69 protein-coding genes, 3 tRNA genes and 1 riboswitch are annotated in these 84,779 nt (G+C 61.9%); of the genes, 30 read left to right on the top strand and 42 right to left on the bottom strand.

Translation table 11 applies throughout. The features are described 5' to 3' along the window. Positions 1-188 precede the first annotated feature (188 nt). Positions 189-2,072 (bottom strand): glycosyltransferase, encoded by a 1,884-nt coding sequence (locus tag EU811_RS00950; RefSeq protein WP_187697053.1) that lies wholly within the window; start codon positions 2,070-2,072, stop codon positions 189-191. Between the two features lie 341 nt (positions 2,073-2,413). Here EU811_RS00950 and EU811_RS00945 point away from each other — a divergent pair, with 341 nt between their 5' ends. Next, on the top strand, positions 2,414-3,670 hold the full coding sequence (locus EU811_RS00945) for a glycoside hydrolase family 16 protein (protein WP_142936655.1): 1,257 nt from the start codon (positions 2,414-2,416) through the stop codon (positions 3,668-3,670). A 259-nt stretch (positions 3,671-3,929) separates the two neighbouring features. On the opposite strand, the gene EU811_RS00940 is transcribed toward EU811_RS00945, so the two are convergent. The 10 genes from EU811_RS00940 to EU811_RS00900 form a co-directional block, all read right to left on the bottom strand. Continuing rightward, on the bottom strand, positions 3,930-4,760 hold the full coding sequence (locus tag EU811_RS00940; RefSeq protein ID WP_142936654.1) for a DNA-formamidopyrimidine glycosylase family protein: 831 nt from the start codon (positions 4,758-4,760) through the stop codon (positions 3,930-3,932). Beyond that, positions 4,753-9,750: an Lhr family ATP-dependent helicase gene (locus EU811_RS00935; RefSeq protein ID WP_142936653.1), complete on the bottom strand. Its 4,998-nt coding sequence runs from the start codon at positions 9,748-9,750 to the stop codon at positions 4,753-4,755. The genes EU811_RS00940 and EU811_RS00935 overlap by 8 nt, the downstream gene beginning before the upstream one ends. Before the next feature lie 55 nt (positions 9,751-9,805). Then, on the bottom strand, positions 9,806-10,456 hold the full coding sequence (locus EU811_RS23855) for a DUF4232 domain-containing protein (RefSeq protein WP_142936659.1): 651 nt from the start codon (positions 10,454-10,456) through the stop codon (positions 9,806-9,808). A gap of 105 nt (positions 10,457-10,561) precedes the next feature. Beyond that, positions 10,562-11,296 (bottom strand): YcnI family copper-binding membrane protein, encoded by a 735-nt coding sequence (locus tag EU811_RS00925; protein WP_142936652.1) that lies wholly within the window; start codon positions 11,294-11,296, stop codon positions 10,562-10,564. A gap of 122 nt (positions 11,297-11,418) precedes the next feature. Beyond that, positions 11,419-12,039 (bottom strand): hypothetical protein, encoded by a 621-nt coding sequence (locus EU811_RS00920; RefSeq protein ID WP_142936651.1) that lies wholly within the window; start codon positions 12,037-12,039, stop codon positions 11,419-11,421. A gap of 214 nt (positions 12,040-12,253) precedes the next feature. Next, entirely contained in the window at positions 12,254-12,805 is a 552-nt protein-coding gene (locus EU811_RS00915) for an SRPBCC family protein (RefSeq protein WP_142936650.1), read from the bottom strand. 309 nt (positions 12,806-13,114) lie between these two features. Next, a complete protein-coding gene (locus tag EU811_RS24010) occupies positions 13,115-13,750 on the bottom strand; it encodes a tyrosine-type recombinase/integrase (protein ID WP_238703244.1) in 636 nt (211 codons plus the stop codon). A gap of 35 nt (positions 13,751-13,785) precedes the next feature. Continuing rightward, on the bottom strand, positions 13,786-14,253 hold the full coding sequence (locus tag EU811_RS24005) for a hypothetical protein (protein ID WP_238703243.1): 468 nt from the start codon (positions 14,251-14,253) through the stop codon (positions 13,786-13,788). Next, on the bottom strand, positions 14,253-14,483 hold the full coding sequence (locus EU811_RS00905; RefSeq protein WP_142936649.1) for a helix-turn-helix transcriptional regulator: 231 nt from the start codon (positions 14,481-14,483) through the stop codon (positions 14,253-14,255). The genes EU811_RS24005 and EU811_RS00905 overlap by 1 nt, the downstream gene beginning before the upstream one ends. Positions 14,484-15,301: 818 nt before the next feature. After that, positions 15,302-16,618, bottom strand: a complete 1,317-nt coding sequence (locus EU811_RS00900; RefSeq protein ID WP_142936648.1) for a hypothetical protein — start codon at positions 16,616-16,618, stop codon at positions 15,302-15,304. A 162-nt stretch (positions 16,619-16,780) separates the two neighbouring features. On the opposite strand from EU811_RS00900, the gene EU811_RS00895 reads away from it, so the two are divergent. The 15 genes from EU811_RS00895 to EU811_RS00825 all read left to right on the top strand — a co-directional run bounded on the left by EU811_RS00895 (position 16,781) and on the right by EU811_RS00825 (position 38,053). After that, positions 16,781-16,981, top strand: a complete 201-nt coding sequence (locus EU811_RS00895; protein ID WP_142936647.1) for a helix-turn-helix domain-containing protein — start codon at positions 16,781-16,783, stop codon at positions 16,979-16,981. Between the two features lie 74 nt (positions 16,982-17,055). Next, positions 17,056-17,685 (top strand): DUF1819 family protein, encoded by a 630-nt coding sequence (locus EU811_RS00890; protein WP_142936646.1) that lies wholly within the window; start codon positions 17,056-17,058, stop codon positions 17,683-17,685. Continuing rightward, positions 17,682-18,281 (top strand): DUF1788 domain-containing protein, encoded by a 600-nt coding sequence (locus EU811_RS00885; protein ID WP_142936645.1) that lies wholly within the window; start codon positions 17,682-17,684, stop codon positions 18,279-18,281. Before EU811_RS00890 ends, EU811_RS00885 begins: the two co-directional genes overlap by 4 nt. Positions 18,282-18,285: 4 nt before the next feature. Further along, positions 18,286-21,771 carry a BREX system P-loop protein BrxC gene (brxC, locus tag EU811_RS00880; RefSeq protein ID WP_142936644.1) on the top strand — a complete coding sequence of 1,162 codons (3,486 nt, stop codon included), beginning with the start codon at positions 18,286-18,288 and terminating at the stop codon, positions 21,769-21,771. Further along, positions 21,771-25,265 (top strand): BREX-1 system adenine-specific DNA-methyltransferase PglX, encoded by a 3,495-nt coding sequence (pglX, locus tag EU811_RS00875; RefSeq protein WP_142936643.1) that lies wholly within the window; start codon positions 21,771-21,773, stop codon positions 25,263-25,265. Before brxC ends, pglX begins: the two co-directional genes overlap by 1 nt. After that, positions 25,258-27,753, top strand: a complete 2,496-nt coding sequence (gene pglZ, locus EU811_RS00870; RefSeq protein WP_142936642.1) for a BREX-1 system phosphatase PglZ type A — start codon at positions 25,258-25,260, stop codon at positions 27,751-27,753. The genes pglX and pglZ overlap by 8 nt, the downstream gene beginning before the upstream one ends. Positions 27,754-27,766: 13 nt before the next feature. Next, positions 27,767-29,911, top strand: coding sequence for a BREX system Lon protease-like protein BrxL (gene brxL, locus EU811_RS00865; protein ID WP_142936641.1), 2,145 nt, complete (start codon positions 27,767-27,769; stop codon positions 29,909-29,911). A 383-nt stretch (positions 29,912-30,294) separates the two neighbouring features. Then, entirely contained in the window at positions 30,295-30,648 is a 354-nt protein-coding gene (locus EU811_RS00860) for an NAD(P)H-binding protein (protein WP_142936640.1), read from the top strand. A 137-nt stretch (positions 30,649-30,785) separates the two neighbouring features. Beyond that, on the top strand, positions 30,786-31,964 hold the full coding sequence (locus tag EU811_RS00855) for an ImmA/IrrE family metallo-endopeptidase (protein WP_142936639.1): 1,179 nt from the start codon (positions 30,786-30,788) through the stop codon (positions 31,962-31,964). Continuing rightward, complete coding sequence (locus tag EU811_RS00850) at positions 31,961-32,437, top strand: PIN domain-containing protein (RefSeq protein WP_142936638.1); 477 nt, start codon at positions 31,961-31,963, stop codon at positions 32,435-32,437. Before EU811_RS00855 ends, EU811_RS00850 begins: the two co-directional genes overlap by 4 nt. Positions 32,438-32,561: 124 nt before the next feature. Further along, positions 32,562-34,937, top strand: coding sequence for a hypothetical protein (locus EU811_RS00845; protein ID WP_142936637.1), 2,376 nt, complete (start codon positions 32,562-32,564; stop codon positions 34,935-34,937). Between the two features lie 579 nt (positions 34,938-35,516). Next, positions 35,517-36,338: a nuclease-related domain-containing protein gene (locus EU811_RS00835; RefSeq protein ID WP_342211709.1), complete on the top strand. Its 822-nt coding sequence runs from the start codon at positions 35,517-35,519 to the stop codon at positions 36,336-36,338. 49 nt (positions 36,339-36,387) lie between these two features. Then, positions 36,388-36,936 carry a hypothetical protein gene (locus EU811_RS23900; protein WP_202979297.1) on the top strand — a complete coding sequence of 183 codons (549 nt, stop codon included), beginning with the start codon at positions 36,388-36,390 and terminating at the stop codon, positions 36,934-36,936. Then, positions 36,882-37,322: a GIY-YIG nuclease family protein gene (locus tag EU811_RS23895; RefSeq protein ID WP_202979296.1), complete on the top strand. Its 441-nt coding sequence runs from the start codon at positions 36,882-36,884 to the stop codon at positions 37,320-37,322. Before EU811_RS23900 ends, EU811_RS23895 begins: the two co-directional genes overlap by 55 nt. 56 nt (positions 37,323-37,378) lie before the next feature. Beyond that, positions 37,379-38,053, top strand: a complete 675-nt coding sequence (locus tag EU811_RS00825; RefSeq protein ID WP_142936634.1) for an 8-oxoguanine DNA glycosylase OGG fold protein — start codon at positions 37,379-37,381, stop codon at positions 38,051-38,053. Positions 38,054-38,347: 294 nt separating this feature from the next. Here EU811_RS00825 and EU811_RS00820 read toward each other — a convergent pair whose 3' ends face one another. The 7 genes from EU811_RS00820 to EU811_RS00795 all read right to left on the bottom strand — a co-directional run bounded on the left by EU811_RS00820 (position 38,348) and on the right by EU811_RS00795 (position 44,132). After that, positions 38,348-38,881, bottom strand: coding sequence for a hypothetical protein (locus EU811_RS00820; RefSeq protein ID WP_142936633.1), 534 nt, complete (start codon positions 38,879-38,881; stop codon positions 38,348-38,350). Then, complete coding sequence (locus EU811_RS24690) at positions 38,878-39,261, bottom strand: AAA family ATPase (RefSeq protein WP_446698029.1); 384 nt, start codon at positions 39,259-39,261, stop codon at positions 38,878-38,880. Before EU811_RS24690 ends, EU811_RS00820 begins: the two co-directional genes overlap by 4 nt. Continuing rightward, complete coding sequence (locus EU811_RS00815) at positions 39,252-40,013, bottom strand: hypothetical protein (protein ID WP_142936632.1); 762 nt, start codon at positions 40,011-40,013, stop codon at positions 39,252-39,254. The genes EU811_RS24690 and EU811_RS00815 overlap by 10 nt, the downstream gene beginning before the upstream one ends. Before the next feature lie 369 nt (positions 40,014-40,382). Beyond that, positions 40,383-42,503 carry a GmrSD restriction endonuclease domain-containing protein gene (locus EU811_RS00810; protein ID WP_142936631.1) on the bottom strand — a complete coding sequence of 707 codons (2,121 nt, stop codon included), beginning with the start codon at positions 42,501-42,503 and terminating at the stop codon, positions 40,383-40,385. A gap of 146 nt (positions 42,504-42,649) precedes the next feature. Continuing rightward, entirely contained in the window at positions 42,650-43,219 is a 570-nt protein-coding gene (locus EU811_RS00805; protein ID WP_142936630.1) for a hypothetical protein, read from the bottom strand. 162 nt (positions 43,220-43,381) lie between these two features. After that, positions 43,382-43,915 carry a hypothetical protein gene (locus tag EU811_RS00800; protein WP_142936629.1) on the bottom strand — a complete coding sequence of 178 codons (534 nt, stop codon included), beginning with the start codon at positions 43,913-43,915 and terminating at the stop codon, positions 43,382-43,384. A 127-nt stretch (positions 43,916-44,042) separates the two neighbouring features. Continuing rightward, positions 44,043-44,132, bottom strand: a tRNA-Ser gene (locus tag EU811_RS00795). Positions 44,133-44,259: 127 nt separating this feature from the next. On the opposite strand from EU811_RS00795, the gene EU811_RS00790 reads away from it, so the two are divergent. The 3 genes from EU811_RS00790 to EU811_RS00780 all read left to right on the top strand — a co-directional run bounded on the left by EU811_RS00790 (position 44,260) and on the right by EU811_RS00780 (position 46,676). Next, positions 44,260-45,270 carry a zinc-dependent alcohol dehydrogenase gene (locus EU811_RS00790; protein ID WP_142936628.1) on the top strand — a complete coding sequence of 337 codons (1,011 nt, stop codon included), beginning with the start codon at positions 44,260-44,262 and terminating at the stop codon, positions 45,268-45,270. Next, the gene (locus EU811_RS00785) at positions 45,271-45,669 is read left to right on the top strand and encodes a 6-pyruvoyl trahydropterin synthase family protein (RefSeq protein ID WP_142936627.1); all 399 of its coding nucleotides are present in this window, start codon (positions 45,271-45,273) and stop codon (positions 45,667-45,669) included. It abuts the gene before it with no gap. A gap of 185 nt (positions 45,670-45,854) precedes the next feature. After that, on the top strand, positions 45,855-46,676 hold the full coding sequence (locus EU811_RS00780; RefSeq protein WP_142936658.1) for a glycosyltransferase family 4 protein: 822 nt from the start codon (positions 45,855-45,857) through the stop codon (positions 46,674-46,676). A gap of 21 nt (positions 46,677-46,697) precedes the next feature. Here the strand turns inward: EU811_RS00780 and EU811_RS00775 are convergent, their stop codons facing one another. Then, positions 46,698-47,210: a nucleoside deaminase gene (locus tag EU811_RS00775; RefSeq protein ID WP_142936626.1), complete on the bottom strand. Its 513-nt coding sequence runs from the start codon at positions 47,208-47,210 to the stop codon at positions 46,698-46,700. Positions 47,211-47,232: 22 nt separating this feature from the next. Here EU811_RS00775 and upp point away from each other — a divergent pair, with 22 nt between their 5' ends. Genes upp through EU811_RS00755 form a run of 4 tightly spaced genes read left to right on the top strand, consistent with a single transcriptional unit; the run spans position 47,233 to position 50,485 of the window. Continuing rightward, on the top strand, positions 47,233-47,868 hold the full coding sequence (gene upp, locus EU811_RS00770; protein WP_142936625.1) for a uracil phosphoribosyltransferase: 636 nt from the start codon (positions 47,233-47,235) through the stop codon (positions 47,866-47,868). 46 nt (positions 47,869-47,914) lie between these two features. Continuing rightward, positions 47,915-48,292, top strand: coding sequence for a glyoxalase superfamily protein (locus EU811_RS00765; RefSeq protein WP_142936624.1), 378 nt, complete (start codon positions 47,915-47,917; stop codon positions 48,290-48,292). Positions 48,293-48,337: 45 nt separating this feature from the next. Further along, on the top strand, positions 48,338-49,042 hold the full coding sequence (locus tag EU811_RS00760) for an HAD-IA family hydrolase (RefSeq protein ID WP_142936623.1): 705 nt from the start codon (positions 48,338-48,340) through the stop codon (positions 49,040-49,042). Between the two features lie 51 nt (positions 49,043-49,093). Continuing rightward, the gene (locus tag EU811_RS00755) at positions 49,094-50,485 is read left to right on the top strand and encodes a pyridoxal phosphate-dependent decarboxylase family protein (RefSeq protein WP_142936622.1); all 1,392 of its coding nucleotides are present in this window, start codon (positions 49,094-49,096) and stop codon (positions 50,483-50,485) included. Between the two features lie 15 nt (positions 50,486-50,500). On the opposite strand, the gene EU811_RS00750 is transcribed toward EU811_RS00755, so the two are convergent. The 4 genes from EU811_RS00750 to EU811_RS00735 all read right to left on the bottom strand — a co-directional run bounded on the left by EU811_RS00750 (position 50,501) and on the right by EU811_RS00735 (position 54,944). After that, positions 50,501-51,337, bottom strand: coding sequence for a glycosyltransferase (locus tag EU811_RS00750; RefSeq protein WP_142936621.1), 837 nt, complete (start codon positions 51,335-51,337; stop codon positions 50,501-50,503). Positions 51,338-51,528: 191 nt separating this feature from the next. Then, positions 51,529-52,392: an aggregation-promoting factor C-terminal-like domain-containing protein gene (locus EU811_RS00745; RefSeq protein ID WP_142936620.1), complete on the bottom strand. Its 864-nt coding sequence runs from the start codon at positions 52,390-52,392 to the stop codon at positions 51,529-51,531. Positions 52,393-52,397: 5 nt separating this feature from the next. Continuing rightward, a riboswitch (cyclic di-AMP (ydaO/yuaA leader) is annotated at positions 52,398-52,554 on the bottom strand. 98 nt (positions 52,555-52,652) lie between these two features. Next, positions 52,653-54,200 carry a sensor histidine kinase gene (locus EU811_RS00740; RefSeq protein ID WP_187697052.1) on the bottom strand — a complete coding sequence of 516 codons (1,548 nt, stop codon included), beginning with the start codon at positions 54,198-54,200 and terminating at the stop codon, positions 52,653-52,655. A gap of 3 nt (positions 54,201-54,203) precedes the next feature. Then, the gene (locus EU811_RS00735; protein ID WP_142936618.1) at positions 54,204-54,944 is read right to left on the bottom strand and encodes a response regulator transcription factor; all 741 of its coding nucleotides are present in this window, start codon (positions 54,942-54,944) and stop codon (positions 54,204-54,206) included. A 624-nt stretch (positions 54,945-55,568) separates the two neighbouring features. Between EU811_RS00735 and EU811_RS00730 the strand changes: the two genes are divergently transcribed. Continuing rightward, positions 55,569-56,435: a winged helix-turn-helix domain-containing protein gene (locus EU811_RS00730; RefSeq protein WP_142936617.1), complete on the top strand. Its 867-nt coding sequence runs from the start codon at positions 55,569-55,571 to the stop codon at positions 56,433-56,435. Between the two features lie 175 nt (positions 56,436-56,610). Beyond that, the gene (locus tag EU811_RS00725) at positions 56,611-57,135 is read left to right on the top strand and encodes a SixA phosphatase family protein (protein WP_142936616.1); all 525 of its coding nucleotides are present in this window, start codon (positions 56,611-56,613) and stop codon (positions 57,133-57,135) included. Between the two features lie 61 nt (positions 57,136-57,196). Here the strand turns inward: EU811_RS00725 and EU811_RS00720 are convergent, their stop codons facing one another. Beyond that, a complete protein-coding gene (locus EU811_RS00720) occupies positions 57,197-58,114 on the bottom strand; it encodes a LysR family transcriptional regulator (RefSeq protein ID WP_142936615.1) in 918 nt (305 codons plus the stop codon). Between the two features lie 72 nt (positions 58,115-58,186). Between EU811_RS00720 and EU811_RS00715 the strand changes: the two genes are divergently transcribed. Continuing rightward, positions 58,187-59,101 carry an EamA family transporter gene (locus EU811_RS00715; RefSeq protein ID WP_446698028.1) on the top strand — a complete coding sequence of 305 codons (915 nt, stop codon included), beginning with the start codon at positions 58,187-58,189 and terminating at the stop codon, positions 59,099-59,101. Between the two features lie 51 nt (positions 59,102-59,152). On the opposite strand, the gene EU811_RS00710 is transcribed toward EU811_RS00715, so the two are convergent. The 12 genes from EU811_RS00710 to EU811_RS00655 all read right to left on the bottom strand — a co-directional run bounded on the left by EU811_RS00710 (position 59,153) and on the right by EU811_RS00655 (position 73,375). Beyond that, the gene (locus EU811_RS00710; RefSeq protein ID WP_238703242.1) at positions 59,153-59,842 is read right to left on the bottom strand and encodes a hypothetical protein; all 690 of its coding nucleotides are present in this window, start codon (positions 59,840-59,842) and stop codon (positions 59,153-59,155) included. Positions 59,843-59,989: 147 nt separating this feature from the next. Then, on the bottom strand, positions 59,990-60,649 hold the full coding sequence (locus EU811_RS00705) for a TetR/AcrR family transcriptional regulator (RefSeq protein WP_142936612.1): 660 nt from the start codon (positions 60,647-60,649) through the stop codon (positions 59,990-59,992). After that, positions 60,646-62,682, bottom strand: a complete 2,037-nt coding sequence (locus EU811_RS00700; RefSeq protein ID WP_142936611.1) for a YhgE/Pip domain-containing protein — start codon at positions 62,680-62,682, stop codon at positions 60,646-60,648. The genes EU811_RS00705 and EU811_RS00700 overlap by 4 nt, the downstream gene beginning before the upstream one ends. Beyond that, positions 62,679-63,500: an ABC transporter ATP-binding protein gene (locus EU811_RS00695; RefSeq protein WP_142936610.1), complete on the bottom strand. Its 822-nt coding sequence runs from the start codon at positions 63,498-63,500 to the stop codon at positions 62,679-62,681. Before EU811_RS00695 ends, EU811_RS00700 begins: the two co-directional genes overlap by 4 nt. Before the next feature lie 71 nt (positions 63,501-63,571). Continuing rightward, positions 63,572-65,029 (bottom strand): dihydrolipoyl dehydrogenase family protein, encoded by a 1,458-nt coding sequence (locus tag EU811_RS00690; RefSeq protein WP_142936609.1) that lies wholly within the window; start codon positions 65,027-65,029, stop codon positions 63,572-63,574. Positions 65,030-65,100: 71 nt separating this feature from the next. Continuing rightward, positions 65,101-65,787: an N-acetylmannosamine-6-phosphate 2-epimerase gene (locus EU811_RS00685; protein WP_142936608.1), complete on the bottom strand. Its 687-nt coding sequence runs from the start codon at positions 65,785-65,787 to the stop codon at positions 65,101-65,103. A gap of 22 nt (positions 65,788-65,809) precedes the next feature. Continuing rightward, positions 65,810-66,787 (bottom strand): ROK family protein, encoded by a 978-nt coding sequence (locus EU811_RS00680; RefSeq protein WP_142936657.1) that lies wholly within the window; start codon positions 66,785-66,787, stop codon positions 65,810-65,812. A gap of 18 nt (positions 66,788-66,805) precedes the next feature. Then, the gene (locus EU811_RS00675) at positions 66,806-67,723 is read right to left on the bottom strand and encodes a dihydrodipicolinate synthase family protein (protein ID WP_142936607.1); all 918 of its coding nucleotides are present in this window, start codon (positions 67,721-67,723) and stop codon (positions 66,806-66,808) included. A gap of 37 nt (positions 67,724-67,760) precedes the next feature. Next, on the bottom strand, positions 67,761-68,567 hold the full coding sequence (locus tag EU811_RS00670; protein ID WP_142936606.1) for an ATP-binding cassette domain-containing protein: 807 nt from the start codon (positions 68,565-68,567) through the stop codon (positions 67,761-67,763). Continuing rightward, complete coding sequence (locus EU811_RS00665; RefSeq protein ID WP_142936605.1) at positions 68,564-70,684, bottom strand: dipeptide/oligopeptide/nickel ABC transporter permease/ATP-binding protein; 2,121 nt, start codon at positions 70,682-70,684, stop codon at positions 68,564-68,566. The genes EU811_RS00670 and EU811_RS00665 overlap by 4 nt, the downstream gene beginning before the upstream one ends. 3 nt (positions 70,685-70,687) lie before the next feature. Then, positions 70,688-71,644, bottom strand: a complete 957-nt coding sequence (locus EU811_RS00660; RefSeq protein WP_165450133.1) for an ABC transporter permease — start codon at positions 71,642-71,644, stop codon at positions 70,688-70,690. A gap of 93 nt (positions 71,645-71,737) precedes the next feature. Beyond that, on the bottom strand, positions 71,738-73,375 hold the full coding sequence (locus EU811_RS00655) for an ABC transporter substrate-binding protein (RefSeq protein WP_142936604.1): 1,638 nt from the start codon (positions 73,373-73,375) through the stop codon (positions 71,738-71,740). Between the two features lie 273 nt (positions 73,376-73,648). Here EU811_RS00655 and EU811_RS00650 point away from each other — a divergent pair, with 273 nt between their 5' ends. Further along, on the top strand, positions 73,649-74,377 hold the full coding sequence (locus EU811_RS00650) for a FadR/GntR family transcriptional regulator (RefSeq protein ID WP_142936603.1): 729 nt from the start codon (positions 73,649-73,651) through the stop codon (positions 74,375-74,377). Between the two features lie 144 nt (positions 74,378-74,521). Here EU811_RS00650 and EU811_RS00645 read toward each other — a convergent pair. Beyond that, a tRNA-Arg gene (locus tag EU811_RS00645) sits at positions 74,522-74,595 on the bottom strand. Positions 74,596-74,879: 284 nt separating this feature from the next. Here EU811_RS00645 and EU811_RS00640 point away from each other — a divergent pair. Next, entirely contained in the window at positions 74,880-76,706 is a 1,827-nt protein-coding gene (locus EU811_RS00640; protein WP_142936602.1) for a phosphoenolpyruvate carboxykinase (GTP), read from the top strand. A gap of 138 nt (positions 76,707-76,844) precedes the next feature. Here the strand turns inward: EU811_RS00640 and EU811_RS00635 are convergent, their stop codons facing one another. From EU811_RS00635 to EU811_RS00620, 4 genes are all read right to left on the bottom strand, one after another. Next, entirely contained in the window at positions 76,845-78,002 is a 1,158-nt protein-coding gene (locus EU811_RS00635; RefSeq protein WP_142936601.1) for a globin domain-containing protein, read from the bottom strand. 171 nt (positions 78,003-78,173) lie between these two features. Beyond that, complete coding sequence (locus EU811_RS00630) at positions 78,174-78,644, bottom strand: RrF2 family transcriptional regulator (RefSeq protein WP_142936600.1); 471 nt, start codon at positions 78,642-78,644, stop codon at positions 78,174-78,176. Between the two features lie 22 nt (positions 78,645-78,666). After that, a complete protein-coding gene (locus tag EU811_RS00625) occupies positions 78,667-79,122 on the bottom strand; it encodes a hypothetical protein (RefSeq protein ID WP_142936599.1) in 456 nt (151 codons plus the stop codon). Between the two features lie 8 nt (positions 79,123-79,130). Further along, positions 79,131-80,549, bottom strand: coding sequence for a phosphomannomutase/phosphoglucomutase (locus EU811_RS00620; protein ID WP_142936598.1), 1,419 nt, complete (start codon positions 80,547-80,549; stop codon positions 79,131-79,133). Positions 80,550-80,674: 125 nt separating this feature from the next. Here EU811_RS00620 and EU811_RS00615 point away from each other — a divergent pair, with 125 nt between their 5' ends. Both EU811_RS00615 and EU811_RS00610 read left to right on the top strand, forming a co-directional pair. Continuing rightward, positions 80,675-82,840: a RecQ family ATP-dependent DNA helicase gene (locus EU811_RS00615; RefSeq protein WP_142936597.1), complete on the top strand. Its 2,166-nt coding sequence runs from the start codon at positions 80,675-80,677 to the stop codon at positions 82,838-82,840. 129 nt (positions 82,841-82,969) lie between these two features. Beyond that, complete coding sequence (locus EU811_RS00610; RefSeq protein ID WP_142936596.1) at positions 82,970-84,400, top strand: MFS transporter; 1,431 nt, start codon at positions 82,970-82,972, stop codon at positions 84,398-84,400. Between the two features lie 38 nt (positions 84,401-84,438). Here the strand turns inward: EU811_RS00610 and EU811_RS00605 are convergent. Continuing rightward, positions 84,439-84,526, bottom strand: a tRNA-Ser gene (locus tag EU811_RS00605). Positions 84,527-84,779: the final 253 nt, after the last annotated feature.

The raw sequence follows: 84,779 nt of genomic DNA, 5'->3' as shown, positions 1-84,779 counted from the left end.
CGCGGCGGCCTTGGCGGACGCTTGGCGAACGTCGAGAACGGCAGTGGCGTCCAAATCGCCGGTAACGGTCAGATCCAGACTTATCAGATCTACTGGCTGCCGGGCAGAGGAGATGGTCATTGGGGCAGGGGAAGTCATGGACATGGGAGTCGCTCCTTGCTGGGGGATGGAACGGCGTGTGATTGCTGTCAGTTTTTATGTTCGGAGGAAGTCCCAAGGACGCTGGCGAGCTCCTTCGGGGTGGACATGGGTTCCTCCAGCTGTTCGCCGGGTCCCCGATACCTTGCAGCGCCGATCACCACGCTCAAAAGCGCCAGGTCCAAAGCAACCCAGGCAAGCGTGATGAGGGTGGGATACAGTGGCGCGTCCCCGAATGCCACCCGGGCAATGCCGATGAGCGAGGACACAACGAGCAACGCCATGGCTGCCAGTTGCAGCCTGACATGCTGAAAACCGCGTCCCGCAGCCTGCCTGCTCTTGGCCGTCACCGAAAACGTGAGGTGCTTGCCAAGGAAGACCGCCGCCGCACCGGAACACGTGGCCGCTATCCACGTGGGAAACAGCGCAAAGGACCATTGCTGGCCCCGCCACAGTCCCTTCGACCCCTTGCCCGCCACTTGGAAAAGCAGCTGGCAGGTCACGAAAAAGGGGAGGAAGAGGCAGAAGAACACCACCGGGCTGGCAGTCAGCGGGTAGGTCCCAGCCACCAGGAACACCACAGGCGCCGCGATGTAGCTCAGGGCGGCGAAGCCATTGAGGTAACTCGTCATGGTGGCCAGATACATGAGCCGTTGGGCCACGGTATGGCCCCTCAAAAACACCGGATTATCACTGAAGAACACCTGCATGGTGCCTGCCGCCCAACGACGCCGCTGCGAAAGCATGGTGGACACGTCCTCAGGGGCAAGCCCATGGACCAGGACCTCGTGGTGGTAGACGCTGCCCCACCCCATCGCGTGAAGGTGCATGGCCGTTGCCATGTCCTCGGTAATGGTGGTGGTGTCCATGGGGTGGATGGCCAACGCCTGGTCCGTGTGCGCCACATCCACTGATTCAAGGACCGCGTCCAGTTCCGGCACCACATCGTCCATGGCATCGGGGACCGCCAACGCAGCCGTATGGAAGGCAACCCGGAGCTCGAAAGTGATCTCGGCGAGGACATCGCCCCTGCGCACCTGGTGCTCCGCACGCGCCACTGCCTCCAGCGCCTGTTCTGCGACCGGCATGGCGGCAGGATGACGCCTGCCCAGTTCGCCATGAAGATCCTGCAGCCTGGACCGGCCCCTGCGCAAGGCACGCCACGTCTGCTCAGTGGCTGTCCTTGTATAACGGGTCAAGCCCAAGGCCATGAGGGCTTCCCGGCGAAGGACAGCGTTCGAACCGCAGAAAAACGCCGCGTCCCAACCGTCCTTGCCCTGCTGAATGGGGCCATAGAAAAGTTCCGCCTGGCTCCCCAGGGGATCCCGTTCCGGAACATTCCAAAAGTGCTGTGGGGTCTGGACGAAGGCCACTTCCTCAGCGTCGAAGTAGCCCAGAACACGGTCCAGGAAGCGGGGCTCGGGGACTTGGTCTGCGTCAAAGATGGCCACGAACTCGCCTGTTGTCACGGACAGGGCGTTGTTGACGTTCCCTGCCTTTGCGAAGCGCTGCCGTCCGTCCCACTCCGGGCCGCGGGTGATGTACCCGACGCCGATCTGCCGGGCTGCGGCGGCAAACTCAGCTCGATCGCCGTCGTCCAGGATCCACGTTTCGTGCGGATACGTCATGTCCCTGGCCGCGATTGCCGTGGTGAGCACCAGGTCCAGTGGCTCGTTGTACGTGGCAATGAATACGTCCACCGATCTGCCCGGCAGGGCAGGTGGGGGAGGTGGACGTCGTCGCGCGTTCCACATGGTGACCGCGTACAGCGCCGACTCGCCCAAGCTGTAGGTCTCCGCGGCCACCAGGGGCAGGGAGATCCACCAAGCATCCCAGGCGACAGTGCTCGACCAGCGCCAACTGATGTAGATCAATCCAAAGGAAACCACCAGAACTGCAAGGATCCTTACCAGTATTTGTCTGTAAATGCCCATCTTTAGCCTCCGGTAACTGCTGGGGAAAAGGCCAAGGCGCGCCAGTATGTCCACACGCTCCTCAGAGCGAAATTGGGAAGACACGGCTGACGCGCCTGGAGCTGCATCGTCGATGCTCAAGGGAAGGAATTCGGCTGCGAACGGAATGTCCTTTTGCCAACCCGCTTGAGGGAATTCATCTCAAGCCAGTTGGTTCCTGATTCCACTTTCTCCCGCCCACATTTCATCCCCGTTACGGCACTGATAAGTAAACTCGCGTTGATTATTTCCTGGCTGTGACGTTTTGCGTGTCGCATCGAAAAAGCTTGCGCAGCACGGTGATGGCCCTACAAAGTGGCTTCATGAAGCGAAGACTCATGCCCCTGACGATGCTCGTCGCCGGCCTGACCATCGCAGCTACCCTCATAGCCCCGGAGCCTTCTGCACTTGCATCGGCTGGTATGCCCGCCCCCGGGACACTGGTCTGGAGCGACGAATTCAACGGACCCGCCGGCACGGCACCCGACGCAGGAAAATGGACGCACGACACCGGAGGGTCCGGATGGGGCAACGGCGAACTGCAGTACTACACCAACAACACAAGCAACGCTGCAGCCGATGGTCAGGGAAACATGGCCATCACCGCCCTTAAGGAAAACCCCGCCGGATATCAGTGCCACTACGGGACGTGCCAGTACACGTCCGCCCGGCTGACAACCGCTGGCAAGTTCAGCCGGACACACGGCCGGTTCGAAGCCCGGCTCAAACTGCCCAAGGGGCAAGGAATGTGGCCTGCCTTCTGGATGCTCGGAGAGAACGTATTCACCGACGGTTGGCCTGCCAGCGGTGAGCTGGACGTCATGGAAAACGTTGGCAAGGAACCCGGAACGGTGTGGGGAAGTATCCACAGGCCCGGTTACTCAGGGCCAAACGCCACCAACGCCAGCTACACATTGCCCGGCGCCAAGGCCCTGGGCGATGGATTCCACACGTTTACTGTGGACTGGGGCCCCGAGTCCATCACGTGGTACATCGACGGAGCGGCCTACTCACACAAGACCAAGGCCTCAACTGCCGGACCGTGGGTGTTCGACCACGACTTCTTTGTGCTCCTCAACCTCGCCGTGGGCGGCGATTGGCCGGGAGCACCGGACTCGGGCACCGTGTTCCCACAGTCCATGTTGGTCGATTACGTCCGTGTGTATGACCTCGCTTCAATTCCTGCACTTTCTGCGTCCAGCACCCGAATCCAGGGCTACTCCGAAAAGTGCCTTGATGTAGCCGGCCGCCAAGCAGCCGATGGTGCCCCGCTGGAACTCCGGGATTGCGATACCTCCGCTTCGGAGCAATGGACCTTTGCCGCCAATGGAACCGTCCGCTCGCTGGGCAAATGCATGGATGTTGCCTGGGGATCAACGGCAAACGGTGCCAGAATCCAGCTCACCGGCTGCAACGGCGGTGCAGCGCAACAATTCGTCCTGAATTCTTCCGGGGATTTGGTGAATCCTCAGGCCAACAAATGCGTTGACGTAGTTGACTGGAATTCAGCCAACGGTGCGACGCTGCAGCTGTGGGATTGCGCAGGTACCACGAACCAAAAGTGGTGGCGAATGGTGTAATAAAAGCGTCCGACGGCGGCGCGCAACTTTGCGGGGTCCGGCGGCTATTGCTGGGGCGGCTGGGGAGCTTCCTGGAGTAGCGGGCCGGGCTGGCAACTGTGCGCAGCCGTCGCGGCGGTTGTGGGCCGGACCTGGCTGGCTGATGTGTGGCCGGGTCCGGCCGGTGGTGCGTACCGGGTTGTTGGGCGCGCGGTTGGTTGCGTGCCGGGTTGTTGGGCGCGCGGTTGTCGGGCACTGGGTTGTTGGGCAGCCGGGCCGTCTACGGCGCCGGCTGGCAGTGCGGGCAGAAGTAGATGTCCCGTTCCTCTGTACCGTCCGGTCCTGCCAGGAGGCCGCGACGTATTGTGGTGCCGCAGCGCCTGCAGGGTTGGCGTTCCCTGCCGTATACCCAATACCCGGGACGGAGTGCGCGCGGACCAAGGGTGGTCCGCCGCCCGGGGCCCAGATTTTCGCCGAGAAGGCGTTTGGCGTCCCTGACGGTCTTGGGAAGGTCAGGAACTTCTCCCACCGGCAGGGCAGGATGAATGCCGGACAAGTAGCACGATTCGCACCGGTAGATATTGCCGATGCCTGCAAGTTTCCGCTGGTCCAGCAGCGCAAATCCCACGGTGACGTCCGGTTCGGCACGAAGTCTGCGCAATGCTTCTTCCTCGTCCCAGTCGGGACCGAGCAGATCCGGCCCGAGGTGCCCGACGATCTTCTCTTCCTCCGCTGTGGGCACCACTTCCAGGATGCCCAGTGAGAACCCGACCGCATCTGCGGTGTCCGTGCGGAGCACACACCGTGCAGTGTGGCCGGGCTTCGTCCAACGGCCACCGGGCGGATAGATCATCCAGTTGCCCTCCATTTTGAGGTGGGAATGGATGGTAAGGGCCCGGGGTTTCCTGCTGGCGCCGGGTTCCTCGTCAACAGGTCCGGTCAGGCGCATGAGGAGGTGTTTGCCCCTGGGGACAACCTCGGTCATGGTCCATCCGGCCAGGTTCAGGGTGGCGAATCGGGGCACGCGGAAGTCTGAGGCCTTGATGGTCTTCCCCGCCAACGCTTCGTTCAGGCGTGAGGCAGCCCGCCAAATGGAATCGCCTTCAGGCACGGATCCGGAGTCCCTTCGGAGTGGAGTAGGCCCCCGCGGCGGCGAGAGCATCGGCGATCGGAGTTTCCAGGAGGTCGTGGCCGTTGACCTTCTCCATGAAGAGTTTGTCCACGGCACCGCGGCGCACCACACCCACCAGGGCCTCGGCGGCGACGGCCAGCACGTCCTCGTCATGGCTGAAGGTGAGCAAAGTCTTGCCGCCGCGTTCGACGTAAAGGACCAACGCGCCGTCCACCATCACTACCAGCGCTCCGGCCTTGCGCCCGGGACGGTGACCGGAACCGGCGTCGACGGAAAGCGCAGGCCACGGAAGGGCAGCGCCGTAGGGGTTGGCGGGATCGGTCGCGGCGAGGGCAAGGGCAGATGGCTCGGCTTTGGAGATGCGCGCGTCCTCGGTGAAGGACCTGAGGCGGTCCACCGTGGCAGGAACGGCGAACTGGGCGGCGCCCAAATGTTCGATGAAGTAACCGCGGCGGCAACGCCCGGCTTCTTCGAGGCGGGCCAGGACTTTATACATGAGCCCGAATCCGCCAATGATGTTCTCTGCCATGACCGAACCCCGGGTGACTACGCCGTATCGGTCCAGCAGGAGCTCAGCGGTTCCTCGCGCGTGGATGGTGGGGTCCAGTTCGGGGGCAGGAAGCGCTGACCAGCGGCCCACAGCCGAGGGCGGGGCAGGCGCAATTCCGCCTGATACGGAGCCGTAACGCCCACCTGTTAGCCCCGGAGAACCCAGCAATCCTGTCCCATGGGAACGGCCCAGCCTGCTCATGCGTGGCGCCCGGGCCCTGGGCGCCTTGGCCACTTGCCGGTGCGCAGTTTTCCCGCCGGCGATCATGGCCCGCACCGGAGCGAAGGTATCGCCTGTCACGCGGCCGGCCCAGACGAGGTCCCAGAGGGCAGAGACCACGGCGTCATCGCTCAACACCGCATCCATGCCACCGGCCACGTCTGTGAGCTGCCGGAAGAAGTAGCCACCACCTGCGCTGAAGTGTTCCAAGAGCCGCTGCTGGGCGTCGCCGGGTTCGAATTCAGGATCGGGGTTGAGCGTCAGCTCTGCGGAGTCGGCCACATGGAGGCTGATCCAGCCGTCGTTCCCCGGGAGGGATCCTGCCCCGGACCAGAGGAGTTCGCCGGCTGCCATGAGTTCGTCCAGCATGGCCGGTTTGTAGTCCGCCACCCTGCTCGCCAGGACCAAGGGTTCCCACGCGGATGCCGGGATGGGCACGCCGGAGAGTTGGTCCACTGCCGTGATGATGCCGTCCAGCCCCCGCAAAGCCTGGCTCCGGGACTTACCTGGCGCGCTCACGTTCTGCCAGGCCGGCAGGAACCGACCATAAGCGGCCGTGTCCACCGGTTCCACTTCGGCCCGCAACGCAGCAAGCGAACGCCGCCTCAGTTTCCTCAATACCTCAGCATCGCACCACTCGCTGGACGGTGGCGCGTCAAGGGTCATGAGCTCTGCGTCGGGTGCATCTGCAGGCTGCTCAGCAACTGCGTGGGGTCGGAACTCGCCTTCCACCACTCGACCGTCGTCAGCGAGCCGTTTCAAGGCCGTATTGACCACCGCGACGCCAAGCCCAAGCCTGGCCGCAGCTTCTGAGGCAGTGAAGGGACCATGGGTGCGCGCGTACCGGGAAACGAGATCGCCCAAAGGATCGTGGACAGGCTCAATGAAGGCGAGCGGCACACCCATGGGCAGCGGAACGCCGATTGCGTCACGGAGCCGCGCCGAGTCCTCAATGGCAGCAAAACGCTCGACGCCGCCGATGGTTACCTTGAGTGCGCGGTTGGCTTTCTGCAGTGCCGTGAGGTGGGACCGGGCGTCGACGATACTGCCGGATGGCGTGATCACGGAAGCCTCCGCTGCGAGCTGTGCGTCCTCGAGCTGTGCGTCCTCAGGCTGTGGGTCATCCACGGACAGCGCTCGTGTTTCAGGCTGCGGGGTCGATTCTGGTGGTTGGGTACCCTCCAGTCGCTCTGCGACTTCCTCAACGGTGAGCGGGCCCAGCAGCCGCAGGAGATCCGCCACGCCCTCCATGCCACGAACCCGCCGGTCCGGTGCAAGGCGCTGCAATTCCATCTCGGTTTTGTCGATGACTGCGGCGTCCAGGAGTTCGCGCAGTTCCACGCGACCCAGGAGTTCGTTGAGGAGCGTGGAGTCCAGGGCCAGGGCGGCAGCCCGGCGTTCGGCCAAGGGGGAGTCGCCCTCGTAGAGGAACTGCGCCACATACCCAAACAGCAGGGACTTCGCGAACGGGGAGGGCTGCTGGGTGGTGGTCTCCACGATTCTAAGTTCCCTGCGCTCCACGGACGCCGCAATGTCTTTGAGGGCGGGTAGATCGTAAACGTCCTGCAAACATTCGCGGACGGCTTCGAGCACTATGGGGAAGGAAGGGTACTTCTTGGCGACATCCAGCAACTGGGCTGAGCGCTGGCGTTGCTGCCACAGAGGCTGACGCTTGGCCGGGTTTTGGCGGGGCAGGAGCAAAGCGCGGGCCGCACACTCACGGAACCGTGAGGCGAATAGTGCGCTGCCGCCCACCTCCGTGGTGACGATTTGTTCGAGTTCCTCCGGGTCGAAGAGAAAAAGCTCAGCGCCGGGCGGCTCATCTTCCATCATGGGTACCCGCAGTACGATTCCGTCGTCGGCGGCCATGGCCGATCCGTCCAGGCCGTAGCGCTGATGCAGGCGTTGGCCCACAGCAAGTGCCCATGGGGCGTGAACGGGCATGCCGAATGGGCTGTGGAGGACTACACGCCAGTCGCCGAGTTCGTCGTGGAAGCGCTCCACCACCAAAGTTCGGTCGCTCGGGACTATCTCTGTGGCTTCCTTTTGCTCCCTGAGGTACTGGATCAGGTTGCTTGCGGCGTAGGCATCCAATCCGCTGGCCTGGCAGCGTTCCATGGCCGGGGCTTCGTCTGCGGCAGAGAGTTCCCGGATGAAGGCACCTAGCGCGCGGCCAAGATCTACGGGCCTGCCCAGGGAATCGCCCTTCCAGAAGGGAAGCTTGCCGGGTTGGCCGAACGCAGGGGAGACCAGCACACGATCGTGGGTGATGTCCTCAATCTTCCAACTGGTGGCACCGAGGGCGAAGACATCTCCTACCCGTGATTCGTAGACCATCTCTTCGTCGAGCTCACCAACGCGGCGTCCGCCCTTGGCCGCACGGGCTGAAGCGGTGGGTTCACTGCCGTCCGCGGTGGCGGGGGAGGCCGAGCCCTCGACTTCCGTCCCAATGATGTACACACCAAACAGCCCGCGGTCGGGGATGGTTCCGCCCGATGTGACAGCCAGGCGCTGGGCTCCGGGCCTGCCCTCAATGGTCCCGGCATGCCGGTCCCAGATGATGCGGGGCCTTAGCTCCGCGAATTCGTCCGACGGGTACCTGCCGGCCAGGAGGTCCAAGGTGGCCTCGAAGGCCGAGCGTGGCAGGCTCGCAAAAGGCGCTGATCGGCGGACAGTGCTGAACCAGTCCTCAACGTCGATGCTTCCCAGGGCGGTGGCAGCCACCGTTTGCTGGGCCAGGATATCCAAGGGGTTGGCCGGGATACTCAGGCGTTCAATCTGCCCGGCGAGCATTCGCTCAACGGTGACGCTGGTGTGGAGGAGGTCGGCCCGGTGTTTGGGGAAGAGGACTCCCTCTGAGATCTCACCAACCTGGTGTCCAGCACGCCCGACGCGTTGCAGACCGCTGGCTACCGATGGGGGAGATTCAACTTGGACCACCAAGTCCACGGCGCCCATATCGATGCCGAGTTCCAGCGACGATGTTGCCACCACGCAGCGGAGCCTGCCGGACTTGAGGTCGTCCTCGATCATGGCCCGCTGGTCCTTGGATACGGAGCCGTGGTGTGCGCGGGCAAGCACAGGATCGGCGCCAGTAGTGCTTCCGGCCTGAGCCATCATGTGTGCCGGGGTAGCTGTGGAGGCCGGGATTCCCGGGTCGGATTCGGGGGCGGCCCACTCGCTGCCACCCACCGCCATCAACTGGCGCTCGGCGTAGATCTCATTGAGCCGGGCTGTGAGGCGCTCAGAGAGCCGACGGGAATTGGCGAACACGATGGTGGATTGTTTGGACAGGACCAGATCCACGATCTGTTCCTCCACATGCGGCCAGATGGACGCCTGCGGCTGCAACCCCGACGCCGGCCCGGAGTCGAATGCTCCGGCAGCGCCCTGCAGATCGGACATGTCCTCCACAGGTACGGTGACCGTGAGGTTCCAGTTCTTCTTGGACGGTGGGGCGACGATCTCCACGGGGGCTTGGCCGGCCAGGAACTGTGCCACCAACTCACGGGGCTGAACGGTTGCCGATAGCCCGATGCGCTGCGCAGGCTTCGGAAGCAGGGCATCCAGCCGTTCCAAGGAAACTGCCAGGTGTGCGCCACGCTTGGTGCCGGCTACGGCGTGCACCTCATCGATGATGATGGTGTCCACTTCGCTGAGCGTTTCCCGGGCACGGGACGTCAGCATGAGAAACAGGGACTCCGGGGTGGTGATGAGGATGTCCGGCGGGTTGGTCAACAGCGTGCGGCGATCCGCCGCCGTCGTATCTCCTGAACGGACGCCCACCGTCACCAAGGGTGCTGGTAGCCCTAAGCGTTTGGCGGTTTGGGTGATGCCGATCAGGGGGGCGCGGAGGTTCCGCTCCACATCCACACCCAGCGCCTTCAGCGGTGAGATATAGAGGACGCGTGTCTTGGTTTTAGGCCGCTTGGACCGGCCTTTGCCGTTGGCCGGGACAGTCTCAAGACCTGGCAGCGTGTCAGTGGGCTTGGAATGAAGGCGATCGAGCGCCCACAGGAAAGCCGCCAGGGTTTTGCCGGAACCCGTAGGCGCCACTACCAAGGCATGGGAGCCCGAGGAGATCGCGTTCCATGCGCCATCCTGCGCGGGTGTGGGCTCGGAAAAAGCGCCGAGGAACCATTCCCTGGTTGCCTGGCTGAAACGGCTGATGGCGCCATCCGACGCCTGCGGCTCCTGCATCACTCCATCATGCCCCACGGCTCCGACAGAATAAGCCAGAGCCGTGGGGAGACGGTCAGACTGCCTGGAAAGCGGTGATGGTCAGGAGCTTGATGCCGGTGTTGCTGCACGCATCGTGCGGCTCCGGGATGAACAGTGACGCCGTGTCGTTCGGCGGGTAGATGCGGAAACCGGCGGCGGCCACCTTGGTGCAGTCGCCATAGTTGCCGGCTTGCGTGTACCGGATTTCCGCCCACGCCGACTTGCCCGGCGCCAGTTCGATCTTGGTGACCGGGGTTGTGGTTTCCCGGGTTGCCGGTTCGCCGATCGGTTCACCGTTGGCGTCGGCAGTCATGGAGACGCCGGCGAAGCCCTCCAGAATGCAGGGGGTGCCGCCGGAGTTGGTCAGGATCAATTTCTCATAAACGCTGCCCGCGGCGCCGCCGCCGGTGGCGTCCGTTGCGGCGGTGAGGGATCCCGCCTTGCACAGCCCGGCTGCTGCTGGTGCCGCGGACGTAGCTGTCTCTGAGGGTGACGGCGTGGCCGTTGCCGAAGGCGGGCTTGACGTTGCAGTGGCCGACGGAGTCGAGGTAGTTGGCGCCGAGGAAGATGGAGGGGCACTGCTGGTTGCCGATGGGCTGGGGCTTGGCCCGCAAGCAGCAAGAAAGAGCAGCGCAGCGGCTGCCGTCGTCGTCACAAGACCGGTTTTGATGCGCTGAGTCCACATGGGCACCAGCCTTGCCCCGGCCGTGATCCGAGTCAATTCAGCCACGGCTGGGAGCGCGGATTGGCGCCCGGATCGTGATCTTCCGGGCGCCAATCCAGCGTCAAATTACTTGGTATCGGCTTTGGCTACTGCCGGCTTGGCGGAGCGGCTACGGAAGAACGCAGCACCGCCCAGGCCCAAGCCAGCGATGCCTGCGATCAGGCCGGCCCAGCTTCGCGCCTGCGAGCCGTCGTCAGATACAGCGGCGGCCTGCTCGGTGGAGACGGTTTCAGCAGCGTGGTGATCACCGGCGGCCTCGGCCGGAGTGATGGTGACCGACGGTGCCGGAGCCTTCAGATCGTGAGGATCCTGGCCTTCCTTGGCGATCTCGGACCAGTCAGTCTGGCCCTGCTCGCAGGTCTGCAGTGTGGGGAAGTAGATGGTCTTGCCCGCTGCGTCCGGCAGTTTGACGGACAGGACAAGGGCATCACGCAGGTGCGGATCCAACGGTGCCTTGGCCGTGTACACAATCTGGCTTGTCCGCTTGGTGATGGAGGTGCCGTCGTCCAGCTTCTTGGGCTCGGCGAGGGTCTCCGTGACCTTCTCCACAGTCCAGTTGGGGTTGACGGTGGGCTGGGCGTCGGTCAGTTCCTCAGGAAGTGAGATGGCCACTTTGGTGGTGCCTGACGTGTCGCAGCCATGGGGGATTCCGAACGTCACCAGTGCGTACGAATTGGCGGCGGTCTTGTTCGGATCAGCCGAAACGTGCGCGGATGCACCGGCCAGGCCGGCCATCATCAGGGCAGCGGTTCCACCGGCGACGGCGGTTGCGGCGAGGGTGCGGCGAATCGAGGATTTCATGGGAAGTGCCTTTCGGGGGCGCCGGAAGGTGCGGCGCGGGGTACGGGTTTGGGACCCGTCACCATGCAAAGGCTGTGCTGTTGCAGCGCGCGTTTATTGAGCGCAGAAGGTGCCGGGCGGAGCTAAGGAAGTACCACGACGGCGGGCGGTCCGCGGCGGCTGTCTTGCCTCAGGTTCCGCCAAGGGCGGGGGATAAAGACCTCGGGTGCGCCGACTGCGACAGGCGAGGCACCGGCGTCGGGCCTGAACACCAAAGCGGGCAGGGCGAGCAGTGGCCGCAGCCAGGCGGCGAGTTGCCACAGGGCAGCTTCACCCTTTGCCAGGACGACGGCAGTAGCAACGGTGGCAAGCACGTGGCCCACAAACATCATGGTGCCCACGGCTGTGCCGAGTTCATGAGTATGCGTCGCAGTGACGTCCAGCCCGGAGCTCAACGGTTCAGTGCCGAGGTGGTGGTTTGTCCCTTGCACGTTGGCGGTGATGGGGCTCAACGCCGTGAAAGCTTCGTGAAGTGCCAACTGTCCTGCGCCCAAGAGCCCCGCCATGGTGACAAGGTTCAGCTTGAAACGGGTGGCCAGCGTGGCAGCCAGAGCCGTCAACGCAACGAGCGCCAGCAGGACCGGTGCTGTGGGAAGCTCTCCGCCACCCGCTATGTGGGCCCCTGCGGCGAGAAGAACAACCACAGTGGAGATGGCGCCAGACCGCAGCGCATGAAAGGGTGCCCGGGACTGCGATGTGCGCACGGGTCCTCCCTTATCTGTGGCTGCTCTGATTATCGGCGTCTTGATTCTATCGGGAGTTCGACGCCGGACTGGCCCCGGATGGGTGGCTCTGTGGACACGTTGCTGCGTTCCTCCCCAGTTGCTCCCGCTTTTCCGGTGCTTGCTATGTCTGGACTCCTGGAATTCCGGGGGTTTTCTGAGGTGCGAGCTGAGGCAACCGGGAAGGAACGTCGCCCTAGCGCTGAGCCCACCGAACGAACGTTGGCTTCGGCGGCTCCGGAACTCTTGCTGAGCCCGCAGATGAACGCCGACGGCGAAGCTCAAGTTTCAAGCTTTCCTCACCTCGAGCCATGGCCCAGTGATGGTTGGCGGAGAACGCCGGTTTGAGGAGCCAACTCAGACGGCGAAGCAGGGGCTTGGATGCACTGACCCGCCAGTCGTAGGTGATGACGACCTCGGGCCCGTCGGTCTCGAAGGTCCAGCGGCCGGTGCCGTTGAGGTCCCCTTCGGCGGTGAGCGCGAAGCCATCGAGGGTCACCGGTTCGGTAATGGTAAGCCGCCACCGCAAGGTGTAAGGGAGCCAGCCCTTGGTGTGCAGGTCGAAGCTGGCGCCCACGCCATCTGGGCCACCTTGGGCTACGGGTGTCACGGTGAGGTAGACGGAGGGCCACCACTGCTTGAGGCTGCTTGCGTCGCCCAGGACGTTGACTACTTCCTCGCGTGTTCCCGCTACTCGCCATTCAGTGACGAACGCATAGTCGGTGCTTTTGCCTGCTCGCTGGGCCATTGTTGCCTCCACGGTCCGGGTGCGTTCCGAGGGTGTCTTACGGCATCCGGGATCAATCTACGCCTGCCTTCGCCGAAGGGTTAGATCTCGCGGCTTTCAAGCCTCGAAAGTGCCGAAATCCCGCCCCTCGGTGAACGTCGATCGGCAAGGCAAAAGGCCCCGCATCCCTCATAAACAAAGGGAAGCAGGGCCTTTCTCATTGGCGGTGACGGTGGGATTTGAACCAGTAGTCACCGGGTCCCGGTACTGCCGGAACAGGTCTGCTTCCCAATCATAGAGCCAAAGTTGCTGCGTCCGACTACGGCCGGCTCACGGCTGATCACCCCGATTCGCAGTTAAACCCTTGTCAGATTCTTGTCGGATGAGGCGCTCCGCGCGCAGCTTGCTGAGCGCCTCCGCGACGGTGTCAAGATCGTCGTCAAAGAGGTCGGCGTACACGTCCAGGGTCATGGCGCCACTGGCGTGCCCGAGCGTCCGCTGCACGGTCTTGACGTTAGCGCCAGTGCTGATCGCAAGCGACGCCGTCGTGTGGCGCAGGTCGTGCGGAGTGACGTGCGGGAAGTGCGCTTCGCCAGCCTGCGCCCGCTTTACGGCTCCCCGGAACCAGCCGCCCTTCCCGTTACCCGGCCGCAGGAAACCGCCGAGCTCAGAAGGGAAGAGCAGTGCATCCCGATCCTTTCCGGCACACGCTGCGGCCACCGTCTCGTCCAGGAAATCCGGATACGGTACCGAGCGCCGGTGGTGGGTCTTCGGAGTGCCGACCTTGACTTGTCCGCCGACCATGACGGCGTTCTCCATGATCTCGACACGTCGACGGGCCGTGTCCACGCGCTTGACCGTCAGGCCGGTAGCTTCTCCCCACCTCAGACCCGTGAACGCCAGAAACCTGATCAGCCCGGGGTACTTGGACACTTCAGCAAGCCGCTCGACCTGCTCGAGCGTCAAGTAGGCCCGGGGCTTCCTGACCTTCCTCGGCGTCCTCACGTCACGAGCAGGATTCGACGGGATCCGCCGGTCGCGCACGGCGCTGTCGAGGATCGAGGCAAGCACGCCGTGCACCCGTTGACGGTCGTCGCAGACTTGGCATTGCTGAGCTCTGCGATCCAGGTCGCGACCTCGGTGTGCCGGATGCTACCCACGGCGCGGGTAGCCCACTGCGGCTTCACATGGATGCGCCAGGCGCTCTCGTCCGAGCGGTAGGTCGAGTCCTTCACTGCTGCACGGTGCGCGGCCAGCCAGGCCTCGCCGAGGGTCGCGATCGTCACGCGGGCATCACTGGGCGCGATGTAGCTGCCCTGCAGCTTGGACACCTCCGTCGTCGCGAGGAACGCTTCGGCCTCGCGCCTGGTGCGGAAGCCGCTTTTGGTCGTGCCCCGGCCGTCCGGCTTCGTGTAGGCCACCCGCCAGCTGGGCTTCTTCGTACGGGTGTCGCGGTGCACGCTGCCCATCAGCGCGCTTCCTCAGCGGTGCTGAGATGTTCCTGACTGAGCAGCCAGGCGTCCACGGCCTCGGGCCGGTAACGGGGGGTGCGGCCGACACGGATGAAGGCCGGTCCCTGGCCGGTGATCCTCCACTCGTCGATGACCCTACGGCTGACACCGAGCTTCTCGGCGAGCGTGTCGGAGGTGATGAGCGAGTCGAGCAACGGAGTGCCGACGACGGATGCGGGGGTAGACATGACGGTCCCCTCCGGATGTTTTATCCGGAGCCCTGCCCGTCGAGGTGGTAAAGCCGTTCCGTCGGCGAACTGCGGCCGGTTGCCGCGTGCTCCTTCTCGGAGCGTCTATAGGCTGTCGTATCGGGCCGCCCGCCCCTGCGCTTTGTGTCTTGGCCCCGCGGCCGATCTTCACGCTTGCACCAGTTTATCGCACGGTTGCCGCCGGTGGCTGCGGAATGATGTCATTCCGTTCCGCAAGAATGTCCCTGTAGCGATCTCGAACGACGCGAATATCGGCGCGGAACGCGATCATCTCTTTGCAGGTCGGGTGGTTGGAATTTGCATCTCAAAGGCCTTCCGCCGAAGCATGGCGAATTGACGGAATACGAGCAGCGAGGGGACCTGAACGCGCCTTTCCAGCTGACAAAGGAAGGCCGAGCAAGCGCTGAGGGAACGTAAGAGGTCCGCGATGCGGTGATGTGCGGGTCCCCTCGCTGAGGTGGGACCAGTACGCTCTCGGAGAGCTATGCCCTGGCTGCGGACATGTACCGGGACGAGGAGCCTTGGGGTGTCCAAAGGGACGATGCAATCATTCAAGAGGAGTGTGCCCGCTACGACGCCGAACGGAGAACCTTCCGCGGCAAAGAAAATCAGCCTGCGCCTGACGGCAACGGGCTGTGGATCTAGATCTTGGCCCGATCATCTCACGGCAGGAGCNNGCTCCTGCCGTGAGATGATCCGAACTCTCGAATCCAGGCGCGGTAGCCCCCACGAACAGTTGCGCGACCGCGCAATCAGGCCAGAAGAAGATCAGCCCATGCCCCATCGCGGCGCGTTGATCATGGTGATACGCCATTCGTTTGTTGAGCCTCCGCCTGCTCGTCGAACGGGGTATCAACTGGCACGAGCTGATGGATCTCACCCGAAGGAAGCGCGAGGTACTGCACGGTACCAGGCGGATCGATCTGGGGATGCGTAAACCGTTCACGAAAAGCTGTCTGCCGGCCAGCGATCGACTTCTTTGCTTCATGCCAGCGACCAGTGAGCTCCAGCGTGGTGAGCGCCTCGGTGACTTGAGCCTCGATACTCTCAGCATGTTTCACATCCGCTGCGTGTCGCTCAAGAGACTTTTGGAAGGCAAGGTATTGGTTACTAGGATCAGCAAGCGCCGCTTTAGCGGCGTCGGCTAGAAGAGCTTTTCGTCCGAGAGCGACAGCGGCACGAGCGAAGTGAAGTTCGCGAGCGAAATGGTCAAGATCTTTCGTCTTACCACCGAGGGCTTCTTCGAGTTTGCGATAGTCAACGGGACCGCTGGCCCGGTCAGACTCCAGGAGTGACTGGATGGTGGACCAGGTTTGCTCCAAAAATATGTCCGCTTCTTCGAAGTCATCTCCGGCACGGTGCCGTGCAACGTCCAAGTCGGGGAGCTGTCCGTCGAGCATGAGACTGATCGCTGCGGACAATTGTTTGTCGGTGGTCCTTTGGAACGAAATCCGTTTGTCTACGGACCGCTTCTCCTGACGTCCCAGAATTGTCTCGACCCGCCGCTGATGGGCTCGCTGCTCTCGCTGTGCCAGCATGTCCATCGCCATTACCGACGCACTCACTGCCAAGATTGGCCAGCCAGCGACAGCAGCACCTCCGATCCCCACCGGGTAAAGGACGGCCTGCGATGAAATATTCGCGGGTCCACGAGCGAATCCGCGGAACCCGCTGGTGCCAACCGCGCGAACAAGTTCAGCACCCTTCGGCAGCACCGCCTTGAAGAGTGTGGCACTTTTCGGATCAACTGCACGGACGATATTGGTGAGTGCTTGATGTAGGGCAGCATTCACTGGAACCGACTTGTACTTTGTAAGCTCAATGTCGGTGATCGGGTGGTACTCGAACGCCATAGGAACTGAAGCGACTTCAAGTGCCTCCCAGACCGAGACCGCTGCACCGGTTGTAGACAAGACGGCCTCCGGAACCAGAATCCCCGAAGCGGGGAGGACCCGGACGGGTGCCATGGTCTCGCTCGCCGAAGTCTCAGTCGCCCGTGCGGTTTTTGCCGCGTCGTCTCGGCGGACACTTCTGTGCCTGCGGAGAGTGAGAGTAAGGAGCCCGCCAGCGGATGCGACGACTGCAAGTGCCAACGCGATCCAGAGTTCGGTCATTGCGACAGCCTAACGTGATTTTCCGGTCGCTGTCCTGCGGTTCAAGCCAAGCAACTCATACAGGCTTAACCCGTTCAAAACCAGTCAAACCCTCAGAAGACGTGCAGTTGAAGCTAGGATGGCTCTTGTTCGTCGTTGCCAATCCCGACTGGAGGCTCCACCGTGGCCGAACCATGGCTGTCCGCCGATGGCATTGCCGCGCATCTGGGGATCACAAAAGACACGGTCTATACGTGGATCACCGATAAACGCATGCCAGCCCACAAGGTCGGCAGACTCTGGAAGTTCCAGGCAAGCGAGGTAGACGAGTGGGTCCGCCGCGGAGGCTCTGCAGCTTCGAGCGGCGACGAGACGCCGAGCTGACGGCCGCACCTGAAGGAATACCTCTCGGCCAACGCCGAAACTACTTGCCTGAAAAACTGAAAGGGGGGCTACACATGATCGAGCAGCATGCCGAGGCGCAGCGCTATGCACTCTCATTCACCAGTGGTGCCCTCCTCATGCGTGAGGCAGCGATCATTGCGCCCATTTACTTGCATGAACGCGACTGGGCAAGAGTTCGAACGGTGGTCGCGGGGGAGAACTTGCTTCAGGCTCGTACAGTTGCCTCTGGGCTCAGGCTTGCGCGTGAGATTATTCAACGGCTCACCGTGCTGACCGACGACGAAATCAAACTACTCAACGAGGCGACCTCGACCGAGCGCGGACACTTGATGTGGGCGGCGGCCTGCCGTCGATATGACCTGATTGGTGAGTTCGCTGAAGAGATCGTTCGCGAGCGGTTCCTCTTGCTTACGCCATCGCTCGATCTCGACGATTTCGACAGCTTCGTGCGTGGCAAGTCTTTGTGGCACACCGAGCTGTCTGAACTTACGGACTCCACGCGGCGCAAGCTGCGTTCAAACTTGTTCCGGATGCTTAACGAGGCAGGGTTGCTTTCCAACAGCGGGCAAATACAGCAGGCCATGATGTCTCAACGGGTCGCAAACACTTTGGCAGCGCGGACTCCGAATGACCTGCGATTCTTCCCAACCACCCATAATGCTGCGGGGAGGGCCCAGCCGTGACACAGACCGACCTTTCTAAAGAGGAAGAGCACTTGTTCGCCGTTCTTAGCGGCAGGCGGTTTCTCCAGATGGAGGGCCTGAGCAACGAGGTGCCGTTCTTCATTTACCCCTACGACCCTGAGCATGCACTCGCGGTCACGGGGTCGAAGAAGCGCATCAAGAACCGCCTGGCCAACAAGGGCATCGTGGTCCGAGAGGTCAACCTCTACGACCTGTCAGTGGAGATTCTCAAGGAACGCGGAGTCTGGGACCGGTTGATCGCGCTCGAACCCGAACAGGAAAAGAACGACTTCCGTGAGTTGCTCCAGGGAATGCTCGACCCGCAGCTCCACATTGCGTCCGCGATCAGGGCCAAGCTCGCCGAGGGCGACTTCGACATCTTCTTCCTCACCGGCATCGGAGAAGTCTTTCCGTATGTCCGTTCGCACAACGTGCTGAACAATCTGCAGAGTGTTGTCACAGGCAAGCCGATGCTCATGTTTTTCCCCGGCCGCTACGAACAGTCCGCCACGCTCGGATCATCACTCGTACTGTTCGGACGACTCCAAGACGACCAGTACTACCGAGCCAAGAACATCTTGGAACAGGAGGTTTAACTCGATGAATCTGCATGCGATCTTCGCCAAGGACGTTCAGCGCCCGATAGAAGGTGTCATCAAGGCTGACGACACCGCGCATTTGGGCACCGAGGTCGACGAATACGTCCTGACCAACGAGGCGGCAAAAGGCCTGGAACTGCTGCTTGAGGCCTACACGAACTACACCAACGCCAACGGCGTGTGGATCTCGGGCTTCTTCGGTTCCGGTAAGTCGCACCTGCTGAAGCTGCTCGCACACCTCCTCGGTGACGTGGACGGCCAGGACTTCCCGCGAGCCCGCGTCTCCGAGAGCTTCCGCTCCAAGGCACAGGACGCGTTCCTCCCGGCCCTGCTGACCAAGGCCGAGAGGATCCCGGCGAAGAGCCTGCTGTTCAACATCGACCAGAAGGCCACCCTCATCACGAAGGATCAGACCGACGCCTTGCTAAAGGTGTTCGTCAAGGTCTTCGACGAGAGTCGCGGCTACTACGGCAGCCAGGGGCACGTCGCCCGGTTCGAGCGCGACCTGGACAACCGCGGCCAGTATGAAGCCTTCAAGGACGCATACGCCCGTATCTCCGGACGCAGTTGGGCGCAGGGACGTGAAGAGGGAGTACTCGAGGAAGTCAACGTCGCCAAGGCGTACGCCGAGGTCAGCGGCAACACAGACAGTACGCCCACCAACATTCTCACCAAGTACCGCAACGAGTATTCAGTCTCCATCGAGGACTTCGCCGACGAGGTGATGGCGTGGCTCGATAAACAAGAAGACGACTTCCGGCTGAACTTCTACGTCGATGAAGTCGGCCAGTTCATCGGGACAAACACGCACCTGATGCTCAACCTCCAGACAATCGCCGAGTCGCTGAACACCAAGTGCCAGGGCCGTGCGTGGGTGTTCGTGACTTCCCAGGAGGACATGGACAAGGTCGTCGGTGACCGCACGAAGCAGCAAGGCAACGACTTCTCCAAGATTCAGGCCCGGTTCGCCACCCGTGTGAAGCTCACCAGCGCCGATGTGGAAGAGGTTATCCGTAAGCGACTGCTGGAGAAGAACGAGGCGGGCGAGGCCGCGCTGAATTCGATTTATGCAGAGCAGCACGCCAACTTCAAGACCCTGTTCGACTTCGTGGACGGCGCGAAGACCTACCGCAACTACACCGACGAGGCACACTTTGTCGGTACCTACCCGTTCGTCAGCTACCAGTTCCCGCTGTTCCAGGCGGCGATCGAAGGCATCTCTGACCACAACGTGTTCGAGGGCCGCAACAGCTCAGTCGGCGAGCGATCGATGCTCGGCGTCGTGCAGCAAGTCGCCAAGGACATCGGCGATGTGAAGGTGGGCAGGCTGGCGACCTTCGACCACATGTTCGCAGGCATCCGCGCTTCACTGAAGTCGGCCGCGCAGCGTTCCATCGACGTTGCCGAACGCAACCTGGACAACGAACTGGCCGTGCGGCTGCTCAAGGCGCTGTTCCTGGTGAAGTACGTCGAAGGCTTCCACGCCACTCCACGCAACCTGACCGTGCTGGTTTACGACCGTTTCGGACTTGACCTGCCCGCCCTGGCCAAGCAGGTGGAGGAGGCATTGACACTGCTGGAGACGCAGACTTACGTGCAGCGCAACGGCAACCTCTACGAGTACCTGACCAACGAAGAGCAGGTTATCGAGGAGGAGATCAAGAACGTCGATATCGACGCCTCAGAGGTCAGCGGTCGTCTCTTCAAGATCATCTCCGGAGACGTGGTTCGCACGAGCCGGCTGCGGTATGCCAAGAACGGACAGGACTTCGCTTTCGGGTACAAGCTTGATGATCAGGTGTACGGGCAGCAACGCGAACTGACCATGCACTTCATTACGCCGGAGTACCCATTCGGCCCCGAAGAGACCCGGATGCACAGTGCGGGCAAGGACGAACTGCGCGTCATCCTGGAGCCCGATGAGCGCGCCCTTTCGGACTTGCGCCTGCTGATCAAGACAGAGAAGTACACCAAGCGCAAGCAGACGACTTCGCTGTCCGCAATCGAGGACCAGATCCTGCGCTCGAAGGCGACGCAGAACGTCGAACGCGAGAAGGAACTCATCGAGCGCATCCGCCGCGCAGTTGGCAAGGCGGACCTCGTGATCAACGCCGCCGGCGTAACCTCCTCTTCACAGGACGCCATCGCGCGCGTCACCGATGGCTTCCAGGACCTCATCAGCCGCACTTACACCCAGCTCGGCCTGCTTGGCGGTGTTGCGTATAGCGAGCAGCAGGTTGCTGCGTTCACCAACCCCAACCAGTCAGGCATGATCGACGATTCGTCGCTGTCGATGCTTGCTGTGCCAGGTGACGAGGTGCTTTCGTTCCTGTTGCAACGCGACCGGCTCGGCGAGCAGGTAACGTTCAAGACGATCGTCGATGCATTCCAGGCCAAACCCTACGGATGGGATCTCGCCTCGATCGAGGTCGTCATTGCCTGGCTCGTTGGCAACTCGAAGATCACGGTCACCGTCGATGGAAACATACTTAAGCGGACCGAGGTAGCTGCCGTTCTTCGCAATACGCAGAAGCACTCGCATTCTGTGCTCGCCCCGCAGAAGCTCTTCGACGAGCGCAAGGTCGCGACGTTCCGCAAGTTCTGCACCGACTTCTTCGACGAGGCCACCCCACCGAAAGACCCGCTGGAGGTGGCTCGGCACGGCAGCGAAAAGCTTGGGGCGAAGCTCGATGAGCTACGGGCGCTGGTGAGCGGATCGAAGTACCCGTTCGTGGAGCAGTTAGCTGCCCCCATCGCTCTGCTCGAACAAGTTACGGGCAAACCCGATGAGTGGTACCTGGCTGATTTCAGTCTTGACGACGAACTGCTCGACGCCAAAGAGAACGTCATCGACCCGATCCAGTCGTTCCTGGGCGGTGGCCAGAGGGTCATCTACGACGAGGCCGTTGTTCTGCTCACCTCGAACACGAACAACCTTGGATACCTGCCCCCAGGAAGCGACGCCGACGTCAGGCGACTCCTGGACGACTCGAACGCGTTCCGGGGCAACCGCATGACCCAACTCAAGCAGGCCGCGGACGCCCTTGGCGCGAAAGTCGAGGAAACGCTCGCCTCCCACCGCGCCACGGCCATCCAAGACATCGAGGGACGCAAGTCCGAGATACTCGGCAGCGCCTATTACGGCAATGCCACAGAAGAAGCGCAACTGAGGGTCACCCGTACAATCGACCAGATCATCGCCCGCTTAGGCAATGAGCAGCAGATCGCGCTCGTCCGCGAGCAGGGTAATGGCTTTGAGGAACGGACGTATCCCGAGCTGCTCGACCAACTCGCGTCCTCTGCCCGGACGACGGGCGGTACAGACAGACCGGAGCCCACACCGAAGCAGACCGTCTCGGTCAAGAGGATCACTGTGCCCGGAGTCCACGGTGTGCTCGAGAACGTGGATGACGTCGACCGCTACCTCGATGCACTCCGGGGTGCACTGCTGAACACACTTAACGATGGAAAAAGGATCGCGCTCTGATGGAAACCGCACCGCTGAAGTCGTTCGCTACATGGGCTCGCACTGCACTTATCAGAGAGGTATCAGCCCGCATCTCCGTCGTTCTGGCATCGAAGGAGCTTCGCCAGGAACAGCCCAACGCCGTCAGCGCCCTGGAGAAGGCCGTCAACGCCGCTGGCGGCAGCGACAAGGGCCGCGACACAGTCGCGGACAAGGTTGCCTACACGTGGTTCAATCGCATCATCGCGTTGCGGTTCATGGACGCCAACGGATACACCGGCATCGGCGTCGTCTCGCCCGAACGCGGCCGCGAAGGAGGGCAGCCCGAAGTTCTGGCCGAGGCCAAGCGCGGGAACATCGACAGCGCGGTCGTTACGAGCAAACGCACGGCGGAGACCGTCACTAGTTTGCTCAACGGCACGCGCCGCAGTGACGACCCCCAAGGCGAGGCGTATGCACTCCTCCTCGCGGAGTACTGCCGCCACTGGAACCGCTCTATGCCGTTTATGTTCGAGCGGGAGGGCGACTACACCGAACTGCTGATCCCCGCGAACCTACTCGCCAACGACTCCGTGTTAGCCCGCGCTGGGAGCGTGCTCACCGAAGAGGTTTGCCAGGATGTCGAGGTCATCGGCTGGTTGTATCAGTTCTACATCTCGGAGCGGAAGGACGAGGTCTTCGCTGGATTCAAGAAGAACAAGAAGGCCGGCGCAGCAGAGATCCCCGCCGCTACTCAGCTGTTTACCCCTCACTGGATCGTCCGCTACCTCGTCGAGAATTCTCTCGGACGGCTGTGGCTTCTCAACCGTCCAGCCTCGCGCCTTGCCGATCAGATGGATTACTACATCGCCCCGGTGGACGAGGAGGCCGACTACCTCAAGGTCGCCGGCCCTGAGGGATTGAAGGTCATCGATCCCGCGTGCGGATCGGGCCACATGCTCACCTACGCCTTTGATCTCCTCTACGCGATCTACGAAGAAGAGGGCTACGCGCCCACGGATATCCCAGGGCTGATCCTCGCGAACAACCTTTATGGCATCGAGATCGATCCTCGGGCTGGATCCCTGGCCGCCTTTGCACTAACGATGAAGGCTCGCGCCCGGCAGCGCACGTTCTTCAGTAAGTCGGTCAAGCCGAGTGTTTGTGTACTCGAACCGATCACATTCAGCCGGACCGAACTTGATTCATTAACGGTCAAAAGCACGGATCCGTACCAAGCAGCAACATTCTGGAATCAATTTCGCAACGCGGACACGTTGGGTTCCATGATCCCATCGTCAGGTCCTCTGGTCGGACAGATGCAGGCGCTCCTAGGAGATCTTGATCTAGGTCAGGACTTGCTCACTCAGGGGTTGACCATGCGAGCCGAGAAAGTTCTTGAGCAAGCGGACATGCTGACGAGGCGCTATTCGGTCTTAGTAGCAAACCCCCCTTACATGGGCTCTAGAAGTATGAGTAGTTCTCTCAGCGAGTTTGTCGCGAGCAACCTTGCGTCCGGGAAGTACGGATTGGACACGGCCTTCATCATTCGTGGTCTGGACTTAGTAGTAAGCGGCGGATTTGCGGGGATGATCACGATGCAGTCGTGGATGTTCAAATCAAGCTACGAGCGCTTGAGGAGCGAGATACTTGGGTCAACTTCAATCGAAACCCTCGCTCATCTTGGCAGCGGGGCTTTTGAAGGCATTAACGGCCAAGTAGTATCTACGGCTGCTTTCGTCCTTCGAAGGGGTCCTTCGGACTCACCTGGTGTGTTCATTGGCCTAGCACCCGAAAAGACTAGTTTGGAGAAGGCCTCCGTGTTACGCGCTGTTTGCCTCGGAACCAATAGCGAGAGGAGTCATTTCGCTCGAGCCTCCGACTTCTTTTCGGTTCCAGGCGCGCCGATTGCGTACTGGCTGAACTCACGCTCGCGGAACCTTTACGCGAATGGAAGCACCCTCGCAAAGTTTGCCGATGTCAAAAAGGGCATCGATACAGGCAATAACTCGCAGTTCCTCCGGAAGTGGTTTGAAGTATCTCGAGCAACGTTGGCTGCGGGCCAAGAAGATGTCAACGTTCGGGGCAAACGTTGGGTGACTTACAACAAAGGGGGTCCATTCAGGCGGTGGTATGGGAACGATGATGATGTAGTCGATTGGGGACTTAACGGGGCTCGGATCAGAGCCCAGGCGGCAGCGGCTACCGCGCGATCAACGATTCGGAATCCTACGTACTTCTATCGGGAAGGATTTACCTACAGCGAGGCATCATTCGGTAGATTCTCTGCTCGATACACGCCGGGCGGCGCGATCTTTGATAGCGCGGGAGCAACTGTGTTTGCCCCGTGGAATCTTCCGCGGATCGGGGCGCTTATTAACAGCGCTGTCGCGGAGGCTTTCTTTGATTTTCTATGCAATGGCAACCATTTTCAGCCGGGTGCAGTGTCGAAACTCTTGCTCCTGCCCGAGGTCTTCGCCCTTGATCTGCACTCCGAGGAGTGCGTCGAAATCTCGAAACGGGATTGGGACAATCAAGAGACGTCGAGGTCCTTCAGAAGTAGCCCGTTGCTTGCTAGCGGTGAGTCAATCATTTCTCATGCAGTCGCCTTTGAATCACAAAGAGGCGAATCGGCCGCGCGTCGCATGGCAGAGATGGAAACGGCAAACAATCACAAACTCGCCGCCGCGTACGAGATGCAGGACACTGTTGAGTGCCTCGTACCCATAGAGGATATCTCGCTTGTGGCCAATCCGAGCCGATTCCATGCGGATCGGGACCAGGCTTTTAGGCTCGACGCACTTCGCCAAGTTGAGGACCTGGTCTCCTTTGCGGTTGGATGCATGTTTGGACGTTTCAGCCTCGATGAGCCCGGGCTGATCTTGGCGGATCAGGGCGACACGCTCCAGGGCTATCTCGCCAAAGTGCCTACGCCGTCGTTCATGCCGGACAAAGACAACGTGATCCCGATCGTCGATGGCGACTGGTTCGAAGACGACATTGTGTCGCGGTTCCGTCAGTTTCTTCGTGTAGCGTTCGGTGAGCAACACTTCGAGGAGAATCTGCGTTTCGTCACCGATTCGCTCGGCGTGAAGGACTTGCGCGACTACTTCGTGAAGTCGTTCTACGGAGACCACGTAAAGCGGTATAAGAAGCGACCGATCTACTGGCTGTTCTCCAGCCCCAAGGGGTCGTTTAGCGCCCTCATCTACATGCATCGCTACACGCCGTCCACGGTCTCAACGGTTCTCAACGAGTACTTGCGCGAATTCAAAGCAAAGCTCACGGCTAGCCGCGAGCACCACGAGCGCCTCGCGGCAGGGACAGGCACCCCACGGCAGCAGGCTGCCGCGCAGAAGGAAGTCGACCGTTTGCGCAAAGTGCTGCTCGAACTCGAAGAGTACGAGCACGACGTGCTATACCCGTTGGCAACACAGCAGGTGCAGATCGACCTCGACGACGGTGTGAAGGCGAACTATCCGAAGCTGGGTGCTGCCTTGAAGAAGATCCCCGGACTAGAGGCAATCGATGAGTGAGACTTCCGCTGTCAGGCCCCATCTGGAGCGTCGTTTCGAGAGCCAACGGGTAGTGTTCTGGCACGACCCCGAGGGCGAGTACACCGCTGACCTCGACGCGCTCGGCCTGGAGGGCGTGCAGACCGTGCGCGTCAATAACGACGAGTATGCGGTAAAGAACCGGCTGCTGCACCAGGAGCCCCAGTCGAAGTTTCTTGTCTACCGTTCGGGTGCTGTGCCGACGGGGATCGGCAATTGGCTATTGGACCTGGAGCTTGCATACGGCGTGTTCACAGCAGACCGGACCACGCTGGTGCAGCAGGAACTCGGGCTCACCGCGGACGGTATCGGCGAGGCCCTGCAGGCCCGCGAGAAGTTCTTCCGTGGGGGCAAGCGCGTCCAAGGCCTGAAGAAGCTGCTGGACGCCGACGATGACGCCCGACTGCTGCAAGCCAAGATGTCAGCGGTTCTGCTCGGTCAAAGCGAGCACAGCCTGCTGGAGATCACGCGCACTCTGTTGATCGATAACGCCGGCGGTGCGAACACCAAGTACGGTGCCCTTGCCGAGCACGGCCTCGACGAGTTCTACTGGCAAGGCGTGGCGTCGATCTACGGCTACACGTCGCCGAGCCCGAGCATCGCCGATTTCGTTCTGTGGGTGTTCCGGCAGGCCAACGCTGGGTTCAAGTCCGAACGACCCGGCGGCTTGCGCAACATCCAACTCGACTTCGGAAGCCTTCGCTTCGACCGGCGCAGCCAGGACGCAATGATGACGCTGGCAAAGCGCGCAGCGCGGGATCTGGACTACGCCGGCACCATCGAAGACGCAAGCTTCCGCGAGCTGTTGGGCAACGACCTCTTCGAGGAGACTGACCGCAAGATCATCAGCGATCTGGCACGTGCGGTCGCTGAGCGAACGGTCACAGGCCGCGAGGTTACAGAGGTCGTCCGCAGCCGTCAGAGCAGCATCTGGGCCGAGGGGTACCGAACGCTGTACACAGCGATCGGCTGCGCCTCGGACCTCCTGACCGCGCTTGGCGCGCTCAAGCTGTCGATGCAGTCACTCGATGAAGGACTGGAGCGATACCGGAGTGAATGGTTCCGCATGGATCAGCTCTACCGGCAGTTCACATATGCCGCCCGCACAGCAGAGTTTGCCGGCCCGCTGGAGGCCCTACGCATCCAAGTGGAAAAGTTCTACGCCAACAAGTTTCTTTACGAGCTCGGTAACGCCTGGCAACAGCAGGTCGACGGCATCGACCAGTGGCGTTCCACATTGCTCCGGCCCCAAACCTCTTTCTTCACCGACCACGTTGCGCCCATCACGAAGGACGGCCGGCGCAAGGCCGTCGTCATCATCTCGGACGCCCTGCGCTATGAGATCGCTGACGAACTTGGTTCACGCATCCGCCAGGAAGACCGCTACGACGCGGACCTGAAAGCCATGCTCGGCGTGCTGCCCAGCTACACCCAGCTCGGCATGGCGGCACTGCTGCCACACAGCACGATTGGATACTCCAAGGACGGCGATCCTGTCCTGGCCGACGGTCAGCGCACAGACGGGACCGTGAACCGCAGCAAGCTCCTCGATACCGTTGACGGGAAAGCGATTCAGGCCGAGAACGTCTTCTCCCTGACCCGGGACGAACTCCGGGAGCTGTACCAGCAACATCAGGTGCTGTACGTCTATCACAACCGCATTGATGCGACGGGTGACAAGGCAGGCACCGAGCGTCAGGTCTTCGAGGCCGCCGAGGACACGCTTCGCGAACTGGTCGATCTGGTCAAGCGACTGACCAACGCGAACGCGACGAACATCCTCATCACGGCGGACCACGGCTTCCTGTTCCAGGACACGGCGCTCGAGGACGCCTTCTATCTATCGACGCTGCCGCAAGGTAACGACATCAAGGTGATCAACCGCCGTTACGTCCTCGGTCACGGCCTAAAGGAAGTCCCCGCGTTCAAGACTTTCACATCAGCCCAGCTGGGCCTCGATGGAGACCTGGATGTGCAGATACCAAAGTCGATTCATCGGCTGCGGCTTCCAGGCGCAGGCTCGCGATTCGTCCACGGCGGTGCAGCCCTGCAGGAGATCGTCGTCCCGGTGCTGGCGATCAATAAGAAGCGCAAGAGCGACGTGCGAACGGTCAACGTCAAGATCATGCCCGAGTCGGACAAGATCACGACAGGCCAGCTGGTCATCAAGCTGTTTCAGACCGAGCCGGTGAGCGAGAAGGTTCGCCCCCTTGTGCTGCGCGCGGGGCTGTATGTCGGCGAGATTCTTATATCGAACCAGCTCTCGCTCACGTTCGACCAGGATTCGGCAGACCAGCGTGACCGCTACCAAAACGCGCACATGCTGCTCAGCCAGGACGCAAACGACTACAACAACCGTCCGGTTGAGTTCCGGCTTGAGGAACTCATCCCGGGCACCAATCAATGGCGCGGTTACGCCAAGGCGATCTACACGCTGAAGCGCTCTTTCGCCTCGGACTTCGATTTCTAAGGAGAGAGCGGCTATGAGCGAAGTGAGCGAGGTCAATCCCGAGATCACCGTTGGGGTCACCACATCAGCAGATGCCATCCCGTTGCAGAGCGACCTGGACCGAAAGATCAATCAGCTCTTCCCCGGCGTTGTGGTCCGCAAGGACCTGGTGAAGGCGGTCAAGGGCAACGCCATCGTGCCCTCCTTCGTGCTGGAGTACCTGCTCGGCCAGTACGCGGCATCCGACGACGAAGCCACCATCCAAGCAGGCATCGATTCGGTGCGAAAAATTCTCGCCGACCATTACGTGAACCGAAACCAGTCAGAACTGGTGAAGTCCACGATCAAGGAGCGCGGACGCCATCGCATCATTGACAAAGTGACCGTCACGCTGAACGAGAAGGATGATGTCTACCAGGCAGAGTTCGCGAATCTTGGCATCAAGGGAGTGCTCGTCGAATCCGCGACGATCAAGGCTCACCCGAAGCTGCTTGTCGGTGGTGTTTGGTGCATCTGCGACATCGAGTACTTCCACAGTGATGACGCCCGCATGGTGCCGTGGATCCTGGGGTCAATCAAGCCCATCCAATTATCGAAGTTCGACTTCGAGGGTTATCTCGCGGCGCGGAGCGAGTTCACAACCGGCGAGTGGACTGATCTGCTCGTGCAGTCCATTGGGTTCAATCCCGAACTGTTCGGCCGCCGCGCCAAGCTCATCCAGCTCGTGCGGCTCATCCCTTTCGTCGAACGGAACTACAACCTCGTCGAACTCGGCCCCAAGGGCACCGGTAAGTCGCACATCTTCTCGGAGTTCTCACCCCACGGCATGCTCATCTCGGGTGGCGAAGTCACCGTCCCCAAGCTGTTCGTCAACAACTCCAACGGCCGCATCGGGCTGGTCGGCTACTGGGATGTCGTCGCGTTCGACGAGTTCGCGGGTAAGAAGAAGCGCACCGACAAGGCGCTCGTGGACATCATGAAGAACTTCATGGCGAACAAGTCGTTCTCCCGCGGCGTCGAGACACTCGGCGCGGAGGCGTCCATGGTGTTCGTCGGTAACACTTCGCACACCGTGCCTTACATGCTCAAACACTCCGACCTGTTCGACGAGCTTCCCGAAAGCTACCATGACTCGGCGTACCTTGACCGCCTGCACCACTACATCCCCGGGTGGGAGGTCGACACCATCCGCGGGGAAATGTTTTCTGATGGTTACGGGTTCGTCGTCGACTACATCGCCGAGGTGCTCAAGTCGATGCGTTCGGCGGACTACTCCGACCGCTACCAGCTGCACTTCACACTGTCATCGGACATTTCGACACGAGATCGCGATGGCATCCACAAGACCTTCTCCGGGCTGATGAAAATCCTTTACCCGCACGGGGAAGCCACGCCCGAAGAGATCGAAGAGATCCTGCAGTTCGCCATCGAGGGACGCAAGCGCGTCAAAGACCAGATCCTCCGCATCGACTCAACGATGGCGAATGTAAAGTTCGGCTACCTCGACAAAGCCGGTACATGGCACTCAGTCTCAACGCTTGAAGAGGATGAGTACCCGGAGTACTACCAGCGTGAGCGCCGCCAAAGCACTGACGCAGAGGACGGACCAGCCGATACAACTGGGCACGCTGCTACTTCTGCGGAAGACGGTCAACCAGATGTGCCCGAGCCTGTCACCGTAAAACCGCTGTTTGAGGGGCACCAGGAGTTCCAGGAGAACCAGCGTGGAGTCTCCTTCGAGACTCTCTTGGTCCCGTACCTGCGCGGAGCCACACAGATCACCGTAACTGACCCTTACATCCGGCAGTTCCACCAGGCCCGCAATCTCATGGAACTCATCGAGTGCATCGCTGCCATCAAGGATGCCGCGGACGAAGTGAATGTGCGGCTCGTTACTTCCGAGAACATCGAGGGACAAGACAAGCTCCGCAAGCAGTACGAACTACTACTGAAGGTCAAGCAAGGAGCCTCTGTCGCCGGCATCAACGTCGACATCGTCTTCGACGGAGCTATCCATGATCGGTCCATCCTCACTGACACCGGATGGAGGATCCTGCTCGGCCGCGGATTGGACATCTTTCAATACATCACGGGCGACACCTTCGAACTTGCCACTAGGCTTCAGGAATATCGCCAAGTCAAGGCGTTTGGCATTACTTACATCCGAGATGAAGCGTGAGAAGACCCCGTTACTAATATTCCCGGCAGAGCTACTCGGGCCTTGTAGCTAGTTTTTCTCGCTCAGGACTCTTGGACTGCGACGCGATGACGTCCCGGATGAAATGCACCGTCACGAACACGAACAACAAGACCCTTGCCCGGACTGGCTCGACTGGCCGGAACAGGCAAACCTGCTGCCGGCCTTCGACAGATGGGGCTATCTGGACCAGTACCAATCGATGCACTCCTCATCGCTCTTACGCCTGACAGAGTGGCCCAGGTCCTGCGGGGCGCGGACGCGGTCATCTACGCCGCCGGGGCGAGCAGCGCGCCGACGGAGGTCGCCCGGGTCGTTGACGGCGAGGGCGTCGCCTTCACTGCCCGTGCCGCGCAGCTCGCCGCGTGTCCAGGTTCCTACTGGTCTCGGCGTTCCCCAACGCTTGGTGCGATCAGGGCATGCCGGCCTCCTTTGAGGAGTACATGAAGATCAAGAGCGCGGCCGACGTCGCCCTCGCCGCGACCTGCCTCGGCTGGGTCATCGTGCGGCCGGGCACCCTCACGCCCGGCCCCGGCACCGGTCGGGCGGCCCTCGGCCCGGCGATCGTCTACGGGGACGTGTCCCGCGCCGTCGCCGCCGCCGTGCTGGCCGAACTGGTGCACCGGCCCGAGGTCACACGGCGGATCCTCGAGCTGACCGAATGCCCCATACGGATCACCGATGCGGTCGACGCCGCGACCCGTATCTACGAAGGATGACTCCCGATGACTGACATGATGCGCGCCCTGATCACCGGACGCGGACCCGAATATAGGCTCCTCCGAAACTCGACTCGAAGTGGAGCTCATGGAGATGCGCGGCGAGTTATACGATGTTCACTTGGGGGTGATCTGAGATGGCGATCGACGTCCTTTTGGATGGAGAGGCCGTCCCGATTGACGAGGCCGTTTTCAAGACGCTTCTCGACAATTCTGTGGCGGGAACCTATAAGGACTATGAGAATGCGCTAGACTCACGCCGAATCAAGTTCTCCGACCTCGTGCGGCTTGCGGACAAAGGCGACATCCCATACTCACTATTCTTCGCTCCGCTTGCGCTGGTGCAGGAGCAAGTGAAGAAGAAGACCGAGAAGTTACTCGCGGGACTTAGCAAAGACACATTCTCGATAGGATCCCGCGCCAAGGTGGAGCTGCGGGACGTCGAACTGATCGTTAAGGACCTGATCCGAAAACAGCAACTCGTCCGAAAGCACGATAACTCGCTCCAGCGGAACACGATTGTAGGCCTGCTCCGTGATGACCGGTCATCGGTCGAGGCCGACGCAGCACGGCTTATGGCGGCCATCGGCCTTTCTCACGAGGCGGTCCGTGCTTGCAGGAGCAAGGAGAAAGCACTCGATCTCATGATCGGCCGTCTCGAAGCCAACCAGGTCCTGGTGTCGCGAAGTGTCCAGCACTACATGCCGCAGCGCTTGACGCACGTCAGGTTCAGTGGCATGACGATCCGAGACAACAAGGTCCCGTTTATCTTTCTGGCGGGAGGCGACCACGGCGACGACCAGGAGCCGGCCGGTCGGACCATCTTTACCCTTGCGCTGCTGACGGTGCTGGTAGCCCGAAGGAAATTTGCTCCAATGACGTGGGACGGTGGCAGCGCCTACACGGATCCCGGGCGGGAGTACGACATCGCCGGTGCAATGCTGATGCCTCGCGAGCGGTTTAAGGCGGTTGGACCCACGTCGCTCGACGACATGAGGATCGCATCGGACGAATTCAAGGTCACTACGAGCGCCGTAGCTGTGCGCGCGATGAGACTGGGAATGATCAATGCCGAGACCACGGGCAACTACCTTGCACAGTTGCGGGAGGAGTTTCAGAGGCTCCCTAAGGGCGGTCCTCGAAGTCAGATTCTCCCTGAGAACGCAGTTCGCAAGTACAACGGAAGAGAACTCAGCCGGCGGATGCTGCATGCGCTTGATAGTCAAAGCATCTCGCCAGGAGAGTTCTGCCGTGCAGTTTGTTTGAACTACCTCAAGCCATCTCAGATCGAGGACCTCAGGCGGTCTCTCGGATGAGCGACTTCGGGCGGCGGTACGTAGTCGACACGAACGCTCTCAGTCAGCTTGGGAGGCTGCGACGAGCGAGCGAGTATTTTCTGGAGAGTGCCGTCATACCAGAGGCTGTACTGCGCGAGGCCAATGGTTTTCCAGACCTCCAATCTCTGCGCGACAACGTCCATCCTACGACGCCAAGGGTGCTTCAACTGCTGGTCGATGTAATGGCCACAGTGCCGGACACTGACACGCGACTGGTCAACCTCTACGCCAACCTGGGCAACGCCGACCCGCTGGTCATCGCATGCGCTTTGGAGGGCCGAGAGCACGACAGCCAGTACCTCATGGCACCGGAGTGGTTCGTCGTCTCCGGCGACGAGGCAGTCCGCAACAAGGCAGAGGAGTTCGGACTGAAGGTGCTCAGCAACTCTCAGTTCGCAGCGCTCATCGACGGGGCTGGGGCCGAACAGGAAGGATCTGGCAGCGGTGGCTGACAGATTGCAATCAGCTGCGGGATGGATAAGGCGATGAGTCGTCCTGGCGGTGTGAGGAGACTGGTGGGGCTTGTCCGCCCCAACCCACTGCGGACCTCCGGATCTGGCTGAATAGAAAGCGTCATTGCCGACGACGAGTCAAACTAGCATCATGACAGATTCCTCCGCCAGCGGCTCAATGTTCGCTCGTCTTCTCGAACAACAGTTGACGGCTCTTGAACGGCTCTATGAAGCGTCCGAATCATTGGAAGAAGCACTCGAGAACATTACCCGGCAACGTGATGAAGCAATCGAGGAACTTCTGGGCATAGTTGCGCATCTGGATGCGTTCGATGTCATAGCGAACCTGTACTTGGTGTCGCTGCCTACCGACAATGACTCCTACGTCGAAAGTCAGCATGAGTCCTTGCCGAGCCTGACGGGGCTCGCAGCATTGCTGTTTGCCGAGCGCGGGCCGCGAGTTGTGGGTAATGTGACGCAGACTGCGGGCCAGGAGCTGGAAGATTTACATGGAAAGCTAAGAGCTCTTTTGGATCTTGAAGCCATACGCTTGCACGTTGAATTGCAGCAAGCCGATGAAGTGTTCGCCAACGAGCAGGACACGTCCGCGGATGTTATCCCGCCGCGTATCGAATCACGAATGCGTCTGTCGATCGTGTCCGCCGAGCTCTACATGCGCAACCGTCAGTACATCGACAAGGAACGGACACTGCTGGGGGAGCTGTTCTCGCCGCCTGCAATCGACACGGCCGTCCGCGAAATCCTTGGCTACGGGGTCGCGGATGTACTTGAGCTCTTCGATTCAACAGCAGACTGGCTCCAGAGGAAGCTAGTTGATTCAGGCGAAGAGGCCCGAACTTTCCTGGAAGAGCAACTGGCGGTGAGCGAGGAAGTCCGAGCGACCATTGAAGCAAGCGGGATGGAGGATGCGGAAGCTCTCGACCATCTCGTCCAGGTTGCGGTGTTCCAGCAGATAGCGGGCTTTGGGTCTTTCTCAGCTGCAGAGCTGGCTGACGAGAGCACCACGGACGCTGCCCTTTTGGTGAAGATGCTGTCTGATTTCTCCATCGACCTCGAGGTTCAGTCCGAAAACGTGGTGTCCGATTACCTCGCAGGTGACAACCTCGTAAAGAGGAAGCCTTTTGCCAGCCGCCTTGTAGACGGCGAACTGCGCTGGATTCTGATTCAGCCCACATCCCTGCTCTATGCGATTCGTCCGGCGCTGGAGAATGCACTCAAGCGCAGCCGATCAGTCACTGAATACAGTGACCATCGTGGTGGACTCCTTGAATCGAAGGGCCTCGCGGAACTGGTCAGAGTGCTCAAACCGGATGTCGCCTACCAATCGGTTTACTACCAAGACCGTGATGAAACGCAGGAATTTGAGGGCGATGGACTGCTGTTCATCGATTGCTTCGCAATCATCGTTGAGATGAAAAGCAAACCCCTTTCCCCCGCGGCACTCAGGGGGAACCCCGGCCGGATGTTTCTGGACCTAAAGAAGATAGTCCTGGACGCAGACGAGCAGGCAAGCCGACTGCGCGCGCTCCTAAACGACGGGCAGGTATTTAGTCTCAGCCGGGCCACGCTCCTGAACTCTGAGGGGCAGCAGGATTCGCAAGTGCAGGACGTCCATATCCCTGTCGTTCCGGGGAGGGAAGTCCTCACGATCACCCTCTCTCTCGACAACCTAAACGCAGTCTCGACCGTCGTCGAGGAACTGACCCGGAGCGGACTGTTGAGTGGGCAGGATGACCCGCCCTGGATCGTAAACCAGCACGATCTGGAAATCATCACCGAGGTGCTCGGGCGCCCATCTGAGTTCATTCACTACCTTCTACGTCGCCGCAAAATGAACATGTCCGGCTCATTCCGCGCTTCGGAGGAGCTCGACTATTTCATGAGGTACCTCACCACGGGCCTCTATACCGAACCTGGACAGCCCGGGATCGCTATGCTGCCTAGCCAGACGGACAGGCTTGACGCCTGGTACGAGTACTCTCGTGGAGATAGGGCAATTGCAGCTGAGAAGCCCCAACAGCCAATCCCGGCGGGCCTGGCGGGCCTGCTTGACTCGCTCAACGAACACCGCCCCTACGGTTGGCTTTCAACCAGCATTGACCTTCTCGACCTCGACGGACCACTCCGGCAAGAAATTGGGGATCTACTCCTCACATTGCGTCGGGAGAGCCGTATGGACGGAAAGATGCACACAAGGTTTGTCGGCTTCGGCATCGCGGGACCGGGTCAACGTCGGGGCATACTGTTCCTCAGCTTCGCTCGGGGAATCACCCGGGAGGCTGCCATCCGGGAGGCCAGCTTGCGCCTGCGACTGCGGAAACATGCCCTCCGTCTCGACTACCTGGCGGCGATCGGCGTTTGGGACTCCACTGAGACCTTTAACGTCTTTGTGTTCAACGACGAACCATGGCAGCCGAATCCCGGCCTCGATGAGCTCGCGAGACGCGCAGGATACGAGATAGCCGAACCGGCTCCTTAGGACCTTCCGGTCGAGCACGTCCTGGACGGGGTCCGCTGGAGGCACTGGTGAAGCTACGCGGAGAGGGCCTGATTGCCGGGCTGAACAGGTCCATCGCAGCAGTCTTCTGGGTTCGGAGGTCCCGGACGCGTTGAGAAAGCATTGATACTCTGGTTAGGGGAAAAGGGGGGGAACACGGAAATGGGTCTTAGAAGTCTTTTTCAGCGAAAAGCCGCAACCGCAGCACGCACGAGTCCAGTTGGGGCGGCAGCTCCTGTCCCGGACGCGCCCACGTCACCGGAGCTCCAGGAGGAACTGCGGGTAGCGTGGGCAGAACTCACTGAGGCTGCCAAGGCCTCGAAAGTGACAAACTTTCACGCCTGTACGCGCACAGGCCGGCATTGGGCCGAAGACCCGGTGGCGGTCAGAGCAGTAGCAGCTGCACTCCGCGAATTCCCGGATTCCGACAGCCAGCAGACGACGTAGCGGCATGTCACTCGTGGTCTTTACAGCTCACTGGAGCGCAGCGGATCCGACAAGTTCCGCCGTCGTAAGTTACCTGCAGACTCTGTCCGTGTCGGTGATCCACGCCGCGTCCTTATGAGGCAGATGAGGCTCCGGTACGCCGGAGGATGCAGGGTGTGCGGTGCCTCTCTTCCGGCCGGAACAGAAGCCATCCATGAGAGCGAGACGAAGACCGTCCGCTGCTTGGAGTGTGCCACCGACGCTACGGAAACCATGTCCCCCGACCTGGAGCCAACTGGTGATGAGTCGTCGGCCAATGAGCCAGGAGTAGCCGGGTCGTCAGCCCGATGCGAATACGAGCGCCGCAAGGCGAAGGACGAAGAAAAGCTCCACGAGAAATGGGGGCGGCTCGGAGGCCTCGCAGTCGCCCTCGCTGATGAACGGCAGCACACCAAGTCGTGGGAACGGGGCGCGGTCGGTGAGGAACGCCTCGGCGCTCGGCTGGATGCCCTGGCCGCCGATGGCCTGGCCGTCCTTCACGACCGACGCATTCCCGGCTCGAAAGCCAACATCGACCACATCGCCATCACTCGCGCTGGAATCTGGGTCATCGACGCCAAAATGTACAAGGGGCGGCCTGAGCTGAAGATCGAGGGTGCAATCCTTCGCCCCCGCGTGGAGAAGCTCCTCGTCGGCCGACGTGACTGCACGAAACTGGTCGATGGGGTGCTCAAACAGGTCGACGTCGTGCGAGACCTCGTCGGGGATGTTCCGGTCACCGGGGCGCTGTGCTTTGTTGAAGCCGACTGGCCCTTGATCGGAGGCGCATTCTCGACCCATGGCGTTCATGTACTCTGGCCGAAACGGCTGGCGAAAGTGCTTGTAGAAGAGCCAGCCGGCGACGTTGATGTAGCGAGCGTGCGTCAAAAGTTAGCTTCGCGGTTGAAAGTTGCGTGATACGGCAGGCCCCAATTGCATCGGGCGTGAGATGTCCATGCCGTCGAGGATGACTTTTACGTCCGCAGAAATACTAAGCTTCAGCTTCCTCGCCGGATACACCATTCTCAGCAGCGGAAACCGGCTGCGGAAGGGGCTCTTCCGCAGGCGCCTTTTCTTTGCGCTGAGTTTCGTCCGGTTGGAAGATGTATTGCTAATCCGCCATGCCTTCAGGCCGGGCGACCCAAGCGCGTTGCGTGGGCCCGAAGACCTGAATGAGGAACTGGTCCTCGCTTACACCCGGGAGCAGGGTCTCTCACCCCGACAATTCCCGCCGGATCCTCCCCGTTACTGGGTGATCCTCGTCGCCGACGGCAAACGCCGCTCCCGCCTGTGGGGCAGTTTCGAGAATCACGGCGAGGTAATGGCAGAGCGCACTGGAGTGAACCGCTTCTTCGACCTGCGCATGTCAGGTTTCCTGGCAGCGCTGACTGGCCGGCTCGTGATCGAGTGGGACAGCCGCGAAACTGGCACCGACGCGCCACCAGCGCCGCGAATCTGCCAGTGCTGGAAATCGCCGACCGGGACAAGGTTCTCTTCCCGGGATTCGACGGCGTGATGCTCAATTACCACGAGCTCCGCGAGATGGTGGAAGATCCCCGATACGCCGACTGGCGCGCTGCCTTGAAGGAGGTCCAGGGAATCTACCTCATCACGGACGCTACAAACGGCAAACAGTATGTCGGCAAAGCTGATGGTTCCGAGCGCATTCTCGGACGGTGGATGAGCTACGCTCGCGATGGTCACGGCGGAAACGTCGCTCTCCGCGAACTTGCCTACGACAGCGCAGCCGGAGAAACAATCAAGCGGGATCACGCCCGGCACTTTGTCTTCAGCCTCCTGCGTGTTTTTGGACCGAGCACTCCCTCTTCAGAAGTCGACTCAGCCGAGTCCCACTACAAGGACGCGTTGATGACGCGACGATTCGGTCTTAACCGGAACTGATTTCCGGGGAAATTTTGTGCAAAAGTAGCTGAACAATCGACTTGGGGGACGCCACCATGCCAGCAGTACCCGATAACCTGCAGAGAAGATTCGAAAAGTGGAACGCGGTCGGCCGGCCGCCACAGGCTCCATTTGAGTGGAACAAGAAGAATTGGCAAAAGTACCTCGGCGGCAGCGTTTTGGATGCGCTGCCCAACCCCATCGACCGAAACGGCGTCCTGGGAACCTTCAAGCTCATCTGCGACCCGGCCACGGCACTCGAGGCATACTTAGCCAGCTATGTCTGGGGCTATGCGAGGACAGGCTTCGGCCCTTACCGCGCCGAGCGGGTCATCCGGCTGAACACGGACCCCGGGAACGGGAAGGACTTCGCGACGGGCCTGTACACGATGGCAGGTATTGCGATGAGCAAAGGAGGAAACGCAGCTTTCGAGCACATCGTCGATCAACGCCGTGGCGATCGTGACTTCTTCAAGCACTGGGGGCCGGCTTTCGCAACGAAGTTCATCAGCTTCGCCACCAACGCCTCCAGCCGGGTAGCAACCACGCCGATCCTGGACAGCATCGTCGCGAGATGGTTCCGGAATCACTGCACCGATATAGGCCCACTTTGGCTGACCTGGCACAGCGCCGACAGCTACCGCAGATACACAGCCTGCGTCGCCGAGTGGGCCCGGGAACTGAGTATCGAACCCGAACGGGTCGAGCAGCTCATTTTCGGGGAAGACTGATTGCGGCAGAGCATGTGAACTCGCGCACTACCGGATCCTTGCTGAAACAGTCTTCACCCACCAAAGTGCTCACTGGCTCTCGAGCGCATCCGGCGCGCCCATTCTCGCCAATGTTTGCAGACGGATACCGATCTCTTGGATCTCCCGGCTCGCCGAAGCCGCGTGTACCGCATTCACAATGTCCTCCCGCTTGAACTGTGCGCCATGGTAATCGCGCAGCCAGTCCTTGAAATTGAGGCGTTCCCTAATTCGAATCGGTCGGCTGTACTCTTCGTATTCTGTGTCCAGCTAAGCCTACGTCTTGGATGCATTCATGAAATAGCCCTCAGGCAGGTACATGACGATGTCCCGGGCCCTGAGGCCGTGCACTGCGATCCGCGCGATCTTGGCTGTATTGAGCGCGGCATGCCCTAGTTCTTCGAGCCACTTCAACTCACCTCCCCCAGGAACGTTCCTCAGTTTGCTGAGGGCCCGACGTGCAGCTTTGATGTTCCCTGCATTGGCGTGGCCTTGGGCTTCGTCCCAGATAGGTCGTACTTTCTCTATGAGGAGTCCATCAAGGACCAGCAGGAACATTGCCTCGGTGCTGGTGAAGAGGAACTTTGCCTCGGCTACTGACCTGAGGTCTTTCGCGCCCCGAATCGCGAGGATCTGTGCGGACGCCTTACTCGGGTCGTCGGCGAGCAGATGGCCTAGAGCGATTTCGTCATGTTCTCCTTCGACCAGGACGAACACCCGGGTGAGCTGCAGAACATCCCCTGGCGTGAGTCCAAGATGCTCAGAAACCATGGAGAGCGGCCCTTGGGCCGTTGAATCGATGACCGTCACGGACGTCGGGAGCCTGGTGCACGGGTTGTTCTCAGGATCTCGGAGTTCGTTCGCAGATCAAGGAAAGCTGGAGCGTGGGACGCAGTTATCACAGTTAGGTGCGGGTCCTTCATGCACAGCCGACTCAGCGCAGGAGGCAAGTCCTTCTCTCTCAGCCTGTGAAGGCCCCGCTCGGGCTCGTCGATCAGGAGCGCCCGTGGTCTGTTGTCATCGCTTGCTCCGGCCAAGGCCCACTGAACAGCCGCGACGCCCCACCTCTGTTCAGCAGTCGAGAGGTCTGTCAGATCAAAAGTCCTATCCCCATTGGAAGCGTGGACGGTGGTCACCTTCCATTCCGGTGTCTCCCCGACAAACCATGCCTTCGACGTCTTTAGATCCATCGAAAGGCGGTAATGAGAGTACCCATGAGGGAGAAGAAATCGTTGGCCCGTGCTTCGATCGCCTGCACGGCCTTCTTAAACGCGGGATCGAACTCCGTCAATTCGTCGACCACGTTTATGAAACTTTTCGTGCCGGAGGCCATGTCGATCAGTTGTCTGCCGGTAGCCTCACGGATCCAGTCTGCTGACACCCTATCTGTGAGTATGTCCACTGGGCTTATCGTCAGACTGCCCAACCAGAGTTGAGGTACCGGCAAGTTCCTGGGCCAGAAGTTCCGGTGTTCCTCTCCGCCCACCGGCGCGACCATGGGCACGTTTTCCAGCATCGGGCTGTCCGGCAGAAAAGGCGAGACCGGCGGCATGACGAATTCATCAAGGTCACTATCCGGGTGGCCATGCCCATATTGCTTGTAACGCCTCGCCAAATCCATCATCGACGTGTGCCAGCTCGCGAACTCATCAACTCGAGACCACTCCTCATCGTCCAGCAATTCGCTGTAGAAGGCGCTCCACCGCGGGCTATCCGCGGTGCCTGCTGCCAACAGCGAAACGACCATGCTGTCGCCAAGCGTTGGCAACTCAACCTCGGCCCGATCAGAGATGGCTGTAAGCACGCCGTCCCACAACTTTTGGCGGGTACGTCCGTAAACCTCCGTGGGATCAATATTGAGGCCTTGCCGGAGCGAATGCTCGAATCGGCTTACCCGTTCCGGATCACTGTTGAGGGTCAGACCCGTCAGACGGACGTGCACATAGGTGTGTGCGTTTGCCCGCCGCCGTCCCTAGAGCGCATCCAATACACCCTCCAAGACCGACGACTTTCCCGCTCCGTTAGGGCCGAAAAGAGTGAAGAGACCCGCGTCAATTGAAAGATGGATCTGCTTCAACGGGGGCGGACCGAACAGACTGACCCCAATAATCTCGTACCCATCTGAGCCGATGGCCATGATCCTCCCAATCCAAGCGAACAGAACTGCAAATCTATCTACGCCAGTCGCCAAATGACTAGGACGATCGCCCAAGTGCCAGCCTTCGAACACGGCACTACCGCGTAGGACATTAGCGATGCTTCAGCTGTTCCGACGCAGTTCGGCGAACCAACTTCAGCGTCAGCATCCGGTTCAGGGTTCACCGTCGACCTGTACTGAAGCTGCCGTGCTCTGCAATTGTGCACGAAGGTCCCGGAGGCGACGCCCGTCCGCGACGGCCCAGAAATACCAGCCGTTCGTGGCCTTCTTGCGCAGGTGGTGACCAGCCGTTGACGGTGCGGTGAAACGCTTGCTACCAAGCTCGATCGATCCGTCTGCCGTGACCAATGCTTCGACGCCCTTGAAATCGCGGTGCGTGGCGATGAGCTTGTCGCCCGGGGCAAGGAGGCCGGCAGCAATCAGGTGCTTTAGCTGGACCCAATCTTCCGCTTTGGCCTGGGGGTCGACTACCTGACCTTTGTGTCCGTTGGGGACAGGCCACACCCTGAGAAGCGTTTCGACCAAGACCTCTGTCCGGTGGTCAATGAGCGATTCACGCCACGCCTCTCCCGTGGTGTCCGCGACCACGCGCCCGGTCAGACTGATCGTGTTGTGCTTGAGCATCGCATCGCGTTTAGCCGACCACGGGCCATTGGAGACCTTCGAATTCAGCGGACCGGTCAGGAGCGTCAGGTTGCCGAGGCGGTGCACATGAGCTTGACGGTCCTGCTGTTCCTCGGGCGTCTCAAGCGGCCAGTTCTCCTGCCACATCTGAGGAAGGATGTGTTCAATCGGAAGCCCGGCCCGCACCACCTGGCCCTGCTTGGTTTCGGCGCGGTAGTGATTCTCGATCGCCTCAAGGAACATGCGCAGGCGAGGGCGCGGGTAGCGGCGGTAGACGGGCTCATCCTTGAGCGCCGCCCTGATCTCGTCATCCCCAGGCCAATACGTGCTGGAGACATTGAGACGGGCGAGGTACCCCGTAACACGGACGACCAGTTCACTGGAATCGACATCGGAGTTGGCATGGATGAGTTCAGCTACGATGCGGCCGAGATCGGAGCCCGTGAGACGAAGCAGCTGTCGCCTGATCACCCAGCTCTCTGCAGCTCCGATCACGGCATCGATCACTTGCTGCGGAAGATCCCTTCCGGGTTCGTACAACCAGAGCATGAGCGGCTTGAGAAGTTCTATGCCGGCGGCATTCATGCGATGGAACGCCATCTCGACAGCGCTAAGATTACCGTCGGGCCTGAGGGACGCTTCAGTCCACGCTTCGTAAAGGGCGGCTTGCTGCTTGATTAGGGCGAGTAGGTCGACCATCTTTTGGTTCGATTCGAGCTCTACGTACGACTTGAACCTTGTGAATGTCGATTGCGGGCTGATCTCCTCACCTGTGCGTGAGATCAACCACTGGTTGAAGAAGAGCGAACTTCGGCTCACGAGGTGGCGACCGACGCTGACCTCCTTCGTCCAGAACCTAGCCTCGAAGGGCCAGTCTTCTCGGTAGGCCTTTCTGGTGTCCGAGCCCTCAGCGTCAAGGCGTTGGAACACGAAGTTCCGGATCAGGTCAGCCGCCGTCAGGGGCGTCCCACGGGCGTTGAGCGTCTCGAAGATCTCCTGAGAGTTCTCCGAGGCCTGAAGCTCGATGGTCACGAGCTGCAAGTCCTCGAGCAGGACGCCAGCGAGCTCTTTGGCTCTCGTCGCGAACTCGTCTGTGCCAGGGTTCCCAAGCCACTGGGTGACAGCCGTCGTGAAGTACCGGTGCGCATGGACGATCCGGGAGTCGTGGTGCCTGAGGTCGGAATGGTCGACCGGAGGCTCGGCTGTCATGACCTCGAGGAAGGCGTCGTGATCGTTGTTGAGGTGCCGAACCTTGAGCGGGCTTTCATCGTCCTCAATGAAGCTCTCGGAATTGTGCGTCAGGCCTTCGAGCTGACTGGCATACTTCGAGAGTCCAGCTTGGGCGAAGATAGCGCAAGCCGCGTCGGCGAGCAGCTGCAGTGTCGTCAGGCGCTGCTGACCATCGATTACATTCCAGGTAGTGAGCCGCGCGCTCTCGGGTCCGTGCCCCTGCAGCACGACGGCTCCCAGGAAGTGCTTTGCCGCAAGGTTAGGTTCACGGAGCCGCAGTTCCGCAATCCGGCGAATGTCCTTCCAGAGGGGCTCCCACTGCTCATCCTCCTTCCACACGTAGGACCGCTGGAACAGCGGAATCACGAAATGCTGTGGCAGGTTGAACAGCTGAAGGGGCGTTCGCTTGAAGGTCTCCACGAAGGTAATCCTGCCGTACGCGTCCGAAGGGCACGGTCAGTCAAGCAACATCAGAACCAACGTGTCGGGCTGTGGCGGCTCTCAGACCCGTAAAGGACCTGCCAAGGGTCAAACGCCAGGCATTTGTGTTCGGTAATTTCCGTTCTCTAACGACGACGGCGGCCCAGATGGGGGAGACCGCCAGAAACAGTGGGCCCTCTACGTCCAATGTGAAGTTCGTCTGGGACCGGCTCCTGGCCTGAGTCGACCTCGGTGTCTTCCTCGTCTTCTTCGTCCCAGTCTTCATCGTCCAGGTCATTTTCCGTGTCTGCGGCATCCCCCCGGGTCAACTCGCGCAGACGATCTGACGCTCTATGAACTGCCGCTTGTTCGGCGCTGATATGTTCTTCAATCTCCCGCCTGTGGGCTGGGTCCTTCTTTGCCATGGCACGAAGGGCATCCTCCCGGCGAAACAATGCTCTGTAGGTGGAGGTGGTCGGTGACTCGAAGATCCCTTGGCCAGGTGCGTCCTTGTGGTGTGCCGAAGAGCTGAAACGCTCCATCCACTGGGTGAGTTCTTGCCGCTGGACACCAGTGAGGTTTCTGGAGGCCATCGCGCGGACCGCATACTCGGCCAATGTCTTGGCCACGTCCTGTTGGGTCACACCAGGTACCTGCAAGTCCAGGCACGCCATAAGGTATCGGAGTTCAGCCGCTTCTTCTGTAAATCCGCTCAAAGTCGCGTTCCTTCCCGATGGTGCGGGTATGAGGGCTGACTGGATCATTCTATGCCCGTGCAGATTCCGTAGATAGGTGAGTCCAGCCGACATGGACTTCCGCTACTGGGCCTTTGGGGAGGCGACGTTGAGGATCTGCATCAATGCATGTGAATGAACCTACTATCGTGGAAGCTCAGGGACAGCTTGGCGTACTTTTTTCACAAAGTCGCTGCGTTTGTTGCCTAGCGGGAATGGAATCGCTTCGTCATGTAGCAGTGGAAGAAGTGCAGCTTTAAGTGGGCCAGCGAGGAGCTCGAAAGTGGGGGTGTGACATATCAAAATCCCGTCAGGATTAAGTTCCTTGACACGCCGGACGCAGTCATCAACGCTCGCCATGAGCGCAGCCCGGCGCGCTGCGGGCGAAATGGCGTTGACCGGTTGCGATGCGAGATCGATCAGGTACACGCCGTCATTGCGAAGGCGCGTAAGCCAAGGCTCTTTCAGATCACCTTTGGTCAGCTTGCCGCTGTCGTAGAAGGCTACGACGACAGACCGGAAGAGATTATCCGCTTGGCTCAATGGCTCTGCGTAAAAGAAGCGCCGATTGTTTGGATCGCCGCCGTCATCGGGTGCTGACTCACCGATGAGCAGCAGCCGTACGTGAGTCGGTTTCCACTGTTCTCGGAGCGATTGGTACCACTCTTCCTCGGCCATTTCCCACCCTTATCTGACTTCGCACATCGACTCCGTGGGAACACATCGTACGTTGTCAAATTGTCTCTCCGTCAACAACGAAGGCCCCGAGATCCTTGATTTCTCAAGGATCTCGGGGCCTTCTGCGTGGCGGTGACGGTGGGATTTGAACCCACGTTGGCTTTTACACCAAACAACATTTCGAGTGTTGCACCTTCGGCCGCTCGGACACGTCACCAACTGAAATAGGGTACCGGAGTTCAGCCCGGTTCCCCAAAACGAGGCCTCGTGCACCCACAAGAAGGAACAAGGAAAACACGGCCAACTTCCGTCCGCAGCGCCCCAACGATAGATTCATAAGCACCATGACGATTTCGCAAGAACACGCGCAGGAACACGAAGCCCACGCCTACTGGGTCACCGAGACGGGCGATGGCGAGTTACGCCCGGAGGCCTTGCCGCCGAGGCAGGACGACGAAGCCCTCGTCAGGACCCTGTACTCAGGCGTCAGCCGCGGCACCGAAAGGGTAGTTCATGAGGGCCGCGTCCCGGAGCGAGTGGCTGATCTGATGCAGGCACCGCATCAGGAGGGCGACTTCCCGGGCCCGGTGAAGTACGGCTACCTGAACGTCGGCGTCGTGGAAGAAGGCCCGGATGAGTGGCTAGGGAAAACGGTCTTCAGCCTTCACCCTCATCAGGACTTCTACGTCATTCCTACGGGCCAGCTCACGGCGATCCCCGAAGAAGTCCCGGCGAAACGCGCCGTACTCACAGGCATTGTTGAGGTGGCCATCAACGCCCTCTGGGAAGCCGGGCCGAGGCTGGGAGACCGTGTCGCCGTCGTCGGTGGTGGCCTGGTGGGTGGCGTCCTGGCGACGCTGCTGCGGAAGTATCCGTTGGGCCGCCTGCAGTTGGTGGATGCGGATCCGGAGAAGCGGAAGCTGGCAGAAACCATCAACGTCGACTTCGCCGAACCAGAGAATGCAAAAAGCGACAACGACATCGTTTTCCACTGCTCCGCCTCCAACGAGGGCCTCAAGCTGAGCCTGCAATTGGCCGGCGATGATTCGGACGTGATCGAACTTTCGTGGTTTGCGGACAAGGAAGTCACCCTGCCGCTCGGCGAGGATTTCCACGCCCGTCGGCTGAATATCCGCTCCAGCCAGGTGGGCGCCGTGGCCCTGCCCAGGAGGCACCGGCGAAGCAACGCACAACGCCTCGAGCAAGCTGCAATCGAGCTGACGGATCCGCTCTTCGACACTTTCCTGACCAGTGAATGCTTGTTCCGGAACCTGCCCACCACACTGACACAACTGTTCGAACGGCCCGGCGGTTTCTGCCACGTGGTCGCCTACCCCCACCCGGAGGATAAATAGATGTTCAGCTTGACCGTCCGACGCCACTTCATGATCGCCCACAGCCTTCCCCGCGAAGCCTTCGGCCCGGCCCAGGGCCTGCACGGCGCCACGTTCGTCGCCGAGGTCACCTTCCGCCGGCCGAACGTTAACGACGACGCAATCGTCCTGGACATCGGTGCCGCCGGCGGCATCCTCGAGGAAGTGCTGGAGGACCTGAACTACAAGAACCTGGACGAGCACCCCGCTTTCAAGGGCAAACTTTCCACCACCGAAGCGCTCGCGAAGCACATCGCCGATGCCATGGCCGCCCGGATCCAGGACACTGTGGACGGTCCGGCCCTCACCGGCATCGACGTTGTCCTCCGCGAAAACCCTGACGCTTGGGCGGGCTATTCGCTGGAGCTCCCGGTCAAGTAAACCCGGTCAATTAAGTGCGCATCCGCTTCCTGGTCCCGGGGAACATCCGGCACGGCTCCGGTGGCAACAAGTACAACGCCAAGCTCGCCGAGCACCTGTCCGCCTTGGGCGTCGACGTTGAAACAGTAACGGTCGACGGCGACTGGCCGGTTGGCAGCCTCGCGGACCGGCAACGTTTTGCTGAGATGCTCGACGGCGGCACAACAGTGATTGCCGATGGACTGGTAGCGAGTGGGGCTCCGGAGGCGATCGCTGGTGCCGTAGGTAAAGGGACCCCTGTGTGGATCCTGTCCCACATGGCGTTGGCGGACCACCCCGAGCGTGAGGCCAAGGCGTTGGCTGCCGCCACGGGAATCATCTGCCCCAGCGCCCATGCCGCAGCGGAACTGCGAACCAAGCATGGGCAACAGGACATCGTCATCGCTACGCCCGGGGCCGACAAAGCAGACCCCGCCAAGGGATCGCAGCCACCGCATATCGTCGCTGTCGGAGCATTGCTGCCCAATAAGAGCCAGACACTCTTGGTGGAGGCGCTGAGCCAGATACGTGACGAACCGTGGACAGCAGCCCTCATCGGCTCCAACGACGCTGACCCAAGGTACGCAGCCGAGGTGAGGGACGCCGTCGAGCATCACGCGCTCCAAAACCGCATCAGCGTCACCGGTGAGTTGACCGGTGAGGCTCTTGAAGATCAGTGGCGCAGGGCTGACCTCAGTGTCCTTATTTCACGCTCCGAAAGCTATGGAATGGCGGTGTCGGAGTCGTTGGCTCATGGCATCCCCGTGCTTGTGCGGCAGGGGACGGGAGCCGTGGAAGCACTGGGTGATACAAGGGCGGGCACTGCCTTGGAGCTCCAGGAAACCGGGAACCTCACTAACACCCTCAGGAGCTGGCTCACGGACCCCGCACTCCAAGAGCGATGGCGCAACAGCGCACTCCGAGCCCGGGACCACCTCCAAGGCTGGGACACCACCGCAGCCACCGTCCTTGATGCCCTCCAACGCTGAAGCGCTCCAAAGCCCTACGAACTAGGGCAACCGGTGCTTAGCGAAGAAGTCCTTGAGCAGGCCCGCGCATTCCTCCTCGCGAACACCCGCGTACACCTCTACCCAGTGGTTGAGGCGGCGCTCGCGAAGGATATCGAAAACAGACCCTACGGCTCCGGCTTTCTCGTCCCACGCCCCGAACACCACGCGCGGAATCCGGGCCAGGACAATGGCCCCGGCACACATTGCGCAGGGCTCAAGGGTGACCACCAGGGTGCAGTCTTGAAGCCGCCAACCGTCACCCGAGCCGCCCGAGGCCAAAGCGCGCTGACGCAACGAAGCAGCAGCCTGACGAATGGCCACAACCTCCGCGTGGGCGGTCGGGTCCCCGTGCGCTTCCCGTTCGTTGCGTCCGGAACCCAGCACGCCGCCGTCGGGCCCCAACACCACGGCGCCAATGGGGACGTCGTCAGTTTTCAACGCCAACCGGGCCTCGTCCAGGGCAAGGCCCATCCAGGCCAGGTGATCTGCTTGATACGGCTCGGTGGCGCTCATGTCTCAATGATAGTTTTGGGGGATGCGCACACTCGTCGTGGACCACCCGCTGGTCGCTCACAAGCTCACCGTTCTGCGGGATAAGAACACTCCTTCACCGGTCTTCCGGCAGCTCACTGAAGAACTCGTCACCCTCCTGGCCTATGAGGCCACCCGCGAGGTCAAGACTCAGCCAGTGGAGATTGAAACCCCCGTCACCACCACCATTGGCACGGCTTTCACCAAGCCCACGCCGCTGGTGGTCCCCATCCTGCGCGCAGGCCTCGGCATGCTTGAGGGCATGACCAAGCTGGTCCCCACCGCTGAAGTGGGCTTCCTGGGCATGGCCCGGGACGAGGAAACGCTGGACATCATCACGTACGCCGAGCGCCTCCCCGAGGACCTCACCGGCCGCCAGATCTTTGTCCTGGACCCCATGCTCGCAACTGGTGGCACCTTGCGTGAGGCCATCAAGTTCCTCTTCAAGCGCGGCGCCTCGGACGTCACCTGCATCTGCCTGCTGGCTGCTCCGGAAGGACTGGCAAAGCTGGAAGAAGAGCTCGCAGACGCCAACGTGAAGGTAGTTCTGGCTTCCATTGACGAGAAGCTCAACGAGAAGTCGTACATTGTGCCCGGCCTGGGCGACGCCGGCGACCGCCTCTACGGCGTGGCGGGCTAAGGGAGCCCCCTACCGGTTTTCGTCGGGCTTGGTTAGCCTGTGGCGCATGGACTGGAAACTTGAACTGGTATTTGTCCCTGTCTCCGACGTCGACCGCGCGAAGGATTTCTACGTTAACAAGGTTGGTTTCAATGCCGACTTCGATGAGCGTCCCACTGATGGCATCCGCTTCGTTCAGCTGACGCCTCCGGGTTCTGCGTGCTCCATCGCTATCGGTGAGGGCCTCACCGACGCCCCCCCAGGCTCGGCGCCCAATCTGCAAGTGGTAGTGGCTGACATCAATAAGGCGCATGATCACCTCAAGGCCAACGGTGTGGATGTTAGCGACGTCGACGTCCAGGATTGGGGCCACTTTGTCTACTTCGCGGACCCTGACGGCAACCAGTGGGCGGTGCAGTACCTGCCTCAGAGGCCCAACGGCTAAGTCACACTTCGCCGGGTGGCAGACAGCGTGCGGCAGGATGGAACCATGAGCCATCCTGCCGAACCCGCTCTCCCCGCTGAGACGCCTACGTTGACCGCCCGCGCCATCCTCTTCGACATGGACGGCACACTGGTTGATTCAACAGCGATCGTGGAGCAGGTGTGGTCCGAGTTCGCCGACCGCTACCGCTTGGATTTCGACGAGATCCTCCGCACCTCCCACGGCGTCCAAGCCGGCGACACCGTGCGCCGGTACGCGCCCGCCGGTGCTGACTTTGAAGCTTTGACCGCTGAGCTTGGCGAGATGGAACGGTCCCGGACGGATGGCGTGATCGCCCTCCCGGGCGCGGCAGCCGTGCTGGCCGCGCTGCCCGATGAAGCGATCGCGCTTGTCACCTCCGCCGACAGCATCCTTGCCGGGATCCGCATGGAGGCGGCCGGGCTCGCCATGCCGTCCACCGCGGTCACCGCCGAGTCAGTCACCCGCGGTAAGCCGCACCCGGAGGGGTACCTTAAGGCGGCGGCGCTCCTGGGAGCCGACCCGGCCGACGTCGTGGTTTTCGAAGACGCGCCTGCCGGTATTGCTGCCGCCCGTGCCGCGGGAATGCGGACCGTTGTGGTGGGCAAGGCCGCTTCCAGGCACAATGCGGACCTGGAACCGGGCATGTGGCAGATCCCGGACTACACCGCAGTGACGGTCACCGCAGTAAAGGACGACGACGGCGGGCACCTCCTGACGCTAACGCTCTAAGGTTTTCTGCCCGGTCTGTTCGGCGCAGTGAACCGGGCGTAGGCTGTGCGCATGTCTGCGATGCCGGAGGCGTACGGTGCTGCATTGGAGCGGGCTATGGTCCACGCCGGTGACTGGCTTGCGTCTGTCCCTACGCGTTCTGTCCGTCCTTCCTCGGATGCCGATCAGGTGGCCGGGAGCATCCTGCCGCGTCTCCCGGACGGAGCCACCGATGCCGCAGAGGTCATTGATGAGCTCGCCGCACTGGCTGAGCCCGGGCTCATGGCGATCCAGTCCGGTCGATTCTTTGGGTGGGTGATGGGCGGAACCCTCCCTGCTGCCATGGCCGCCGATTGGCTCGTCTCCGCCTGGGACCAGAACACAGGGCTCCGGTTCGCCACCCCCGCCGCCGCCGCGATTGAAGAATCTGCCGCCGCCTGGCTTTTGGACCTCCTGCACCTGCCCGCCACCGCCGACGTCGGATTCACCACTGGCGCCACCACCGCCAATTTTGTGGGGCTGGCGGCTGGCCGCCAGTACTTAATGGACGAGGCGGGCTGGGACCTCGAAGCACTCGGCCTCAACGGGGCACCGCGCATCACAACCTTTGCAGGACGGGAACGGCACGCGGCCGTCGATCTCGCGTTGCGGTACCTGGGCTTGGGCGCATGCGTTCCGGTAGACGCCGACGACGAGGGCAGGATATTTCCCGATGCCTTGGCCGATGCCATGGATCAGCAGCCGGGGCCATCCTTGGTTTGCCTGCAGGCCGGCAACCTCCACTCCGGTGCGTTTGATCCCATGGAGGAGGCCATAGCCGTGGCCCACGATCGCGGTGCATGGGTACATGTGGACGGCGCCTTTGGTTTGTGGGCGGCTGTGAGCCCAACGCTGCGTACCCGGCTGGCCGGTGTTGAGGACGCCGACTCGTGGGCAACGGACGCACACAAAACCCTGAACGTCCCCTACGACTGTGGCCTGGCAATCGTGGCCCGCCCGGAAGCCTTGAGGCGTGCTTTCAGTGTTCACACCAGTTACCTGATAGCCACTGATGCCGGACCGGGGGACCCTTTCGAGAAAGTTCCGGAGATGTCCCGCCGCGCCCGCGGCATTCCGGTGTGGGCGGCACTGAGGCAGCTGGGCCGGGACGGCGTGATTTCCATGGTGGACCGTCTTGCGGCAAATGCCCGTGCTTTGGCTGAAGGACTATCCGCGATCCCGGGAGTGGAAGTGCTCAACGACGTCGTATTCACGCAGGTCTCCGTGAGTTTCGGCAGTGACGATCGCACGCACCGCATCACCCAGCGGCTCATGGCCGAGGGCGCGGTGTGGATGTCCGGTTCGTCATGGCGAGGACGTGAGATCCTGCGGATCTCTGTGAGCAACTGGACCACGGACGCTGGTGATGTGGCCGCGTCCATCGCGGCCGTACGGGGCGCGGTGGAGGCTGAACCGGAGGCGTAGCGCTCTTCGGAAAGTTCAGTGCCTGTGAGGGCCCCGGCCCAGTTCGGCGCGAAGCCCGGCGACGGGAATTGTCCCGCGGCGCAGTTTGCGGGTCAGCCCCGCCAACCCTTTGAGGTCGGTCAAAAGGGTACGTACGACGTCGACACTTGAGTCGGGATTGTCGCTCCAGTCCACCGGCACCTCATGAATGCGCAGAGCGGAGCGGTCAGCGATGATCAGCAGTTCGGTGTCGAAAAACCATGCTTCATCACGGGTGTAGGGGAGCAGCTGGCGGGCGACGTCGGCACGAATGGCTTTGAACCCGCACTCAGCATCGGAGAAGCGCGCTCCCGTCAGGACGCGCAACAGAAAATTGTAGGTGCGTGCAATGACGTCACGGTGGTGGCTGAATCTCCCGTGCGAAGCCTTTGCCAGACGCGTGCCGACACTGAGGTCGGAGTGGCCCGACATCAGCGGGGCCAGAAGAGGAGCCACGGCCGAAAGGTCGAAGGACAGGTCCAGGTCTATATAGGCAAGCAGCGGTGACGCGGAGGACAACCAGATCTTACGGAGGGAGTTTCCGCGGCCCCTTCGATCAAGACGGACCACCATAAGCTCGGGGAATTCCCTCGCCAGGCGTTCGGCGATCCGCAGGGTGCCGTCCGTGCTGGCGTTGTCCACCACAGTGATCCGGAAGGTGTGCGGAAGAGTGTCTGCAAGGTGCCCGTGTAGCCTGCGAACGTCTTCTTCCAGGCGGACTTCCTGGTTGAACACAGGTAGGGCGATGTCCAGGACGGGAGCCAGCGCGGGTGTGCTGGCGGGAGGGACTTGCACCGTCCTATGCAGTGCTGGCCGGGGAGCTGTGAGCGTCATATATCCAGCATGCGACGGCCGATTATGTGGGCTCTAGGCGGAGGCTGTGACCGCGCTGTGAACCATGGGCAGCGCCTGTGAACCACGGGTGGCGCCTGTAAAACAGCAAAAGCCGCACCCGTTCCCGCCATCCGCTCCAGTGGGTACTGGGGCGGACGGCGGGAACGGGCGCGGCAATGAAGCGGTCTGGCTTAGTACCAGTTGTTGGCCAAGTGGAAGCCCAGAGCGGCGGACGGGGATCCGTAGCGCTCCTTGATGTAGTTCAGGCCCCACTTGATCTGGGTCTGGTAGTTGGTCTGCCAGTCAGCACCAGCGGAGGCCATCTTGCCGGCCGGGAGGGACTGGACAATGCCATACGCGCCGCTGGAAGCGTTGGTGGCAGTGGTCCTCCAGTTGGATTCCTTCTCCCACAGGGTGTTCAGCGCGGTCATCTCAGCTGCGCTCCAGCCGTAGTTGCCCAGGATGCTGGCGGCGTAGGCCTTGGCAGCGGCGGGGTCGTCCACGGCTTTCGGGGTGGCAGCGGCAGCTGCAGCTTCCGCAGCGGCGGCGGCAGCAGCGGCGTCGGCGGCTTGCTTGGCTGCAGCGTCAGCGGCAGCCTTCTCAGCTGCGGCTTGGGCGGCAGCGGCGTCGGCGGCTTGCTTGGCTGCAGCGTCAGCGGCAGCCTTCTCAGCAGCGGCCTGGTCAGCGGCAGCCTTGTCGGCAGCGGCCTTCTCAGCAGCTGCCTTGTCCGCGGCAGCCCGGTCAGCTGCGCCCTTGGCGGCGGCAGCATCCAAGGAAGCGGAGATTTCAGCTGACTTGTTGGCGCTGACCTGGGCAGCAGCCTGGGTCCCGGCAACGCGGCTCGCCTCAGGGAGAGTCAACGCAGCGTTTGCGGCGGTTCCGAGCGATGCAACACCCAGTGCGGCTGCAACAACGCCGGCTACGACTGACATGCGGTGGCCGGACTTACCCTGGCGGGCAGCGTTCTTGAGGACGGACTGCGACTTGGTGAGCGGTGCGTTGTGTTCGTCGCGGTGACGCGCAGAAGGGCGCGTCTGATCGTTAAATTCAGACATGTTGTGTGACCTCTCAGCGCCTGCGGAGTTAGCTGTCGGGTTCGGATGAGGTCATCCGGCCGCGCGTCACGCTGCGGCTTCACCCCTAGGGCGGCACATTGCCAGGCCCGGAGACTGTGGGTCCCCCGTCTCTGCCTCAAAGAAGAACGGACTCCGGGAAGTGGCAGAGCTCGGCGCATCCCGGATGTGGGTCCTTGGGGAAACCCACCCTTTCGACGGTACAGGAGGTTTCTTCAGAAGTCACATTTAGGTAACAGAGATCACGACGCCGGTGAGTCGCCTTGCCGGCGTGCCTGACCTTCTCCGGTGCTTACCGTGGGAAGTCGCAGCGCGAACTCAGTGCGCCCGGGCCTGGACGTCACCTCCACGGTGCCACCATGGGCGGCAACAATCGAATCCACAATGGAAAGGCCCAGTCCCGAGGTGCCTTCAGAACCCGATCTCGCGGCATCAGCGCGGGCAAAACGGGAGAAGATCCGGCCTTGGAAATCGACCGGAATGCCCGGGCCGTTGTCCGTCACTGTGACCACTGCGCTGCCATCAGCGGAGAGCATGACGCCTGTCACCACGGTGGTGCCGGGATCGGTATGTTTGCGCGCGTTGGACAGCAGGTTGGCAAGCACCTGGTGCAATTGCGTTACATCGCCGCGGACTGTCACAGGTTCATCGGGGAGCTGGAGGTGCCAGATGTGATCCGGCGCCATGACCTTCTCATCACTGACGGTTTCGATCACCAACTGGGTCAGGTCAACGTCCTCGACTTTCACGGGCTGCCCCTCGTCCAGGCGCGCCAGCAGCAGCAGGTCCTCAACCAGCGTGGTCATGCGCTCCGATTGGCTCTGGACCCTTGCCAGCGACTTGCGGCCATCGTCGGTGAAGGTCTCGGTCATCCTCAGCAACTCCGTGTAGCCTCGGATCGCGGTGAGCGGTGTGCGGAGTTCGTGTGAGGCATCAGCGACGAACTGACGCACCTTGGTTTCGCTTTCCTGCCGTGCTTCCAATGCACTGGCGACGTTCTCCAGCATCTGGTTCAGAGCATGGCCAACGCTTCCAACTTCCGTTCCGGGATGAGCGGCCGACGGCGGTACGCGCACCGCAAGTGCCACCTCACCGGCGTCGAGGGGGAGGCGCGAAACCTTGGTGGCAACCTCGGAGAGCTGCTCAAGCGGCCGCATGGTCCGCCGGATGATCACTGTTCCGGCGAGGCCGATCAGTACCAATCCGCCCAACGAAACCAACACCATGGTCCACACCAGCGAGGCCTCGGCGCTTTGCTTGTCCGCCAAGGGCAGCCCCGTCACGATCACATCACCGTAGGTGTCCACTGCCACCAGCCGGTAGTCACCATTGGATAGGGATCGATCCACCGGCACGTTGTCCTTGGGGAGCGACAACAGGACCTGCTCATCGGCTGCGGAGAGTGAAACGCGGTTGCCTTGGGCGTCGATGAGCCCCGAACTTCTCACGGTTGAGCCGTCGATCCTCGCGTTGAGCGTTCCCGCGGCCTGGCCGCGCGCTTCCAGCGGGTCAGGCCTTCCGGAGGGGTTCGTGGGAAAGTTCGACGGCGGCCTGCCGAAGTCGGTCGCGCGGCTGGACGCCTGCTCCAATTGCCTATCGAGCTGCCTGTTGAAGACCATGTCCATGGACGCGTAGCTGACAATGCCCACGGCTCCGCAGATGGCCACCAGGAGCGCCATGGCCACCAGGACCAGGCGTGTCCGCAGGTGCCAGGTGGACGGGTTCAGCCAGCTGCGCTGTGGATTTCCGGGAATACGGGAGCTTTTGGCCACTCCTGACAGTGTGCTCAACGCCTAGTCCGCTGGCTTGATGACGTACCCGGCGCCACGGATGGTGTGGATCATGGGCGGATGGTTGGCTTCGATCTTCTTGCGTAGGTAGGAGATGTAGAGTTCCACGATGTTGGCCTGGCCACCGAAGTCGTAGTCCCACACCCGGTCCAGAATCTGGGCTTTGCTGACCACTCGTTTGGGGTTTTCCATGAGGTAGCGCAAAAGTTCAAACTGGGTGGCGGTGAGCGGGATGTCCTCGCCGGCCCGGGTGACTTCGCGGGTGTCCACGTTCAGCGTGAGATCTCCCACCACAAGCTCGGCAGTGTCCATGGCCGCCACCCCGGAACGCTGGACCAGACGGTGGAGGCGTAGGAGGACCTCTTCCATGCTGAAGGGCTTGGTGACGTAGTCGTCCCCTCCGGCGGCGAGCCCAACGATCCGATCCTGTACGGCGTCCTTGGCGGTGAGGAACAGTGCGGGAACTTCCGGGGCGAAGGTGCGGATGCGATTGAGGACCTCCACGCCGTCGAAGCCGGGCAGCATGACGTCCAGGACCAGCACGTCAGGGCGAAAGTCCTTGGCCAGTTTTACGGCCCCGGGCCCGTCCCCGGCCACTGCCACGGACCAGCCCGCCATTCGAAGTCCCATGCTCATGAGCTCGGCGAGGCTGGGTTCATCGTCCACCACAAGGGCGCGGATGGGGGAGCCGTCCGGATGGGAGAGTTGGGGAAGGTTGTTGGTCATGGAGTGCGAGGGGGCCATGGGACAACTCTCCGTTCTGCTGGTTAGCCAGCGCTTTGCCGGTCCTGTGAGGACGCTGTGAACCCAACACTAGCGAGAGAGCTGTTTCTACAGCTTGTAGCAGATTTTTTCGGGAAATTTGCTGAACCGCCATTTAGTGTGATTGGACAACAACTGTTTCAGATCGTGAGATTCCGCCGCATGCCCGTTCGTGGGAACCGAAGCATCATTCTGGCCCGATTCACCGAAGAAAATTCACTCGATGGCGAATATTCCCGGCTGTGGTCGAATGAAATGCCATTCATTTATAGGCCCGCCTGAATTGTGATTTGCGGCACAATAGACCTCAACGTCTCAAAATGTGGACGGTTCGACGCTTTGTTACTTGCGTGTTGCCATTGTTACGTTGCACACTTCCAATGTGAACAAGAACTCAACAGCACCTGCAGCCGCAGCAACCTGGCCCAGCGAACCCGCTGGCCATGATGACCGCTGTTGTCGAATGCAAGCCTAACTTTCCACCCCAAGAAGTTTCAGGCATTCGCCCCCTAGCCCAGCGTTGGGCGCCCCTCCCCAAACTCATTGCGGGGACAATCAGCATTCGAAGCCGCGATGACGGCTATTCACTTTTGAGGTAAGCACTCCATGTCAGTTGCATCTGGATACGTCCACATCTCCGTCCGTAACGCCAACAAGGCAGCGTCAAACGCAGGGCTTCGCCCCGGCTTCGGCAGCCGACCCGGCTACTCTCCGGCTCCCCAGGGCGCAGGTCAGCAGGCCCCCGGCTATGTGCCCCAGGGCTACAACCCCAACTCCTACGGCCAGTTGCGCGCAGTCCCCACGGCAGAGCCGGCACCCATGACTGCACCCACTCCTGTGATTGCCCAGTCGGACAAACTCCGCCCCGTCGCCAACGACAACGTGGCCCGCGGATTTGTCCTGTACATGGGTATTGACGAAGAAACTGCTGCCGCTGCAGGAACATCCATCGCCAAGCTCGCCCAGGAAATCCGGGCCTACGCCCAGTCCCTCGTGACCGGCGCGGAAAGCTATGCCGCCGTCGCAGTGGCCCCCGCCGGGGCACCCGGGTCAGCCCTCGACGTCGTGCGTTCCACGTTCGGTGACCCCACTGTTGCCGCACGCCAGCGCACCGAAGCTGCCCGTCCGGCGCCGCAGCAGGAATCCCGTCCGTCCGGCGTGCTGATTGACCTCGCCCGCCGCGAAGTGCACCTGGATGGCGAATCGCTGAACCTGACGTTCAAGGAATTCGAACTCCTCAACTACCTCGTCGAAAACGGCACCCGCACCGTGGGCCGCGACGAACTGCTTGAGGGACTATGGCGCAACGCCGAAGAGGTACCCAACGAGCGCACCATCGACGTCCACATCCGGCGTCTCCGCTCCAAGCTCGGCCGCCTCGCCAACACGGTCCGCACGGTCCGCGGCCAGGGCTACCGTTTCTACGAGCACCCCGAAGTTATTGTCTGGGCCGCTCCGGAATACTCGATCTAAGCACCACGCAGCCCGGGAGAGTACTGGCCTCGGCGGGCGCCGGCGCTGCGTGCGGTCCTGACCCTCATTGATCTGCCAACAGCCCTTGGGCAACCACATCAGGTTGACCAAGGGCTGTTCTTTTCCCAAAGAAGGTCAGGAAGCCACGGGGGCCTGCGGCGGATAGGGTTGGGTTATGAGTGACCATCACATTAAGCGCCTGGTGATCATGCGGCATGCCAAGGCTGATTGGCCTACCGGCGTGCCTGATCATGAGCGCCCCTTGGAGGAGCGCGGGCACCGGGAGGCTCCGCTGGCCGGCAAATGGTTGCTCCAGCAGGGCGTGGTGCCTGACTTCATTCTGTGCTCGTCAGCATTAAGAACCCGCCAGACCTGCACCTGGGTGTGCGACGAACTGGGCGACAAAGCACCGACGCCCAAACTTGAGGACGGCCTGTACTCCGCCTCGGCCAACCGCATGTTGACGGTCATCAACCACGTCCCGGACACTGTGACCACACTGATGGTGATCTCGCATATGCCTGGAGTCCAGGATCTGGCTATGCACTTGGCGTCCCGCGACTCTGACCACGACGCCTATATGGATGCCGCCACCAGGTACCCAACCAGTGCGTTGACGGTGATGGAAACGGAAAAATCGTGGGCTGAGCTGGACGGGCAGGACGCCCGGCTCACGCACTTCGCGGTTCCCCGCAAGTAGGTCCTGCGAAATAGCCGCTACGCCTTCGCCGTGCCCACTGTGTGGCCGTGATCGCTCCTGGTCACCCCTGTGGCAGGGGAAGTCCGCCCGCGACTTCGCGAAGCATTCGCACCGCCGTTCGGATGTTGGGGCTGGCGGTCATCGTCTTCCGGTACACCACGCCCACGGACCGTTGCTGCACTGGGTTGATCACCGGGATGGCAACCACGCCGGCGGGAAGCGGTGGCCTGCCGAGCCTGGGAACGAGTGCCACGGCCACGCCTTGTTCCACCATGGCGATGTGGGTGGAGAAGTCGGGATCGTAAACGCGGATATCGGGGACCTTGCCCAGCCCGGCAAAGATCTGCAGCAATGCTTCGTTGCAGATGGCTCCTGCCGGGGTGCTGATCCAGGTTTCGTTGATTAGGTCTTCACGCTCGACGGCGGCACTTCCGGAAAGTGGGTGGGTGCTGTTGACGAGGACATCGGCTTGGTCGATGCAGAGGTCCTCAAGCACCAGGTTCTCCGGGATCACCAAGGGCACCGAGTTCCAGTTATGGACAACCGCGAGTTCCGCTTCGCCTGATGCCACTCTTTGTACAGCCTCGCGGGGATCCTCGGCCAGCACGGTGATGTCCAACGCGGAGTGGGCGGTTGCCATGCGCCCCAGCATCGGTCCCACCAGGCCTCGGCAGGCTGTGGAAAACGCAACGAGCCTCAGGAGGCCTGAAGGTTTCGCGGGATCGGCCAGCAGTGTGGCTTGGAGTTCTTCGAGCTCGCCCATGATCCGCCTGCCATAGCCCGCCAAAGCCAGGCCGCGTTCCGTGAGGAGCACCCCCCGGCCATTGCGTTCCAGCACGGTGACGCCGGTCTGCTTCTCAAGTTTCTTGATTTGCTGCGAAATGGCTGAAGGGCTGAAACCCATGACGTCCGACGCCGCCACAACTGAGCCGTGCTGTTCCACGGCCACCAAGGCCCTCAGGGAGGAAATGTCGATCATGAAGCAAATCTACGCTGTTCCATGTTGAATTCAACGCTGGTGCTTCAACCAAAAGGAGGCCAGAGTGTACGTGTGAACCTTCGCCACTCCGCCCTTGCCGTGGTAGTTGCTGTCCTGTGGGGCATCAACTTCGTCGCGATAGACCTCGGCCTGCACACCAACGGCAGGGAAGTCCCGCCGCTGCTCTTCGTCGCCATGCGCTTCCTGCTGGTGGTCTTTCCCTTCATCCTGTTCATCCACAAACCGGACGTGGGCTGGAAGGCGATTGTCGGCGTCGGGCTCTTCATGAGTGCCGGCCAATTCGGCCTCCTGTACTTGGGCATGGCCTTGGGGATGCCCGCAGGTTTGGCGTCCTTGGTACTTCAGGCGCAGGTTCTGTTCACCATTTTGCTGGCGGCGAGGTTCCTCGGTGAGAAGCCGAGCCGCCGCCAATTGGCGGGCGTGGCTCTGGGCATCGCAGGCTTGGCAGTAGTGGCGTTGGGGCGCAGCGTCGTGGCGCCGGTGCTTCCGCTCATGATTGTCCTGGCCGCGGCGTTGTCCTGGGCGGTCGGCAACGTGGTGGCCCGGCATTCCAAAGCCGCCTCCGGGTTGGGCCTGGTGGTGTGGTCCGGTGCCGTGGTGCCGGTCCCGTTGGCTGGTTTGTCGCTGCTGGTGGACGGGCCGGGCATCGTATGGGCCACTCTCACCGACCTGCAGCCCGCCACTATCCTGAGCGCCATCTATACGGCCGTGTTCGCGTCCCTGATTGGCTACGGCATCTGGAACCGGCTGTTGTCGCTGTACCCGAGTTCCGACGTCGTGCCTTTCACGCTTTTGGTCCCTGTGGTGGGGATGACGGCCGCGTGGCTTGTTTTGAACGAGATTCCCACACTGACCGAGATCCTCGGCGGGCTGATCCTCCTCCTGGGAGTTGCCACCGCCGTCCTGGGTGCCGGACGCAAAATCCGCCCGGAAACTCCCGTTGTGAGGCCCGCTCTGCGCCTATAGATCCCGCGTAAGCAAGCAGAGCGGGCCCCGCAACGCACGTTCGGAGGTGCGTTAGCGCTTCGGGGCCGGCTTGCGCTGGGCAGAAGCGCTCGACGCCGGCCGCTTGGCTGACGTTGTTGGCGTACGCGGTGCGGGGCGCTTGACTGCAGGAGCCTTGGTTGCAGTGGGTGGCCGTGGGGACGAACCAGCCGGACGTTTGACAGGTGTGGCCGGACGGGAAGCTGGTTTGCGGGGCACCGGGGTTCGCTTCACCGGCGTCGAGGGGCGTTTGTGAGGCGCCGCAGCCCGCGAACCAAACGACGGTACCACTGCTCCGAGGAACAGCACCGCCAGCGTTCCGATGCCGGCTGCCACGGCCAAGTAGAAATAGATGTCCGAGTCCTGGGTGCTGGCCGGGATGGCCGGGCCGCCCAGTGCACCACTGCCGGCTGGAGCACCGCCGGCTTGAGCACCGCCGGCGGGAGCACTGCCCAGCGCAGCGGCGTCCTGGCTAAATGCGATGCCCCACATCCGCAAGAACGCAATGCTGCACCCGATGAACAAGCTGGTGCCCACTGCGCCGAGCAGGATCACCAGATAGCGTCGGCGGTTGAACACTTGGATCAGGGACGCCAGGTAGCAGATCAGCACGGAGCCCAGGAACAGGTACAACACCAGTTCCTCCAGCACTACTGCGGCCAGCACTAACAGCCCGAGCGAGACGAACGCGGACACCACCGCAAGCTTCCCGCTGTTCCCCATGTGACGCATGAGGTTAATCATCGCCGACCAAGTGGCCACGCCACGCCGCTTCAGATTCCAATTGCGTACCGTTGCGAGGCCTCCTCTGCAGGGTTCGCGCGGGTTTAGGCCTGCAGAGCGGGCCTCACAACGCCAGGAGAGGCAGCGTTACTTGATGACGTACCCGTGCATGATGGTCATCACGGCCGCAACGCTTTGCTCGCGGGTGCGTTCCGGGTTGTACGTCTGCCGGTCCAGTCCCACCACGAAGATGGCCCCGAATATCGCTGCCTCCAAAGAACCCCGTGCAATCGATTCGTCCACTTTGTAGCCCGCCGCAACGCTCTCCACAGCCGAGCCAATCACGGCCAGAAGTTCAGCCCGGAGCTCGGCAAACACGGCACTCCACTCCCCGGGAGTGCGCCAGTTTTCGCTGACCCACAGCCGGGCGAAGGAGGGGTAGTCGTCCATGAACTCCATGGCCTGCCCCACCATGTTGGTCATGGACTCCAGGGGGTCGTTGCTGTTGCCCCGAACGTCCTGCAGCCGGACCAGCATGATGTCCACACCGTGCCGCAGCAACTGTGCGATCAGATCGGATTTGCTGCCAAAGTTGTAATAGACCGTTCCCTTGGACACCCCCGCAGCGGCCGCGATCTCATCCACGGTGACCCCCGCAGCGCCGCGCTCGCCGATCAGCTCCATGGAGGCCTCGAACAGGCGCTGCTTGGTGGCGTTGGTGCGGCCGGGACGTAGTTTTTTCCCGGCAGGGCCTGGTTCGCCTCCCTGGGAATCGGCGGCGGAAGGGACCGGCTCGGTGGTGCTCATACTGCAATCTCCGGCTTCAGCGTCTTGAGGGTCCACATCTTGTGCTTGCGGACGGCGAGCGTTGACAGTGCCGCTCCCAGCAAAGTGTATCCAAGCAGACCCAGTACGGTGGGCCAGATCATGCTGAGCTCACCACCGTAGATCAGGTGTCGCATGCCGGTGACCACGTATCCCATGGGCAGGACCTCATGCACAACATGGAGCGGCATGGGGGTGGTCTGCCACGGGAACGTTCCGCCCGAGGAAACGAGCTGCAGCACCAACAGGATTAGAACCACGAACTTTCCGGGAGTTCCCATGAGCGCCACGATGCCCTGAATGATCGCGCTGAACGCCATTACGGCCGCCAGCATGAACAGCCACATTCCGATGGGATGCGCGGGGTTGAGGCCCAGGCCGAGGTCAACCACCAGGGTGAGGATGGTGGCTTGCAGCACCGAGACGACGAAGAACGGCAGCCAGCCTCCGACGGCGATTTTCCAGGCGGGGGCGTTCGAAGCCAGGGCCCGTTGGGTGATGGGCCGCATGGCCTGGACCAGCATGAACACGCCGATCCAGAGGGCCAGGGTCAGGAAGAAGGGTGCCAGCCCGGCGCCATAGGATCCGGCCTTGGCCTGGGACACGTTGTCCACGGCCACCGGGTCCGCGATCACCTTGGACACACTGTTCTTTTGCTCATCGTTGGGGTTGGGGATGTCTCCTGCGCCCTTCGCAAGCTCGGTGGCCAGGGTATGTGACCCATCGGATGCGGTCACTGCGCCGCTGGCGAGCTGGCCTGCACCGTCGTCCAGTTGGTGGGCACCGTCGTCGAGCTTGGCAGCGCCGTCCAGGGCGGTCTGCTGCCCGGCGGCCAACGTTGATGCGCCCGCGTTCAGCTGCCCGGCCCCGTCGGCGGCTTTCGAGATCGCGTCGGTGAGTGCTGGTGTGGCGGCGGCGAGCTTGGCTGCGCCTGCGCTCACAGCGGCTGAACCGTCGGAGAGCTGCTGGATTTTGGCGGCGTCCCCGGAAATCTTTGCTTTTGCATCGGTGACGGGGCCTGACGCTGCTGCGGAGTCAAAGTCTGCCAGGACCTTGTCTGCCTGCTCCTGCGTCAGCACACCGGCCGCCACCAGCCGCGCGTTCGATTCCACCACGCGGGTGCGGAGGCCCTGGTCTGCCGCTTCAAGCTGCCCGACGACGTCCTGGACTTTCGCGTTCAGCTCGGCGTTTCCGGCGGCTACTTGGGCGGCGCCATCAGCGAGTTTCTGCGAATCAGCTGGAAGGGTAGCGGTCTTGTTCCTGAGCTCCGTGAGGCCGGAACTGAGCTGGCCGGCACCGGTGTTCAGCTGCACGGCTCCATCGCGCAACTGGGTCTGCCCGGCCACGAGTTGGTCCGCGCCGGTAACCAGCTGGGTGGTGCCGGTGTGCAGTGTCGCGGCGCCGTCACTGAGTTTGCCCACACCCGTGGCCAGCTCCGTGGCGCCGTCGGCGGCCTTCACGATGGACGCATGGATGGTGCCGAAGCCCGTGAGGAGCTGGTTGGCGGTTTCCTCGCCCACTTCCTTGGCCACCGTTGAATGCACGGCCGTTGTGAGCTTGTCCACGATGGTGCTCAGCAAGTAGTTGTTGGCATCGTTGGTGGTCACGTGCAGCATGGCCTGGTTGGCGGCGTCGAAACTCCCGGGGGAGACCAGGTTGGAGGAGAAATCCTTGGGGATGCGCAGGGCGAAGGCGTACTCACCCGTGCGAACGCCAGCATCTGCATCCTCGGCGCTGGACACCTGCTTCCAGTTGAAAACGTGGCCCTCAACCAGGTTGTCTGCCACCTTTTTGCCGGCCTGGAGTTCCGTGCCGTCTTTTGAGGTGGCACCCGTGTCTTCAACCACCAAGGCGGCGTCGATCTGGTTCAGGTTGCCGTACGGATCCCAGTTCGCGTAAAGGTACACGGCACCGTACAGCAACGGGACCATGGTCAGGGCGAGGATGGTCAGCTTGGGCAGGAGCCCGCCGGTCATGCGCTTGAGTTCGGAGCGGGCCAGCCGCAGAACAGTCACTTTGCAGTCCTTTGAAGGTTTTCGGATTCAGTGTGGGCAGCGGGTTTGAGGGCTGCGGATGTTTCGGGTGCCGGTTCGGCCGCGTGCTTGGCCTTGGGTTCGTCCGCTGTTTGGGGTTCGACGGCGGTTGCCGGCTCGGGCCGGGTGGCCTGCGGTGCGGCGGGGGTGGGTTCCACCTCCGGTTCAGGGGGATGCGTCACTGAGTTTCCGATCACCGCAGCGGCTCCGGTCCAGTTCTCCGGGAGGGCACCCACGACGGCGACGACGGCAAGCGGCCGCCCGGCGTCGGACGCCAATGCCTGAAGCCTGGGCAACCAGGCCGAGGGATCGGCGCTATGGCGGTCCGGGGAGTCCACCACCAGGAGGTCCGTGGCTGGATCAGCCAAGGCCAGTGCAGTGAGGAGTTCCAGCCGGCGGGCGGCGGGAATTTGTTCTATCCAGAGTCCGGCGATGTCCTCGAAGCTGTTGACCTTCAGCCACGGTTTACTCAGCAGTGCGCCGCGGTATCGCCGGGGGATCAGGGAGAGGTCCTCGGTGACGAGGTCGCGGACGCTGAGGTGTTGCTCGGGTTCGTTGACGCCGGGGGAGTCCACCAAAGCGCTGGCGAGGCGGATCTTCTTGGTCTTGGTGGTGGTGTCCCAGCTGAGGACGCCGTTGCTTGGCTTCATGCGGCCGCTCAAAGCCAACGCCAAAGCTGTCCGCTGGTCCTGGCCCTCTCCGGCCACGAGCAGGAGTTCGCCGCGGCGGACTTGAAGCGACGTTGCCGGGAGGAGATCGTCCCGGCGGCCGTTGATTTGAAGTTGCTGTACGGACAGCACAATGAAGCCTTTCGCAGAAATGGTGTCTGCTGAAAGTCTAACTAAACTGACTGGTCAGTTCAAATAGAGATTTAGAGCCCGTACTTTTCCAGGAGCCGCAGCCAAACCTCGCTGATGGTGGGGTAGGAAGGAACGGCATGCCACAGCCGGTCCAAAGGCACCTCGCCCACGATCGCAATGGTTGCGGAATGAAGGAGTTCCGCAACGCCAGGACCCACGAAAGTAGCTCCCAGGATGACCTTCCTGTCCTCATCAACCACTATCTGGGCCCAGCCTTTGTAGTCGGGGGAGTGCAACTGCGAGCCGGAAACGTTGATGGGGAGTTCCACGCCCGTGACATTCTTGCCCTGCAGCAGGGCCTGCTCCAGGCTCGGGCCAACCGAGGCAACCTCAGGATCTGTAAACACCACGCTCGGAACAGCGTGATCGTTTGCCGTGTGGGCCCACGGGCTCCACGGTTTGGGTGCCCCGACGAGTTTGCCGTTAGCCCTTGCGACGATTGCGTCACCGGTTGCACGCGCCTCATATTTACCCTGATGGGTCAGGAGCACCTTGCCGGCCGCGTCCCCGGCGGCGTAAAGCCACAGTCCGCTGGTGCCATCGCTGGCAGGGCCTTCCACCAAGCCGCTGGCATCCGTTGTGAGTCGAAGGGGTTTGCTGTCCTGTGCTTCAACGCCAACATTTTCCAGGCCCAGATTGGCCAGGGCGGGGTGCCGCCCGGAGGCAACCAGGACTTTATCGGCCGTGAGCGACTTGCCGTCGAACCTGACTGTCACGGAGCCGTCGTCGTTCTCCTCCGTTTTCTCCACGTCGGTGTGGACATGAACAGCCACCCCGTCGGCGCGAAGCCCGGCCAGCACCAGGTTGGCGGCTTCCTCCGGATAGCTGCTCAGTAGTCGACCGCGGGCGATGAGGGTGACGTCCGAGCCGAGGCGCGCGAACGCCTGCGCCATCTCCACCCCTGCCACACCACCACCCAGGACCACAAAGCGCTTTGGGGCTTCCTTGGCCGCCGTGGCGCCGCGGGTAGTCCAGAAAGGTACGTCGCTCAGGCCGTCAATGTCCGGGATGGTGGGAGTTGACCCCGTTGCGACCACCACGGCATGGTGGGCTTTGAGCGCGTAACTGTTGCCATCGAGTCCATCCACCTGAACCTCGCGGGGACCAGTAATTCGGCCCCTGCCACGGATCAACTCGATCCCGGCGCTGTCCAACCATTCAACCTGGCTGCCGTCCTGCCAATTATTGGTGAACCAGTCCCTGTGCTTAAGGGCAGCCCCGGCATCCACGGTTCCAGTGATCGCCTCTTTGGCTCCGGGCACCACTTGGGCGGCGTGGAGCACGTTACCCGGACGGAGGAGCGCCTTGGAAGGGATGCAAGCCCAGTAGGAACACTCTCCGCCCACTAGCTCGCTCTCGATGATCACCGCCGTCAGCCCGCCACGGACCACACGGTCCGCCACGTTTTCTCCAACGGCGCCCGCGCCGATCACGATTACATCGAATTCCCGGGAGCTCTCGGCAGTCATGGGGAAAGCCTACAACCGCTCCCTGCGCGTTGTGAGGCCCGTTCTGCAGGGTTAGCGTGGGGTTTGCAGGGCTACGCGTGCATCGCGCCCTTGAACCAGCCCGTAATCGACGCCGGGTGGGTGATCGCGGTACCAACAACCACGGCAAAGGCACCCGCGTCGAGGGCTTGGCGGGCGTGGGCCGGGGTATGAATGCGGCCCTCCGCGATGAGTGGCTTGCCCAAGTCCGCAGACGCGATCTGCTCCAGAAGCTCCAAGTCCGGACCGTCAGTCTTGGCGCGCTCGCCGGTGTAGCCGGACAACGTGGTGCCAATGAGGTCCGCACCCGCTTCGACCGCCGCCACTGCGTCATCGAACGAACCACAATCGGCCATCACCAGGGCATGGGATTCTGCATGGATACCGGCAACAGTGGCGGAAAAGGACAAGCCGTCCGGACGTTCACGCCGCGTTCCATCGATCGCCACCACATGAGCCCCCGCATTGGCAACGGCCAAGGCATGGCGAAGGGTGGGGGTGATGAAAACGCCGTCATGGCCGTCTTTCCAAAGACCAATAACAGGAACCTCGACGGCGGCGCGCGTGAACTGCACGTCGGCCAACCCTTGGACGCGGATCGCCGCAGCGCCTCCGATGACGGCGGATGCCGCTACTTGGCCCGTGGTGCGGGGATCGCGCATGGGCTCGCCGGGGTAGGCCTGGCAGGAGACGATGAGCTGGGAACGGAGGGCTTCGAGGTTTTTGGGGGTGAGAATCATGGTGTCTGCCTTTATTTACGGACTACTGAAGAACGAGTTTCGCGGCGCCAACAATGGCAGCGGTGTTGCCGAGGCGTGCCCGAACAACGGGCACAGAAACCAGTGGTGTCAGCAGTTCTTTGCGTAGCGCCGTTTCCATGGGCTTCCACCAGAGCTCGCCGGCATCGGCCAGCCCACCGGAAATCACCACGGTTTCGGGGTCGAGGATGTTGATGAGCCCGCCTACGGCCTGGCCAGCGGCGGAAGCGCCGATATCGATGGCGCGCAAGGCGGCGGTGCGGTCACCAGCGGTGGTAGCGCCAGCACCGCCGTCGTGAGCTGAAGCGGCAAGAGCGAACACGCCACGAGTGTCCAAAACCTCACTGGAAGAACCGCCAAACCGCAGGTACGACTCATAAATCGCGGGCCCTGAGGCTATGGCCTCGACGTGCCCGGCCGAACCGCAAACACAAGGCACCGGAAGACCGTCGGAAACCGCCAAAGGCGAGGCGAAGTGCCCCACATGCCCGCCCACAAAGCGGTGCCCTAGAACAGGCGAACCATCCAGCACGAAGCTCCCGCCCACGCCGGTTCCGAACGCCACCATGAGCGAACTTGAGGATCCGGCGGCGGCGCCCAGCCAGGCTTCACCGAGGGCATGGGCGTGAACGTCATTGACGGCCCGCACGGAGGTGGCTGGAAGCGAAAGACGGGATGAAAGCCCCGAAACTAGCGAAGTCCCGGCCCAGCCAAGAATCGCGTCGGTCGCAGACACCACGGTCCCAGCAACAGCGTCAATGACCCCAGCGGAGCCGACGCCGACGCCGGAAACTGACATTCCGGCGTCGGCAGCGCGCTCCACCAAACCCGTGATCAGCGCAGCGGTGGCATCGAGGATCGCTTCGCCACCGGCCCGGTTCAACGTCGGAATGGTCTCCAACATCAACACCTCGCCAGAAGAGGAGACAACCCCGGCAGCGGTCTTGGTGCCGCCGAGGTCAACGCCGATCACGTGGGGCATGGAGGTGGGCATTGAAACCTAGACCAGCCCGTTGCGTTCCAGAATCGAACGGATCGCGGCAGTCTCGGAATCGTTCAAGGACAGCATCGGCGAGCTCATGGTGTTGGACTCGATCACGCCCATCACCTGCAGCGCGGTCTTGAACGCACCCAGACCAGCGGCTCCGCCGGACACGCGTCCGTTGGGGGTGTAGACGATCTCGAAGACGTCGGCCAGGCGGTCCTGCTCGCGGGCCGCGCCGGTCCAGTCGCCGGCCTGTGCGGCGTCGAACAGGCGGCGGTACCCGGCCGGATCCACATTGCCGAGGCCGGGAACAACACCCTGCGCGCCGCCCAGGAGCGCACCGTCCACCACAACCTCGTGACCGGTGAAGATGTCGAAGTTGGGGATGTCGTTGGCGGCGAGGAGCAGTTGGCGGAAGGATACGTCGTCGCCCGAGGAGTCCTTGACACCGGCAATGACGCCGTCGCGGCCGAGGCGGACCAAAAGGTCGGTGGGCAGTTTGAAGTGCGTGCGGACCGGAACGTCGTAGGCGAAGATGGGCTTCTCGATGGCGGCGTGGATGCTGCGGAAGTGCGTTTCGGTCTCCGCGGCGTTGCCGATGGCGTAGTACATGGACGTGACCACGATCGCGTCAGCGCCGAGGTCAACCACCTTGCGGGCTTCCTCGATCACGCGGTGGGTGGTCTGCTCGTTGGCGCCCACGATCAGCGGGACTGCTCCGGCGTTGGCGTCGGCGATGGTGGAGACCACCAGCTCACGCTCATCGTTGGTGAGGTAGGGGACTTCGCCGGAGGAGCCCAGGACGAAGAGGCCGGACACACCGCCGTCGATCAGGTGCTTGGTGACGTTTTTCAGCGACGCGGTGTCGATGCTGCCGTCTGCGTGGCGGGGGGTGATGACCGGGGGGATGACGCCCTGGAACTGAGTGGACACAGAATTCTCCGTTGTTTGTAGCTTGTGAGGGGAAAAACTAGATGTGAAGCAGGCTGGGCGCGGCGCCCAGCAGCTTCTTGGTGTAGTCGTTGCTCGGGTTGTCGAAGACCTGCGCGGCTGAGCCTTGTTCGACGATCTTGCCGAAGTACATGACGCAGATACGGTCCGAGACATAGCGGACGGTCTGGATGTCGTGCGAGATGAACACCATGCCCAGGTTCAGCTGGGTTTTCAGGTCGGACAGAAGGTTCAGGACCTGCGCACGGACGGAGACGTCCAGCGCCGACGTCGGCTCGTCGGCCACGATGATGTCCGGGTCCAAAGCCAACGCGCGGGCGATCGCCACGCGCTGGCGCTGGCCGCCGGAAACCTGCGACGGCGTCACTTCGGCTGCCGATTGCGGCAAGCCAACCAGGGCCAAGAGTTCCTTGACCTTGGCGGCGCGGGAAGCAGCGTTGCCGATCCCATGAATCTGAAGGGGATCAGTGAGGATGTCCTGGATGGTCATGCGGGGGTTCAGTGCCGTCGCCGGGTCCTGGAAGACCACGGAGACGGAGCGGCCAAACTGCTTGCGCATGGCCGCGTTCCGCTTGATGGCCGGCTTTCCGTGGAACAAAACCTTGCCCGACGTCGGCGGCTGAAGTCCCACGAGGACCGAAGCAAGCGTGGACTTGCCGCAGCCGGACTCACCCACGATGCCCACGGTTTCGCCGCGGCTGATGGTGAAGTCCACGCCGTCAACAGCTTTGACGATGTTTGGACGGAACAGGCCACCGGTCCGTGCATGGTGGTAGACCTTGACGTCCTTGAGCTCGATGACGGGCTTGCCGGTTGATTCACTCATTTCGCATCCTCCTTCAGATGGCTCGCCCAGTAGTGGTCGGCATCGCCGCCGTTGATTGAGTCAACGGAAGAAACAGCGGTGAGGACCAGCTTCTGGTGGGGATCGGCGTCGGGTCGCAGTGAGCGGGCCGCGAAGCGGTCGCCCGTGGCGAAATCCCGCGGGGACGGAACAGTGCCGGGGATCTGGTGGAGGCGGACAGCGTCGGCCTCAATGGAGAGCACCGCGCCGAGCAGGCCACGGGTGTACTCGTGCTTGGGATTCTGCAGAAGCTCGGAAGCCTGTGCGGATTCCACCACCTGGCCGGCGTACATCACCGTGATGCGGTGGGCGAGGGAAGCCACCAGGGCGAGGTCGTGGCTGACGAACACCATGGCAAAGCCGAGTTGTTCGCGCAGTTCGTTGAGCAGGTCCACAACCTGCTTCTGAACGGTGACGTCAAGGGCGGTGGTGGGCTCGTCGGCAACAACGATCTTCGGTGAGCGGGAGAGGGCCATGGCGATCAGCACGCGTTGGCGCTGGCCGCCGGAGAGCTCATGCGGGTAGCTTGCCAACGTCCGGACGGGATCCAGTTTCACCATTTCAAGCAGTTCCGCGGGTGTCTTGCGGCCGTTGCGCTTAGTGAGCTGTTCCAGCTGGTCCTTGATTTTCATGGACGGATTCAGGGAGCTCAGGGCGTCCTGGTAGACCATGGCGATCTGTTCGCCGCGGAGGCCCTCGTAGGCTTTGGGATTGCTGTGACTGGTGGCCGGATCCAGGAGTTCCTTGCCGTCGAACATGATGGAACCGGTGACCTGGGCGGTCTTGGGCAGCAGTCCCATCACGGCCAGGGAGGTGATGGACTTGCCACAGCCGGACTCGCCTACCAGGCCCATGGTCTCGCCTTCGCGGACCGTGAAGGAGACGTTGTCCACGATCGCGATGTCGCCGAAGCGGCCCGGGAAGCGGATGGACAGGTTCTTCACTTCCAGCACGTTGCGGGCCTCGGGAGAAACCTGCGGGAGGCGGTCGGTGCGCTTCGCTTCGATGGATGCCAGAAGTTCCAGTTCGCGATCCAGCAGGAGGTGCGGGTTGGCGGCGGCCAGCTTCACGTCGGTGAGCACGGCTGAGGAGCTGGCCCCGGAAGTGACGCCGTCAGCGGAAGCCGCCATGACGCCGTCGAGCTCGTGTGCCTCAACCACAGAGGGCTGGGCGACGGAGGTGGCAACCTCGGCATCGACAGCAACGGCCGCGGAGGATCCGTCGTCGTCCTTTACTACCGGTGCGCGGCGGAGCTTCGGATTCACCATGGCGTCGGTGAGGCCCTCGGCCAGGATGTTCAGTGACAGCACGGTCAAGAGGATGGTGAGGCCGGCGAAGGTAGTGGCCCACCAGCCGCCGGACAGGACCAGGTTGCGGCCGTAGGAGATCACGTTGCCCCAGGAAGGAGCGGGGTCCTGCACGCCGGCGCCCAGGAAGGACAGCGAGGCTTCGAGGATGATGGCGTCGGCCACCATGACCGTGGCGAACACCAGCACGGGAGCGGCAGTGTTGCGGACGATGTGCTTGACCAGGATGTAGAAGCGGCCTGCACCGATCACACGCTCGGCACGGACGTAGTCTTCGCCGTACTGGGCCAGGACGTTGGCGCGGACCACGCGGGCCAGCTGCGGCGTATAGATAATGGCGATCGCGATGATGATGGTGGGCACCGAGTTGCCGAACGCTGCCAACAGCACGGCTGCCAGGGCGATGCCGGGGAATGCCATGAGGATGTCCATGAGCCGCATGATGATCTCGTTCACGGACTTGCTGGAGGTGGCCGCGAAGGAACCCAGGAGTGCGCCGGCAAGGATGGCCAGGGCAACCGCGCCGAGTCCGATCATCAGCGACGACTGCGCGCCGAACAGGAGCCGGGAGAAGATGTCACGGCCCAGGCGGTCGGTGCCAAAGAAGTGTTCGGCGCCGGGCGGCGTGGCCGGGATGAAGGTCTCCAGAGGATCGTGCGGAGCGATGACCGGCGCGAAGATCGCTGCCAGGACAATCACCATGAGGAAGACCAGGGCGATACGGGAGCCCCAGGGCAGGGCCTTGAAACGAATGCCCGGGGCACTTAGCCGTTCTGCGAGCTTGCTGCGCATGAGCTATACCGTCCTGATTCGGGGGTTGATGAGCAGGTAAAGGAGGTCCACCACAATGTTCACCAGAACAAAGGTGACCGAGATGGTGAGCACCACGCCCTGGACAAGGTTGACGTCCAGGTTGGTGATGCCGTTGAGGATCAGTTGGCCCATGCCGGGCAGGGCGAAAATCATTTCAATCACGACGGCGCCACCCAGCAAGTAGCCCACGCGGAGTCCCAGCACGGTCACCGGGGTGACGAGCGCGTTGCGGAGGACGTTCTTGGAGACCACCTCGCGGTAAGGGACACCGTTGCCGATGGCGGTGCGGACGTAGTCGCGGTCCAGCTCTTCAACCATCGAGGTGCGGACCACGCGGATCAGGGACGCTGAGACCGGGATGCCGAGGGCGAGTGCCGGGAGGGCCATCGAGTTGAGCCAACCGCCAAAGCCGGATTCCGGCGTCGCAATTCCGCCTGAGGGGAACATCGGGTTCTCGCCCAGAGCGAACCACTGGATGAGCAGGATGCCGAGCCAGAATGACGGCGTAGCAATCGCGGCGATGGAGAAGACGCGGACCAGCTGGTCCTGCCATTTGTCGCGGTACAGGGCGCCCATGATGCCGAAGGCCAGGGAGAGCACGATCGCAATGAGGACGCCAAGGAAGGTGAGTTGAAGGGTCAGAGGGAACGCCGAGGCGATCATGGACGCCACCGACTTGGCCGGTGGTGTGGTGACCCCGAGGTCGAACTGCAGGAGCTTGCCGAGGAATCGGAAGTACTGCAGGACCAGGGGGTCGTTCAGGCCATTGTCCTGGCGGTACTGCTGCTTGGCTTCTTCGCTGGCGCCATCGCCGAGGGCGGAGCTTGCCTGATCGCCGGGAGCGGCCTGCAGGACGAGGAAGACGAGCAACGTAATGCCCAGGATCATCAATGGCAATGCTGCAAGTCTGCGGCCTAGCAAACGCAATATGGTGACCAATGTATTCTCCGGTTGATCTGGTTGTTAGGCCCGCTCTGCAGGGTTTTTGGGGGTTAAACCCTGCAGAGCGGGCCTCACAACGCGAAGGGTTGCTTAGGCTGTGCGTCCGACGTCGACGAAGGACAAGCCAGTGGTGGGCAGGGGCTGGAAGCCGTTGAGCTTCTTTTCATCCCATGCGCTGGGCAATTGGCGGTGGAAGACCGGGTACAGGGGAACTTCGTCCGAAACCATGTCCACGATTTCACTCACGATCTTCTTGGCTTCCTCACCTGAAGCCTGCGAGCCCTTGTTCATGAGCTCCTGCAGCTTGGTACGCTCCGGCGTGGTCCAGAAGGCGCGCTTGTCCATCCATGTTGCACCCGAGTAGAACCAGCTCAAGAGGAGGTCCGCGTCGTTACCGAAAACGGAGGGATCGCCGGGAGCTGCGACCACGGAGAAATCACCCTTGCCAACGCGGTCGCTGTACAAAGCGCCGGACTGGAGGCTCTTGACGGTGACCTTGACTCCAGGGATCTTGTTCCAGGATTCGAGGATCAGCGGCGCAACATCCTTCACCCAGGCGGTGTCCGTTGTGAGGAGTTCGAATTCGAGACTGGTGACGCCGGCCTGCTTCAGGAGTTCCTCAGCCTTGGACGTATCGAAGCCGTAGACGTTCTTGGCTTTGACGTAATCCGGATGGCCTTCCTGGAAGTAGGACGTGGCAGCCTTGGCGTTGCCGAACAGGGCCTTCTTAATGATGGCTTCCTTGTCCATGCCGTAGTGCAGGGCCTGACGGACCAGCTTGTTGTCGAACGGTGCCTTGGCGCAGTTGAACATGAGGAACAGCAGGCCGAAGGACTGGACGGACTCCACCTTGATCTTGGATTTCAGCCCGTCAACATCCAGGTAGGGCACGTCTTCGATCGCCTGGACGCGTCCGGACTGCACAGCGGTGACACGGGCGGCGGCATCGGAGAGCAACAACCAGTTCATCCCCTTGGCCAATGCCGGCTTGGGGCCGTTGTAATCAGCGAATGCTTCGAACACGATCTTGTCGTCCTTGACCGCCGAAACGAGCTTGTAGGGGCCGGAGCCCACTGGCTTGGCATCGAAGGCTTTCAGGTCGGTGGCCAGCGCCTTGGGCACAATCTTGACTACCGAGATGCGGGGCCCGAAGCCGGGGAAGGCGTACTTCAGAGTGAACTCAACCGTCTTCTCGTCCAGCGGCTTGACGTCCTGGATGAAGGGAATGAACTGGGAGAACAGGGACTTGTTGGCCGGATCCATCACGCGGGTGAAGGAGAAAGCGACGTCCTCGGTGGTGACGGGGGAGCCATCATGGAACTTGGCACCCTCGCGAATGGTCACCTGGTAGGTGGTGTCGTTGACCTTCTTGGGGTCTGCGGCAGCCAAAGCGTTGTACGGCTGACGCGTGGCGGGGTGCAGTTCGATGAGGCCTTCGAAGATGTGCAGGTTGGCGGCCATAGGGGTGGCGCCGGAGGAGCTCAGCGGGTCAAAACCCGTGGAGAGTGCGTAGGAAATGCCTGCCTCGATGATGAGGTCCTTGTTGACCGCAGCCGTGTTGGTGGTGGTGCCCGTGGTGGTGCTGGCAGCGCCGCCGCACGCAGAAAGGGTTGCCGTGAAGGCGGCTGCTGCACCAACTGCGCCGCTTAGCTTCAGGAAGTTCCGGCGGCTGGCGTCATTGACCAGCGGCAGGCTGTGGATCGTCTTGCTCATAGGGTGCCTCACCATTCGCGTTTCGTGGGTTATCGGATGTAGGACGTCCGATGCTCGTATGGAAACTGTAAGGGCGGTCACAACGGAACGTCAAGTGGGGGATTTCCGGCTGCGGCCGGTGCGGAAGGGAATTCTCAGGGAGGAATTCGGTAGCAACAGCTATCGGGGAGGTGGGACATCCGATATTGTATGCTGCGAGTAAGTCATTCTGCGGTGGGCACTAAGCTCGCCTCAATATTAACACCGCACCGCCTTCTCATAGGGTGGCGCATTGGCAAGGAGAGCGCCATGACAACTTCCGGTGTAGTTCCGCAAGCGCGGTTCAGTGCACAGGCCCGGCTGCGTGCTTTGCAGTCGGACATTATGGAATTGATCCTTGAGCGTGAGCTCGAGGCGGGCGATCCATTGCCCACGGAGAGCGAGCTTTCCGGAGCACTCGGCGTAGGGCGTAATACGCTCCGCGAATCCCTCAAAGTTCTCCAGGCGCTTGGTGTCATTGAAATCCGTCATGGCTTCGGCATGTTCGTAGCACCGAGTAACTTCGATGCCTTGGCCGACGGACTGACCTTCCGGGGGCGCCTTTCACTCCGCCATCAAGGCCTTGAAGCCCTGCAACTGGTGGACGTGCGCCAAGCCCTGGAATCCGGGCTGATTGGCTCATCCATGGATGTCATGACCAAAGAGCAGCTCGCCTCCATTGAAGAAGCCGTGAAGCAGATGGAAGAACTCGCTGCCGCCGGCGAGAATTTTGTTGCCGCGGACGCTGAGTTCCACCGCCGGCTCTTCGAACCCCTGAACAACGAACTCCTGATCAACCTGATGGGCGTCTTCTGGAAGGTGTACCGGAAGATCCACGTGGAGATCGGACCGGGCAATGAGGACCTGGCGAAAACTGCCGCCATGCACCGCAGCATCTACGCCGCGGTCGCAGCCGGGGACAAAGTCTCGGCGTCCGAACTGCTCAATCGCCACTTCGATGGCATCCGTCGCCGCATCAGTGAAGCGGTGGGCGACTAACGGACTTAACCGCAAGGGCCGCCGTCGTACTNNAGTACGACGGCGGCCCTTGCTGTTTCTGCGTTCGGGTCAGCGGCCGCTTACTGAGGTCAGCCGGGCATAAAAAAAGACCCGCACCGGCGAACCGGTGCGGGTCTTCATCTGTGCGCCCAAAGGGATTCGAACCCCTGACCTTCTGTTCCGTAGACAGACGCTCTATCCAGCTGAGCTATGGGCGCATTTCGTGTGATTCTCGGCGGTCTGTTTCTCTGACCCCCTCGAACCTCAATAAACTTTACAGAAGTTCATGTGAAGTTCCAAATCGAAAAGCTGTAATCTGCGCAACTAGACCGGTCTAGGTGACCTTCGTCACTTAATTCTAGCCTTCTCGATCCTCAAACCCTGATTTCTAGCGGTTTTCGCCCTACGCCTCTGTGGATGTCCGATGTCTGACAGCGGATTGGTCTGGTCCGCGGCCCCTATCGTTTAGGACACACCACTGAACCCGAGGAAGGGAACCGCAATGGGCGATCTGGCGCGACTGCCGCTGCTTGAGAAGGCACCTACTACGCATGCACGCCTTCTGGCCTGGGTTGAGGAAGTTGCCGAGCTGACTCAGCCGGACCGCATCCACTGGGTTGATGGCAGCGAAGCAGAAAACAAGAAGCTCACCGACGAGCTGGTCGAGGCCGGCACGCTGAAGCGTCTGAACCCGGAAACGTTCCCGAATTCCTTCGCGGCGTTCTCCGACCCCGCTGACGTTGCCCGTGTGGAAGAGCAAACCTTCATCTGCTCCGAGAACGAGCGCGATGCAGGCTTCACCAACAACTGGATGGCCCCGGCCGAAATGAAGCAGAAGCTGCGCGGACTGTTCGCCGGCTCCATGCGCGGCCGCACCATGTACGTCATTCCGTTCGTCATGGGCCACCTGGATGCCGAGGACCCAAAGTTTGGCGTCGAGATCACCGACTCCGCCTACGTTGTTGCCTCCATGCGCATCATGGCCCGAATCGGTACGGACGTCCTGGATCGCATCACGCAGACCGACGCTTTCTTCGTGCCTGCCCTCCACTCACTGGGCGCCCCGCTGGAAGCCGGCCAGGAAGACGTTGCATGGCCGTGCAACACCGACAAGTGGATTGTGCACTTCCCGGAAGAGCGCTCCATCTGGTCCTTCGGATCGGGCTACGGCGGAAACGCCCTGCTGGGTAAGAAGTGCTACGCGCTGCGCATCGCCTCGGTGATGGCCCGCGACGAAGGCTGGCTGGCCGAGCACATGCTCATCCTCAAGCTGACCTCCCCGGAGCAGAAGACCTACTACATCTCCGCTGCCTTCCCGTCCGCTTGTGGCAAGACCAACCTCGCGTTGCTCGACCCCACCATCAAGGGCTGGAAGGTTGAGACCCTGGGTGACGACATCACCTGGATGCGCTTCGGCAAGGAAGGTGAGCTCCGCGCCGTCAACCCCGAGGCCGGCCTGTTCGGCGTCGCTCCCGGCACTGGCTGGGGCACCAACCCCAACGCCATGCGTGCCATCGCCAAGGGCAACAGCATCTTCACCAACGTGGCCCTGACTGACGACGGTGGCGTCTGGTGGGAAGGTATGACCGAGGAAACTCCGGCACACCTGACCGACTGGCGCGGTGAGTCCTGGACTCCGGACTCGGACAAGCCTGCCGCCCACCCGAACTCCCGATTCTGCACGCCGATTGACCAGATCGACATGCTGGCCGAAGAGTACTTCAGCCCCGAAGGCGTGGAGCTGTCCGCGATCCTGTTCGGCGGCCGCCGCAAGACCACCATTCCGCTGGTCACCGAGGCCCGCAACTGGTCCAACGGCATTTTCATGGGATCCACCCTGTCCTCCGAAACCACGGCTGCTGCCGCGGGTGCCGTTGGTGTGGTCCGCCGCGACCCCATGGCCATGCTGCCGTTCATCGGCTACGACGCAGGTGACTACCTGAACCACTGGGTGAACCTGTCTGCCAAGGCTAACCCGGAGCGGCTGCCCAAGATCTTCCTGGTCAACTGGTTCCGTCGCACGGCTGAAGGCGGCTTCGCCTGGCCTGGCTTCGGAGACAACGCCCGTGTGCTCAAGTGGGCCATCGAGCGCCTCGAAGGTAAGGCCGACGCCGTGGAGACCCCCATCGGCTTCGTGCCGACCGGCGAATCCATCGATCTTGAGGGCCTGGACATGACCCCGGCTGAGGTCGAGTCTGCCGTTCGCGTCGACCCCGAAGAGTGGGCAACCGAACTGGCGTCCATCGAGGAATGGTTCGCTAACTTCGGCGAATCCCTCCCGGCGGCGCTCCAGTCCGAGCTGGACGGTCTCAAGACCCGTCTGGGCTAGACCTCTTAGGAACAACGGCGTTCTTAAGTGAACGACGACGGCCCGTCACCTTTCGTATGAAAGGTGGCGGGCCGCCGTCGTGCTGTCAGGGAAGCCGTGCTGTCAGCCAAAGCCGTGCTGGGGCTTAGGCCGTGTGGCTTAGCTGGCGAGCCAAACGTCCGGACCGAACACTTCGTAATGAATGCGTGTGGCCGGAATCCCGGCGTCGATCGCTTCGTCGCGGATCTTCTTCATGAAGGGGAGCGGTCCGCAAAGATAAAGCGAAGCATCGGCGGGCATGTCCACTTCGCGAAGTGACATGAAACCCTGGGCGGCCGAGGCGTGCGGTGTTTCGAGCCAGAGTTTCAGATCAGCGTTGATGGTGGCGGCGTCAGCCTTCATCTGGCCGCTGAGTGCCCAGTTCTCCATAGTTTTCTCAGCATGAAGGACCAGGACCTGCCGGTCGGTGCCTGTTTGCGCGAGAGCCCGCAGGATTGACGCCGTGGGGGTGCAGCCAATGCCCGCCGATGCCAGAATGACCGGGCTATCTCCTTCTTTAAGGGTGATTTCGCCGTATGGGTTGGAGATCTCAAGGACGTCGCCAGGTTCGACGCCGGTGTGCAGGGCGGTGGATACCTCACCGCCGTCGTTCAGCTTAGTGGTGAAGACCCTGCGGGTGCCCGTGTCACCGGACAGTGAATATTGGCGCACTTGGCGGAGGCCGTCGGGAAGCTGGACCTTGACGCTGACGTACTGACCAGGTTTTGCCGCCGTCACCGGAGTTTGGTCGGCCGGTTCCAGGGTGAATGTCATGGCATCCGTGCCCGCAGGCTCCTTGCTGGTCACGCGCCAGGGCATCCACATTTTGTCATTGGCCTGAGCGGCGTAGAGATCCTTTTCAAGCTTGATCAGGGCATCTGCCATGAGCCAGTAGACCTCTGTCCATGCTTCCGCAATTTCCGGAGTGATGACCTCGGACAAGTCCGCGGCGATGGCTGCGAAGAGGTGCTCGTAGACCACTCCGTACTGATCCTCCGTGATCCCCAAGGATGCATGCTTGTGGGCAATCCGGGAAAGTACCTTTTCGGGGAGTGTGTCCGGGTTATTGATGAGGTGGGTCGCGAAGGCCGCGATGCTTCCGGCGAGTGCCCGCTGCTGATCTCCTGAGCGCTGGTTGGATCGGCTGAAGAGTCCATCGAGCAATTCGGGGTGTGCTGCAAAGAGCCGATTGTAGAAATCGACGGTGATCGTGCCAATCCGTGAGCCGACCAAGGGCAAAGTAGCTTCGATGATGGGGCGGGACTTTTCCGAGAGCATGGTTCTCCTGGTGTAGGGGCCGGTAACCCGAGGGTATATAGGTATTTGTAATGCGTATATTTATATCTCAAGTTCTACACTGCGTAGAAGAGTTGTGCAAACTGGATTCTTTCCGCTCGGGCAGGCCGAAGCGGGACCTACGGGAAAGGGGCTTACTAGCCCCGTTACCAGCTACGGTTGCGTCGCCGGTGTCCTGAACTCCGGGCGCAATCCGATGGACTGGAACACCGGGATCATCTGGCGAGCATGGGGGAGGGAAGCAATGACCACGGAATCCAGCTCCGTGTAGAACGCTTCCCTGGCCCGGTTCATCGCATGCCGCAGGCCGCACTCATTGATAAGCGGGCAATTCTTGGTGGGGGATTGGCACTCCGCCGGATCCTGCCGGCTGTCCAAATGCCGAAGGACTTCGCCGACTGTGGCCCTCCGCCCCGACTCATTGAGCCGGGAGCCGCCCAACCGGCCCCGTTCAACGTCGATATAACCCAGTGCACGCAAGCGAACCATAGCCTTGCTGACATGGTTGTACGGCGTTCCCACGGCATCGGCCACCGCTTGGGTGGTCAGCAGTGTGCCCTCAGGGGCCGCGGCCAACACCATGATGGCGCGAAGGCTGACATCTGCGAAGGCGTTGATTTTCATGGGATCAGCTCACGGGTAAGGTCTAGTCCACCCAAATGGATGGTTCGTGGGTATCTGGCTCCATGGCGCTAAAAGCAAAACCGTCCACTGTGGGAACGTACGGAATTATTGCCGCACGGACTTCCCCGTCCCTGTGCTCGGCTGCACCATGAATGCCATCAGATCCATGATCCGGCAGGTTGACGTCACTCACAACAGCCACGGCCTTGAATTCGTCACGGCCCTGGCGCAGCAATCCCTGGATGTCGGCCAACATCTGACCGGCATCCACGTCGCCGTTTTCGTCCGGCTCGCCGGGGGCGATCATCACTAGCCGTAGCTCGTCGTCATTCGACAGCGTGACGCCGAACGGAAAGAAACCACCGTTCTGCTGGATGTGCTCCTGTGCTGTGCCTAATGCTGTGCCCAGCGTCTCGCGGAGTTCGCGGTCCTGGACCGACTCGTCGTCGCCGGCTGCGCTGGTGGGCTGTTCGCTCATGCTGGTGCCTAGGCCCGGACCAGAGCCAGGACGCGGTCGCGGATCTTTTCCATGGTTGCCTGATCCTTGGCTTCTGCATTCAGGCGCAGGAAGGGCTCCGTGTTGGACGGGCGGAGGTTGAACCACCAGCTGCCGTCCTTGGCTGTGAACGTGCTGCCGTCCATGTGGTCGATGTCGATGTCTTCGGTTTGGAAGTCGATGCGAACACGTTCGACTGCGCCGGCCTTGTCCTCGATCTCGGAGTTGATCTCACCGGAAGAGACGTAGGGCTCGTATTGGCGGCCGAGCTCCGAGAGCGGACCGTCTTGCTCACCCAAGGCGGCGAGGACGTGCATGGCGGCAAGCATGCCGGTGTCAGCGTTCCAGAAATCCCGGAAGTAGAAGTGTGCGGAGTGCTCCCCGCCGAACACGGCGCCTTCCTCGGCCATGACAGCCTTGATGAAGGAGTGTCCAACGCGGGTCCGCACGGCACGGCCTCCATCCTTGGCCACGAGCTCGGGCACGGCTTTGGAGGTGAGGAGGTTGTGGATGATCACCGGAGTCTCCTCACCCGCAGCCTGTGCGCGGGCGATCTCACGGCGTGCCACCATGCCGGTGATCGCAGACGGAGAAACGGGCTCGCCCTTCTCGTCAATGACAAAGCAGCGGTCCGCGTCGCCGTCGAACGCGAGGCCGATATCCGCGCCGTGCTTGACGACAGCGGCCTGCAGGTCGCGCAGGTTTTCCGGCTCCAAGGGGTTGGCCGGGTGGTTCGGGAACGAGCCATCGAGTTCAAAGTACAGGGGAACGATTTCGAAGGGCAGCGCCGGGAGGAGTTTGTCGCCGAGTACTGCCGGGGTGGTAAGGCCGGCCATGCCGTTGCCAGCATCCACCACGATCTTCAAGGGACGGGATCCGGAAAGGTCAACGAGCTTCCGCAGGTACTCGGAGTAGTCCTTCAGGACGTCGTGGACGCCGATCTCGCCGCGGGTGGCTGCCGCGGGGATAATGCCGGTATTCAGGTACTGCTCAGCAAGGGTCTGAATTTCCTTGAGCCCGCTCTCTGAAGAGATGGGCTGGGCACCGGCCTTGGACATCTTGATCCCGTTGTACGCGGCGGGGTTGTGACTGGCGGTAAACGTTGCGCCGGCAGCGTTCAAGGCCCCGCAAGCGTAGTAGAGCTCGTCGGTTGAGATGAGGTCCAGCAACTGAACGTTCGCGCCACGCGTGGCGGCACCATTGGCAAAGGCTTGGCTGAACTCAGGGGAGGAGGGGCGCATGTCGCCGCCAACCAGTACCGTTTCACCTTCCAAGCCCAGGACGTCGATGAAGGCAGCGCCGACGGCCTCGACGATTTCAGCCGTGATGGTTTCCCCCACGATGCCCCGGACGTCGTACGCCTTGAAGGAAGCCGAGAGGTCGAATGTCTTGTTCTGCTCGCTAGTCACGGGCTCAATCCTACTGTGGCAACGCAGTTCGGGTTGAACCTGCACACGGGACCTGTGGATAGTGTTTGTCCACATAGCAGGGCAACCGGGTTCTGGCTGTCAGGGTCGGCTGGAATACTTGGTTGATGGCCAACAACTCTCCAATCGCTGCCGTTTCCGTGCAATCCCCTACTCATCAGCAGGCGCTGGCGTGCCTTCGTGAGCTGGTGGGCCACCCCGAAGCGCAGTTCCATGACGGACAGTATGAAGCCATCGAGGCCTTGGTGGACGCGGGCCGCCGGGCTCTGGTGGTTCAGCGCACCGGTTGGGGTAAGTCAGCCGTTTACTTCGTGGCGTCATTGCTGCTGCGTCGGCGCGGTGCAGGACCAACGCTCATTGTCTCGCCCTTGCTTGCCCTGATGCGCGACCAAGTGGCCGCTGCAGCCCGGGCCGGGGTCCGGGCCGTCGCCATCAACTCCGCGAACGCCCTGGAATGGGATACGGTGCTGGCCCAGCTGGCCGCGGACGAGGTAGATGTCCTACTTGTCTCCCCGGAACGGCTCACCAACCCTTCGTTCAGGGAGAACCAGCTACCGGAGCTCATCCGTCGGACCGGCCTCCTGGTGATTGACGAGGCTCACTGCATTTCGGACTGGGGACACGACTTCCGCCCTGATTACCGGCGCATTGCGGACCTCATTGCCCAATTGCCGGACTCTGTTCCAGTCCTGGCCACCACGGCCACTGCCAATTCCAGGGTGGTTCATGACATCGAGGAACAGTTGGGTGCGGGGGTGCTTACCATCCGTGGCGCGCTGGGCCGCGAATCACTGCGACTCGGTGTCCTGACGCTGCCCGACTCCCGGGACCGTCTCGGATGGCTCCTGACACATCTTGCCGACATGCCCGGAAGCGGCATTATCTACACGCTCACTGTCTCGGCAGCAGAGGACACTGCGCGGCTCCTTGCGGAGGCCGGACACAACGTCCTGTCCTACACGGGACGAACGGACCCCTCAGACCGGGAGCGCGCCGAGCAACTGCTCAAGGACAACCAAGTGAAAGCCCTCGTGGCCACTTCAGCACTGGGCATGGGCTTCGACAAACCTGATCTGGGTTTCGTGATCCACCTGGGTGCTCCGTCTTCTCCGGTTGCCTATTACCAACAGGTGGGCCGCGCAGGCCGTGGCGCAGCCAACGCGGATGTCCTGCTACTGCCGGGGTCCGAAGACCGCGAAATCTGGCAGTATTTCGCTACAGCGTCCATGCCGTCGGCCGAGAAAGCCGGCGCCGTGCTGAGCGTACTGGGGGAGGCCGGGTCCGCCCTTTCCACGGTCGCCCTGGAAGCCCGTGTAGACCTCCGCCGAACACCATTGGAGTTGCTCCTCAAAGTCCTGGCGGTTGATGGCGCCGTGGAACGTGTTGGGGGTGGTTGGCGATCCACCGGCATGCCGTGGAACTACGACGCCGAGCGCTATGCGCGTATCGCCGAGGCCCGGGTGGACGAGCAGGATTCCATGGTGATCTACCAGGACACAGCCGGCTGCCGCATGGAGTTCATCACCTCCGTCCTGGATGACGAAACAGCTGCCGCTTGCGGCCGCTGCGACAACTGCGCCGGGCGTTGGTTCCCCGTGGATGTGGCGGCTTCGGCGGCCGATGCAGCGGGTCAAACTCTTCGGCGCGCGGGCATAGCCGTTGAGCCTCGCCTTCAATGGCCCAGCGGAATGGACCGGCTGGGCGTGGCGGTCAAAGGAAAGATCAAGCCGGATGAGAGCGTCTCCGAGGGGCGGATCCTTGCCAGGCTTACCGACCTTGGTTGGGGCGGTGCGTTGAGGGAGTTGTTCGCCGCTGGGGCTCCGGACCGCGCCGTGGATCCTGCCATGCTGCAGGCCTGCGTCCACGTCCTGCGTGAGTGGTCGGGCGCCGAAGGCGGAACTCCGTGGAGCGGCGTCGGGCGGCCCGCGGCGGTGGTCAGCATCCCGTCCAGGAGCAAGCCCCTGCTGGTTGAGTCCTTGGCACAGGGAATTGCCGGGATAGGACGGATGCCTTACCTGGGCCAGTTGCAACCGCACCACGGAGGCCCAACCGGTGCGCGTGGCGGCAACAGCGCCTACAGGTTGGCCGGTGTGTGGGACCGCCTCGTTGTGGGTCCCGAACTCGCCCAGGCGTTGGCTGGTACGGGAGGGCAGCCCGTGTTGCTGGTAGACGACATCGTTGACAGCCGCTGGACCATGACCGTATCCGCCCGTGCCTTGCGGCAAGCCGGCGTGAGCGCCGTGCTCCCGCTGGCGCTGGCTCAGGCGGGCTAGTACAGCTAGGGCTCGCCCCACCTGTAGAACTACGTCATGTTGTGATCGCTCCCACTCTGCGTCTATAGGATCGAGCAAACACGCCTGCTTCCCCGTCGCAGGTCACCAGCCAGATCTTGGACCGGAGCCATGAGCACAAAACCCAACACCGACGTCGGAGCGGCAAACGAAACCAGCTGGCGGCCGCGCCTGGCCCTGTTGGTTGCGGCAACGTTCTTCATGGAGTTCCTCGACGGCACCATCCTTACCACTGCTATCCCCAGCATCGCCTCGGACTTCAGGGTGGCGCCAGCGGACATCAACATCACCATGACCGCCTATTTAGTGACCGTGGCCATGGGCATCCCTTTGAGCAGTTGGCTTGCCGAGCGGTTCGGCGCCCGCAGGATCTTCTGTCTGGCGATATCGGTATTCACCGTTGCCTCCTTGCTCTGCGCCATCAGCTCGGACTTGACCATGCTGACTCTTAGCCGCGTTGCCCAGGGCATGGGCGGAGCCATGATGGTTCCCGTGGGAACTCTGGTGGTCCTGAGGGGCACCCCCAAATCGGAGCTCCTCCGCGCCACCGCATATCTGGTTTGGCCTGGCCTGCTGGCTCCGGTCCTGGCACCGATGGTGGGCGGCGCACTGACCACGTTCCTGTCATGGCACTGGATCTTCATCATCAATGTCCCTTTGGGCCTTGCCGCCTTCCTTGCAGCACTCAGGTTGGTGCCGCGAACAACGTTTGACGCCAAGCGCCGCCTCGACTGGTTCGGGCTTCTCCTCACCACACTTGGCGTGGGCGCCCTGGTGGTGGGGCTGGAGACCTTGGGAGGGCACGCGTCCAATGTGCTTGCTGTGGTGGTGGTCGCCGCTGGGGTGTTGTCCTTGGCGGGGGCAGTCTGGTGGATGAGGAAAGCCAGCGTTCCCCTGTTCAACCTCAGCGTCTTTGGCACCAGGACTTTCAGGGCTACCTCCACGGGTGGGTTTATCTACCGGCTGACCATCAGTTCGGTCCCGTTCTTGTTGCCCCTGATGTTCCAGGACGGATTTGGCTGGGACCCGCTGAAGGCAGGGGTGATGGTGGCGGCGGTTTTCGTGGGCAACATCGGGATCAAACCGGCCACCACGCCTCTGATCAGGCGCTTCGGGTTCAAACCAGTACTCGTTTTCGCATCCTTCGCCTCCGCGGTGACCTTCGCGTTGTGCGCCTTCCTGGATGCCCAAACACCCGAGCCGTTGATATTCACGCTGCTGCTGTTCAGCGGTGCGTTCCGCTCCATCGGCTTCTCCGCCTACGCTTCGGTGCAGTACGCGGACATCGTCCCCGGTCAGTTGCCCTCAGCCAATGCCATCTCCGCAACGCTCGTTCAGTTGGCGGCGGCAGCAGGCATCGCGGTGGGTGCCCTGTTCCTGCGCCTTTTCGAGACCACGCATGTGTTCGGGGCCGATCACGTGGCGGCCTACAAGGGGGCGTTCATTGCCATGGCGGTCCTGATGCTGATCAGCACAGTGGACAGCCTGACCCTCCATCGTCACGCCGGGGCCGAGGTCAGCGGCGGAGCAAAGCGCAATTAAACGCAAAAGGTCCCGGTTCGAAAACCGGGACCAATTCGCGGAGACGGGGGGATTTGAACCCCCGGTGGAGTTGTGCCCCACACTTCATTAGCAGTGAAGCCCATTCGGCCGCTCTGGCACGTCTCCCTTTGCTATTGCTAGCCCACCAAGGATACGCAGAACGAGCCGTTCAGCGCAAAACGTCCCGGCCAAGCCGTCCATTTCGATGGTTCCCTGCTGAGAGTGCCGCGCGCACGGCATGTCTGGCAGGGAACCATCGAAATGGACGGCTTGGCCGGGACGTTTTGCGCTGAACGGCTCGTTCTGCGTATCCTTGGTGGGCTAGCAATAGCAAAGGGAGACGTGCCAGAGCGGCCGAATGGGCTTCACTGCTAATGAA

This window comes from Arthrobacter sp. TS-15 (genome assembly GCF_006964045.1).
Taxonomy (GTDB): domain Bacteria; phylum Actinomycetota; class Actinomycetes; order Actinomycetales; family Micrococcaceae; genus Arthrobacter.
The sequence above is the reverse complement of the archived record's forward strand: the minus strand, read 5'-3'. Positions and strand labels throughout refer to the sequence as shown.

Bases quoted from the DNA above. Each gene is read 5' to 3' on its own strand.
- pglZ (WP_142936642.1), top strand. From the start codon at position 25,258: ATGAGTGAGACTTCCGCTGTCAGGCCCCATCTGGAGCGTCGTTTCGAG.
- EU811_RS00685 (WP_142936608.1), bottom strand. From the start codon at position 65,787: ATGATTCTCACCCCCAAAAACCTCGAAGCCCTCCGTTCCCAGCTCATC.
- EU811_RS24005 (WP_238703243.1), bottom strand. From the start codon at position 14,253: ATGGGCAGCGTGCACCGCGACACCCGTACGAAGAAGCCCAGCTGGCGG.
- EU811_RS00890 (WP_142936646.1), top strand. From the start codon at position 17,056: ATGATCGAGCAGCATGCCGAGGCGCAGCGCTATGCACTCTCATTCACC.
- EU811_RS00680 (WP_142936657.1), bottom strand. From the start codon at position 66,787: ATGCCCCACGTGATCGGCGTTGACCTCGGCGGCACCAAGACCGCTGCC.
- EU811_RS00735 (WP_142936618.1), bottom strand. From the start codon at position 54,944: ATGGCCCCCTCGCACTCCATGACCAACAACCTTCCCCAACTCTCCCAT.
- EU811_RS24690 (WP_446698029.1), bottom strand. From the start codon at position 39,261: ATGGATCTAAAGACGTCGAAGGCATGGTTTGTCGGGGAGACACCGGAA.
- EU811_RS00635 (WP_142936601.1), bottom strand. From the start codon at position 78,002: ATGCTCTCGGAAAAGTCCCGCCCCATCATCGAAGCTACTTTGCCCTTG.
- EU811_RS00610 (WP_142936596.1), top strand. From the start codon at position 82,970: ATGAGCACAAAACCCAACACCGACGTCGGAGCGGCAAACGAAACCAGC.
- upp (WP_142936625.1), top strand. From the start codon at position 47,233: ATGCGCACACTCGTCGTGGACCACCCGCTGGTCGCTCACAAGCTCACC.
- EU811_RS00625 (WP_142936599.1), bottom strand. From the start codon at position 79,122: ATGAGCGAACAGCCCACCAGCGCAGCCGGCGACGACGAGTCGGTCCAG.
- EU811_RS00690 (WP_142936609.1), bottom strand. From the start codon at position 65,029: ATGACTGCCGAGAGCTCCCGGGAATTCGATGTAATCGTGATCGGCGCG.
- EU811_RS00775 (WP_142936626.1), bottom strand. From the start codon at position 47,210: ATGAGCGCCACCGAGCCGTATCAAGCAGATCACCTGGCCTGGATGGGC.
- EU811_RS00900 (WP_142936648.1), bottom strand. From the start codon at position 16,618: ATGACCGAACTCTGGATCGCGTTGGCACTTGCAGTCGTCGCATCCGCT.
- EU811_RS00790 (WP_142936628.1), top strand. From the start codon at position 44,260: ATGACGATTTCGCAAGAACACGCGCAGGAACACGAAGCCCACGCCTAC.
- EU811_RS00750 (WP_142936621.1), bottom strand. From the start codon at position 51,337: ATGACGCTCACAGCTCCCCGGCCAGCACTGCATAGGACGGTGCAAGTC.
- EU811_RS00905 (WP_142936649.1), bottom strand. From the start codon at position 14,483: ATGTCTACCCCCGCATCCGTCGTCGGCACTCCGTTGCTCGACTCGCTC.
- EU811_RS00760 (WP_142936623.1), top strand. From the start codon at position 48,338: ATGAGCCATCCTGCCGAACCCGCTCTCCCCGCTGAGACGCCTACGTTG.
- EU811_RS00755 (WP_142936622.1), top strand. From the start codon at position 49,094: ATGTCTGCGATGCCGGAGGCGTACGGTGCTGCATTGGAGCGGGCTATG.
- EU811_RS00640 (WP_142936602.1), top strand. From the start codon at position 74,880: ATGGGCGATCTGGCGCGACTGCCGCTGCTTGAGAAGGCACCTACTACG.
- EU811_RS00800 (WP_142936629.1), bottom strand. From the start codon at position 43,915: ATGGCCGAGGAAGAGTGGTACCAATCGCTCCGAGAACAGTGGAAACCG.
- EU811_RS00780 (WP_142936658.1), top strand. From the start codon at position 45,855: ATGCTCGACGGCGGCACAACAGTGATTGCCGATGGACTGGTAGCGAGT.
- brxL (WP_142936641.1), top strand. From the start codon at position 27,767: ATGAGCGAAGTGAGCGAGGTCAATCCCGAGATCACCGTTGGGGTCACC.
- EU811_RS00850 (WP_142936638.1), top strand. From the start codon at position 31,961: ATGAGCGACTTCGGGCGGCGGTACGTAGTCGACACGAACGCTCTCAGT.
- EU811_RS00725 (WP_142936616.1), top strand. From the start codon at position 56,611: ATGAGTGACCATCACATTAAGCGCCTGGTGATCATGCGGCATGCCAAG.
- EU811_RS00655 (WP_142936604.1), bottom strand. From the start codon at position 73,375: ATGGTGAGGCACCCTATGAGCAAGACGATCCACAGCCTGCCGCTGGTC.
- EU811_RS00935 (WP_142936653.1), bottom strand. From the start codon at position 9,750: ATGCAGGAGCCGCAGGCGTCGGATGGCGCCATCAGCCGTTTCAGCCAG.
- EU811_RS00670 (WP_142936606.1), bottom strand. From the start codon at position 68,567: ATGAGTGAATCAACCGGCAAGCCCGTCATCGAGCTCAAGGACGTCAAG.
- EU811_RS00765 (WP_142936624.1), top strand. From the start codon at position 47,915: ATGGACTGGAAACTTGAACTGGTATTTGTCCCTGTCTCCGACGTCGAC.
- EU811_RS00915 (WP_142936650.1), bottom strand. From the start codon at position 12,805: ATGGCCCAGCGAGCAGGCAAAAGCACCGACTATGCGTTCGTCACTGAA.
- EU811_RS00615 (WP_142936597.1), top strand. From the start codon at position 80,675: ATGGCCAACAACTCTCCAATCGCTGCCGTTTCCGTGCAATCCCCTACT.
- EU811_RS00665 (WP_142936605.1), bottom strand. From the start codon at position 70,684: ATGCGCAGCAAGCTCGCAGAACGGCTAAGTGCCCCGGGCATTCGTTTC.
- EU811_RS00785 (WP_142936627.1), top strand. From the start codon at position 45,271: ATGTTCAGCTTGACCGTCCGACGCCACTTCATGATCGCCCACAGCCTT.
- EU811_RS00855 (WP_142936639.1), top strand. From the start codon at position 30,786: ATGGCGATCGACGTCCTTTTGGATGGAGAGGCCGTCCCGATTGACGAG.
- EU811_RS00745 (WP_142936620.1), bottom strand. From the start codon at position 52,392: ATGTCTGAATTTAACGATCAGACGCGCCCTTCTGCGCGTCACCGCGAC.
- EU811_RS00950 (WP_187697053.1), bottom strand. From the start codon at position 2,072: ATGGGCATTTACAGACAAATACTGGTAAGGATCCTTGCAGTTCTGGTG.
- EU811_RS00825 (WP_142936634.1), top strand. From the start codon at position 37,379: ATGCCAGCAGTACCCGATAACCTGCAGAGAAGATTCGAAAAGTGGAAC.
- EU811_RS00835 (WP_342211709.1), top strand. From the start codon at position 35,517: ATGAGGCAGATGAGGCTCCGGTACGCCGGAGGATGCAGGGTGTGCGGT.
- EU811_RS00945 (WP_142936655.1), top strand. From the start codon at position 2,414: ATGAAGCGAAGACTCATGCCCCTGACGATGCTCGTCGCCGGCCTGACC.
- EU811_RS23855 (WP_142936659.1), bottom strand. From the start codon at position 10,456: ATGTGGACTCAGCGCATCAAAACCGGTCTTGTGACGACGACGGCAGCC.
- EU811_RS00705 (WP_142936612.1), bottom strand. From the start codon at position 60,649: ATGAGCACCACCGAGCCGGTCCCTTCCGCCGCCGATTCCCAGGGAGGC.
- brxC (WP_142936644.1), top strand. From the start codon at position 18,286: ATGAATCTGCATGCGATCTTCGCCAAGGACGTTCAGCGCCCGATAGAA.
- EU811_RS00925 (WP_142936652.1), bottom strand. From the start codon at position 11,296: ATGAAATCCTCGATTCGCCGCACCCTCGCCGCAACCGCCGTCGCCGGT.
- EU811_RS00650 (WP_142936603.1), top strand. From the start codon at position 73,649: ATGACAACTTCCGGTGTAGTTCCGCAAGCGCGGTTCAGTGCACAGGCC.
- EU811_RS00710 (WP_238703242.1), bottom strand. From the start codon at position 59,842: ATGGGGAACAGCGGGAAGCTTGCGGTGGTGTCCGCGTTCGTCTCGCTC.
- EU811_RS00730 (WP_142936617.1), top strand. From the start codon at position 55,569: ATGTCAGTTGCATCTGGATACGTCCACATCTCCGTCCGTAACGCCAAC.
- pglX (WP_142936643.1), top strand. From the start codon at position 21,771: ATGGAAACCGCACCGCTGAAGTCGTTCGCTACATGGGCTCGCACTGCA.
- EU811_RS00630 (WP_142936600.1), bottom strand. From the start codon at position 78,644: ATGAAAATCAACGCCTTCGCAGATGTCAGCCTTCGCGCCATCATGGTG.
- EU811_RS23900 (WP_202979297.1), top strand. From the start codon at position 36,388: ATGACTTTTACGTCCGCAGAAATACTAAGCTTCAGCTTCCTCGCCGGA.
- EU811_RS00720 (WP_142936615.1), bottom strand. From the start codon at position 58,114: ATGATCGACATTTCCTCCCTGAGGGCCTTGGTGGCCGTGGAACAGCAC.